The following is a 113907-nucleotide window of genomic DNA, read 5'->3' as shown; positions in this document are numbered from 1 at the left end:
ACCAAGGCGGAGCAGACTTCGAGCGAGAAACGTACTCTCAAGCGCACCAATGCGATCACTGTAGAAATCTTCTTATCCGCTACGGAAGCATAGACGGGGAGGGGCCTGAAAAGTGGCTGCCCAGAGCAGGCACTCAGAAGGAATTCCCCGACGTACCTGTCGAGATTGCATCGCTCGCCATAGAGGCACACGACAGCCTGTCTGTAAATGCCGGCAGAGGTGCAGTTGTTCTTGCCCGAGCGGTAATTGAGGCCACAGCCAAGGACAAGGGAATTGGGAGCGGAAATCTCTATTCAAAAATCGACCAGATGCACACTTCCGGGCTTATTCGAGAGCACATCAAAGAGGCCGCACACGAGGTTCGGTTGGGTGGAAATGACGTAGCGCATGGCGACATCCTGAGCGGCCCATTCTCTTACGAGGAAACGGCGGAGATTCTAACGTTGATGGACGAGGTACTTCTTGAAGTCTATCAATCGCCTGCCCGGGTGGAACGTGCCCGTCAGCAGCGCCTTAATCGCCAACAGAGCTCGACAAATCCGTAAGCCACAAAGTGGATCGAAAAACAAACGCCAAATGACCCACAAGGAGATTCTCGCCATGGCAACCGGCGATTTTCGCAAGTTCGACTTCGGATACTCTGATTCAGGTCGCGAGTACACTCGATCTCCACGGCTACTGCGAGAAGGATTTTACGACCTTGGAAGGATCGAGGAGAGCGTACTCAATTCGCACGAGTTTCTCATCCTTGGCTATAAAGGATCAGGAAAATCTGCCATTGGTGGACGGTTGCAGTTGATCGCACAGGATTCCCCAGGGCGTTATTCCGCTCCAGCCCCAATTCACGTAGACCGACTTTCTTTGAAGGAATTCAGAAGAGTCGTTCCAGAGGCCATTGATCCCCACATTCGCCACCAATGGGTCTGGGAACTCCACCTACTGATCCATATCGTCTCTCAATTGGCGCAGGATGCCCAGGCAGATAAGGCGCACAGAGAAAGTGTCAACGCCGCCCATGAGCAGCTCCAAAGAGCGGGAGTCACACCTCAAAGTCCCGCAGCCATGAAACGACTGCGCACGAGTAATGTTGACCCGCTTGGTACTTCATTGCCGTCTACCGGTAGCATCCGCAGCACCGATGCGAGCAGACTCGAAGACTGGATCTTGTATCTAAAGCATGAAGTATCATGCTTCAACAGTTCGCGACAGCACTACATTTTTATTGATGGACTGGACGACGCCTCCATTGTTCAAGAAGGCAGGGCGGCCTTGCTTGGAGGCCTAATTCAGGCAGCAGCCGACCTAAACGATCTATTCGTTTCAAGCGAGAGTCCCGTCAAGATTATCGTCTGCTGCAGGACAGATTTGTACGCGCGCCTATCCCTTCCACGAGCGGGAAAAATTCGGCGCGATGATGGACTAGAGTTGAATTGGTATCAGAACACGCGAGATTTTCGAGCGACGCACCTTGTCCGGCTGGCGAACCTGCGGGCAAGACTAGTCGACCCTAACTGTTCCAATGTCTTCGATGAATTTTTCCCCGAACGAATTTCCAACAGAGACGCAATTGAATTTCTGTTGCTCCAGACGCGCCACACGCCCAGGGATCTCCTGCAGCTTCTGAAAGTTATCCAGAGCCACGTGGAGCAGGCTGGAAAAATTCCGAACGCTAGCATCCTAGCAGGTGTCGCCGAGTACTCCAGCAGCTACTTCATCGGAGAGATGCGAGACGCGCTCTCGACTTATTTCCAGCAGGAAGATATTCGACGCATCGAAGAGCTGCTCGGAACGCTACGAAAGCGACAGTTCACACATCAAGAACTTGTCGACGTGGTGCAGCGAGACCATCGCTTCAAGGGAAGAATTGACCCTGAGAAGGTGCTTTCCGCCATGTTCGATAGCGGATTTTTGGGCAACGTTTCGGGCGGGCCCGCTGGAGGGTATGAGCAATACTTTAGGTTCAAATTCCGTAATCCTCAAGCCGCCTTGGTCTACGACGACGGAATGCAGCTACATCCAGGTCTTTGGAAGACCTTCAATGTAGCTTAATTGCCACTGTCTGAAGTTGAAAACCATCACTACCGCAGCCGCTTGACAACGGCCCTCGACGGCGGACTGTGCTGCCCAAGCTCGGGACGAAGGGGCCGTGTCAGGAGTGGGTAGCCAGTCGACAGCCCCGCACAAGGCTTGGCTTCCCTTGAACCGCAGATCGCTCCCTGCCCGCACTGCTTCGGGAAGATGAGGTCCGGCTCTATTGGCCCAGCGACTCGTCCGGGCTGCGGCGCTGGGGCGCCGGTCCCGGCCGGCCGCCGGGCGCGGCTGCGCCACACGAGTCCAGACACGCGAAAGCCCCGCTGCGCCAGTTTCGGCGGAGTGAGGCTCTCGTCAGTCGGTGTCTATGACGCCGGGGCGTCTGGGCGGTTCGATCACCCGGCCGCCCGTTCGGCCATCTCCGCGGAGAGGCCAACGGCGACCAGGCGCGCCAGCAGTTCGGCCGCGTCCGGGCCGAGGGTGCCCAGGCAGACCAGGCCGTCCCCGAAGACCGACACGTCAGCCTTGAGGCCGGGGAAGTCCGTCTCCAGGCCCGCAGCTCGGAGCTGCTGCGCCAGCGCTTCCGCTGCTCGCTTGGCCTGCCCCCAACCTCGCACGTACGGCCGCGCTTCGGACAGGTTCTCTGCACGTCGAGCGACGACGCGGCGCGGGTCCATGAGGTCTGCCATCTTGGTTCTCCCTGTCGATCAGTTCGAGGTGCGGCGGGTCTCGCCCGTGTCGCATTCGCAGCGCAAAGCCCGACGTACGAGTTCGGCCAGGCGTTCGGCGGTAGCCGGAGAAATGCGCCCCAGGTCGATGAGGCCGTGCCCGAAGGCGTTGAGGTCGGCACGCAGGTAAGGGAAGTCCCTTGCCATGCCCGCCGCCGTCAGGATGTCCCTCAGCGAGGAGGCGGCCGCCCGCGCCGCGTACCACTCCTCCGTGTCCAGCGGCGACCAGTGCGCCGCATCCGAACGTTCGTCGTCATTCGGCACGGCCGACCACCTGCTCTCCCACTTCGGCCGGCCCGCCGTTCACGGCCTGGACATCGGCGCAGTGCTCGCCGTAGTGGTCGGCTCGCTCCAGCAGGACAGCGGAGGCGACCAGCATCACGGCCAGGGAAGCGGTGCGCAGCGGGCTGCTTTCGGGCCGACGGTTGGGCGCGCGCAGCCACTGGTAGCGGTCGTCCGCCATGGGGATCGGGCCCGGGACGACGACGTGCGAGCCGCGGTCCAGGTAACGGTACGCCGGGGGCGTGTCCGTCTCCCGGCCGACGAGCCGGGCGAAGCGGTCCCGGGCTTTGAGCGGCAGGAAGAATCCCACCTGCCTACTCCCTCGGTCGGCCATCACCGGCCCGACCGGCATGTTCCTGCGCTCCAGTTGGTCGAAGACCTCGACGCCGAGACGCTGGTCTGTCACCACCATCTCGAAGGCCACACCGACGGGCAGGGCGTACGGACGCCGAAGGTCGTCCGCCCAGTACTTACGGCACAGTTCGGGGTCCTCGGCGACAGCGGACAGCCACTGCATGCCCCGCTTGGTCATCCTCTGCACGTCATCCACCTCGGTCGGACGCTTCTCTATCGGCCCGGTTCGGCCGCCGTACGAACAGACTCCTGTCTCGGCCCTGAGCTGGGGAGATGACGAGAGGTGACGAGGGATGACGAGGTGGCGAGGCGCGCGTCAGCACCCGTCATCGGCCCTGGCCCGCTTGTGAGCGCCAAACAGGGTGTTCAAGTGTCCGTCCGGTTACGTAGAGTTGGTGAGCAGCGCAGAAACGGGCCTCGTATGCGGACCCTCGGGGAGGTACAGACGCATGGCCACACCGCCGTCCGTCGGAAGCCGGTTACGGGATGCTCGGACTCGGCGCGGTTGGAGCCAGCTCCGCCTGGTCAACGAGCTACGGCGAGCGTCCGCCCAACACGGCCAGGCGCTACCCACCGACGCCAGCGTCAAGCGGCGCATCGCCAGTTGGGAGAACGGCCACAGCACGCCCGATGAGTTCTACGGCCCCCTGCTCTGTACCGCGCTCGATCTGTCGGCCGCCGAGCTTGGGCTCAACCACCTGAGCAGCACCGACGCGCACCTGCTGGACGCGGCTTACCCCACGAGCCCCGATGTGGCTATCGCTACGGTCGACCGCCTGTGGCGTGCCGATCTGAACGGCTACGAGCCGCTGCTCCAGGCGGAACCGTCCGAACCGGCATGGAACGAAGCATCACTTCGTTGGCTCGTCGCGCCAGAGGCCTCCTTCACCGCGCACAGCAACGAACGTGCCCCGAAGGTCGGGCTGGCCGACGTGTCCGTGATCAAGACGACCAGTGACATGTTCGCCGGCTTGGATGACCAGTTCGGCGGAGACCACGCGCGGCAGTCCGTCATCCAGTACCTCAGCCGAGACGTGGCCCCGCTGCTCAAGGGGCGGTACACGGACACAGTCGGTCGAGCTCTGTTCTCGACGGTCGCGGAGGCCACGCTGTTGGCCGGTTGGATGTCGTACGACGCAGGACACCACGGCCTCGCGCAGCGCTACTTCCTCCAGGCGCTACGGCTCGCCCAGGACGGCACCGATCGGCGGCTCGCAGGGAGCATCCTGTCCGCGATGAGTCACCAGGCCACGTTCCTCGGGCAGTACACCCACGCCGCGACGCTCGCCCGTGCTGCCCTGATGGGCATCTCGGGTGTTGCCACGCCGACGCTACGAGCGCAGTTCCACGCCATGGAGGCCCGCGCGCTCGCCCGCACCGGAGACCGCCGCGCAACCGAGACGGCGCTCAGCGAGGCCGCCAAGGCCCTGGACGCCTCGAACGCGAGCGACGAACCCGAGTGGATCACGTACTTCGACGCCGCAGAGCTGGCCGCTGAGACGGCCCACTGCTTCCGCGACGTACGGCGGGCCCGGCAAGCGGTCGAGCACGCCGAGAACGCCATGAGCGGCAGCCACGTGCGGAGCGACTTCTTCGCGACCATGGTTCTCGCGGACGCCCACCTGCACGCGGGCGACACCGAGGAAGCGTGCCGGGTGGCGCTCGATGCGCTCGACCTCGGCGAACAGCTCAAGTCGGCCCGCTGCGTCGCCTACCTCACGGAGTTCCGCCAGCACCTCGACGCCCTCGGTCCCTCAGCGGCACAGCGCGACATCATGGAACAGGCAGCCGACAACCGGCTGTGGCTGGCCTCTGCGGTGGGGGCCTGAGGCAACGCCCTCAGAAGGGACTCCACTCCTTGCGGCTTCCATCCGTGCGCAACGTCTCCACCCGTCGCCCGAACTCCGCCGCTGACTTGGCGCTGTCGGCAACCTGCTGGCCCATCCAGAGAACCATCATCAACTCACGGACGTCAGCCAGGACCGAGTACCCGGGCCAGTTCATAACGTCGAAGCCGTAGTGGTGGACGAATCCCTCATACTCCGTGCGCGTGTGCCAGCCGAAGCGGTCGTAGTAGATCGCGGTCAGGATCAGGTCCCACTCCCGCGGCGCGAGAGTGAAGCCGTCGAGGTCGATGAGGATGGCTTGCCCGTCGCGGTGGCGCAGCACGTTGCCCACGTTGGCGTCACCGTGGATCATCCCGAACGGGAGCACGAAGTCCAGCCGCTCGTACTCCTTGGCCAGGCGTACGACCCGCTGCTCCAGGAACGCCGCGTCTTCGGGCGCCACCCCGCGCATGGCGCGCAGCGATGACCACAGCTTGCCGACGGGATCGAAGTACGACAGGTGCAGCGTCTCCGGCTCGTCCAGCCAGTGCAGGCGCTTGAGCAGGTCGGCCAGCTCCGCGACCGTCGCGTATTCCTCGCGCTCCTGCGCGCTCTCCCAGAACGTCACCACCCGGCCAGCCGCAGTCAGCGGCTGCTCGATGCGAGGCAGTATCCGAGTCGCCGGGAAGTCCTGCGACGCCAACCAGCGCGCCACCGCGACCGCCCGTTGCATGTCCTCGGCCGCGTCCACGTCACGGGCGATGCGGACGATAACCGGAGCGGACGGGAGCCGGTACACGGCGTTCGACCCCAGCCGCAGCAGCTCTGCGCCAGAGGCGTCGACGCCGGCGGCCGCGCACGCCTCACGCAACGACGCGCCAGCCGTCCCCGCCGTGAACTCCTGTCGTCCAACCGGCCCGCCGGCCGCCTCCGAGGTCATGCAATCGACCGTACCCGCCGCACCAGACGCGCACCAGAACGTACGGTGAGCCACGGACACGAGCAGGGCATTTGCCCCGCTCGCGCGAGGCGACCGCGCAGGCATCTGTGCAGGTCAGGGCATCAATAGCGGCGCTTCAGCCCGCGATTCCCAAGCTCAGAGCGCGAGTTCGATTCTCGTCACCCGCTCCAAGGAAAAGCCCCAGGCCAACGGCCCGGGGCTGTTTGTTGTCTAGACCTCTCGGAGCCTGCCGTGCCCTCCGCGTGCCCCATCTCGCACGAATGCCCTGATCGGGGGCGCGCGGCGCACCACCTTGCACCACTTGCGCCGTGCCCTGCCGAGAGGTTTTCCACCCATCCCAGGAACCACCTCCCGTGCGACAGCGCTCGTGGCTAGCGTGTGGCCCCAAGACGGACGCCCGCCGGGGTGGAACTCCTGTCGTGTCTCAGCCGGCTAGAGTTACGTTTCGACTGCGCCGCCACTCTGGTCGCGTCGGATGCCCACGACGACTCGGCGGCGCTGGAATGTGGTTGCCGCGCCGTCCTGCCGGATGGCGAAGAGACCGCGGCCGACAACGCACGCCTCCTTGCACCTGGCATATCGCTGGCCCAGACGTCCCGGGGTGAGCGCCAGGAGTTGACGATCCTCGCAATGTCGGCCTCACGCTGGACCTGTGTCGCATCGGGAACGCCTACGAGTCGCTGGACTCGCGCGACGCCGACTACGAGCACTTCTCACCGCTCTTCGACAAGTCGGGAGATCTCGGCTTGCACTCCGATCTGGAGGAGTGCCTGGTGAGCGCTGACCAGGTCGTCATCATCGACCGCGTGCGGATCACTCCGGCGTGGCGTGGACGGGGCGGGGTCGGTCGGCTGTTGATCGGCCGCCTGCTCCGCTGGGTGGACACGGTTTACCCAGCGGCTGCCACAGCGTGGCGGGGGCTCGAATTCAGCCATCTTGACAATTGCCGCGCTCTAATTCCGGCTTCACGTGTCTCACACCACCATGGCTCGATTTGCTCCGAACACCCGATCGCCAGTCCCCTCCACAAGGGCGGCAGGTGAATTGGTTCTTCATGGAGTGGCTTATTTCGGGCAGCGCATGCGCCGTGTGATCGCGGCGGCCAACCAGATCCGTTTCCGTCACACTTCCCCATATTGCTGCCCTGTGTGCATGGCTGATCGCAGACTGTTCTCCGGCCGTGAAGCGACGACTTTCGAACGGGAACGAGGGGGAACGTTGACAGCGGAACTGGACGCGATGGCAGTGGCTGTGCCAGTGGCGACTGCCGTGGCGGCGGAGATGGCCCGGGGCGGCTGGGTAACGTTGCGCGGAGCGCTAGCCCGCTTCTTCAGGCGCGATGGGAAGCCGACCGTGGATCGGCAGCTGGAGCTGCTCGACACCGCGGAGCAGACCTTGAGCGAGGCGGCGGAGGAACACCGCGACGATCTGCGCAACCAGCTGAAGCAACGACTCGTCCTGCAACTCGCCGCCTATCTGGACCGCTACCCCGACATGAGCGAGGAGTTGGGGGCACTTCTGCCGGCCCCGGACGGCCCGCTACCGGCGGGCGCCCCGGCATTGACCGCTCAGAACAACAGCAACAGCCAGATCCTGCAGGCGTCCGGCAACCTGGACGCTGGCAGTGGGGGCATCAACTATGGGGTTCCGCCTCGCAATCCAAGCGTGTGAGCCAGCAGTGCCCTCGTTTACTGTGCCGTCCGGCAACCATGCGTCCGGCGGCGGGATCCACGCCGCCAACAACACCTACTCGACTCTGCTGCAGGCCGGGCGAGACATCAACCTGCACCAGCAAGATCCCCTGCCTACGGAGCCCGTGCCCTCGGCGGAAATCGATGCGATCCGCCGCGCTTGGGTCGCCGAAGACGGCGAGGGCAAGGAGATCGCGACCGCTCCTGGAGTGCTGACGATGCTCGGCTGCGACGAGCGGGTGGTCGTGATCGCCGGTCCACCCGGGACGGGCAAGACCGGCGCGGGACTGCGCGCCCTATCGGAGTTGCGCCCCATACTGCCCGGAATCGGCGGGTCGAGGCTACGGCTGCGTCTTGAGCACGTGCTGCCGGACTGGGAGTCGGTCGAGAAGGACAAATTCCTGCTCCCCGCTGAGCCCGGCCGGGGATACCTGCTTGATGTCTCGGGCGAGAGCGCGCGCTGGGAGAGACCGGACGTCACGGCCAGGAAGTTCCTCGCTCATGCTGAGACCCTGCGGAAGAGGGGTTCCTATCTTGTTGTGGTCGTCGGCGAGCACGGCTGGCCCGAGAACGACCCGGTCTTGGGGCGCAACGTCGTCCGGGCCGTCAGCGCGCCCCCGGGCAACCGGATCGCGCGTCGCCATATCGAACGGCTTTATCCGGGGGCCGCACGCCGCGGATGGATGCAGGAAAGCGTCCGGGAAGCCAGCAGGGGAGGTGACGGGCCTGATGGTGTGGACCGTTGGGCACCCCTTACCGGCCTCCTGCGCGCCGACATGCAGCCGGGCGACGCCGCGGCACTTGCTCTTGAACTCAGCCGCATCAGCGACTCGGGCGGCACCGTCAAGGACGCCCGCGACCTCGTACTGCGCTGGCGTGAACGGGTCAGTACCGTCTTCCGCGAAACACAGGACAGCGCGGACGACAGAGCGTTGCTGCTGGCAGCCGTGATGCTGGAAGGACTCAGTCCCGCCGAGGTCCTGGATGGGGCACGTCTGCTGCTCGATGACCAGAGGAAGCGCGGCATCCGGGACATTCTCACCGGCCGCGACCTCGTTACGCGACTTGAGGCAATCCAGGCGAAGATCGACGGGCAGCGAGTCTCCTTCCGCCATCTGCCCGGGTACCCGGTCGCAGTGCTGGGGCATTTCTGGCGCCAGCTCAGTGATATCCAGCCCGGCCTGATCCAGTGGATCAAGCAGCTCACGGCACCCAAGAAGCCCGGCGCCGCGCGGATCCTGCAGATCGCGGATCTGCTCGCCCAACTCGCCGTGGACGAACGTGACCTGCGCCCACTGGACGTCGCCCAATCATGGGCCGCGACTGGCGACGCCGGCCAAGACGGCGCATCCCGTCTGCTCGCACGCGTCGCCAGGGACCCCGCCCTCGGCCAGGAAGCCCGTACGAGACTGCGGTCCTGGGCCGGCCAGGAATCCCGGGCCAACGCCACCGTAGCCGCAGTGGTGTGCCAGGGACCCTTCTCGAAGGAATATCCCCGCCAGGCACTCACCTGCCTGCGCTGGGTACTGGGCCGTCCCGAACACGACAGCGCAGTATCCGTCGCCGAGGAAGTCCTGCGCGCCATGGGCTCAGATGTCCAGCTGCTGCCACGCGTATGGGCCACGGCCAACAGATGGCTTACTGACTACCAGCAACCGGACGACCGGAACCATCTTGCCGCATGCCGGGCCGTCCTGGCCCTACTCCGTCCCTCGGCCGACTATCCCGTGGCGACCCTGCTGCTGGCCAATGCCCTGGAGTACACGGACACAGCCGATGAACTCGTACAGGGCTGGTCCGCAGCTCTATCCGTGCCGACTCTGGAACCACGTTGCGAGGAAGTCCTGAGCGCTTGGGCCGAAGCCGTGGCTGACGGCTCGCTCGACGCTGACGCAGTGGTGGAGGTGCTCAACCGCGTCATCCGCGAACACTGGATGTCAGGCCCGCTGTCCACTTTCATCGCCGGTCGGGCCGGTACGGGATACACCTCACAGTCGGTCGTCAACCTGCGCGAGCGCCTCATTCTGCGCTGGAACGACCCACGAGAGACACGCTCGGAGATGCACAGCAACCAACCCTTGATGACGCAACCCGCGGCACCCCTCGAGGTCGTTCCCGCCCTCCGCACTGAGACGGGGGACGAGGCATGAGACGCATCTCCAAACGAGCCCGCCGCAAGCAACTCCGCCGAAGAATCGGTGCTTTCTCCGCGGTACTGCGCAGTAGCCGACCGGGCATCCTCTACACAGCCACCATCCGCGCAACCCTGACCCCGGACCCATCAGGCCCCTACGACCCGGACGAGATCGCCGACCGCGTCCGTGCCGCCCTGCGCATCACAGCGGCGGCTGCAGTACGCGACCAAGACCCGATCGACCTCCCCGCCGCGCAGGACGCCTGCGCACAGCAGCTGCGCACACCTCAGAGTCTCGGTCTTCCGGGCCGTGCCACGGTCACCGCCTCCGTCCACCTCGAACTCGCGGACGAGGACCGTGCCGCAGTGAAGGAACTGCTCATCGCCATACGTGCCCAAGGGACCACGGAAACCCTTAGCAGACAGGGCACGGAGGCGCTCGCCAAAGAACTCGCCCACCCAGCTGCCCTGCTGGTCCGATGGCTGCAACAGGCCGATGCGCAGATCACCCAGCCACCCGGCGAAGCGCAGTTGGAGGCACTCGCACGACGGTTTCGCAGCTACCCGAAGGACCGCCATGAACCCGTAGAGCTGCAACTCCTGAACATCCTGCGGGATTTCCTCGCCGAATTCCCCAAGGAGGAACAGAAGCGCCTGCTAATGATGCTGCTCGCCAACGGCATGCGTGCCGCCCGTAAACCCGGTCACGCCGACCGGGTCGACGCCCTGGCGCAACCAGCACCAGCACCAGCACCAGCACCAGCAACCGAGGGGACCCCGCTCGCCGAGGACGCGTCGTGAGCGCCACACACACAACGTTGTGGCGCCTTCTGCTGTCCCCACGTACCAGCTGGCATGCCCTTCGGCTGATGCGCCGGGCCAGAACATGTGCCTCGCCTGCAAGACAGATGTCGTTCGACGCCGCCTGGCGGCAGTCCCGTGTAAATGGCCACCCGGGCGATTCCCACTACCTCTTACACGGCCACGGCGACGGCGACGGCGACGGCGACGGCGGTTGAATTCGCCGGTCGCCCGGCTCATCAAACAAACGTGCCGCAGCACAATCGAGAGCGATCAGCCCGGTCGGGGTACTCAGCCATTGAGATACCCGTCGACGAGTCCGGCTCCCCCACGCCGTCCAGCACGCCCCAACGGTCAGCTCAGATTTCGCGCGTCGTCGACTGGTCGAGCGCCCTCTGGCGGACGGCCCGGACGCGGGAATCAATCCCTCCGGCTACCTCACGCTGCCGCTCCCCGTCGGAGTGCTGGTAGATCAGCGCCGCCTTCTCCGAGGACTGACCGGCGCGCACCATCGTGTCCTTGAGCGTGGCGCCCGACTGGGTGGACAGGGTGTGGCCGGTGTGGCGGAGGTCGTAGAAGCGGAAGCCCTCCGGCAGGCCGGCCTTCGCCCGTGCCCTGCGCCACTTGCGGCCGAACGTGGACCGTCGGAACGGCGCGCCCTTCTCGCCGACGAAGATGAGCCCGTCGGGCTCCTTCTCGGCGAACCATTTCAGGTGCCGCTCGACCTCTACATGCAGGAAGGCCGGGAGGAAGACAGTGCGCCTGCCCGCCATCGACTTTGTGTCGCCTTCGACCCTGCGTCCGGTGGCCAGCTCGGGAGCGGCCTCGCGGATCTTGACCGCGAGGGGGTCGAGCGTGACATCAGGACGGCGCAGAGCCGCCTGCTCCTCCGGGCGCATCGGCCCGTAGGCGCCGAAGTACACCATCAACCGCCACCTCGGTCCCATGGCTTCCGCGAGCGCGTCGACCTGTTCCACGGTGGCCGTCGGGCGTTCCCCTGCCTTTTCGCTGCCGGCGCCCCTGATCCGGCACGGGTTGCGGCGGATCAGCTCGTCGTCGGCGGCCGTCTCCATGATGGCCTTGAGGAGGCGGTACGCCTTGGCGACGGTCGTCGCGCCGGTTGCCTCCAGCCGCTCGGCCCGCCAGGTGCGCACGACAGGCGGGGTGATGTCGTCCAGGTTCACCGAGGCGAACGTGGGCAGCAGGTGCAACCGCAGGAGCCTGCGGTACAGCTCCTCCGTGGTGGCCGAGAGCCCGCGCTCCTCGATCCACCGGACCGCGTACGCGGCGAAGTTCACCTTGCCCGCGTCGGGGTCCACCCAGTGATTGCGCTCGATGTCGGCCTGGGTGAGCGTGAGCCAGGTCTGGGCGTCGGTGCGCGTCGGGAAGGTCTCCGGTGCTTTGCGGCGGTTGCCGTCCGGTGCCCAGTAGCGTGCCTGCCACCGTCCTGAGGGGAGCTGTCGGACGGTGCCGAATTCCCGCCGCCTCTGCGGCCTGCGGCCCGCCATCAGGCGACCTTCCGGAAGCTCGAACGCGCTTCGCGGAGCGTCGGAACGGTGCGTTCTGCGACGTACTCGGCGAGGGCGCTCTCGGGTATCCGTACGGGCTTGCCGAGCTTGACGTAGCGGATTCGGCGTTCCTGGATGAGTCGGCGGATGAAGCGGACGCCGGTACCGAGGCGTTCGGCGGCTTGCTCCACGGTGAGGAGGGTGTCGGTTGTGGTCACCTCCCCCTGCGGCTGGGAGCGCTGAGTGGGGACGTGCGGTATCGCCGAGTGGCGCAAGAGCGTGCTCCGGGTTCTGGCCGGCGGGCAGAGCGGCAACTCTGCTTCGGCCTCGTGGCGTTCAGGGATGGGACGGGTGGTACGGCCGCAGCGAGGGTCTGCGATCTCGCTGCGGCAGGTGCCGCGGACGGCTATGCGTCGGCGTCGGAGCCGGGACCGTACTCGTCGTTGATCTTCATGACCTCGCCGGCAATGGCGTTGGACACCATCACGTCCGCCTCTTCGCGGATGTCCGGGTGTTCGGCGAGGTAGGCATCGAGTTGGTCGCGTGCTCTCCGGGCCTCGTGGTTGGCGCGGTGAGAGGCTCTGTATGTGGCAACGACGTTGTCGATCAGCTCCATGGCGCGGCCCATGGTCGCCAGGCCGGGTGGCCCGACGAAGTTGCTGAGCGCCACGCCGAAGATCTCGGCGAAGCCGATGGCCTCGTCGAGGTTGATGCGCCGCTTGCGGTTTTCGATGCGCCAGACGGCGGACGGGTTCATGTCGAAGCCGGCATCGTTCAGGCGGTCGGACACCACCGTGGTACTCCAACCGCGCTTCTCACGCTCCAGCTTGACCCGCACAGCGGCGTTCTCCTCGCCGCTGAGGAGCACCCCCTGCGAGGTTCCGTCGTCATCCGGCATGTCTTGCCCTCTCGAATTCCGCGCTCACCGCCGGTTTTGCGGCATGCCACAACAGTAACATCACTTCTGCGGATCGCATAGCCCTATGCGATCCGCACAGCTCGTGGTACTGTTGATCTCCCCACGAGACCGCAGGGGTCCGCTGAGGCGCGCCCTCAGCCCCTCCCCGACACGCAGAAAGCCCCCCGGTGATGCAACACCGAGGGGCTCACAACGCAAACCTCAAGCCGCCCATCCCTGAACGACCGACCTGCGAGGCCGGGATTGCCGTCCCATTGGCCCGCAAGCAGAGGAGCTTCATGTCCAGTATGGACGATGCCACCCCGACCGCGCCATCCCCTCAGGTCAACGCCTGCGCTGGGCCACCTGCGGCGGTACCAGGCCGGCCCGCCGATGAAGTAGCACCCGAGGTAGCCAACACCTCCGCCTCGGCATCCGACGGGGAGCGCGTACTGGTGGAGTTGCGTGAGCAGATCCGCCGGTACGTCGTGCTGCCGAGCGAAGAAGCGTTCACGGCCGTGACGCTGTGGGTCGCCGCGACCCACTTGCAGACGGCGTGGCAGCACGCACCGCGGTTGGCCGTGGTGGGCCCGGCGAAACGGTGCGGGAAGTCGCGGTTGCTGGATGTGATCACCGAGAGCGTGCACGATCCGCTGATCACGGTCAACGCCTCTGCCGCCGCGGTGTTCCGGTCGATCACCAGCACCCCGCCCACCCTGCTGGTCGACGAGGCCGACACTCTCTTCGGTTCCGCGAAGGTCGCGGAGAAGAACGAGGAGATGCGCGGTCTGCTCAATGCGGGGCATCAGCGCAACAGGCCCACCCTGCGGGTCTGCGGGCCAAATCACGAGGTGGCGAAGTTCCCGACCTTCGCCATGGCGGCTCTCGCGGGCATCGGCGACCTGCCCGACACGATCATGGACCGGTCAGTCGTCATCCGGATGCGCCGTCGCAGGCCGGGCGAGAAGGTGGCGGAATTCCGCACCTTCCGCGACACCCCGCCCCTGCACTCCCTGCGCGATCGGCTCGTCGCCTGGCTGACTCCGCTCCACACCGAGGCGATGGAACTGACCCCGGTCATGCCGGTCCAGGACCGCGCGGCTGACACCTGGCAGCCGCTGGTGTCGGTCGCCGACCTCGCGGGCGGATCCTGGCCCGACTCGGCGCGGACCGCCTGCCGGCTCATGACCGAGCGCGAGGCCGCCCAGGAGCAGGACAGTGGCAGCCTGAGCATCCGCCTCCTGGCGGACATCCGGCGCGCGTTCACCACCGAGGGCAACCCGCCGGCGCTTCGCACCAGCCGTCTCCTCGATGTCCTCAACCAGGACGCCGAGACGCCATGGCCGGAGTACACCAGCAAGGGCCTGACGCCCCGAGGGCTGCAGATCCTGCTCAACGAGTACGGCATAAGGTCCGCGGTCCGCCGCTTCCACGGCAACGTCCAGGCCCGTGGCTATGCCCGTCTGGATTTCGCCGACTCCTGGGCCCGCTACTGCCCCGAGCCCGTCCCGGAAGTCCCTACCGGCGCCTGACCCGACACGACCCGTCACGACTCGTCTCCGCGCAGGTCAGCGCAGTGACGGGTCGGGGGGCGGTGACGAGTCGACCCGATGCCACCGTCCCACCCGTACCTGTCCTGACCAGGCATGCGACGAGTCGCGACGGGTCTCCCCCCATCCCCAGGCCACGCCCTCCCACCTCCGTACCCCTGGAGCGCCTTCCCCTTGCCTTCTCCGCTGCCCGCACCCTCATCCACCGCATCGATGGCCCTGACCACAGCGATCAGGGCGGGTGTCGCACTACTGGCCCTCTCGGCCTTCGCGCTCTCCTACGACGCCCTGCGCCAGATGGCCGCCGCCAGCCAGATCCACCCGGTGCTCACCTATGCCTTCCCGCTCGTCATCGACGGCTTCATCGCCATCGGGATCGGCGCCCTGCTCGTCCTACGTACCGCGCCCCTGCCCGCCCGCCTCTACGTCTGGGCGCTGGTAGGCGTCGCCACCGCCACAAGCATCTGGGCCAACGTCCTGCACGCCATACGCCTCAACCAGCAAGCCCGCCACAACGGCCTGGCCCTCGACAACATCACCGTCGGCGTCATCTCCGCCATCGCCCCACTCGCCCTGGCCGGAGCCGTCCACCTCTACCTCCTCATCGCCCGCCACCACGTCAACGCCGACCGCCACAAGAACGAGGGCCACAAACCCGACCCGGGCGAGAACGACGGTGAGACGGCCACGCCTCTCGCCACCGGCGCGGAGGACGAGCCGCGGCCGACCACAGACCAGGCGGCAGTGCCTGCGCCACGGACGGGAAGCGCCCAACCGAGCCTGCCCATGGAGCAGGCCATCGACATCGCCCGCACGGCTCCCCTCGGGCGAGGCGACCGCGTCTCGCGCCGCAACATCGAGAAGGCCATCCGCGACAAGGGATTCGCCATCTCCCGAAGCCGCCTGGACAAGGTCAAGGACGTGCTGCAGGCCGAACTCGACGAGAACAGCGCAAGCACCGGCTGACCCCGAACGGCCCCCATCCAGCACCAGCACCCACCGCGTCCAGGAGCCCAGTTGCACCACGTCGAACACGAACCCCAAGCCGCACAGAAGCAGATCACCTGCACCCCGGAACCAGGCGGAGCAAGGTATGGCGTTGGACCGTCCAAGGGCCGGTCCAACGCGATGCCCTCCGCCCCGGGGGTGGCGGAGGACGTCGGGCACCGGGGGGCGCCCGAGCAGGACCAGCCCGCCGACGCCGCCAGCGTTCTGCCGCCGCGTGCCGCCGAAGCCGCCGCGCTGCACCGCGTCGCCCGACGCCGCCGGCGCAAAGAGACCCAGCGCAAAGAGCGCGTCGACGTCCGCTACAGCAGTGACGAGAAAGCCGTCATCCTCGCCATGGCCCGCTCGCTCAACATCGCCGCCGCCCACTACGTCGGCGCCGTCGTCATGACCCACCTGCACGGCGGCCTCGCCCTGCGCGGCCAGCGCACCCAGCTCGACGACTACATCGACGAACTCACAGCCCTGCGCAGCGAGGTCGCCAAGATCGGCCACAACATCAACCAGATGGCCAAGAAACTCAACTCCGGCGACTATCCACACCCTGGGGACACCGCGCTCCTCGCCCAGGCCGAGCGCTCCCTCGGCGCGGTCGGTAGCACCGTCCGCCACATCGCGGTGGCCACAAACCAGGCCGCCGCCACAAAGGGCCCGCAGTGATCGCCAAGATCAGCAGCGGCAAGAGCACCGCCGGCCTCGTCCGCTACCTCTTCGGCCCCGGCCGCGCCAACGAGCACACCGACCCACACCTCGTCGCCTCCTGGGACGGATTCGCACCCGACCCCGGCCGCACCGACGACACCGCAGCCAGCAGGACGCTCCTCGTGGCCGACCTCGACCTGCGCGTCAAGCAAGCCCAGCGCCTCGGCCGTGCACCGAAGCAGCACGTGTGGCACTGCTCGCTCCGCGGCGCACCCGGAGACCGTGTACTCACCGATGACGACTGGGCGGCCATCGCCCGCCGTGTGGTCGCGGCCACCGGGATCGCGCCGGCGGACGACCCGGACGGCTGCCGCTGGATCGCCGTCCGGCACGCCGACGACCACATCCACATCGCTGCCACCAAGGTCCGAGGAGACCTTCGGCCGGCCCGCCACTGGAACGACTACCTCACCGCCGACAAGGAGCTCGCAGCGGTGGAGAAGGAGTACGGCCTCCAGGAGGTAAGGCGCGGCGATCGCACCGCGGCCCGGCGCCCCACACGCGCGGAGCAAGAGAAGGCCCAACGCACCGGCCGCACCGGCACTCCCCGCGCACGGCTGCGTGCCACGATCCGCACCGTGGTGTCCGTCTCCGCGAGTCCGGAGGAATTCCTCCGTCTCCTCGACAATGTCGAGGGCGTGGTGGTCGACATCCAGCGTTTCCCCTCCGGCGACGTACGCGGCTACAAGGTAGCCGTCGAAGGTGACACCAACGCCTCGGGCGAACCCGTCTGGTTCTCCGGCTCCACACTCGCCCCCGACCTGTCTTTCCCCGAGATCCGCGAACGCCTCTCCACCGTCGAGGCGCAGCCCAGCGCCGAACCCCGCGCCCACCGCAGGGCCGACCCCTGGCACCAGGCCACCGCCGCGGCCGAGCGCATCCCCCATCACCTGGAACGAGGCGACGGCGCCATCGCCCAAGCGCACATCGCGGCCCTCGGCGAGGCACTCGACGCCCTTCCCCTCCTCGTATCCGTCGAGTTCCGACCGGCACTCCAGCAGGCCGCTGCCACGTTCGAACGGGCCACCCGTTCCCGCATCCGCGCAGAACACGACCAGGCTCGCGCGCTGCGTGGAGCGATCCGCGCCCTGCGCACCAGCCCCGCCTCCGGCGACGGGCTGGCGATGTTCCTCGACGTCACCGTCCTCGTCGCCATCGCCACCGCGCGCTGGCACCGACTCCACCAGCACGACCAGCAGGTCGCCGCCGCCCAACAGGCCCTTGTCCACCTGCAAGCAGCCTCCCAGCAAGCGGCTGCCGCGCCACTGGCAGCTCTGAGCCGGCAGAGGCCGCCCATGCCCGCCGTCAAACGCCACGCCCAGCACCTCCGCGCGGCGGTGCCCGAGCTGGCAGAACGAATCCTCGACGATCCCGCCTGGCCTGCTCTGGCCGCATCCCTCGCGCAGGCGGAGGCCGCAGGACACCAGCCCTTGGTTCTCCTGAAGCGGGCCGTTTCCGCCCGCAGCCTGGACGACGCCCGATCTCCGGCCCAGACCCTCACCTGGCGGGTCCGCCGCCAGGCGCATCACACGCCACCCAGTGCGCGAGCCATCGCCGCGCAGGCACGCAGCACGCGCCGGATACCGTCCGCGCCATCTCCGCGTCCGCCCGCATCGGCTGCCCCACCGCATAGCCATGCGGAACATCCCGTGCGCCACAGGTGACCCAGGCCGCAAGCCGCAGAACGTCTCGGGGAAGTCCTATGGCCGATCGTGGATCAAGGACAGGACCTGTACCGGGTCCGTCAGGTCCTCGATGATGTGGTCAGCTCCCGCCTCGGTCAGAGCCTGGGCTGAGGTCGTGCCGGAGGTGACGGCGATGACCCGGGCCCCACCCTCCTGTCCAGTACGGACGTCTTGGAGGGAGTCACCAATGATGACGGTGTTCTCGCGCGTGAACAGGTGCCCGTAAGTCGTTTCCGCCTTGTCCTGGGCGATGCGGACGAGGGCCGGACGGTGCGAGTCGTCCGAGGCGTAACCTCCGACAGCCATGTCGACGAACCCGGCGAGACCGAAGGCAGACAGCTTGATCTCGGCGCTCTCTTTCAGGTTCCCGGTCACGATCGTCGGAACGAGCTGCGGGTCCGCGTGCACAGCCTTGAGCGCTTCGACAGCCCCGGGCATCAGGCTCCCGTCGCGGAGCAGCGCCTCCTGATGGCGACGCAGTTCACCTGGGAGGCGGTCAACCATCTGTCCCGCTAGGTGGTCGATCGACGATGCCGGCACGTCGTTGGCCGAGAGAAGTTCTCGCACGGCGAGGGGCATGGTGACGCCGGTCCCCCTGGCGGGGAGGGCGGTCGCGGAGCGGCCGACCAGGGCGCGGAAGACCTCGCGGTAGACCAGGCGATCGGTCTCACCGACGTAGAGCAGGGTCCGGTCGATGTCCCACAGGACGAGGATCATGCCACCGCCCGCTCTCGCAGAAGACCTTCGCCGTGTTCGATGAAGGACCGCGTGGCGACCGTGTCGCCGAACTGGCGGGCCTCGTGGAGCATGGAGTGAAGGTGCTCGTTCAGCCGGGCGGAGTGGACTCCGTTCACCATCGTCAGGACCTCTTCCCCGATCGCACAGCCGGCGTCGGCGTCCCCGGCACGCATCTGGGCTGTGGCGGCGCGCGAGAGGAACTGTGCTCTGGTGCGGACTTCGTCCTGGCTCAGCACGCCTCGGGCCTGGGCGAAGGTGGAGGCGGCCTCGGCCAGCTTCCCCATCTCCAGGTAGGCGCTGCCACGTTGGCCGAGGATCTCGCCCGGGTTGATCCAGTACAGCCAGTGCGGATCGTCTTCGCCTGCGCCACGGGCACACAGCGCCTCGGCTTCCTGGAGGGCCGCGAGCGCGTGCCGCTCTTCTCGCAATCGGGCGTGGCCGCGCGCTTGCCGTGTCAGAAGCATGGCGTGCAGGGCCGGCGCGTCCTTGTCGGAGATCGCCTGCCGTGCGGTTCTCGCCGCGGTCACCGCGTCGCGGGGGTCACCGACGGAGTAGCCGTGAATGGCCAGGAACGACAGTGCACCGGCGCGGAGCCGCGAGTCCCCCGACGCGTGTGCGGCGCGAAGCGCGCCCAGGAGCAGCCGCTGCGCGGCATCGTGGTTGCCGCCGTCGAGCGCGTACCAACCGGCCTGCATGGCGGTATCGGCGGTAACCGCGGCGAGACGGCGACCGGTGCGATCGTTGTACGTGCCTGTCTTCATCAGCCCGAGCAGGACGCGTAGCTGCTGCTTGGCGGTACCGGCCAGGGAGCCGCTGCCGCTCGCGGCGTCCATCTCTCTCAGCGCGTTGGTGGTGCTCTGCAGGGATTCGAGAAGTGGGACGGTCACTCGTGTTCCGTCGCGTGTCTCGGCGGCCAACGCCTCCGTGGGCGCGACGGCCGACTGCAGTATGTATTGGGTGAGCACGGAACCGCTCAGGGCGGCCAGCACGCTGCGACGCTTCACGGGACCTCCGACAGCAACTTCAAGTGAGGTCACCATACGATCCGCCGTCCACGGCATCGCCGGGTCCAGAGCCTCTGTGACCACCGTCTGCGGGCGGCCGGCGAGCGGTGTCAGGAGGAGCGGCCGGAGATCTGCCGGAACACCCAGACCGGTGAGCAGATCGATGATGGCGTCTCGGCCACCCAACTGCTTCCGCCCGTTCTCCAGGCCGGAAATGTGCGATTGGGTGAAGCCTGTCAGGGCGCGCATCTGCATCTGAGACAAGCCCGATCGACGACGCAACAGCCGAAGAAGCGTCCCGAAGTCCCACTCGGCCAAGGCACGTTGGACCAGAGGATCCCGCCACGCCCTGTCTGGCACGTTCGGTGCCGCGTCAGAGCGCGAGCACGACGCGCACAGGGAGCCAGGGTTGTACTGGCTCAGCGCGCTCCCGCACTTGGTGCAAGCGCGGTTGGGCATCTTCATGGCAGCACCCGCCGTACTCGGTGAGTTCATGACTTCACTGAGTCACAGGCTATGCGGAGATCGATATCTCTGCGGCGATATCGCGGCGGCGATGCCCACCCGTCGGCGACGGCCCCAGACTCATCTCACTACCGCAGCGCAGCCCGTAGGCGGGCCGCCTGCCCTGACGTTCGCCGACCGGAATGGGGAGTGTGGGAACCGTGGCAGATCACGTCTCCGCCTTCGTCCGCACGCCCAGCAGACAGTCGCGGGATCGGAGGTGCGGGCCGGAGGTGCCGGCGGCTGAAACAGGCACCGCATCGGACTTCGTCTCCCGGCCCACGCACGTCCGTGGCTTCGATGCGGCGTTCGCGGCGGAGGAAGCCCACGTCAGCCGGGCGAGACGCCTCACCGGCGCTCACCTGCGGCAGTGGCACGTATCCGACCAGTTGGCCGAGGACATCGTGCTCGCCGTCTCGGAACTCGTCACCAATGCCGTCTCCTACGGCTGCGGTCAGGTGAGCCTGAAGGTGTGGTGCACCACCGACGAGTTGATCGTCGAGGTCGCGGACGGCAATCCGGCGATGCTTGCTGAACTGCGTTGCCCGGCCGAAGACGACGTCTCGGGTCGAGGGCTCTTCCTGGTCGCCGCGCTCGCCACGCGCTGGGGCGTCAGTGACGGCGGGGCAACCACCTGGTGCCTCTTCACCACCGGGAGCCGCTGATGTACCCACTGGCCTTGACGGAGCGTGGTTCGCGGCCCCGGCCTATCGCGCCGTGGTCGCCACCCCTGGACGCGGATGGTCTCGCCCGAGTCGCCAGACGACTGCGCAGCACACGGTCTCTGGAGACGATCCTCGACGACGTCGGAGACGTTCTCGGCGATCAGGCGCCGCTCGAGGCCGAGTTCGGGGACCTGGCCGAGCGTCTCCGCGGGGGCCTGACCGTCCTGGTAGACATCGCGGTGGCGGTAGAGGAGAGCGACGCACAGGTGGCGGCCCTCGTCCAACGCGGTCTCATATTGCGCGCAGCGGTAATGCCCGATGACAGTCGCCGGGCCCTCGGCTACTTGAGGCGTATGGCCGGCCTCACCAACGCCCTTCTCGAACGACTGGCTGAGACGCGGACCGTCAGAAGCGTCGCGTGACCTCTTCCGCCAACCGAAGGAATCAAATGACCAACAAGATCGTCGATCCAGACGAGGCGACCCGCCTGCGCAACCAAGTGGTGGACGAGCTGTGCGCCGATGGCACCGTCTCTTCTCCCGAGATCGAAGCGGCGATGCGCAACGTGCCTCGCCACGAGTTCGCACCTGGCACGTCCCTGGAGAAGGCGTACGACACGTACGCCGCCGTGATCACCAAGACGGATGAGCACGGCGTGCAGCTCAGTTCCGTCTCGGCCCCGCAGGTCCAGGCCATGATGCTGGAGCAGGCCCAGATGCGTCCCGGTATGCGCGTGCTGGAGGTCGGCTCGGGCGGGCTGAACGCGGCCTATCTCGCCGAACTCGTCGGCGAGGACGGTGAGGTCGTGACCATCGACATCGACCCTGCTGTCACCGAACGCGCTCGTCGGCTCCTGGATCAGCACGGCTACGAAGACGTCCGTGTGGTCACCGCCGACGCGGCCGAGCCCGTCCCGGACCTCGGCGAGGTCGATGTCGTCATGGTGACCGCGGGGGCCTGGGACATCTCCCCCTCCTGGACGTCGCACCTCAAGCAGGGCGGCCGGCTCGTTGTACCACTGCGGATGCGGGGCCTGACCCGCTCGGTCGCCTTCACCCAGGCCACGGGGGGAGCACGGCCGGCACCTGGAGAGTGAGTCGGCGCGTATCTGCGGCTTCGTCCCCATGCAGGGTTCGACCGTTCACCGAGAAGAAATCCTGCTGGTCAACGGCACGCCAGAGATCGGGCTGCGGTTCGACGACGGCCTGCCCGCGGACCCGAACCGGCTGGACAACGCCGTCACGACGCCGCGCCACGAGCTGTGGACCGGGGTCACCGTCGGCCTTTCCGAACTGCTCGACACCCTCCAGATGACCATGGCGATCAGCCTGCCGGGATTCTGCACGATGACCGTCGACGAGGACCTGGACACGGGCCTCGTCACCCCGGCGAACAAGCGGTTCACCCTCGCCGCCGTCGAGGACGACACCTTCGCCTACCTCGTCACCCGACGCACCGAGGACAACAAGCACGTCGAATACGGCGTCCATGCCCTCGGACCGCATGCGCAGCCCTTCGCCGACAAGGTCGCGGACGTGCTGCGCGACTGGGAAGCCAACAGGCGCGGCGGGCCCGGCCCAGTCATCCGGGTATATCCGGCCGGCACCTCCGACGACCAGATCTCGACTCAACGGGTCATCGACAAGGTGCACAGCCGGATCTCGCTCTCCTGGCCCTCGGCGTAACGCCGGGAGCCAGGCGGTTCCACATCACCGAAACAGAAGGAAGGGCACCACCATGACGAGCACCACGCTGGCCCCGCCCGCCCCGCTGGCGGACCTCGACGACGACTTCGCACCCCTGGACGTGAAGATCGTCATCGCCGAGCACGCGTACGGGAAGCTCATGTGCAGCACCGGCGACGGCTGCGGCTCCACGTGCGCGACGGGCTCCTCCGCCTGCAACTCCTTCGTGGAGGACCCGGCCTGAGCCAGGCCACTCCGTTGCCGGTGGGCCGGGCGTGGCGCCGCGCCCGGCCCACCGGCCCCCTCCCCTCCTCCCGCGCGTTGCATGAAGGAAGGACACATGGCTCCCCGAGCAGTCGCCAACTACCGGTGGCAGGGCTTCGCGATGCTGCGCGCGACCACCGCTCTTGGGCCGGTGGACGTACCCCGCACCCTCGACCTGGACGATGCGACCGTCACCCGCAGGTGGCTGAGCGACGTCTGGCAGCGTGCAGAGGTTCGCAGCGCGCTGGAACTTGCCACCCCGGTCTTGTCCGCCGCCATCGAGGCCCTGGGCGAGGGCAGGCGGAGCGACCCCCGGCACGTCCGCCGTACCGCGTTGTCCACCGCCTCGTACCTCCTACGGTGGCAGCACCGTCCCACGCCGCTCGGCCTGTTCGCCGGCACCGCTCCCCTGACGGTCGGCTCCCGTCCCGAGGTGGGATGGCGAAACAAACACCGTGTGGCGATCCGGCCCGACGCGGAATGGATCACCGACATCATCCTGCGCCTCCAGCGCAGCCCCCAGTTGCTGAGGCGGTTACCGCTGGTCGCCAACAATGCCGCCCGCACGCGTGGTGATCGACTGGTGGCGCCGGGCCCGCCCGCCGACGGGTACGCCAAGCTGCTCGCCCCCGCCGAGGTATCCGTCCGTCTCGCCCGCCCGGTGGAGACCGCCATGCAGGCCGCCCGCAGCCCCATCACCTACTGCGACCTCCATGCCCGTCTGCGCGCCGGTTTCCCGCAGGCCACCGACGAGAAGATCGATGCCCTCCTCAGCAGCCTGATCGAACAGCAATTCCTCCTCACCAGCCTCTGGGCCCCGATGACCGCCGTGGACGCCTTCCAGCACCTATGTCGTGAGCTGGACAAGCACCAGGCAGACACCGTGCCGGAAGTCCGTGACCTGGTTCACGCGCTGAACGCGGTGCGGGAGGACATCTCCGCGTGGCAGCCTGAGCTCTGCGGCGCCGACCTGAGAGCTGTCTCGGCGAGAATGCTCGATCTCTCCCCCGTCACCTCGACACCTCTGCTCGTCGATACCGCCCTCGACGCCGAGGTGCAGCTTCCGCAGGCCGTGGTCTCGGAAGTGCAAGCTGCTGTATCGCGCCTCTACCGGACCACGCCGCAGCCCTACGGCTACCAGCACTGGCGCGACTACCACCGCCGTTTCCGGGCCAGGTACGGAGCTGGCGCCGTAGTCCCCGTGATGGACCTGGTGGCCGACAGCGGCCTCGGACTGCCCGCCGGGTACATCGGCTCCGAACGCGGCCCCGCGCCGAAGCCGCTCACCGACCGGGACGAAGTGCTCCTCGCCATGGTGCAGCAGGTCCTCATGGACGGCCGGGAGGAACTCCGGCTCACCGAAGCGATGGTCGACGCACTGGAAAAGGCTGCCGGTAGTGACGAACGACTGTTCGTGCCGCGGGTGGAAGTCGCCTTCGAAGTCCACTCACCCAGCTCCACGACGCTCGCCGACGGTGACTTCGACGTACTGCTGACCTCGGTCCCCCGCCCCGGCAGCAGCATGGCCGGCCGATTCGCCCACATCCTGCCTCCGGCACAGCAAGACGCACTGACCGCCACGTACCACGGAGCGCCAGGCACGCTCTGCACTCAGCTCGTCTTCCCTCCGCGCCGGCGCCGCAACGAGAACGTCACCCGCACCTCACGCCTGCTGCCTCACGTCATCGAGCTGTCCGGCCACCACACCACCGACGAGACGACGATCCCCCTCGCGGACATCGCCGTCACCGCCGACGCGCGCACCATCCACCTCGTACGGCACTCCACCGGCGACCCCATCGACGTACGAGTCCTGCACGCACTCGAAGCCGGCACCCAGACCCCGCCACTCGCGCGCTTCCTCGCCGAGGTCGCCACCGCGCGGTACGCCGCCTACAAGCCCTTCGACTTCGGCGCCGCCGCCCGGCTGCCCTTCCTGCCCCGTGTGCGCTACCGCCGCACCGCCCTCGCCCAGGCCCGCTGGCTGCTGACCGCCGAAGACCTACCCGGCCGGACGGCCTCAGCGGCACAGTGGGGCCACGCCTTCGATGCCTGGCGAGACCGCCTCCGCGTACCGGAACACGTCGCCATGATGGAGTACGACCAGCGCCTTCCACTGGACACGACCCACCCCGTCCACCGCCGCCTGCTGCGCTCCGCCCTGGACAACCTTCGCCGCCTGGAGCTGCGCGAAGTCCCCAGCAGCGACGCCCATGGCTGGATCGGACGAGCGCACGAGGTATGGCTCTCCCTCGGCCTCGCCCAGCCGGAGCACGCCGGCGCTCCCGAACCCGAGAACGCCAAGGTGCCCCAGCAGCACCACACTCCGGAAGCAACGGAGCCGGGTGCCCCCGAGGTCGGGGACTTCCTCCACGCCCAGCTCCATGCCCATCCGGGACGCTACGACGAGATCCTGAGCCGGCACCTGCCTCGCCTTCTCGCCGTATTCGGCGACACCCCGCCAACCTGGTGGTTTACCCGCTATCGGGAAATGGCGCGCCCCGACGCCGATCAGCACCTCGGCCTCACACTGCATCTACCGCCGGGCGCGTACGGCATCGCGGCCGCCCATGCGCGAAAATGGGCGGAGACGCTTCACACCGTCGGCCTGACATCGGGGCTCGTCCTGGCCGCCTACCACCCGCAGACAGGACGCTACGGCCACGGAGCCGCCATGGACGCCGCACACCAGGTATTCGCGGCGGACTCCGCCGCCGCCCTCGCGCAGATCCGGCTCGCCGAGCGAGCCGACGCCTTCTCTCCACAGGCCATCGCCGCGGCGAGTGCACTGGACCTGGTCACACAGCTCGCGTCGGACGCCGCCGAAGCCGAGGAGTGGCTGGTGCGCAACCTTCCGCAGGGCAGCGGAAAGCTCGACCGAGCCCTGCACAACCAGGTGCTCGAACTCGCCGCGGCTGACGGGAGTTCCGCTCTCGTAGAACTTCCCGGCGGCACCCAGGTTGCCGAAGCATGGCAGGCCCGCGCCAGCGCGTTGAACGTCTACCGGATCATCCTGGGCCGCGAGCGCGATCCGCTCACCGTCGCCCGATCCCTGGTGCACCACCATCACGTCCGGGCTCTCGGTGTCAGTCCGAGCGCCGAGGCGACGACACTGCGCCTCGTGCGCAACGCGGCCCTCCAGCACCGGAGGACAAGCGGATGAACGCGCCGACCACGGCCGCGTCGCTGCTGGAGCAGTACACCGACCGGCTGGCGGACCCACCTGCCCCGCCACCGGACGAACCGTGGGCAGTGCAGTCTCTCGCCGAAGGCGCCGCCGGGATCAGCCTCCTGCACATTGAGATGGCCGCCCGGTACGGTCGCCCTTGGCACCCCGCCCACCGGTGGATCACCGCCGCTGCCGCCGGCTCTGTCAGTGCAGCCGACACCGCCGGCCTCTTCCTCGGCGCTCCGGCCATCGGCTTCGTCCTCGCCACGGTTCCACCCGCCTATCAGCACCTGTACGCCCCGGCACACAGAACTCTCCACCAGCACATCACCGCACTCGCCCACCGCCGCGTGGAGGCGGCGCGCACTCGGATCAGCAACCGCGGCCTGCCCACGTTCGCGGAGTACGACCTCTTCTACGGCCTCACCGGCATCGGGGCCTACCTCCTGCGCGCTGATCCTGGGGGTGCCGCGCTGGAATGCGTCCTCGGGTATCTCGTCGACCTGACCCGCCTGCTCGCTCCCGGAGGGCACAGCCTCCCGGGCTGGTGGGTTCGCCATGACCCGGCTCGCGGAGAATCGCCCCTGTTCCCCGGTGGACACGCCAACTTCGGGGCGGCGCACGGCATCACGGGCCCGCTGCTCCTCCTGGCCCAAGCGCTGCGCCGTGGCATCACCGTCGAAGGCCATCGGGAAGCCGTGCTGGCCGTCTGCGAACACCTCGACGCCTGGTGTCAGTACGCGCCCTCCGGCCCGTGGTGGCCCGAGCACATCTCGCGCCGAGACCTCGAAGGCGGACGCCCCCACCACGACGCCCCCGCCCGCCCGAGCTGGTGCTACGGCACGACGGGTATCGCGCGAGCCGGTCAACTCGCAGGAATTGCCCTACGCGCTCCCGACCTCCAGGCGTTCTACGAGGACGCCCTGTACCGGGCCCTGACCGACCCCGCACAGCTCGCGCACGTGACGGACGCCGGGCTGTGCCACGGCTGGGCGGGCATCTACCAGACCGCTTACCGTGCCGCAGCCGACGCTCGCGACCCCCGACTTCATGCACTGCCGAATCGCCTCGGCAAGACGCTCGCCGGACACGCTCGGCCCGGTGGCCCCGCCCCGAGTGGGCTGATCAACGGCGAAGCCGGAACCGCACTCGCCCTCGCCACCTACGCCTCGCAGCAGGCGCCGACCACCGGATGGGACGCATGTCTCTTGATCAACTGACCCAACCCGACCCCGGTCCAGTCCAGCGCGCGGTCCTCGCCGTGATGGCCGGCCTTCCCCTCCCCGACACAGCGCAGCAGCACCGGATGGACCCGGCAGTCCTGTCCGACGCCGTCGCGGTCTACAACCAGGCGGGCCGAGAGGCGCTGTCCCGCAATGCCGCCGCGACCGACTGGCGGCAGGTCTACTTGCATTTCACCGACTGGTCGAACGCCGACGCCGTCTTCCTCGCCCACGTCCTGCCGGTACTGCGCGAAGCGGAGACAGCGCACACGATTGACGGCTGGTGGTACACGAGGAAGTACCCCTGCTGGCGCCTGCGGGTCCATGTGCAATCCGGGACAGGAGCGGAGCTCTCCCTCGGCGACGGCTTCGACCGCCTCGTCGCCATCGGGCACTTGCACCGGTGGTGGCCCGGCATCTACGAGCCGGAGACGGCAGCGTTCGGAGGCGAGGCCAGCATGACGGCCGCACACGCCCTGTTCGTCACCGACAGCCGGCAGGCACAGCGCCTACGAGACCGAACCGATCTGCTGATCAGGCCGCGCGAGTTGTCCGTGCTCCTCTGCACGATCACGATGCGCGCCGCCGAACTGGAGTGGTACGAGCAGGGAGACGTCTGGCATCGCGTCATCACGGGCGAGCACCGTTCGGCCATCGACGACGTACCGAGGGGTCACCTCAACGCCCGCGCCAGTGAGATACACCCCCTGCTGCTGGCAGACGACGGCGCCCTGCTGCGCCCCGGCGGCCCGTTGGAGCCGGTCGCCGAGTGGGCGACAGCCTTCCGCATCACGGGCCAAGCGCTCAGGCACGCCGTACACGAAGGAACACTCGACCGCGGGCTGCGGCGTGTCCTGAGCTACCACGTGATCTTCCACTGGAACCGGCTCGGGCTGTCCATGCGGAGTCAGAGCGTCTTGGCATGGGCGGCCAGGGCTGCCATCCTGCACCACTCGAGCCGACCGTAGAGTCGACGTCCAGGACAGCGATTGTCGACGGTTCAGCAAGGCGGTGGGTGATCAACGGTCTCGGAAATGCTGAGGAGACGTGAGGCTCAATCGGAGCTGCTGGAAGCGTCTTTGTGGTGGGCGAGAGATGTTGGGGTCGGTGCCGTGCGCGGTGTGGACGGTCGTGGCGGTGAGGCGTGGGACGGCGTGGATGAGGGCGTGTTCGGCGGTGACGGCCAGGGCGTGGGCCTGGATGACGGTGTTGTCGGGGGCGACGACGATGTCGGCTTCCGCGCGGAGGGTGTGGCCGATCCAGCGCATGCGGACCTGGCCGACGTCGAGTACGCCGTCGACGTCGCGCAGGGCGTGTTGGGCTGTGTCGACGTGCCCCGCTGCCACTTCGACCCGAACAAGATCATTATTAGACACGCTCTAGATCCCGTTCGGCGTGGAAGCAGCAGCCGACCCAGTCGGGCTGTGCTGGAAGCAGCGGCCCTGCTCGGTTTGGATCCTCGGCGAGGGCGGTCGACACGGCCTGACCGCTCTGGCCGCTAACCCCCTGATACCTTCCTCAAGCACTTCGCCACCCAAGGAATACCGGCGCTTCGTCGAACGGCCGGCCACAAGATGACTGAGACAGTCGCCGTGTGTAAAGAGTGCCTATCCGGTCGCAGTTGCGCTCGATAGCGCCACGTCGACGCAACCCGCTCCCAGGGTCGGCGCCTCGATCGCCACCATGAGCCTGGGGCCGGTAGTCGGCTCCCTGTGAGCCGACCAGGAGGGCAGGAGCCGGGGTGCTGACCATCAACGTGGCCGTGCTGATCGCCGTCATCGTCGTGATGCGACTGCGGCGCCGCACCCAGGCGCGCAGCCGCCTGGACGAGAAGGTGACCGTCGTCATCGTCCTGGTCCTCGGAGTGCTCATCGCACCCACCCCGTTCGGGCACAGTCTGGCCCAGGTGGCTGGCCAACTCGCCAGCAGCATTACTCACGCGAGCTCCTGATCGCTACGGCAACAGGTGCACCGGCCCCCGCACGAGTGTTCGGCGGGACGACTGCGTGGAGCTGGGGTTTGCGGGTAAGCGCGTCCCGTTCAGTAATTGAGGGAGCGAGCGGAGGCAGGCCACCCATGGAGCAGGCTGCCGACGGCGCGAACCAGCAGGTGCTGGTCGAGGTGCCCAGCATCACGGTCACTGCCGCGTTCGATAGCAGCGAGGAGATCGCTGCTGCCCGCGACCTGGCCCGCACCTTCCTGACCGATCTCCAAGCCATACACGGCCTTCCCGTCTCCGAACGCGTCATGGGCACGGTGCAGCTGGTCGTCAGCGAGCTGGTCACCAACGCCCGCAAATACGCCCCCGGCCCCTGCGAACTGACCCTCCACGCCACCGGTAATGCCGTCAACGTCACGCTGTGGGACAGCGAACCCGCGTTGCCGATCGCCCGGACCGCCGACTGCGGCCGGGTCGGCCAGCACGGGCTGGAAATCGTCCTCGCCGTCAGCGAGGACTTCACCGTCCACCGCGAACCCGTCGGCAAACGCGTCACCGCCGCCATCACGCTGGCCGACGAGCCCGACTCCTCACACCGGTGACGCCGTGCTCGACCCTGGGCTGTACGGGTGAACAGGCCGTTTCCGAAGTGCAGCCGCAGTCAGGATGGCTATAACGAAGACGTGGGCCTCTCCTGCTCCCCCTCCGAGGCCCACGCGGCCCCGAGACCTGGCGCACGGGTCTCCGGGGTGCGGCTCAACGCCGTGCAGGGTGCGGGCCCTGTTGGTTACCGAGTGGTCCGCACCCGCGCGACTCGTCCGCAGGATCGCGCGCGCTCCCAGATTTGCTGGTGAACTGCCTGGATGCCTCAAACCCGCCGTGTCACTTGCCCAGACGACGCCTTGTGCGGGAAATCCGTCGCCGTGCGCAGCTCGAGACCGTCGCCGTAGCCAGGGCCTCGGCGCGCACGCCGTGCCCATCGATACGCACCAAGAGGACCGTCCCACCGTGTAGCGCGCGCTGGGACAGCGGTGGTGGCCGCCGTCCCCAGCGGACACCCACGCGCGCGGGGCGTGTCGTTTATGCGGCTTGGGTGAGTTCGGCGCGGCCGAACAGGAGGGCGTAGCCGGTGGGGAGTTGGCGGAGGATACGGGTGAGGAGGTCATCACCGGCGAGGGCCGCGACGGTGACGAGGACGGTGCCGGTGTCCCAGCGGGTGGTGGCCGGGGTGGCGCCGGTGCGGTCGGCGAGGTCTTTGACGAAGGCCCAGCCGGTGAGTGGCTGGGGCTCGGGAATCTGGGCGGTGAGGATGGATGCGGCCTCGCGGGGCAGGCGGGCGGCGAGTTCGACGCGTTCGTCGCCCGTCAGCCGGCGTCCGAGTCCCGAAAGGATCAGGCGGACCGCTTCTTCTGCCCGTTCCCTGGTGGGGTAGGCGCCTTCGTAGCGGATCTTCTCCAGCATCTGCTCGAACGTCATGGCGGGCGAGTGCTGCTGGGGTGCGCACAGGTCGGATATCACCGCGGCTGCTGCCTTTCTGTGTTCCGTGGTGGTGGTCGCAGGCGCCCGCGGGGGTGCGGGTGCCTGCGAGCGGTGGTCAGGTGGACCGGGGGCGGCCGAAGAGGAGGTCGTAACCGGCGGGGAGCTGGAGCAGGATCTGCTGGAGCAGGTCGTCGCCGGCCGCGTCGGCGACCGTGCTGAGGACCGCGCTGACGTCCCAGGCGGCGGTCGCCTCCGTGGCTCCCTCGATCCAGGCCGCCGTCGCTCGCACGAACCGCTCCGGTGACAGGGGTTCGGCGCTCTGCAGCGGGTTGAGGAGGATGAGCGCCAGGCTTTCCGGTAGACGCGCCGCGAGCTGGGCACGTACCTCGCCGACCAGGTGTGCTCCCAGGAGGGCAAGCACCACGCGAGCCACGCGTTCCGCCTCCTGGCGGCTTTCGTATTCGCCGCGTTCCTGTACATGGCCGAGAAATGCTTCCCAGCGCAAGACCATGTCAGCCACCGCCCTTCTCGCGTCCGGAGCGGAGGACGGGTGAGGGGGTCAGGTGCCCGTCCTCCGCTGTAACGGCCTCCGGCTGCCGGGAGTTCAGCCGGAGATCTGCTTGCGGGACGATTCCCCGCCGATGGCGATCTTGCGGGGCTTGGCGCGCTCGGCGATCGGGATGCGCAGGGTGAGCACCCCGGCGTCGTAGTCGGCCGAGATGCGCTCGGCGTCCAACGTGTCGGCCAGCACGATCTGGCGGGAGAAGACACCCAGCGGCCGCTCCGACAGCTCCATCTGCACGTCGTCAGCGCTCGCCGCGGGGCGCCGCTCCGCCTTGACCGTCAGCGTGTTCCGCTCGACGTCGATGTCGATCGCCTCCGCGCTGACACCGGGGAGGTCGAAGGCCACCACGTACTCGTCGCCCTCGCGGTAGGCGTCCATCGCCATCGCGGAGGGACGGGACCAGGTGCCGGGGCCGGTCAGGTGCTGGGCGAGACGGTCGAGCTCGCGGAAGGGGTCGGTGCGCATCAACATCGCGAAACACCTCCAGAAGGTTCGGGCAGTATCTGCCAATGCGCTCACTGGAACCGTTGTACCATGTCGTCCAGTGGATGACAAACACGATGTCATCCCATGGATGACATGTTGAAGGAGGTGCCCATGGCGTCAGCCGACCAGCCGTACCCTTCCCCCGCTGACGGCCACAGCCCGGCCTCGTTCCTCGCCGCGGCGGCGGCCCTTGAAGCCATAAGCGGCGCGTTGCGCGCCGCGCAGGATCAGACCCCGTCCGTGAACGACACGGCCACAGGCGGACCGGAGCAGGCGCTGGCCTCTCTCCTGCTACTGCGGCAGATCCGCGAAGAGCTCTCCGGATGGGAGTCCGGCCTGATCGAAACCGCCCGCCACGCAGGCGCCAGTTGGGCCGACCTCGCCCGCCCCCTCGGCGTCGCCAGCCGCCAGGCCGCCGAACGCCGCTACCTCCGCAACCGCCCCGGGCCCACTGGAACGACCGGCGAACAACGCGTCCAAGCCACCCGCGAACGCCGCGCCGCCGACCGCTCCCTCACCACCTGGGCCCGCGACAACGCCGCCGACCTGCGCCGCATCGCCGCACAGATCACCACCCTCACCGACCTCCCCACCGCCGCACGCGGGCCCCTCAGCCAACTCGACGCAGCCCTCGCCCACGACGACCCCGCCACCCTCGTCCCCCCGCTCAACGCCACCCGCCCCCACCTCGCCGCCACCCACCCCGACCTCGCCGCGCGCCTCGACATCCTCGCCACACGCGCGCCCGGGTGATCTCCACCGGCGCCAGGGTGGCCATCGACGGCCCGCGCGGTCGTCTTCAGCGACTCTCCTGAGGCCAACCAGACGCTGGCGCGCTGTTCCGACCGCCGATGGCCTGGTAGCGCGCGCTCACATTCCGTTCGCGGCCGGCCGGCGTCGACCGGATGTGGCCGTTGCTAAGCGGCTTCCGATGGGCACCAGCACGACGAGGCTGGGCATGACGCCACTCCTCCCGGAATGCTGTGCCCAGGCTGCCTCAAAAACTGTTCCAGCGGATCCAGAATTTTATCCGGGTCCGCGCACAGATTTATTCCCGCAGCGGCCACACTGGCGCTATTCAGTCTGCTCAAGCCGTTTCGGCGTGCTACTGTCGTTCTAGGTTGCAGTTGTGGTTCCCAGTACTTCAGGCGCTTCGGCGGCGTTCGAGTCGTTAAAGCATTCCTGGTAATTCCGGTATTTTCCGGTCGGGGCAATCATCGCGGTGACATGGCATTCGCGCTGTGCGGATGCCGGTGCAGTGCCCCCGAAGGAGAATGACATGAGTTCAGGTACCGTGAAGTGGTTCAATGCGGAAAAGGGCTTCGGCTTCATCGAGCAGGACGGCGGCGGCGCTGACGTGTTCGCCCACTACTCGAACATCGCCGCCCAGGGCTTCCGTGAACTGCTGGAAGGCCAGAAGGTGAACTTCGACATCGCGCAGGGCCAGAAGGGCCCGACGGCGGAGAACATCGTTCCTGCCTGACTGACGCGTGTGACACACGTGCAGATGGGGCCCGCACCCCTCGGGGTGCGGGCCCCATCTGCATCCATCGCGCAGTGCCGGTCTCATCCCGGGCAACTCCGACGAAGCTGAATTCGCCGCACGCGAAGCGCCCTGAAGGCGCGTAGGAGCGCACCCTGGCTCACCCTGCGGCCAACGCTCCCGGTAGTGCATCACCATCGCGTGGTCACCCTTTCCGCAGGCGCCTGCGCAGACTGCACGCGATCACGCTTTTTGCGCTCCATCCGGCCCATTCTTGTGATTCTCCGCGCTGCTCATCGCTACCGGAAGATTCCTTGATGTGTGCCGCATCAAGGAAGGTTCCGTATGAACCGCACAGTCAACCGCGTTTTCAGCACTCGTGACGGCAATGCCGGCTCAGAAAAGAGCAGCCACTTCGGCTCGCAGGGCGCGAGTCGTTCTGGCAGGCCGGCCCGTTCCGGTGGCAGCAGCGTGCGTTCCGCCCGGTCACAGGCCGAGTTCTCCCTCCCCGGGACGATCAGCCCCGCGCTTCCCGCCGTGGAGAGGTTCGCGGATCTCGACATGCCCGGGGCGCTTGTGGCCGCGCTCGGCTCGCAAGGCGTGACCGTGCCGTTTCCGATCCAGGCCGCGACGCTTCCGAACTCCCTTTGCGGCCGTGATGTGCTGGGCAGGGGACGCACCGGCTCGGGCAAGACCCTCGCCTTCGGCCTCGCCCTGCTGGCCCGTACGGCCGGGCGGCGTGCCGAGCCCGGACGACCGCTTGCACTGATCCTCGTACCGACCCGTGAGCTGGCGCAGCAGGTCACCGACGCGCTCACTCCATACGCCCGCGCCGTGCACCTGCGGCTGACCGCGATCGTGGGCGGGGTGCCGGCCGGCAGGCAGACGGCGGCTCTGCGCAACGGCTCCGAGGTCCTCGTCGCCACACCCGGACGCCTCAAGGACCTGATCGACCAAGGCCACTGCCGACTGGACCAGGTGGTTGTCACGGTCCTCGACGAAGCCGACCAGATGACCGACATGGGCTTTATGCCGCAGGTCACCGCTCTGCTTGACCAGGTGAGTCCCACAGGGCAGCGCATGCTGTTCTCCGCCACCTTGGACCGCAATGTCGATCTGCTGGTGCGCCGCTACCTCAACGACCCCGTGGTGCACTCCGTCGATCCTTCGGCCGGTGCGGTCACGACGATGGAGCACCATGTGCTCCACGTCCACGGCGCCGACAAGCGCGCCGCCACTACCGAGATCGCCGCACGCCACGGCCGTGTGATCCTCTTCCTCGACACCAAGCACGCCGTCGACCGCCTGACCGAGCATCTGCTGCACAGCGGGGTGCGGGCCGCGGCCCTGCACGGCGGGAAGTCGCAGCCGCAGCGCACCCGCACGCTGGCACAATTCAAAACGGGCCACGTCAGTGTGCTGGTGGCGACCAACGTCGCCGCACGCGGAATCCACGTCGACAACCTCGACCTCGTCGTCAACGTTGATCCGCCGACCGACCCCAAGGACTACCTCCACCGCGGAGGCCGCACGGCCCGAGCCGGACAGTCCGGCAGCGTCGTCACCCTGGTCACCCCCAGCCAGCGCCGGAGCATGACCCGCTTGATGGCAGCAGCAGGCGTCGTCCCGCAGACCACCCAGGTCCGCGCCGGCGAAGAGGCCCTGCACCGCATCACCGGCGCACAGGCCCCCTCCGGCATCCCCGTCGTCATCGCCGCGCCGCCGGCCGAACGCCGCCGCAAGCGCGCGGCCGCCTCAGGCGGCGGCTACCGCCCCGCTTCGATGACCGGGCGGGTCCCCGCAGGACTGGCTGCGTCCGCGTGTGGCGGCCGAGGACCGTCGTGATCAGTGAGCCGGCCCAACTCTGCAGGAGGCACCTCTTGTCACTGTTCCATACCCACCCCCACCCTGCCGCGCCCCACGCGGTCCAGACGCTTGCCGAGCCCATGGCCCCGTCCGGACCACAGGTCTGGGACGCCATGACCGTAGAGGTCGCGCTCTGCCTCATGTCCGCCGCCCGCACACGCCACCTGGTCATCTGCGACGAGGACGGCCTGCGCACCGGACATGTCACTCTGACGCGCCTCACCGACGTCCGTGACAGCCCCCGCTACACGGACTCGATCCGCCTGCGCGACGTCGCCGGCGGCCCCGGCTCCGAAGCCCAACCCCCCAGGCACCGCCGGCCGCTCGAAAACCCGCCCCTGACCGAAGACCACGGCAGCGCCCGCGGCTCGCTCGCCGTCTCCTACTGAACCCCCCTCAGCCCGCACGGCCCCGTCTGCTCCTTCCCTGTGAGGCATCATGCGCTGTGTCATCGCCCGCTTCCCGTTCGACCTGACCAAGAGCGGCGTGCTGGAATCGATGAAGGGCGTCAAGCCCGAGCCGGCCACCGACGACCACCTCGTCATCATCGGGCGACGCCACTACCCCGCCAAGCAGGTCGGACAGGTGCTCACCCACCAGGACCGCCGGGACTTCAGCGCCGTCGAGGTCCTGAGAGCCATGACCCGCCTCGGCTTCACCTGCCGTACGCGCCCCACTGCCGGATCCGTCCCCATGGCCGGCGCCTATCAGAGGGCTTCCGCCGCGCTCGGGACACAACCCACCCGCCTCAACTACGGTCAGGTGTGAGCCGAGGCCGAACACAACCGTGACACGTGACGGGAACATACTGGACGGGTTTCATCGCTCACCTCGTCTCGGTGGGCCGAGAAACCGCTCGTCACGTGGCTTGGGCCCGGAGCGGCCACGGTTGCCGGCGTTTCGGCGGCCCTCGGAGTGGCAGCGGAACCATCCGATACCGAGAGCGGGCCTCGGGCCACGACGCCGCCCAGCCAATCGCCGTTCGAGACCGTGCCCGCGCCTTCGAGTGCTCCGTCTCGCGCGACAGCCGAGCGTGGATCAGGCCGAGGACTCAGGCCGGTCGTGCCCGCGGAGTTCTTCGTTGATGCGCTGGGCTTCCTCAAGCTGATCCTCAAGGATGATGATGCGGCAAGCCGCCTCGATGGGCGTGCCGGAGTCGACGAGTTCGCGAGCCCGGCCGGCAATACGCAGCTGGTAGCGGGAGTAGCGGCGGTGGCCGCCTTCGGAGCGCAGCGGGGTGATCAAACGGTACTCACCCAACGCGCGCAGGAAGGCCGGTGTGGCGCCAAGCATCTCGGCAGCCCGGCCCATGGTGTAGGCGGGATAGTCGTCGTCGTCGAATTTGTCGGCAGGGCGGGTACTGCGAGCGGTCATAGACCTCTTCTTCCAGGGACGCGTCGAGGGGCCCGGGCGCCAAACGGCGCCCGGGCCCCGAGCTTTCAACACCATCTGCCGGCCGACTGCACCGGCCTTCTTCTTCCGCAGGTCCACCCGCGGAGGCGGGGCTGCGGGGATCGCGGTTGCGTGACCGGGGACCACCTTCCAATCCGGGGTCTGCGGTACCCGGGCGGACATCGTCCCGACCCCGGGCGATCCTGATGGCGTGCGGCTCCTTACCTCTTTGATCAATCTGTACTGGCTGGTGACACGGTACTGCCGTGCGGCCCCGTGGGTCGCTCGGCCCGGCAGCCAGCGGAAGAACCCATCATTTCCGGCTCCACCACTCCGCTACCGGGCCGCTCCTGCGTTGACCTGCTTGCACGGCAGTTCGCCTCTGCCGTGCCCTACTGACTTCTGGGCTACGCGGAAAACACTAACCCCCTCCGACGCCAATGTCTACTCCATCCGCTACAGATTTTCTGCAACAGCAACCATTTGGATTCTGCCTCCCCCGCATCCGGAAGGGTTGCCCGGCTGATGGAAGCCCCGCGCTGCGGGCGCAAACGCGACTCGGCGGCGGACGCCGTCGGCAGCGATCTTTCGGAACATGGGCTTCGCGGTGAGGAGTCCGGGTCGCGGGCTGCGAGCTCTGCCTGGCCGCCGCCGACCACCACGACGTCCGTGTGCTGCGTCACGGGGCCGTTGTCACCGCGTCGGCGGCGAACTTCCTGCGCCAGGCGAGCGCGACGTAGACCAGGCCGATCAGCACCGGCACTTCGATGAGCGGACCGACGACGCCCGACAGGGCCTGCCCGCTGGTCACACCGAAGGTGGCGATGGCGACCGCGATGGCCAGCTCGAAGTTGTTGCCCGCCGCGGTGAACGCCAGGGTCGCCGTGCGGTCATAGGCCAGACCCAGGCCCTTGCCGAGCAGGAACGTCCCGAAGAACATGACCGCGAAGTAGACGAGCAGCGGCAGCGCGATCCGGACAACGTCCAGGGGCTGCGACGTAATGGTCCTGCCCTGCAGGGCGAAGAGGATGACGATCGTGAACAGCAGCCCGTACAGCGCCCACGGGCCGATCCTCGGCAGGAACTTCCGCTCGTAGTCGGCGCGGCCCATCCTCCGCTCGCCGATGCGGCGGGTCAGGAAGCCGGCCAGCAGCGGGATGCCGAGGAAGACGACGACGTTCAGCGCGATGTGCCACACGGACACGTCCAGGCCCTGGCCGTCACCGAGATGCAGCCGGCGCGGCAGCAGGTCGAGGTAGAACCAGCCCAGCAGGCCGAACGCGACCACCTGGAACACCGAGTTCAGCGCGACCAGGACAGCGGCGGCCTCCCGGTCGCCGCAGGCCAGATCGTTCCAGATGATGACCATGGCGATGCACCGGGCAAGGCCGACGATGATCAGGCCGGTGCGGTACGCGGGCAGATCCGGCAGAAAGATCCACGCCAGGGCGAACATCACCGCCGGCCCGACGATCCAGTTGATGACCAGCGAGGAGACCATCATCCTCTTGTCGCCGGTCACGCGATCGAGCCGGTCGTAGCGGACCTTGGCCAGCACCGGATACATCATGACCAGCAGGCCGAGCGCGATCGGCAGGGAGATCCCGCCAACCTCGAACTTGGCGAGCGCGTCGTTCATCCCCGGGATCAGGCGGCCAAGGCCGAGGCCGACGGCCATGGCGAGCAGGATCCACACAGCGAGGTAGCGGTCGAGGGTAGAGAGCTTCCTGACGATCGAGTCGTCCCCGGCCGGGCCGGCACCGTGGGCACGGGCGGCGGTGGGCTCTGTGGAGGTCACGGGCAGGCCCTCTTGTTATCGGCGGCGGTACGGGCAGAGGCGGCCAGCTCGGCAAACTGCTCGGACAGACCGGCCAGGACCTCGGGCTTGAGCCGGTAATAGGTGAAGCGGCCGCACGGCTCGGTCTCCACCAGCCCGGCCTCGCGCAGCACCCTCATGTGGTTGGACAGGTTGGTCTGCTTGGCTCCCGTCTCCTCGACCAGGTGCGTCGTGCACAGCGTCTCGCGCGCCAAAAGGGACACGATCTTCAAGCGGAGCGGATCGCCCAGCACCCGGATCACATCAGGATCGACTGAAGTCAGCATGCGCTGATACTGTCACATCACCGTCCGCTGATACCAGCGACGGCTGAAGTCATTGGCGGCCGGGTTCCGCCATGCGACGAGAGAGAACGAGCACCATCGCCGACAAGCCGTCCGTCCTGTTCGTCTGCGTCCACAACGCCGGCCGCTCCCAGATGGCGGCCGCCTGGCTGACCCACCTGGCCGGCGACCGCGTCGAGGTCCGCTCCGCCGGCTCCGACCCCGGCGACCAGGTCAACCCGGCAGCCGTCGAGGCCATGGCCGAGGCGGGCATCGACATCACCCGGGAGACGCCGAAGATCCTCACCGCCGACGCGGTCCGCGAGTCGGATGTCTGCATCACCATGGGCTGCGGCGACACCTGCCCCGTCTTCCCCGGCAAGCGCTACCTCGACTGGCAGCTCGACGACCCGGCCGGTCAGGGCGTCGAAGCCGTCCGCCCGATCCGCGACGAGATCAAGACCCTCGTCGAAGACCTGATCGCAGAGATCGCCCCCGCGCAGCCGTAGGCGACGACATGACCGGCCTGCGTGCGGTCGTAGCAATGGGCTCTAGCCCGCCGGATACCGGGCGCTTGAACCACCAAGCACCGCGACCCGCCCTGGAGTCACCTTCTCGGCGCGCCGGAGGGCGTGCCCCATCCGTGCCCTTCAGGGCGGACAACAGCGGTCAGACACGGCTCTCTCGCGACCTCGACTGACCTCTCGCGTCGGGCAAACACGAAGGTCAGATCCATATCAGCAGCTCCACGCACCTTGATTCCCAAGCTCAGAGCGCGAGTTCGATTCTCGTCACCCGCTCTTCCAACGAAGCCCCAGGTCAGCGACCTGGGACTTCGTCGTTGTCAGGACCTACTCGTGGCCTGCCGAGATCGTGTCGCCCGGTTCAGCCGCTTGGCCGTGGTGGAGCGGGGCAGCCCTCCGCCTCACGGTCAGATCAACGCGCGGGCCCTGCGTTCCCAGTCTGCGATCCGGGCCATCACGCCACTGACCTGCTTGACCGCGGCCGTGAGGTCCCGGCCCGGCACCCGCAGGTCCCGGCTCATCTTCACCATCCACCGCATGCCGACCTCGATCTCTTCGAGCACGCCGACCACCTCATGGGTGGACTCGGCGGTACTGATCATCTGCTCCAGGAAGCCGCTCGGCGAACCGGCGCGCTGCTCGGGCGGCATCGCCTCGATGACGTCGAATGCCGTCTGGACCGCCGCGTCCATCTCCACCATCTGCCCGGCGAAGCGGGTGCAGGCCTCCCGGAGACCGGAGGCCGGTTCGGCCATCGCCTTGGACAACTCGTGCATCGCCGGCAGCCACGCGCTCATCGGCGCCCCCGGCTGGGCGGCCCGCTCCATCACGGGACCGATCTGCACAGCAGATTCGGAGATCACCGTCATGAACCCGGCGATCGCCTCCGTGGTCTCGCCGATCGCCTCCGCCTGCGCCTCCACCCGGGCGAACTGATCGAACAGTCCGGGGGCTTCCAGGTCGTCCGGCTCCGCCTCGACCGCAGCTGCCGGTGGCGACGCCGCCGGCAGACCGAACAGGATCCGGGCCGGGGTCAGCGGCTCGAACCGATTGTCCAAGGCACCCTTCAGCGCGGTCTCCAGGTCCCGTCGCGCACTGACCAGACCGCTCCGGCTGCGCTTGAACATGATCGTCCGGATCAGCGAGAGGTCGAACGGCAGCTGCCCGTGCTCGCCGATGTGGATGATCGGTTTGCCCGTCAGGTGCCGGATCCCCAGCTCGTAGGCGACGTTCGCGTTGCACCCGGTGAGGTCGGCGATCACGATGTCGTCCTGCAGCACGTGGCGGCAGATCTGCTCGGTGATCTCACCCGTGTCGGCGATCCCGTCGGCCCTAACCGGGACGATGCCGTGCCTGGCGCAGGCGGGCAAGATGACCTTCTCGTAGAACTCCAGATTTTCTTCGTACGCCAGGAGTTCCGGACTCCCGTCCGGGGCGTGCTCGTTGCCGATGGGCGCGATGACGAAGCAGGTCGTCATCGACGCCTCCTCGGGCTTCGCGTCAGTGACCGCTACAGTGCTCATGCATGGCCCTCCGTTTCGAAATCCTCTGCCTGATGGCGCTGTTCCTCAAGGTCGGCGCCGGCTTGCAGATCAGCCAGGTAGACGGGGCGCTCCTCGATCCCAAGCGCCCGAAGCAGGTCGGCGGTGGGAATCCGGTACTGCCACCCAAGGCGCAGGAACCGGCATGGGAAACCGCCCTGGTGTACGAGCTTGTACGCGGTGGCGGGGCAGAGTCCGAGCGCGCGGGCGGCTGTGCGCAGGTCGACGACTAGCGGCAGGTCGAATGCCTCGCTGAACGACAACCAGGTCCTGGAACGTGGGGTCACCGTTGCCCTCCTGCCGGACGCAGCGACAAGGTGCCGATGCGGCTGCCCTCGCTCGGACGCCGTGCCCGGTGCACGATCTCTCCGAGACCCAAGTGGCCTGCCAGCTCGCCCAGCCGGAAGCTTTCCAGCCGATCCGGTGCGACGCTGAACCGCACGGTCGCCGACAAGCCATCGGGCCGGGAGGGTGGTGACACCCGTAGCTCCCAGCCGTCGTGCCAGTCACCGACCGGCGACTCCACGCGGGAGCCCCCGGAGAGGTGGGTGGCGGCCAGCGCCCCGATGTCCGCCACCGGCCACTCCCGAGTGCGGGCCCGGGCGAACGCCCAGACCCGGTTGATGGCGGGGCGCAGCAGTGCGTCACCCGCCTCATGGGTCCGCGGGTCTACGTCCGCGAGTATCGTCAGTAGAGCGAGCAGTGACTCGGATTCGAGTTCCCGACGGTCGATCGGCCACCGGTTCGCGATCCGATAGAGCGTGCGCCGCATGGCGGGCAAGGCCAGCCAAAGTGCCAGCAGCCGTTCAGATCCGGCCGCGCTGATGTCACGTTGCGCCGCGTCGACAGCCTGGCGCCAGATCTCCTCGCGAAGCCGCGGGGTCGACGGCCTGCCGTACAGCGCCCGCCTGGCCGACAAGGCGGAAAGCAGGGTCGGGCCCTCGGCCGTGGTGATGGAAAAGGGCAGTGTGGTGAGCCGGAAGCGGTGCTCCAGCACATCGAACACCCGGTTGTAGGGGATCAGTCCCATGGTGCACCTCCCGAATCGTCACCCATGCCGACCACAACGCGTGAGCAAGCCCAAGCGATCCGGTGCAACTGCTCACGCAGCGTCTCGTAGGGAGCCGGCGAGAAGCCGGCCATGTATCGCCGCGCGCTGGCGGCGGAGCGGTGGTCGCAGGCGGTGGCGTAGTAGTACACGTCGCCGGTCCGGCCCTGGACGGAGAGGCCCCGAGTGTCCTGCTGGCGGTAGCCGCCTGCCGCGTTCCCGCAGGAGGGGCAGCCTCCCGCGGGTGGGGTGTCGCTCATCGGCCTGCCCCGCCAGGCACCCCCCCGTGGACAACGGATCCGTGGATCACGCCCTGGACGGCGGTGCCGTGGACGCCCTGTTGGACGAAGCTCGGCTGCTCCGCCCCCGCCGCTCGCGCCAGGGGCCGCGGCCCGCCGGGCTGCGGCCCGCCCTCTGGCGCGGCCGGCCAGGGCTCCCCCGCATCTTGGGGATCCACACCAGGCAACCGGACCCAGCCGTAACCGGCGAACCCCTTCTGCTCCACGTGGATACGGCGGTACTGCTCCGCGTCGTGTCCGTGGAACCGGGAGCGCACCACGTCCTGGTAAAGCCGGTCGGAGATCACCACGACCAGGCTCGCCGACCTGGCATCCGCCAGGGCCCGCTTCACCTCCGGTGCGTTCAGGAAGCGGGCAACAGCGATCGGGGCCGGCCCGGAGAAGCCCAGGGCGGCGGTGGCGGCCACACCGGTGTCGATGGCCAGCCGAAGCCGTATCCGCCCGGCGGGTCGGCGGGTGGCGTTGTAGCCGCCGAGCTCGGCCGCAAGGTGGGTGACGTACCCGCCCAGCACAACCTGCTCGGAAGTGCCGGCCGGGAGGACCGCGAACTCCATGTCACCCTGCGGCTGGACGGACCACGTGCTGTGGTCCAACCCGCTGCGTTCGGCTGCCGTCCTGAGCACCCGGGCGAGTTGAGCCTGTGCGGTCCGCTGGCCCTGGGTGTCGAAGCGGCTGTACTTCTCGATGTCCGCCGCCAGGCAGAGGTGGCGTTGGTCATCCGGCATGGACTTGCCCCAGGGCCGGACATTCGGCTGCGACGTCATGTGAACCATCACCTATTCGACGAGTTCGGATAGTCGGTGGTGCTGGACGCCAACTGTGCTGCCGACATGCTGGACGCTCCGAACAAACCGCAAAAATGCGTGATGCCGGGTCTTGTCAGCGGCCGATCGCCGGCAGGAGACCGATCACCCGCAGGCGGTCCGGCTTGAGCACCGCCACCTCGCGGTATTTGGTCTCCACGATCCCGTCAGCACGAAGCCTTGCCAGCGCCTGCTGCACCGCCCTCTCTTGCGATCCGATGAGGGCCGCGAGTTCGGCCTGTGTGAGCTCGATGCAGATCAGAGTGCGCGAGTCGAGGGGCTCGCCGTGGTTCTCCGCGAGTTCGGCAAGCGCCCGGGCAAGGCGAACTCGAACCGTGAACTCACCGAACGCGATACGCCAAGAATTCGCGCTGCGCAGGCGGCGGTTGCTGAGCCGCACGATCTGAAGGGCGACCTCGGGGTACTTGTCCAGGAAGCTCCGCATCGCTCGGCGTTGGACGACGTGTGCGTCGATGTCCTCGCCCGCTGTCACCGTGGCCGACCTGGGCACGTCGTCGATCACAGCCATCTCTCCGACCACGTCTCCGCCGGTCCGAATGGCGATCAAAGCTTCATGTCCGTTGGCGAGCTGCCCGGTCACCTTCACATAGCCGGTCTCCAGGAGCACCAGGCAATCACCCGGTGTCCCTTCGACAAGGATCTTCGCTCCGGGCGGGTACTGCTGCGGGGAAGCGATACTTAACAGTTCTCCCCGGGCATCCTCCGACAGGCTGCCGAGGAAGCGGGCGGGCCTCCGCTCGCCGATGTCATATGTACCGCGCTGTGCTGCACCCCGTGTCGCGCGCTCCATGCCCCACCTCAAGGTCGAGTCCAAGTGCCATCCTGATCAGGGAATCAGGACTGGATTCGAGCGGACAGGGCGTGCGAGGAGCACCCGGCGTGGTGTGCGTACGTGGTGCGGCGCGTCGGGGCGAGAGCCTCCGACGGTCGCCCCAGGTGCTCGTGCAGCGCGGCATCATGTGCTACCGCGTCCGTCGGCCGGCGCAGCCTCCCTCCGGCACAGGACGAGTGCTTCCTCCCCGTCTGGCCTCAACAAGGGCCGTCGCGCTGCGTCGACTCGGGCTAGATACATGTCTCTCCCTGCCCCACGTGGCCGGAGTCGTGACTTCGACGTAGCTAGAAAGGCCCTTCGGTTACCGACAGGAACCCGGCGCTTGCCCTATGAGCAGTCGGAACACAGCACAGCGACATTTCGCATACTCCAGTATGCTGGACAAATGTCCTCGACGACTCGCATCACCGTCACGCTCCCCAGCGACCAGGTGGCGGAGCTCCGCAAGCTCACGGACAACGTCTCCGGCTACGTAGCAGAGGCCGTAGCCCGCCAGATCCGGCACCAACTCCTGGGCGACGACCTCCGCCGGCACGAGGAAGAACACGGACACTTCAGCGACGAGGAACTCGCCGAAGCCCGCTCGAAGATCTTCGATGCTGCCGGCTCCTCCAAGGACGCGGACGCCGCGTGAGCGAGCGCATCGAGACCGTCGTCCTGGACTTCGAGGGGCTCTCCGCCTGGATCGCGCAGGATCGCAAGTTCCTCGCGGTGTTGCAGGTGTTCCACGGCATGGGCGCCGACCTGGTGATTGGGGCCAACACCATCGTGGAAGTCACCCACTCCCGTACTAACATGCCTCGCCTGAACTGGGCTCTGTCCCGGATCAAGGTGGAGCCGGTCACCGAACAATCGGCGAGGGCGGCAGCGGAGCTACTCAAACGCGCCGGTCTGCACGGGCACAAGTACGCCATCGACGCCACGGTCGCCGAGGTCGCCCTGCGCCAGCCGAAACCCGTCGCCCTCCTGACCTCCGACAGCGATGACATGACCAAGCTCTGTGGCGACCAAGTACGCATCGTCCCTGTCTGACCCACCGGTCCGCCTGGGCCACGCGCCTTGGCAGGGTGTGTCGCACCGCCAGCCTCGTGGCCCATCCGTGCCCAGCAGAGCGGACAACAACGGTCAGGTGCGGTTCCCGGAGCCCGTAGCCACACATCCCGACCGACGGGAAAGCGCAGATCAGATTCCCTTCGACCGCCTGCTTTCGTCTTATCTAGACCTCTTCAAGCGTCGTGTGCCGGATCCGTGCCAGATGCTTCGCCCGGCTTCCCCGGTGTGGCTTTCCGCTGCCGCTGCACCAGCTGGTCGAGTTCGGCTGCAACTTTCTGCTGCCGCTCCATGACCGAGTACTGATACATGAGCGGGGCGCGCTCGGAGGACTGCCCGGCGCGCGCCATCGCGCTTACCGCGCCACATGTACTTGGTTCCAGGCCTGGCCCCTCGCGCATGTCGAGCGGCCAGTTGCGGGAGGCGGCGACCTGCTTGTCGGGATGCTTGGCCATCGTGCTGGCCTGGGGGTTCGAGAGCTGGCGGATGCCCAGGGGCTCGGCGGCCACTACTCGTGGGCGCTGATCTGGCCGTCGTCGCCGAGCACGAAGTACGTGCCGTTGGTCTCGCCCCCGGCGTCGCGGCCGCCGTCGCCCTGCTTCGCCTCCAGCGTGCCCACCGTGCCTTCCTCGCCGCCGCTTATCTGCGCGCGGTAGTGGAACTCGCCGATCTTCGTGACCTTGGCCGTCCAACCGCCCGCGACGGTGAACGTGCCCGGCCCCTGCTTCGCGCCGCCCTCCCAGGAATGGATATGGCCGTCCAGCGTGAGCACGATGAACATGTCGTTGTCATCGAGGCCGTCCACGTGTCCGTTCGTCGTCTCCAGGCTGTCGAAGGGCTGCCCGTCGGCGGTGATCTTGGCGACGTAGTGCGTGTCGCCGAGCTTGTAGATCTTGGCCGTGCTGCCGTCGACGAGGGTCTCGGTGCGGATCAGCGTTCCCTTGGTGGCCGGTGTCGTGGCGGACGCCGACGCGGCCGTGTTCGAGGCGGGCGAGCTCTCGGAACCTGCCGAGCTGCCTGACGAACCGGGCGGGCTTGACTGGGTTGAGGGCGCGGCGGAGCTGGCGGCGCTGGACGGGGCAGTGCTCGCCGCCGCGCTCGAACCCGAGGCGGACGGGCCGCAGGCAGTAGCGAGGAACGCGGCGGCGCTGCCGACTACGGCAGCGGCGAAGGCGTGACGGCGGTTCATGGATCTCCCCTAACAGTGAAGCCGACCTTGGTACCGACCCAACGCCAAGGAGGACATCGAGCTGCCGAGACAGGGTTCCGCCGCATGTCCGATGGTTCCGCACCGTGACAACCGTCATATGGCGAAGACAAACGTTCCGTTGCGACCGGTAGGGGCGTCGCGCCCTGCGCGACGCCCCTACCGGGGCGCGACACGCTTACGTCGTCGTGCAGGGGCCCAGGTCGGCCCAGGCGCCCCACTGGCCGCTGGTGGTGGGGTCCTCGCCGGTCACCCACCACTTGGCGCGCCAGGTGTGGTCGTCCCGAGTGACGGTCTCACCGCCGGTGTAGACGGTCCCGGCGTCCCAGGCCGGCGCGGTGCAGGCGCCCGGGCCGGTTGGGCCGCCTCCGCCGCCGTTGCCGCTGATGTTCACGTCGATGCAGGCGTAGAAGGCGTTGGCCGTGTCGGCGATGTTCCACACGGCGAGCACCTTCTGGCGTCCGGTGATGTTGCCGAAGTTCACCTGGTGGGTGACCGTCGCGCCGGGCTGGGCGCCTCCGTCGTTGAACTGCGCCACCTTCTGGCCTGCGACGAAGTACTGCCAGTTGCTGGTTGCGTGCCGGGCCAGCAGGCGCCAGGTGAAGGTGGTCGTGCTGTCGACGGGGGTGACCGTCCAGTTCTTGCTGTCGTCGTCGAGCTCCGCGTAGTCCGCGTTGCCGCCGCTGCAACTCGTCAGGCCCTTGGGCCCCTCAACGCTCTGCGGTTCGTACTTGATGGGCCCGCACTCGACCACGCCCGCCGCACACTGCGCCTGGCGGCTCGGGGGTGACGAGACGTATCCGTGCGCACTGGCCGTGGTGGCCGGAAGGCACACCGCGACGAGGGGAGCGATCCCCACGCCGATCACGGCGGCAAGTCTTCGCTTGAGGTGCATGTCAGCTCCTGGGTTGTCGAGGGACGCTGCGGGGAGTGCCAAGGACGCGGGCGGTGTGGTCAGACGCGCTGCCAGAGCGCCGGGACGTTCGGGGGCTCCCAGCCGGTCATCGACGTGTGGGCCTGAACGCATCGGTACGTCACCGAGTCGTAGGTGACCTGGTCGCCCGCCCGGTAGGCGGTGCCGGCCGCCCAGGTGCCGCTTCCGCCGGGGGGTGGGTCGGTCGGCGGCGGGGTGGTGTTGCCGTCTACGTCCAGGACGAAGTCGAACGTCGCCTGCTCGCCGGAGCCGACCTGCTGCACCGTCATCTGGAGCCGGACGTCGTAGTACGCGTCCGTGCTGTTCCTGGGTTCGCCGGGGAAGTACAGCTGTGTGGTGAGGATGGGCTGTCCCGGCGCCTGGACCTTGACGTGGATGTGACGGGTGCGGCCGGGGTACAGGCCGGGCATGATCGTGGTCAGTGTGAACTCGCCCTGCGCGGTGCTGAACTGGTGGCCTCGCAGTGTGAAGCCGGTCATGTCGTACGCGCCGTTGTCGTCGGCCTGCCAGAAGTCCAGCAGGGCGCCGGAGACCGGAGCGCAGTCCCGGCCGAAGACGTAGCCGCTGACGGTGAGCGGCGTTCCGGGCATGCCGGAGCCGACGAGGTTCGTCCTGAGCGGCGAGTTGGGCTTGAAGTAGGGCCCCTCGATGTTCGGGACGGTGGGCTCGTCACCGTCGTGGCATGCCGGAGTGGGGGCCAGGGGGCCGGCGGGGCGACGGGCCGGGGTGGCCGAGTGGTCGCGGTCGCGGGCCCAGGCCACTCCTCCGCCCGTCACCAACGGAACGGCGCCGGTCAGTAACGCCGCCTTGATCAGGCCCTTCCGGCTGATTCCCCGGCTCTCACCGGGTACGGAACCGTCGGGGCGGTCGGTCTCGTCGTGGGGGGTGGGCACGGTGGTCTCCTTCGCCGGGTACGGCCGGATACGGAACGTCTCTCGCAGCTGCGTGCGAATCTACGCAGGCCACCCAGTGCTGCCGAGGGACGGTTCTGCGTGATCGTGGTGCTTTTCGCCGACCGCTCGGCGGAACTGCCCCGGCGACACTCCGGTCTCCCTGCGGAAGAAGCGGCAGAAGTACGCCGGGTCACCAAATCCGACCGCGGAGGCCACTTGGCCGATCGTCAGGTCCGTTCCGGCGATGAGGCGTTTGGCCTCCAGGATCTGCTTCGCCCGGATCAGCTGTCCCGGTGTCCTGCCTGTCCCCCGCTTGACGACGTCGTGCAGATAGCTCGTCGAGACGCCCAGCTCGCGTGCGCATGCCTCGACCGAGCGCAACCCGGGGTCCAGTTGGGCCATCAACCGCCGGAATCCGTGCGTTAGTTCGTCGGCACGGCTCCGAGCGCGTTTCGCCTCGTCCGAGGCAGTCTCGCGATCGGTCATTCGCAACCAGCACAGCAGCAGGATGTGCAGGTAGGACGAGAGGATGCTGATGTGTCCCGCGGCGGCCGAGCGGTGCTCGCGGTCCAGCTCCCTCAGCAGCAACCGCAGGCCCGCCGTCTCGGTCCGGTTCGGGCGCAGCCGGGGCCGGGCACTGAGCGTGCGGATGATCTCGGCGTCCCCGTGGTGGGTGAGCAGGAAGTCCTCGTTGAAGAGCAGCACCCATCCGGCTACGTCCCGGGCGTCCTGCCACTGGTGCACCTGGCCGGGAACCAGCGCGTAGAGGCACGGCGGGTCCAGGTCCTGCCGCACGAGGTCCACCACGTGCGCGCCGCTGCCGTGGGTCACAAGACCGATCTCGTAGAAGCTGTGCCGGTGCGGGAAGTCGGCCCGGGCCAGCGGGCCGATGGTGTCGAACGAACCGATGGCGAAGGGGAGCACCCCGGGCCGCGTGACGTCCAGGCTGTGCATCTCCAGTGCCTCGCCCGCGATGTCGGCCATGCCGTGCCCCCTCTGTTGTCTCGATGAACCCGGCCGCCCCGCCGCAGCGGCTACGTCGTGGGCCGCGCCATGACGATGCGGGTGATGTCGACGCGCGACTTGGCGCCGAGCTTGCGGTAGACGCGGGTGAGCGCCGCTTCGACGGTCTTCACACTGAGCGCCAGGCCCGTCGCGATCTCCCGGTTGGTGGCGCCCTGCGCGACGCGGGCGACCACACTGCGCTCGGTCGAGGTGAGGCGCTCCGACCAGGAACTCCCCTCGGGGAGGCGAACCGAGCGGCCCCCCGCCCGGTCCCGCTCGGCACAGGTCAGCGAAACCCAGGACCTGGCGCCCGCCTTGGTGAAGATCCGCAGTGCCTCGTCGAAGGCGGCGTGTGACAGCGCACCGTCCCCGAGACGCCCGCGGACCCTGCCGAGCGCCACTCTGGTACGGGCCTCCTCCATGGGGTAGCGGGCGACCCGGAGGCGAGCGGCGGCGTCCTCGTATCCGGCTGCCGCCGCGCCGAGTTCGCCGCGGGCCTCGCTGACCGCGGCTGCCGCCCGGCCGAGCGTGGCGAGCACACCCGTCCGCCCCAGCCGCGCGGCCTGGGAGCGCGCCTTGGCGATGACGGCCGCTGCCTCGTCCGTCGCCCCACTGTGGGCCAGAGCCTCCGCGAGGTCGGCGTGCCAACGACGGGTCGCCGGGTCCCGCTGACCCTGGGCGGTCTCCAACTCGGCTGTTCGTCTGAGTAGTTCCGCTGCTTGTTGGCTGCGTCCGCTGAAGAGTCTGATCCTGCCCTCGGCGTGCAGGGCGCGTGGCAGGAAGAGCCTGTCGTCGTCGTCCTCGCTGTGCCGCCTGGCCGCCTCGGCCGCGGCGAGCGCCTGGCTCAGGCTGCCGCCCGCCGTCTCGGCCAGCGACACCGCGTACCAGGCCGGGCCCTGACTCAGCCCGGCTTGTTCGACGATGCGCAGGCTCTGCCGGGCGACGGTCAGTGCCTGGCGGCAGCGGCCGCGCTGGATCTCGACCTGCGCGAGTCCGATCAGGCACTGGCTCAGGCTGTCCGCCGAACCTCGTTGCCGCAGCGTGTAGACGAGGGTGCGCAGCTCGGCCCTGGCCTCGTCCAAGCGGTCGTGCACCAGGTGGAATCGGTGCTTGAGGTAGATCGGGCCGTTGTGGTGTGCCATGGCGTGCACATCGTGCGGTGTGGCGAGAGCGGCGGCGAGCGTCCTCTCCGCCTCCGGCAGTCCCAGGAAGAGTTCCAGGGCCGCCTGTTGGGACAGCGCCATGATCTCGGTCTGTCGGTTGCCCGCGTGCGCCGCGAGCTCGGCGGCGCGGACGGCGTGAGCGTGGCCGCGGGCCGCCGAGCCCCCCACCATCCACTCGCGCCAGCTCATCCGGTAGTGGAGCTGGGCCAGCAGACCGGGGTCCCCGCCCGCGTCGCGCACCGCCTCGGGGAAGACGTCCGCGATCTCGGCCATCGCCTGACCGCACGAGTCGACGATCACGTTCCAGGCGCGTACTCGCTCGTCGGGCCGGTCGGCGTCGCCCAGCACCTCGTAGGCGAGTTGCCTGGCGAGGTCGAAGTGTCCGGCATCGAGATCGTCCTCGGCGGCGGTGAGCCGGCGGTGTGTGTCGGTGTGTCTCTCGCCGGCCGGGGTGTACTCGGCGGCCAGCCGCCCGAGTTCCGCCGCGGTCCCCGGAGCGCCGCGGCGGCGGGCGGCGGAGGCCGCGTCGACGAGCCGGGCCGCGACCGCCGGATCGGGGCCCGCTGTGTACCGGGCGATGTGATAGGCGCGCTCGACCGCGTCGTCGGTCGCGTCGGCCAGCGCGCGGTGTGCGTTCACCTGGAGTTCGTACGGGGTCTCGGCCTGCAGCACCATCGGTGTGAGCGGGTCCAGGAATCTGATGGTTCCGTGGCTCGGAGCCTGGAGAATGCCGTGCCGGACGCAGGTGTCGATGTCGGCCGGGGCGTGGTGGCAGCCCGCGCGCCGCAGCAGCTCGACCGTGGGACGGACGGCGGCGCCAGCGGTGACGAGTGCCTGCCGCGCGCTGGGCGGCAGGGCGTCGATACGGTCCAGGATCGGCCGGCGCAGACAGTCCGGGACGGGGAGCGGCTCCGTGGCGTCCGGCAGGGACGCTCCGTCGATCCGGACGCGCTCGTCGAGCGCCGAGCTGAGCTCGAGCACCGTACGGGGGTTCCCGCCGGCTGCCTCGTACAGGCGTGCGACGAGCGGCCGTGGCCATGGCGGCTGGTCGTGCCGCTCCAGCATCTCGGCGACCTCGCGGGCGGCCATGGGTGGCACCGGTATCCTGCGGAAGGGTTGTGGACACAGCTTCTCGGCGCTCACGGGGCCGCCCGGCGGGTGGTCCTTCGCGTGTCCGGATCCGTCCCTGGATTCGTCCCGGGATTCGTCCCGGGACTCGTTCCCGGCCGCGCCCGTTCGCAGCGCGACGAGCACCGCGGGTCCAGGCCCGGGAGTGGGCCCGGCTCCGGCTCGTCTGGCAAGGGACATGAGGATCTCCGCTGTCGGTACGTCGAGCCACTGCGCGTCGTCGATGACCAGCAGGACCGGTCCTGCGCCGCTCAGCAGGGCGAGTACCTTGCCGACGGCGATGCGCAGGACCAGCGCGTCACGGCCGATGGCCGGACCGTCCCCCGCGGGCGGCGAGCTGCGCAGCAGCGCTGCCTTGAGCGCGGCTTCTTCGTGGGCCTCCAGTTCGGAGAGGACGTCGTCGCCGACGGTGGCGAGCAGGTCGATGAGTCCGAGGTAGGGGCTGTCCCGCTCGGACGGGGAGGGCGAGCAGCGCAGGATCCGGTGGCCGCGAGAGCCCAGTTCCGCCGCCAGTTGAGACACCAGCGTGGTCCTGCCGATGCCGGCCGGTCCGGTCAGGAGGACGCCACCGGCGGCGGTGAGGTGGGCCCGGACGGTTTCGCACAGGGCGTCCCGTCCCACGGTGGACGATCCGGTACCTGCCGGGATCGGGGTGGGCAGGGTGGTCGGCTCGGTCATCGCAAGCCCCTCCGGCACAGCTTCCCTCACGCCGCAGGCTCCGGTCATGAACCTGCCATTCGCGACATTGACCCTGGTGCCGGGCCGAATGTAGGTCTGCGCCGGGACGGAGGTCAAGACCAATGTAGGTCTGGAACTCCGGGGGCCGGGCGTGCGGACCGAGCCGTTGGCGGGCAGGCTTGGCTAGGCCAACGGCTCTGCCTCACGCGGGCGTTGCTTCAGCACACGTACCTCAGGAGGCGGTGGTGCGCTTCAGCAGGCGATGTTTCAGCAGGCGCCCTGGTCCGTCCAGACCGCCCAGGATCCCGGGGCGCCCGGCTCGGCGCCGGTCGAGTACCACTGGGATGCCCACTTGTGGCCGTTGTACGAGACCTGGTCGCCCGGCCCGTAACTGGTGGTCGAGCTCCAGGCGGGCAGGTCGCCGCAGCCCTGCGGCGGCGGGGTGCCGTCGGTGACGGTCCAGGTGAACGCGGCCTTACCCGTCGCGTTGTCGGTGTTCTTCGCCGTGACGTTCACGGACGAGGTCCCCGCGGTGGTCGGGGTACCCGTGATGCGGCCGGTGGAGGAGTTGATGGACAGCCCCGCGGGCAGGCCGGTCGCGCTGTAGGTGAGCGTCTCGCCACCGGGGTCGCTCGCCTGGATCTGCAGGGAGACCGCGGTGCCGACGGCAGTCGTCTGGTTGCCGGGGTTGGTCACCGAGGGCGAGCCCGGGTTGCCGTTGCACGTGCCGGGGACCGGGTCGGAGCCGGTGACGCTGACCGCCGCCCAGGCGGCGTCGATGGTGTTGTACTCGGTGCAGTGTGCGCCGTAGAGGTCGGCCGCGGCCCTCAGCGAGTCGATGCGGGCCTGGTGGTAGTTCTCGGCGCTGTTGGCGTAGGAGGCCAGCGCCTTGTACCAGATCTTCGCGGCCTTGTCGTTGCCGATGCCGGTGACCGTGGAGTTGTTGCAGGTCGGGCTGTTGCCGTATCCGTGGTTGCCGCTGCCGACCGCGGCGAGGAAGAACCAGTGGTCCAGCGGGCCCATCGAGTAGTGCGGGTCGAGGCTGCCGTTGTTGCTGTTCCAGCAGTTGGGCGACGAGCCGTCGAGCGAGGGGTTGTACATGTACCGCAGCGGCTGGTTGTTCCCGCTGATGTTGATGAGCTCGCCCATGGTGTAGTCGGGCGTGTCCACCGGGTTGTTGGCGTAGAACTCGACCATGGTGCCGAAGATGTCGCTGGTGCCCTCGTTCATCCCGCCGGTCTCGCCGGTCTCGTCCCAGCCGGTGAGCGCACCGCTGACACCGTGGCTCATCTCATGGCCGGCCACGTCGAGTTCGACCAGCGGGCGCGCGTTGCCCTGCCCGTCGCCGTACGTCATCTTGGAGCCGTCCCAGAAGGCGTTCACGTAGGCGTTGCCGTAGTGGGTCAGCGAGGGTACGCCGCGGCCGTCACCGAAGATGCCGTTGCGGCCCTGGACGTTCTTGAAGTAGTCGAACGTCTTCGCGGCGCCGTAGTGCGCGTCGACACCGGCGGATGCCGGGTCGCTGTTGGACCCGTTGCCGAAGTTGCCGCTGGAACTGGTGTAGATGGTTCCCGTGCCGCTGGTGGCGTGGTTGAGGTTGGTGGTGTAGCCGTTGCCATGCGCCGGGTCCTGCATCGAGTAGCCGCCACCGGACTGGGTGACGTCGATGGGGACCTCGCCGCTGTAGATCGAGTCGCCGTTGCCGGCCACGGTGGGGTTGGCCGCGGCCTTGCGGGTCGTGGCGGCCGGAGCGGCGGCGTGCGTGGCGTTCGCGGCCGTCGCCGCGGCGCGCGTGGCGTTCGCGGCCGCGAAGGTGTCCACGTCGTCGCTGGTCCTGACGACCTTTCCGGTACGGGCGTCCACCAGGACGTGCAGCCGGCTCGGCGTCTGATCGGGGCGGATACCGCTGACGACCGTCTCCCATGCCAGGGTGGCGGTGGTGCCCTTCATCTGTACGGCGAGGTGCGGCGTGGACACCGAGGCGATGTGGCCGTCGAACGCGGCCCTCGACACCTTGGCGGCGCGGGATGCCGGCAGTTCCGGCGTGGTGGACACCGACGCGGACGTCTTCGATCCGGTGGCCAGCGACGCGTACGTGCCGTCCTTCTTCAACTGGACGATGACGTCGCCGCCGTAGGTCGGCAGGCCCTTGTACGTCCGGTCGAACCGGACGGCGGCGGACCCGTCACGGTCGACCACGAGGTTCCTGACCTTGAAGGCGTCCCCGCTGGACTTGTGCGCGGCGCGACCGTGGGCGTCCAGCGCCTTCTGTGCGTCGTCAACGACCCGGCTGCGGACGGTGGTCGGCGGATCGGTCGTGTACGGAGCCGCGTCGAAGGCGTCAGGGCCCGCCGCCGACGGATGCGAGGCCGGCCCGGGGCCTGAGTGCCGCCCGGGAGTCGAGTGCGGCCCGGGAGCCGAGGGTGGCGCGGGAGCCGCTGTCGCGGCGGGCAGAGCGATGGCGGACGCGGAGACACAGGCCAGGATGACCGTCATGAGTCTCGCGGTTCTTCGTATGTACATAGGACCGGGGTTTCCTTCCACCTCGTACATCGGGGTGCCCGCCGCGGGGATGAGCTGGGGAGCGGTGACGGAGCCGGCGGACGCATGCGCTCGTCGAGCGACGCCGTTCGTGGGTGGAGCGACGCCGACGCATGAGTGTGTGGATACGGCCGTCACAAGCGGAAGGCACCGAGTGGAGGGAGAGGGGTTTCCCTAACCCAGGTTCGAGGACGTCGTTCTCCGAGACCGGGTCACCCCAGGGAAGCTGCCGCGCCTCGCGCACGTGGAACCACAGGGCGGTCCCGGTCATGGTGCCCTCGTCGAGTACACGACGCAGGGCAACAACAGGACGACATGGTCAGCCTGACATCGTCCGGCATGCTGGAGCAGGTCCCCGGCGATGCCGTACTGCACTACCGGTTCGAGGACGTCTGGCTGCTCCGCCGCGGCGACGAGCTCAGCCTGAACGAGCGGGACGCCCTCTGGGCCACCGCGGCGCCTGAGGCGATGGACAAGCTCGACCCGGCCACGGAGACCTCACGAGACGGGATGCGCACCGCTGTGCCGGTCGCTGGGGATCTTCGGGGCCACCGCTGTCGTCCAGGCGGTGATCGGACGGTGCTGCGCGACGCCGCCCGCGAGCTCGACCGCCGCCTGACGGACGCCGTCGGCCTCGAGCGGCCGGATGCGAAGGTCAGTCCGTCGTGATGATGAGCTTGCCGCCATTGGGTGTGCCATCACGCTCGAGTTCGGTGAGCGCCTTGATCGCCGCGGTGAGTGGCACCGTGCGGGCGATCGGCACCCGCAGTGTGCCGTGCCCGGCCGCGCGCACGACCCCCTCGAGGTCCGCTGTGACGGGCCTGGTGATCAAGACGTTGTACGGGCCCGGGAGTGCGCTCTTCGCGATGTGCGCGGGAGTGGGGTGGATGCCGACGATGCGTCCGCCGGGCTTCAGCATCTTCTTCGCCGCGTCGGTCGGAAGCGTGTCGGCAGTGTCGACGACGAGGTCGAATCGGCCGCTGAGCCTCGTCGCGTCGAAGCCGAAATCGACGATCGGGTCGAGGCCGAGGTCGCGTGCGTCTTGTGCGGCGGTGTCGCGGCAGCTGCCTCCCACTGAGGCGCCGTGTGCCAGCGCGATCTGGGCGGCGGCTCGGCCGACTCCGCCGAGACAGCCGTTGACGAAGGCCGACTGCCCGGGTTGCAGCTTTCCCTTCTTGTGCACGGCCTGGAGTGCGGTGAGGCCGACGGTCGGGATCGCGGCGGCCTCCTCGAAGGAAAGGTTCGCGGGCTTCCTCACCACCCCTCTCGCCGCGGCCAGGACCATCTCGGCGAAAGCTCCCGATGCCTTGATCGACGCCCCGCCGACCACTTCGTCGCCGACGGCGAACCGGGTGACGCCCTCGCCGACCGCCTCGACGACGCCCGCGAAGTCGTAGCCCAGTCCGCGCGGAAACTTCCGCCCCGTGACCATCTTCATGGCGCCGCTGCGAATACCCCAGTCCATCGGATTGGCCGCGGCTGCCCGCACGCGGACCAGAACCTCGCCCGAACCAGGACGAGCCGGCTCGAAATCTTCCAGACGCATGACTTCGGGTCCGCCGTACTGGTGGTACTGGATGCGCTTCACCGGGGGCCTCCACAAGCTGATGTCATCGAATGACATCAGCCTATCACGGTGATGTCATCGAGTGACATCACGACATGTGGGGCACGGTGTCACGAGGTGACATCACCTACACTCTCGACATGGGACGGTGGAAACCCGGGGCCGGTGACCGGCTGCGCGAGGCAGCGCTCTCGCTCTATCTGGAGCGTGGCTTCGAGCAGACGATGGTGGCGGACATTGCCGAACGGGCGGGCGTCACCGCGCGCACGTTCTTCCGGTATTTCACCGACAAGCGCGAGGTGCTCTTCGACGATTACTCCGACCTGGAAGAGAAGGCGCTGGCCGCTCTCGACGGGGTGCCGGCCGGCACGTCAGCGCTGGATGCCGTCGCGGCCGTACTCGACACCGTGGCCCGGATGGTCGGTGGCGACCGTGAGCTCGCACGGAAGCGACAGACCGTGGTCATGGCCAACGCCGACCTCCGCGAACGCGAGTTGATCAAGCTCACATCCCTGTCGGCCGCCCTGGCCGACAGGTTGCGACAGGGAGGCATCGGCGACATCGATGCCAGCCTGGCCGCCGAGACCAGCATCGCCGTGTTCCGCGTCGCCTTCTCGCGATGGGTCACCGCCACCGACGATCAAGACTTGCAAGACATCATTCGTGAGACGTTGGACCGACTGCGGACCTTGTCCGCCGGCCGCTGAAGCACGTTCCAGCCCGCCCACGCCCAGCTCACCCAGGGCGCCGCCGATGCCGTAACGGCCATCGCGATGAACGTCCCGGCCGAGGCCGCCGCCGCACGCCCGGGCCACGCGCATGCCGCAGGAGTTGGGGGCTGCCCTCCACGCCACCGTCGGGCCCGGAACGAGGCTGGAGAACGGCTCCGAGTGGCGCGGGTGTTAGGTTGCCTTCCCGTGTCGAAGCATCAGGACGAGACCAGGGCGGCCTACGACGGTGTCGTCGATCTGTATGCCTCGATGTTCGCGGGCCAGTTGGAGACGCGACCGTTCGCGCGGAACATGATCGGCACGTTCGCCGAACTCGTGCGAGCCACCGGGAACCGGCGGGTGGCCGACGTCGGGTGCGGCCCCGGTCATCTGACCGCCATGCTGCACGACTTGGGGCTGGACGCCTTCGGGCTCGACCTCTCCCCTGCCATGGTCGCGCACGCCCGGCGGGCCCAGCCGGCGCTGCGGTTCGACGAAGCGCGCATGGAGGCCCTGCCGATCGAGGACGGTGCGCTCGGCGGAGTGCTGGCCCACTACTCCATGATCCACACCCCGCCTGACGAATTGCCCGCGCTACTCGCCGAGCAGGCGCGTGTTCTCGCGCCAGGGGGCCTGCTCCTGGTGTCCCTCTTCGGGACCGAGGGACCGGAGCCGGTCCGCTTCGACCACAAGGTGACGCCCGCCTACAGCTGGCCGGTGGACCGGTTCGCCGAACTGCTGGCCGGGGCCGGGCTCGTCACGTTCGCCCGGCTGCTCCACGATCCGGCGTCCGAGCGCGGTTTCCTCGACACCCATGTGCTGGCCCGCCGTCCCTAGAACATGGGTCGTGTGCACGCTCCTCACCACGCAGAAGGAAGACCCCGTCAGCCCCGCGGTCGGACTTGGACGAGAGCGCGAGTGCCGTTCGTGCGCCACGCCGCATCGGATCGTTCGAGTGCGTCCACCGTCGCCCGCGTCAGGCCGACGACGACGTCGGACTTCAGGATGCGAAGCGCAGCGACGGGCCCGGGGAAGTACGCGGTACGGTCCGCGAACGACGACGTCGCGTCCCACATGCGATCGCCCACCAAGCGGCGGTAGTTGAGATCGCCCTTGAGGACGGTGAGCGCGACGGACGCCAGCTCGCCTCGCAGGTCTCGCGGCATCTCCTCGTACGGCAGCGGCGCGCAGAAGAACGGGTGGGTGCGCACCTCCACGCGGTCTTCCGCCATGGCCGTCCACAGGCGTCGGCCGATCCGGCCTGCCTCACCGGGGGCCTCCACGAGGCGACGCAGGCAGTCGACTACATCCGCTGTCGTCGCGTCGGAGACGTAGTACGGGTAGGGCTTGACGTACAGCACCACCTTCTCGGCGTGCCGGTGTTCGAGAAGGTGGTCGATGAGGACCAGGTCAGGGATCAGTTCGCGTCCCGCGTTGTCCGCCACGACGGCGACGGTCGCCGGAGCGCCCGGCGCGCCCGGAGCGCCTGGAGCGCCCGCAGGCAGGAGCGACCACAGCGCGGCCGCGTCGTCCGCGGCCAGCCGCTCGTCGGCCTCGCTCGCCGCCGGCTCCCCCGCCGTGATGCGAAAGCCGAGGTCCGCGCGGTTGCCCCACAGCGCTGCCCGGAGCAAGGCCGTGGCCCGCTCGTCGGCCGGCGCGTCGGCGAGCGCGTCCAGCGCCCGCAGCTCCTCCTCGACCGCCGCTCCACGCAGCTCGGCCCGCTTGAACGGGGCGAACGGATCGATCCCCTGCCACGCTCCCGCGCTGAGGTGACCGAAGCAGCCGAAGCAGCCGAAGTACTCGACGGCTTCGAGGAGCCGACGGTAGAAGTAGCTTTCCGCCCAGAGGAACGGGGCGTCGAACCACGGTCGGCCGATGTGTTCGCGCCCCCAGTACGCCCACTGCTCGTGATCCTGTGCCGAGGGATCGAGTGGTTCGACGACACCGTTGGTGATCTCCTCAAGCAGGAGGTCGAGCGCCTTGTGCTGCCTGCGGCTGTACGGGAAGGCGTCTCGCACCTGCTCGATCAGGGCCGGGTGCCGCTCGGCCAGGACGCCCCGGGCGAACGAGCCGGGCCCGTTGCCCAGGATGACCGGCGCTCCGGCTGCGACGCCCTCGGAGCCGGAGCCGGAACCGGAACCGGAACCGGAGCTGTCGCCGGGCTCCTCGCCCGTGTCACGAGGCGTCCTTGCCGTCATGCCGTCCCAGCCCTTCACTCGCCGCGCGCGCGTACTTGATCACCAGGGCCACCACTGCCCGCGCCGTCAAGAATGCATGAGGATGACGGTCTTCCCCTTGCGCCGCTCGGTCGGGTTGAGCGCGGTGAGCGCGTCGTCCAGGGGTGTGACGTCGCCGATGTTCGTCCGCAGGCGTCCGTCCCGTACGCGCCGGACGATCTCACTCAGCTGTCCGCGGTCCGACTCGACGACGAAGTCGATGGCCAGGCCGTCGGCGGGGCGGGCCTCCGGTGGGCCGACGACCGTGACGAGTGTGCCTCCCGCTCGGATCAGGCCCGCGGATCGGCGCTGGATGTCGCCGCCGATGCCGTCGAAGACCAGGTCGACGCCGCCGACGTCCTCAAGGGTGTCGTTGGCGAGGTCGACGAACTCCTGCGCGCCGAAGTCGAGCGCCTTCTCGCGGTCGCCCGTCCGTCCCGTGCCGATGACGCACGCGCCGGCCTCACGCGCCAGTTGCGTCACCATCGTCCCGACCGCGCCGGCCGCGCCGTGCACGAGCACGCTCTGCCCCGCCCGGAGGCGGCCGTGGTCGAACAGGCCCTGCCATGCGGTCAGGCCGGAGATCGGCAGGCTCGCGGCCGTCGCGAAGTCGACGTCGCCCGGCAGCGGCGCGAGGTTGCGTGCTTCGACGGCCGCGTACTCGGCGAGTGTGCCGGGGCGGTGCCAGTCAGTGAGGCCGAACACCCGCTGGCCGACGGACAGGCCCGTGGTGCCGTAGCCGAGGGCGGTGACCACTCCGGCCAGCTCGTGACCGGGGATCGGCGAGGTGCGGTCGTGGCCGAGGCGGTCGGCCCAGGTCGACGGCCACTCCAGCTCGGTGGGGACGAATCCCGCCGCATGAACCCGCACGACGACGTCGTTGATCGCCGGTTCCGGATCGGGCTGCTGCGCAAGTGTCATCCCGGCCGTTCCCGCGGGCTGGTCTGTTACCACGATCGCCTTCATGGGGAGCACCTTCCTGCGTCCAAGCATTTTCTGGGCTACTAAGCCCATTTTTTGGAAGTGAACATCAACCAGTACTGGGCTGTCAAGCCCAAACTGGGGTTACCATGAAGTATGACCACCACTACGGCAGCTCCGGCGCCTCACACGCTCACGTCCAAGGGGCAGGCCACCCGTGCCCGCATCCTGGAGCAGGCCGCCGAGCTCATCTACACGAAGGGCGTCCACGCGACGAACAACGAGCAGATCCGCCGTGCCGCCGGCGTCAGCGGGTCACAGCTCAACCACTACTTCCCGACCAAGGAGAGTCTCGTCCTCGCCGTCATAGCCTGGCAGGCCGAACGCGTCCTCACGTTCCACCGCGGCGAGCGGTTCGGCCACTTCGACAGCATCGACGCGTTCCGGGAGTGGGCGGATCACTACGTCGCCTACGAGCGCGCCTACCAGGAGGGTTGCACGCTCGGCTCCCTCGCGAGCGAGATCATCAAGACGGACCTCGACGTCCACGAGCAACTCGCGGGCGAGTTCGACCAGTGGCGGGGGATTTTCCGCGACGGGCTCCAGCGGATGCAGCAGCTCGGCCGCCTCGACGCGGACGCCGATCCCACTCGGCTCGCGGGCCTTCTCCTGGCCGCGTTCCAGGGCGGCATGCTGCTTGCGCAGGTGGCCGGGAACAACGCTCCCCTGGCGGACGCGCTGGGGGCGGCCATCGACCACGTGCAGGCCCTCACGCCCTCTCAGCCGGACGCGTGACCGCGGTCGACGCGCGGGGGATGTCCCGCCCGCGCAACGCGGGACACGCGGGCGGGCCGCGCACGATGGTCCGTGCGCGGCCCGCCTCAGTGTGTTCTTCGTCAGTGCCCGAGGTCGCTCAGGAACTTCTTGGTGTACTCCAGCGACGTCGTGCTGGGGACCGAGTTGCACGTGGGGGACGCATACCCGCCGGAGCAGGGCGTGTCACGGTCCAGCGACCAGTAGTGCACGCCGGCAAGGCCGTTGCTGACCGCGTACGACGACAGCGTGTCCACGTCCGCGGCGGTGAAGGTCTCGCTGGTGGAGTCGTTCAGGCCGATCATCGGTGTGACGGCGATCTTGCTCGCCGGGATCCCGTAGGTGTGCTCGAGATTCTTCACGGCCTGGATCGCCGACTGCGCCATCTCACACTTGCCGGAGACGACGACGCACACACTGCTGGACGTCGAGGTGCCGAAGTCCATGGTCATCAGGTTGATGGCGTACTTGTTCAGGCCGGCGCCCTTCACCGCACGGACGACCTCGTCGCCGAGGGAGTTCACACCGCTGTAGCTGCCGTCGGACGCTCCCAGCGTGGCGAGCGTGAACGTGAACCGCAGGTTCGGGTACTGCGCCTGCGCTCCCGCCGCCGCGGCGACCAGGTTCTGGATGTCCGACGCACTCTGGCCCGCTTCGATGTCGAAGTCGATGCCGACGAGGTTCGGGCTGGCGTAGCGGGCGATGAACGACTCCATGCCCGCGGTCGAGGCGCACCTGAAGGTCCCGCCCGCGCCGCCGGTCGACACGACGTAGTCCAGGTTGGCGGCCTTGAGCTGGGGCACGTTCGCCGCTGCCCAGTTGGCGCCCGAGACGCCGCCCCAGGTCTCGCTGCCGCAGGTGCCGGTGGCGAACGCGAGCGTGAGCGCGGTCAGGTTCGGGACGTACTGCGACTTGAGGCTGCCGGAACCGACCACCGGGATGGGGGAGCCGGTCACGGCCGTCCGCATCTGGTTGGTGTTCCAGTTCATGTTGATGGTGACGTCTTTGTACGGGCTGAAGAGCAGGCCGCTCGCCGAACCCGTGCCGGTCCCGCCGCCTCCGCCGGTCCCGCCGCCTCCGTCGCCGCCGCCGCCTCCCGTGGAGCCGCCGGTGCACGAGCCGTTGGACGTCCAGGGCTGTCCGGAACCGGCTCCACCGTTGCTGGTCGCCGGGTCGTTGCCCTGGGTCCAGTAGTTGGCGGTGTAGTTGGTCCCGTTCTCGCTCGCCTGCTGACCGCCGGTGTAGACGGTGCCTGAACTCCACGCCGCGGCGCACGTGGTGGCCGCCTGCGCGGCCGGCGCCATGGCCGCCGCGAAGGCTGTGCCGCCGAGAGTCAGCCCGAGCGCCGAGCCGGCGACCAGAGCTTTGCGTAGAATCCGTCTTCCGACTCGCATGAACCCTCCAAGGATGAGAGGAGCTGTTGCGATTGCGGCACCTCGCTCAACCCGGGGGCCGGCAAGGCGGCCACTTTGCACGTGCTTGCACGTGGGTGAACGGAGTGGTCTCAACCACTGAGCGGATTGGTCAAGACCAATTTGTACGGCGAGTGAACAGCCCGGTCAAGACTTCAATAAAGTTGCATAATTAATTTGGCCGAATCGACAGGCGTCCTTTCGGTTATGGTTTCTCCGCAAAATTCACGGCATATGGCGACAGACCGCCAGCAGAGCCGATCACCCATTGGCGGTGAATGAGCGATTTGTTGTGATTTCGGCGAAGTCTCGACCCCTTGAGAGGGTCGAGTTTCGGCACGCGACGAGGCAGAGCGGGCCAGGCCCCGGCCGTGGGACGGCGCCCGGAGACCAGCGGCCGCGCGAGCGGCGGCCGCCACGGAAGCGGAGGAAGACGAGTCATGGAGCCCTACGAGATCACGCAGGAGCTGGCCGACGCCGACGAGTTGCTGAACCAGGCGTCGATGGCGCGGCTGGCGTACAACGGACTCGACGGGCTGCCACGCGTCGTCCCGATCGGGATCTTCTGGACCGGCGACGAGATCGTCATGTCCACCGCGGCCACGGCGCCCAAGGTGAAGGCGCTCTCCGCCCGTCCCGAGGTGGCCCTGACCATCGACGCCGGCGACCGCCCCGGCTCGGCGAAGACACTGTCGGTGCGCGGCGTCGTGCACCTCACCCTCGTCGACGGGGTGGTTCCGGAGTACCTGGCGGCCGCGCGGAAGAACTTCGACGCCGAGTACGCGGCCGAGTTCGAGCGGAATTGCCGGGCCATGTACGACCAAATGGCGCGTATCGCGGTGGAGCCGCGGTGGGCACGGTTCTACGACTTCGGCGCGGGACGCATTCCGCACTTTCTCGCCGAACTCGCCAGGAAGGCGAACGACGGAAGTGAGCATCGTGCGACTGAGTGAGCACGACGACTACTGGAGCGTCGGGGTCGAGGAAGCCGACGTCACGCGCGTCAGCTTCGACTTCGCCGTCACCTTTCTCGTGCGTTCCGAGTCGCTCTCGCTTGAGCTGCGGATTCAGGATTCTTTTGTCCTCGTGGACCCTGACGGTTCCGAGACGGTCATCGGCCCGGAGGGCGGACCCGAGCAGCTCGCGCCGGCCCTGTCGCTCCTGCACACGGGCCTCGTCCACCTGTATGCGTACAAAGACGGACGCCTCAAGGTCGAGTTGCAGGACGGGAGTTGGCTGCGTGTCAACGCTTCGGAGGAGTTCGAGCCCTGGGAGCTGACCGCCACAGATGGAACCCGGATCGTGTCCACTCCCGGCGACGGGCTTGCCGTGTGGACACGTCGATGAGGACGGCGGGAGGACTCCCGAAGTACAGCGCCCTCGGCAGGCGAGCGGACGATCAGGCGATCGGACGTCGGTCGAGTGCGGCGGCGATCGCTTTGGCCGGGGCCGTGGTCGGGCGTCCGATCAGGCGACGCAGGTCGCCGGAGTCGGTGAACAGCTCGTCTCGGCCCATGGCGAGGTCCGTGTCGACCAGAACGCGCGCCAGCGCGTCGGGCACGCCGCTCTGGCCCAGCACCCGGGCGAACTCGCCTGCCGCCAGGTCGGTGTACTCGATCCGCCGCCCCGTGGCGGACGAGACCTCCGTCGCCAACCCGGCCAGTGTGAACGCCTCGTCGCCACCCAGCTCGTACACCTTGCCGACATGGCCACCGCCGGCCAGCACGGCCGCCGCCGCGTCGGCGTAGTCGGCACGGATCGCGGCGCTGATCCTGCCCTCGCCGGCCGCCCCGACGATCGCTCCGGCCCGTAGCACGTCCGGGAGTTGGGCGGTGTAGTTCTCCAGGTACCAGCCGTTGCGCAGCATCACGCTGGGGGCGCGTTCCCGCAGGTACTCCTCCGTCGCCCAGTGGGTGGCGGCGAGGTCGGTGGTGGACGTGTCCGCCCGCAACATGCTCGTATACGCGATCAGCGACACACCGGCCGTCACCGCGGCGTCGATGGCGCGACGGTGGTTGCCGACCCGCTCGTCAACGGTCGTCGTGGAGATGAGCAGCAACTTGTCCGCGCCCTCGAAGGCCGCGGGGAGGCTGTCCGGCTCGGCGAAGTCGGCCTGGCGCACCACGATGCCGCGGTCGACGAAGCCCTTGAGCCTGGTGACGTCACGGCTGGTCGCGACGATGCCTGAGGCGGGCACTCCGCGGGCGAGCAGCGCCTCGACGGTGAGCCTGCCCAGCTGTCCGGATGCTGCGGTGACAACGATCGACATGGTGGTCGCCCCTTTCCACCGCGGACTTTCCGCGGCTTGAAACCCAGGATGACCTGGTCACTCTCCTTCGGTAAGGACGCACTTCGCGGTAAGGTGGCCACCCTGGCGAAAGGATCGAGGTGAGGTTCGTGGCGACCACCGAAGATGTGATCGAGCCCATACCGTCGCGGGACCCCTACACGCGTGGCTGCCCCTCGCGCGACCTGCTCGACCAGATCGGCAGCAAGTGGGCGGTGCTGGTGCTGGGTGAGCTCGGCAGGCACGGTCCGTGCCGCTTCACCCAACTGCGGCAGCGGCTGGCGGGGGTGAGCGAGAAGATGCTCACCCAGACCCTGCGCACGCTCGAACGCGACGGGCTCGTCCTGAGGACGGTGTACGCGGAGGTCCCGATCCGCGTGGAGTACGCGCTGACACCGCTGGGCCAGACGCTGCGAGGCCCGTTGAAGGCGCTCACGGAGTGGTCGGTGCGGCACGTCGAGGACGTCATCGCCGCACGCGACGAGTACGACGAGCGGCCCGGAAAGCGGTAGCGCACGATGTCGCCGCCCCCTTCGGGGCCCGAGTGCGGGAACGGCGCGAGCGGAAGGGGAGGTTGCCGATGGGGTCGCCAATGGCTGACGAGACGATCGGCATTGTCGGCGCCGGCATCGTGGGGCTGGCGGTCGGGCGCGAGATCGCGCTGCGCCGGCCGGGCACGCGGGTCGTGGTGTTCGAGAAGGAGCAGCGCGTCTCGCTGCACCAGACGGGCCACAACTCGGGTGTGGTGCACGCCGGGATCTACTACGCGCCGGGCAGCCTGAAGGCGGAGCTGTGCGTACGCGGGGTCGCGCTGCTGCGCGAGTACTGCCAGGAACGCGCGGTGCCGTACCGGGAGATCGGCAAACTCGTGGTCGCGGTCCGCGAGGACGAACTGGGCCGCATGGAGAACCTCTACGAGCGGGCAAGGAACAACCACGTCCCCGAGTTGCGACGGGTCTCCCGCGAGGAGATCAGGGAGCTGGAACCGCACGCGGGCGGCGTCGCGGCCCTGTACTCACCGCGCACCGCGATCACCGACTACCCGGCGGTGGCCGAGGAGTTCGCCAAGGACATCGCCGGCGCGGGCGGCGAGGTGAAGCTCGGCTTCCCCGTCACCGGCATCGACGAGGTGAGGGGCGGGCGCGGCGGCATCGAGGTGTCGTCCGGAACCCAACGGGCGCGGGTACGGGTGGACCGGCTGATCCTGTGCGCCGGCCTCCAGTCCGACCTGGTCGCCGCGCTCGCCCGGGACGCGCGCGAACCGCGGATCGTCCCTTTCCGAGGCGAGTACCTGCTACTGAAGCCGGAGCGCGCACACCTCGTGCGCGGGCTCATCTACCCGGTGCCCGACCCGCGTTACCCTTTCCTCGGCGTCCACTTCACGCCCCGGGTCGACGGATCGGTCGAGGTGGGACCCAACGCCGTGCTGGCCCTGGCCAGGGAGGGCTACCGGCTCGGCACGGTGTCGCCGAAGGACCTGCTGGGCTTGGCCGCCTACCCCGGCGCCTGGCGGATGGCCGCACGGCACTGGCGCACGGGCCTCAGGGAGTACCGCGGCTCGCTCTCGGTGCGCGCCTTCATGCGGGACGCGGGCCAGTACGTCCCTGGCATCGGCGCCCCGGACGTGGCGCGCGGCGGGGCGGGCGTACGCGCCCAGGCGCTGGACCGCGACGGGACGCTCGTCGACGACTTCCGCATCCATCGGCTCGGCCGGATCACCGCGGTACGCAACGCGCCGTCGCCGGCCGCGACGGCGTCGATGGCCATCGCCGAGCACATCGTCACGACAGTGTTCGGCAAGCGCTGACGCGGTACCGGCCCCCACTTGGCCACGCACTGGCGTGCCACACAACGGCGAGCCGGAGCGGCTCACGCGGCGGCGAGCTCGCACCACACGACCTTCCCCGCGCTGCCGTCCCGTGCCAGCTGATGCCACCCCCAGAGGTCGGCGCACGCCCGCACCAGCCCCAGGCCCCGCCCTTCCTCCGCCTCCACCACTCGCTGCAGCGGCACGGGCGGCTCTGGCGGCTCGGAGTCGGCGTCCCAGGCGCCGATCCGCAGCACACCCGCCGCCCAGCGAACGCGCAGTGCCGCCGGGCCCTTGGTGTGTCGTACGGCGTTGGACACCAGCTCGGTCGCGAGAAGTTCGGCGGTGTCGACCAGGCGGATCAGGCCGTGCATGGTGAGGATGAGACGGAGGGTGCGACGGCTGATGGTGACGGCGCGCAGGTCGTTGGGGATGTAGAGGCAGTACTCCCAGGACTCGGTCACGTTTTCGGACATGCGTCAGCTCCGTTTCGGGGTGGGCACGTGGTTGCGGTTCAAGCGGTGGCATTGCCGCAGCCGTCGATGACACGACGGAGCGGTGCACTTCCGCTGCGTGTGCGTTGCGTCACCGACAGTAGGGTATAAATTTGCACCCGTGCAACCGGCCCGCATAATCTGAGCTCGAACGGGTTCCCAACGCCAACGCGCCCTGAAGGTGAGGAGAAGGCCATGCCGCCCAGGCTGCAACCCACTGCACGCCAGGTTCGCCTGGGGGCTGAACTGCGGAAACTACGTGAGGCCGCTGGATTCAAGGCCCGTGAGGCCGCGGCGCTGCTCGGTTCCAACTCGGTCCAGATGAGTCACATCGAGTCGGGGGCCACCGGCGTCAGCGAGGAACGCGTGCGACGACTTGCCGCTCATTGCAGTTGCGCTGACGAGGAGTTGATTTCAGCTCTGGTGGCGATGGCGACCGAACGTACGCGCGGATGGTGGGAGGCCTACCGCGATCTGCCAAAGGCGTTCCTCGATCTCGCTGAGTTGGAGCACCACGCCGGCTACCGCTGGGACGTCGAGTTCCTGCACGTACCAGGCCTGCTGCAGACGGAGGACTATGCCCTCGCCCTCTTCTCATTCGTCAACCCGGAACTACCAAGAAGCGATGTGGAGCGATGGGTGGAACACCGGATGAGGCGCACAGTCATCATCGATCGGCCCGACCCGATCCCGTACGAAGCGGTGATCCACGAGGCAGCGCTGCGCATCAGGGTCGGCGACCGAGGCGCTGCAAGGGCCCAGCTCACGCGCGTCCTTGAACTCTCTGAAGCCGACCACATCACCGTACGGGTCATCCCCTTCGACTTGGACGGCTTCGCCGGAGCGGGAAGCGCCATGGTGTACGCGGGCGGCCCGGTCCCCAAGCTGGACACTCTCGGCATCGACGGACCCAATGAGCACAGGTTCGTCGACGCAGAGAGTCAACTCGCTCGCTATCGAGCCCTTTTCCGTAGGGTAGAAGCTGCATCACTCGAACCCACGCGTTCGCGTGACCTCATCCTCCGAATGGCGAAGGAGCTGTGAGCCCATGAACACCCCAGATATCTGGCAGAAGTCGTCGTACTCCGGTGGTGGCGAGGGCAACGCCTGCGTAGAGGTTGCACACCGCCGAAGCCACGTAGCCATCCGCGACTCGAAGGCCCCGGCCCAGGCCGCTCTGTCCGTCCCGGCGGGATCCTTCACCACGTTCGTCGAGGCCCTGAAGGCAACGCCTTCTCAGACATGACGATCGACGCGGGCAGGTAGAAACCCCACTCCAAGCTCTGCGTGCCCCGGTGGCCGTCCAGGCTCGGCACTGGGGCGCCGGCTCGGTCCGCCGTTGGGCAGCTCTCGGAGAGCACCATCTGCCCGCGCCGGCCGGTCGCCCGCGTAACGAGCCGGCGATGGTGGGACGAGGGTTCCGACAAGCTGTGCCCGCCAAGCCGCGGCCCGGCAACCCGTGTCAGGCCTTCACTGTGGCGGGCAAGCCCGCCCTGCCTCAACGGCGAGAGTGATCTGCTCGGCCACTTCCTCCGCGGGCTCATGCTCCCAGAACCTCATCACGGTCCATCCCTCGGCGACCAGATGGTCCGTGGTCTCCCGGTCCCGCGAAGCGTTTCGATCGAGCTTCGCCCGCCACCACTGAGCGTTCGCACGTGGACTCGTGGCGTGCTCAGGGCAGCCGTGCCAGAAGCAACCGTCGAAGAAGACCGCTATCCGCGCCTTGCCGAAGACGACATCCACCGTCCTGCGCCGCATACCCGGCACAGGCACGTGGAGGCGGTACCGGAGGCCCCGGCGGTGCAGCAGCCTGCGCACGGCCAGCTCCTGCGCTGTGTCGCGGGACGACTGGCGACTCATTCGCGCTGCCACGGCGGGTGACGATGCTGTCGGGGCCATGCCTCCAGTTTCCCATCGCAGCCCCTTCGGAGCGCCGGCGCGCGATTCCGAGACCGCTGGACGGCTCGTAGCGGGCGGCCGGGAGCTGCCGCGCTTCTGGGAGTATGAGGGGCCGCATGGCCGTGGCTCCTTTCGCGGTGGCGGTGGAGCGGCGGAAGGTTCATCGGGGGCGGGGGAGGAATCGTTGAGCGGACTGAGCTTCGTCGATGTGTGCTCGGGAGCGGGCGGACTCGCTCTGGGACTGGAACGAGCGGGCTTCACGCCCCGGCTGCTCCTGGACAACGAGTCGTCTGCCTGCGACACGCTCAATGCCAACCGGCCGCATTGGAACGTGCTGAAGGCGGACCTTCTCGACTTCGACCCCGTGGATCACCCCGAGGTGTACGACGTCGATCTGCTGGCCGCTGGGCTACCCAGGGTGAAGTCGAGCGCGTCAGTGACGCGCCAGTCGTCGGACACCGAGTTGCGGCTCATCGAGGCGACCGCGTACCTCGTGCACGCCGTCCAACCACGCGCACTGATCATCGAAAACGTGCCCACGCTGGTCGACCAGGACTCCCTGGCGCCCGTACGGGACTTCCTCCACAAGGAACTGGAGCACCTCGGCTATGAGCTGACATGGTTCATCCTGAACGCCTCCGACTTCGCAGTGCCCCAGGACCGTATGCAAGGGGTCCTCGTGGCCGTGAAGCAGCAGTGGGCAAGTGCTTTCCGACCGCCCCGTCCCATCGCCCACGAGCACGTATCGGTCGGAGAGGCACTGGCACCGTCGATGCGTTCCCGCGGCTGGCGGGACGCCGACCGTTGGGTGGCCCAGGCAACGAGTGTGGCGCCGACCTTGGTGGGCGGATCCAAGACGCACGGAGGTCCTGACTTCGGGCCGAGCGGCACAAAGGCCAAGTGGAGACGTATGGGCGTCTACACGAAGTCGTTCGGGAACGAGCCGCCGGGCCCCGACTTCACGTGGGATCCGTCACTCGGGGACGACGGACTGGTGAGGATCACGGTGGACCAGACCGCCCTGCTCCAGGGCTTCCCCGAAGCGTGGCGGATCTCCGGTCTCAAGACCGCCCGATACCGTCAGATCGGGCACGCGACCCCACCGCCGGTCGGAGAGTCGTTGGGACGAGCCGTGGCCGAAGCGTTGAACAGGGATCCTGGGACCCGCACGGCCGGCTAGACTTCGGCCACATGACCAGCTCGGCGCACCATCAGCCCATCCTCGACAAGCCCTTTGTCCTGGATCTCTTCGCGGGGCCCGGAGGGCTGGATGTCGCCGGCCACACGCTCGACATCCCGAGTCTCGGTATCGAGTGGGACAGAAGTGCGTGCCTCACGCGATACGCGGCCGGCCTGGACACGCTCCACGCCGACGTGGGCGCCGTACGCAGAGATTCCTTCGAGACGCTGCCGCCGGAGATCAACGTACTCGCGGGCGGTCCTCCGTGCCAGACCTACTCGGTGGCCGGGCACGGCGCCGGACGCCAGGCCTTGGACCGGGTCAGGGGGTACATCGAGAGGCTGATGGCGGGTGAATCCGACCGGGACATCGACGAGGACCTGAAGAGTCTCACCGATCCGCGTACCGCGTTGGTCCTCGAGCCTCTCCGTTACGCGGTTCAAGCAACCCGGAGCCCGCGTCGGGAGCACCGTCCGTACGACGTCATCGTCCTGGAACAGGTCCCCGCGGTGGCACCGCTCTGGGAGCACTACGCCAAGGTGCTGGAGGAGACAGGGCTCCCCGACGGGACCAGGTACAAGGTCGTCGTCGACACTCTCGCCACCGAGACCTACGGGGTGCCCCAGACGCGATCCCGCGCTGTACTGATCGCTCGACGTGAAGGGCTCGGCAAGCCCTCGCTCCCCGCCCCGACCCATCGTGCCTACGAGGCGAAGGAATGGAATCGGAAGAACGGAACGAGCGAACCCGGTCAGGCCGCGGACCAGCCGCGTCAGCCGTCTCTCGACGAGGACACCACTGTGTCGAGGAACGACGCGGACCTACTGCCCTGGAGATCGATGCGGGACGCCATTGCGAGGCCGGTGGGCTCGCATCCGGGGCGTGACACTCCCTTCCTGGTCCGCTCGAACTACGGAAGTTCCGGGAACCCGGGGAGGCGAGGAGTGCGGACCGACCAGCAGCCCGCCACGACCGTCACAGGCCGCATCTCCCGCTTCGTGGTCTTCCAGCACCTCGACGAAAAGATCGTCTACGAGGGCTCGCGGTTCAGCATGAACGAGGCGGGGATGCTGCAGAGCTTCCCGCCGGACTATCCGTGGTCCGGGACGGCGCAGGCCCAGCAGGTGGGCAACGCCGTGCCGCCCCTGTTCGGCACATACCTGCTGAGCGCCGCCCTGGGGCTCCCCCAGCCGGACCCGGAGGCATTGAGGAAACCATGGCAGCCGGCCACGGAGGAACAGCGTGCCAAGCTTCGCGGCAACGGTTGCGGGGCCGCCGACACCTGCACCGACAGGTGCCCGCGCCCCGAGGACCAGGTTCCGCCCCCTTCCTCCGTGCGCCCTCGTCAGAGCAGGGGCAAGAAGGTGTCGGCAGAGTAGACCCAGCACGGCCCAGGTCAGTCCCCGCTCTTCCTGCCCCTGACCGGCGCAGTCTCGAACAGCTCCGCGAAGTAGCCCGCGAGCGCTGCCACGGATTCCTCAGGAACAGGATCCTCGTCGGGGCCGTCGGGGAGTTCGTACCGCTGGACCGGTGGCGCAGATTCGGCTTCCGCGATCCAGTCCCGCAGACGGGTGGGGTCGCGGGGCCGGTCCGGGGCGAGTACGTCGTAGATCAAGGTCGCACCCGCCGCATTTATGGCGACGCTTAGGCCGTTGACCTCGCGCCCCCCGGATACTTGTCCGCTCTTCAGGAGACGGACCAACGCCTGAGCCGTGGGACGGTGATCGATCAGCTCGCTCCGGAGAACGGTGTGGATGAGGTCCTGATTTCCGCAGGCGAGTTCGACCGGCTCGTAGTCCGACCCGTTTCTGAAGAGTTCGGCCGCCCACCACAGACGGGAGAAGCACTGACGGTCCGCGGGGCCACGGAAGCGCTCGGCGGCGACACGCCTTTCCGGTCTGTTCGCCGTCGACTCCGAAAGGTGCCGCCAGACGACATAATCCGGGGCCACGGCCAGGGCAAGGTGGTTCCACAGACGCTTGTCCGCCGCTTCTCGTCGTGTCAGCCGCAGGGTGGCATGCAGCCGCGGCGCGAGCCATGCGTCGGCCAGGGTGCGATCCTCCCGGAACTCGAACATGGCGTCTTCCACCAGGCTCCGGATCGGCTCGACCCACCACCTGGCGTCGTCCTCGGGGAGCGGTTCCACGACCTTGGCGAGATCGATGCCGCCGTGTACCTGTTCGCCCTTGAGCAGTTCCTCGGTGAGGAATGGATCGACGGCGGAGGTGACAAGCAGCCCCAGGCGCTCCGGTACGTGGTTCGGTTGGGTGATCACGTCTCACTCTCCCGGTTCATCTGTTCGAGGCCGCGGATGACGAAGGCAAGGGCCTTGGAGGCGTCGGCGCGGCGCACGGCCGCGTAATGGATGCGCGTCTGGAGTTCCGTCCAGCCCGAGTCACCGGTCCTTCGGCGATGAACCTGCCGTAGGGCCTCTTCCACGTGGACGCCGGGAATCACGTCCGGGAGCATCTCTCGCAGCACCTCACCCTGCCAGTCGGTGGGGAAGACCGGCCCTCCGGCGGGATCCACCTCCAGGTCGCCGATGGCGCCGTGAAACACCGCGGTCCAGACGTCGGTGGCCATTTGAGCGACCAGAAGGTCACGCACCTTGCTGTCCACACCCGAACCACTGCTGTCCAACAGGTCGATGATGCCTTCGACGTCGGTGTTCACGAAGACGGTGGGGACCCTGGCCGAGGTGTCCACGACCCAGGGAGCGTCGGCGTAAACCTGCAGCCACTCCCGGGCGCTCTTCCTGAACGAGGCTTTCTGGACGTTCAGTCGGAGCCCGTGGACCGGCTCGTCGGAGACCGCGTCGATGACCCAGTTCCGGTCGGTCTCGGCGATCGACCGTCCGCGCACTCCGTCCACCGTCCCGACCGCGTACACGGCGAGGGAGGCCCGACCCAGGTGATCGTCGCGGAATACCTCCAACGAGCCGGACCAGTCCCGGCCACCCTCCACGTCGAGCGTGAGATTGGCGGAGGTACGGACATTGGTCTCCCCGTCCGTCAATACCGCCAGGACGCACAGGTCCGACCAGGCCGCGTCGGGGGCGTTCGCCCCGGGCGGCAGCGTCACCGACAGACCGACCGTGGCGCTCACCCAGTCCGTGTGCCCCGCGATGCCGAGGGCGACAGCCTGCTGCTGGGTCGAGTATGCCGTGGTCTCCAACTGGTCGCGGGTACCGTCGGAGAGTTTGAGGGACACCGAGGTCACCCTGAGCGTGACAGGCCGGTTGAGCCGCTTGTACGGATAGAACTTCACGCGTCACTCCCCTTGCCGGCACGGAGCTCGACAACAAGACGGGTCAGAGTGGTCCTGACCGCGTGGCTGGTGACGTCGGTGGTTCCTCGGAACTTCGCTCTCCGCGCGCCGGGGGTGAAGCGCAGTGTTCCGTTCTCCGCCTCGCAGCCCTCGACACCCACGAGTTCCGCCCAGTCCAGCCGGGGGCGGCCCCCCGAGCGCACGTCGAGCTGGGCCACGGGCACCATCGGGACGATCTCGTCGCCACGCGGGATGCTCACTTCGCCGGTGATCTGCCACTCCCCTGCATCGCCGACCGTCGCTTCGAGCCCGTCCAGAACCGGAACCACCGGGCCGGTGGGGCTCTTGGCCTTGGGCCTTGGTCGCACCGTCAATGCCTTGCGCAGGGCCTCAGCGCCTTCGCCGCCACCGCGCTTCGGACGGGCGACGAGTTCTCTCACCGCGTTGTTGGCGTCGGCGGTCAGCGCGTTGATCCGCCGGTACGCGGAGGGCGACCAGCGCAGCGTCAGCTCCTCCGTCTGCCCCCAACGGTCGTGCTCGGGAGGTTCCGCCGCACGCAGGAATTCCTCGGCCTCCTTCGCGAAGGGGGCCGTCTCTCCGGCTGCCTCCCCCACCAGCAGAACGGCCTGGAACGGATTGGTGTTGGCCGGCAGTCTCTGAACCACACTTCTCTTGACGGTCATGCGGTTGCCCCGCAGCGAGTGCATCCTGTTCTTCGCCCCGTCCTTGTCCCCCTCGGCCTCGGTGACGAGCAGAACCGCTTGGTGCGTACCGAACGTCCCATGAGCGCCCCCGGACAACGGCAGCTTCAGCGGGACGTTCCGCTCCGCCACCTGCCCCGCCTCGGTGAGGCGACTCACGGTTGTGCCCTCGTAGTACGCCCTCAGGGCGCGGGTACGGGAAGGTTGCTCGACGGACGGGTCCACCCGTTGCTCCGCCACGACCTCCTCGCCGTTCCTCAGGGCACGGACGGAGACCTCCAGGAGGGGGAGCCTGCTCCCCCCGCCGGTCATCGCGGCCCAGAAGTCACGCCCCAGTGCTTCGACCAGTCGCGCGTGCATCGTCTTGATGTCGCGGGTGTCCACGTCCTCCTCGTCGCCGATGGGCAGGTCGTCGGGGTCGGAGGACTGCGCCGCGAGTCCGGCCACATCGTGCGCACCGACGATGAGGAAGGACGTACCGGGCTCGTCGTTCTCCCGGGCCAGATACAGGTTCTCGACGGTCTCCTCGTCCGCCCACCAGGAACGGGCGACCATGGCGCCGGGCGAGTCGGGATCAGGGCGCCCGAACCAGGCAGGGCCCGCGTACGACTCGCCGTCGACCTCACGCCAGGGCAGTTCGAGACGCCCGATGACCCGTCGCTCGGTACGCCCCTCGTGGGGCACGGAGAGGGTGGAGTTGATGAGGACGAGCCCGAGGGCACTGGTGGCCCACAGCGTCGCCTTGCCCAGTCCGTACGAACCGCCCGCCCCGGGGCCGGACTTGAGGCTCTCCAGTTGACGCCTGACCACAGCCGCGAACTTGCCGTCCGAGTAATCGTCGCCGATGAGTCCGGAGGCGTTGTAGTCGTCGACGCGCAGCAGGACCAGGCGGCCCTTCTCGTACATGTCGCGCACACCGGCGTCCACCACCCGACCGACCTTCTGGGTACCAGCGGTCTCCGAGACGGCGGAGTAGTGCGGAAAGAGATCGTTCCAGAGGATCGCCTCACGGAAGGCGCCCAGGGCTTCGCCGGTGAGCTCGTGGAGGGTGTAGCGAACCTTGACCGGACGGCCGTTCTCCGTCAGCCGCTCGTCCAGGCTGTTCTGACACGTCTCCCGTGCGAGGACCTGCACATCGGCGTCGAAGGCGAAGGCCGCGGCGTTACCCAGGTCGCGGCCGCCGTCGGGGTAGCCGGGGCGGTGGTACCAGGTGACCGGCAGGCCGGCTTGGGTATCGGTGTTACGGGTGTGCACCGTGCCCACATCCGTGCCGAGCGCCCTGGCGATGTCGACCATGACGGTCGGACGAGGCGTCGATCGGCCGGTGATCCATGCGGACACAGCGGCCCGAGTCAGGTCGAGCTCGTCGGCCAGTTCGGCCTGCGTCTTCCCTGCGAGCTTGAGCTGTCGGGCCAACCAAGGCCCGAACTCCTCACCTGTCTCCACGCCCCACCTGCTCTTCCCTTGGCCGCCATCCGGATCGCATGGCGCGGATCACGACGTTAATTTGACAGGGTCGGCGCAGTCAACCACTAGTTGATCGTCTTGATCGATGACATCACTTCAACTCGACGCCCAGTTTGCCCTGAATGAGCAACATGTACGTCAGCGGGCGATTCGCACACCCGGAGTCGGTAACTCCTCGCAGAGATTGGGCAGTTCGTCTTGCGCAAACCAGGGCGACCATTCTATTGTTGTTGGTGATGGGAAATCCATCTCGCTCAAGAACCCGAACTGCGGGGGAATGAGCGGCAGGGGGAGAGGTGCGTCTAAATTTAATTCCGCACGAGCAGGTGACAGAACCGCACACCGGGCCGTCATTACCACACGTGAGACGACTTCGCAAACGACTGGCGACACGAGCCGCGCATCGCTAGCCTGATCGACGTAGAGGTAAAGAAATCTTACTGTTCGCGGGGGAAATCTGTATTCACATACACCCCTGTGCGGTCTAAATTGGGGTGTGCCGATCGTGATTGAACAAGGTTACAACGACCACTTGATGTCTTCTCGGGAAATGAATTCGTTCGCACTGAACATCCAGGTGGCGAAGACCGAGGCGGAACGCCTGAAGGTTCTTAAGGATTACGGCCTCACGGAGAAAGATTTTCCCGATGGCAGGGTTCCCGGCCTGCCCCCCGACGAGTCCCCTGCCGTCTGAGAACAAGCAAAGAGCCAGGCCAGCCCTCTCCTCGCGACAGGAACGGCCCCACACGACCGGATACCTAGCCGCACAGCCGACAGAAAACAGGTACTACGCAGGCACGCGCCGGCTCACGAGTAGCCGGCGCGGCCTCGCCTCACACACATTGCGCTCGAACTTTCACATTCCAGGAGAGCAGAGCAGTGCCGTCTTCGACATCTTCAGTAATTGGAACCGTTCTCGAACAATCTTCCCGCGTCCTGCAGACTTACGCCGTGGACCCCGGTCTCGTGGCCGAGCATGCCAATGGAGAGCGTCGTATCACCCAAGGTGGATATGGCGATCGCCAGCTTTTCGAACTCGTGCAGAACGCGGCAGACGAGATGGCCGACGAGTCGAGTGGGCGAGTTCATGTCGTCCTCACAGAAACGCACCTGTACTGCGCGAACGAGGGCAAGCCGGTGACCCCGGAAGGCGCCGAGACGATTCTCCGGATGAGCATGTCGAAGAAGCGCGGCGGCCAGATCGGACGCTTCGGGGTGGGCGTCAAATCGGTTCTCGTGGTGACCGACGCACCGGAATTCTTCAGCAGCACCGGAAGTTTCGGATTCGACCGTGCATGGTCGTACGACCAGATCAGGGCCGTGCCCGGCGTGACGGCGCGCTATGGCCCGGAGTTCGACGCCCCCGTGCTGCGGATGGGCCGACCCCTGGACGTGGAGGCCGAGCGCAGCTCCGATCAGGTCCTGCACGAGCTGTTGAATTGGGCCACCACCGTCGTTCGTCTGCCCCTGCTTCCCAAGGCGGACGGCCGGCTGAGCCGGGACATGCACGGCGGCCGTGCCAAGGACCACGGCGAACCCCGCGAGGAATTTCCGGTCGGCTTCCAACTCTTCTCACCGCACGTCGCGAAGGTCGTCCTGGAGGACCGCCGGCCACGGCCCATGGCCCGTCGCACACTGACCGCCCAGCGCACCGGCGACCTGCACACCGTGGTCGAGGAGCGGACCGGGAAGGCTGTCGCCACCGAACGGTGGCGCGTGTTCACCACCACCCACGAGCCCGGTCCGAGCGCCCGCGCAGACGCCGGAGAGCTGCACGACCGGCTCTCCCTCGACCTTGCCTGGGGCGTCCCCGCCCTGGAGAAGGACCCGGAGAGCGGCCTGTTCGTCAGCCCCCGCGCGCGCGGACGCGGCAAGTTCTGGTCCTTCTTCCCGACCAAGTACGAGATGTCACTGAGCGGCATCCTCAACGGCGCCTGGAAGACGAACGAGGACCGACAGAATCTTCTCGACTCCTCACCCTTCAACCAGGAGATGATCCGAGCGGCGGCACAACTGGTCGTGGAGTCGCTTCTCGCCCTGGCACCCGTCGAGGACCCGGCCGCCTATCTCCCTCTGCTGCCCGGCCGTGCGAAGGAGGCGATCAGTTGGGCGGACGAGTTCCTGACCGAGGAGATCTGGCGGCGTGCCGCGGTGACGCCGTCGCTTCCCGACCAGAACGGTGTGCTGCGCGTGCCGGCCGCGCTGCGAGTGCACCCTCGTCCCAAGGACCCGAAGAGGGAGTCGAAATCTCTCCTGCGTTGGCTGCGGCTGTGGCACGAGTGCCCGGACCGTCCGGCGAACTGGCTGCATCCCAGCGTCGAAGTGGACGTTCTGCGCTCCGGCAAGGTCGAGCACATCCTCGGTGCGGCGAAGCACCAACGAGCCAGCGTCCGCGAATGGTTGGAGGCCCTTGTCGAGGGTGGTACCGCGCAGGCCTCCGCGACCGCGATCCGCATCCTCGCCGACATGATCGCGGTCGGTTCCCCATTCGTCGAGGAGGCCCGTAAGGCCCACATCGTCCTCACCGAGGAGGACGGTCTCGTCGCCCCTGTGCCCGGCAAGGTCTACCGCCGTACCGATCAGGACGGATTGCGTGAATCCCTGGTGTACGTGGTCGACGAGCTTGCCCAGGACCCCTCGCTGACGCACGCTCTCGACATCCTCGGCATCCGGGAGGCCGATGTCGAGGGACGGTTCGACAGCGTCCTCGATCAGGGCTTCGACCACTACAGCCAGTCTGACTGGGAGCGGTTCTGGGAGCTGTTCCGCCAGGCGGGGATCCGTCGCCTGGCGCACAAGGTCCTTGAGCGGGTGCCCGCCGCACGTTCGACACTCCGGGTGCGGACCGCCGACGGTCGGTTCCGGCCGGTCGAGGACTGCATGCTGCCGGGCATCGTGGTCGACGCGAAGCGGGACCCGAGCATCGCTGTCGACATGACGTTCCACTCCGACGACACCCCCTTCTTCTCCCAGATCGGTCTGCGGGAACGACCGACCGGCGGTGTCCGACCACAGGAGGGCGAGGCGTGGTTCGAGGAGTACCGCGAAGCCCTCCACACCGCCTACCTGCGCCGCCTGGACAGCAGCGCCCCGCGTCCCACGCTGAACCGCATGAAGGTCGAGGGCGCCGCCATCGGCGGCCCGCTCCACCTGTTCCGCGCCCTCTCCGAGGAATCCCGCGCCGCCTTCCTGAAGGTACTGCCCGACGACGCCTTGGTGGACAACTGGACGCGCCAGATCGGCGCACGGAGCGAGACTCGGCAGGCGGTGCCCTCGCCGATCCGTTGGATGCTGAGGAAGTTCGGCACGATCGCCACCTCCCAAGGGATCAAGCCGCTCAATGAGGCCGTCGGCCCTCAGCTCGCCGGCTACCGGGATGTGCTGCCGGTCGCCGACATCTCTCCCGAAAAGGCTCGCAGGCTGCGGCTTCCGACCACCGTCGACGAAGTCCCCGCCGACCGTTGGGACGCGCTCCTCGACGAGGTGACCCGTAGCGAGGACGACTCCTTCGTGGGCGCGACCTACGTGATGCTGACCCGGTTCGGTGCCGACTTCCCCGAGGACTCCCTGACTCGTTGCAGGATCGGCGACGACTGGGGCACCCGGTCCGACGACGAGATCACGATCGCCGTGGGATCCGCTCAGTACCGCGCGCTGCGTGCCGAGCAACTTCCGGCGTTGCTCGTTCCGACCGCCGAAGACGCCGAGCTGATGATCGAGAAGTGGGGCATGCTCCGCTACGCCGACGTGATCAGCCGGGAGACCCGCGAGGTCCCGGAAGGGGGACCGGTACCGCTGGTCGAGCTGTTCCCCGCCCTGCGGCAGCGTCTGAACAGCGGAAACCGCAACAGCCTGGTGCAACGGTGCAGTGAGCTGGAGGAGGTCACCCGTACGCCCAACGGCACGCACGCCTCCCCCTTGGACGCCGTGCGCCAGGACAGCACCGTCAAGGTCCGCGTTCCCCAGGATCCCGAGCCGATGCTGCGACTGATCGACCGCGAACTCGGCCTGGGCCTCGGTGCTGCCGGCTGCCGCGCTGTGCTTGAGCACCAGGACCGCATGGCTCGGGACAGTGCGCTGAAGGCGGCGCAGCAGGCAGTGCGTGAGGCCGACGACGTGGTGGCCAAGATCGAGCTGCTGATCGGTGCCGACGCGCTCAGGGCCGGCCTCCCCGAAGGATTGATGGAGGCCGAGTTGCAGGCGACCGATGGGGCTGAGCCGTCCGGGCGCCGGATCGCACAGATGGCGTTCAACGCGCACGGTGACGGAGTGCTCCAGCAGCATGTCCGGGACATCCAGGCACGCTTCCCCAACGCCCCGGTCGCATACGGAGGCTCATCAGCGGCCATCGCATTCGTCTCGGAACTGAGGCTGCCTGTCGCGTTCGCCGGTTCGAGGACTCCGTCTCCGCCTCCGTTCGAGACCGTCGAAGGCCCTCGGGACTTCCCGCACCTGCACGAGTACCAGGAGGACCTGGTTCGGAACATCTCCACCATGCTCGACCGACTGGCGCCCCAACGCGGCATGTTGTCGCTGCCGACCGGCGCCGGCAAAACCCGGGTCACCGCCGAGGCCGTGATCCGCTGGGTGAAACGGGTCGGTGACCTCAAGGGCCCGCTGCTGTGGATCGCGCAGACCGAGGAGTTGTGCGAGCAGGCCTTCCAGAGCTGGAAGTTCGTCTGGAGCAAGGTCGGCGCCGAACGGCCGCTGACGATCAGCCGACTCGTGAGCACCAACGAGGTCGGGAACGTCGTCGACCACCCGCACCTGGTGGTCGCCACCGACGCCAAGTTGGAGCGGTGCCTGGGCACCGACCAGTACGCCTGGCTGCGTCAGGCCGCTCTGGTGATCGTGGACGAGGCGCACACCGCCATCTCCAAGCGGTACACGGCCATCCTCGGCCGGTTGGGGCTCACCCAGTACGAGACCGGACGGCACCTTCTCGGCCTGACCGCCACCCCGTTCCGGAACACCAACGAGGAGGAGACGCGCCGCCTGGTCAGCCGCTTCGGCAATCGGCGACTCGACGAAGGAGTCTTCCCGTCGGGCGACCCGTATCGCGACCTCCAGCACTGGGGGATGCTCGCCCAGGTCGAGCACCGCACCCTTGAGGGCGGCCGTATCGAACTCACACGGGACGAGAAGACACACGCCGATCGCATGGCCGTGCTCTCCCGATCGGCCGAGCAACGGCTCGCCGACGACCATGCACGCAGCCGACGCATCGTCGACTCGATCACCGAGCTGCCGGACGACTGGCCGACGCTGCTCTTCGCCACCTCTGTCGACCACGCCAAATACCTGGCGGCCATGCTCAACGACCAAGGTGTCACGTCCGCCGCCGTGGACTCCACGACCAGCGCACAAGACCGTCGAAACCGCATCGAGAACTTCCGAGGCGGCCGCATTCGAGTCCTCACCAACTACGGTGTCCTCACTCAGGGTTTCGACGCTCCTGCCACGCGTGCCGTGGTCGTGGCACGACCGGTCTACAGCACCAACGTGTACCAGCAGATGATCGGTCGCGGACTGCGCGGGCCACTGAACGGTGGCAAGAAGAGCTGCCTGATCCTCAACGTGAGCGACAACATCGCCAACTTCGACACGCAACTCGCCTTCAACCAGTTCGAGCACCTCTGGAGCCGGAAGTGACCGACGCCTACCAGGACAGTCCCCCGCTCACCGAAGAGCAACTGGCCGTGGTCGAGCAACCCTGGGACGCTCGTGTACTGGTCACCGCTGGCGCCGGTGCCGGAAAGACCCACACTCTGGTGCGTCGACTCGACGCGCTCTGCGGTCACGAGGACCCAGAGCAGGCACTGGAGGCCGCGGAGATCCTCGTGCTGACCTTCTCCCGGGCCGCCGCCCGGGAGTTGCGCGAGCGCATCTCCCGGCACGGAGAACGAGCCCATCGGGTGCGCGCCCGTACGTTCGACGCATGGGCCTACGAGGTGCTCCGCCAGGCTCGTCCGGACGACGAGTGGGGAACGGTCGGCTTCGACGAGCGGATCGCCGGCGCGGCCCGCGCCATCGAGCAGGGCGCACTGGAGATCGGCGACGCGGTCCCGCCGGCCCATGTCGTGATCGACGAGGTGCAGGATCTCCTGGGTGGACGCCGCGAGCTCGTGGAGACGCTTCTCGATCGTTACCAGGACAGCTGCGGCTTCACCCTCGTCGGGGACGCCGCCCAGTCCGTGTACGGCTTCCAGATCGATGACCTGAGTGAACGTGCTGACGAGACCGGCCGCTTCCTGGACTGGCTGCGATGCTCATACCCCGACGACCTGGTGGAGCTGCACCTCACCCAGAACTTCCGGGCCGCCACCGTCGAGGCCCGGGTCGCCCTGCCGCTCGGCCCACGCCTCCAAGAGCTGGGCGATCCGGACGAGGCCGGAACGCTTTACGCCGAACTGCGCGATCTCCTCCTGGATCCGGCGAACGCGATGGGGGGCCTGGAGGACGAGTTCACCCTCGACGGTCTGCGGGGCCTCTCCGACACATGCGCCATCCTCACCCGTGACAACCAGCAGGCCCTCGTTGTCTCCGACCTGCTGCACGCGCACGGCATCGACCACCGGCTGCGCCGCCCGTTGGAACAGCGTCCGGTGCCGTACTGGGTCGCCGAGCTGCTGCGCCGCACGGAGGCGAACGCCCTCGCCGAGGAACGGTTCCGTGCGCTCCTCGCGGGCATCCCGCTCCCGTACGAGCCCGACGCCACGGCTCTGTGGGCAGTGCTGCATCGGGCCGCGCGCGGAGCGGGACGCGGCGTGCTGGACCTGGATCGGTTGCGCCGGGTGGTCGGCCGGGGCGGATTCCCCGACGAGGCGGCCGACCCGGAGACGTCCGACGTCGTCGTCTCGACGGTGCACCGGGCCAAGGGCCTGGAGTTCGACCGGGCGATCGTCCTGACGCCACCTGCCCTCGCCGAACTCCGCAAGCGATATCGTGATGAACTGGACCTTCCGGGCGAGGCGCGCGCCCTGTACGTGGCGATGACGCGGGCCCGTCAGGACCTGTACCACGCGTCCCCTCCCGAACTGCCGCTGTTCAGAAGGGCCGGAGGCCGGCACCGTGGCCGTCGCTACCTCGGGTCGTGGCGGTCGTACGACAGGTACGGGATCGTCGCCGAGTCGGGTGACGTGAGTCGGGACGATCCGCCCGGCCGGGAGACGGACGCCGTCGCCACTCAGGCGTACCTGTTGGACCAGGTCCGTCCCGGTCAGGAGGTGTTTTTGCGCAGGCGTCACGGTCTGCCCATGGGGGAGGCGGAGAGCCCGCCGTACGCCCTGGTGCACGAAGGACGTGAGATCGGCGAGGCCTCGCAGAGGTTTCGCGAGGAGCTGTTCCAGGTGCAGAAGGTGAACCGCTCCTGGGAGCCTTGGTGGCCCGACGAGATCCACGGCCTGCGGATCGACACCCTGGAGACCGTGACCGGCAGCACCGCTGCCGGTGCCAACGCCGGTCTCGGGGAGCGAGGCGTGTGGATCGTCCCGCGGATCACCGGCATCGGCCGTTACCGGAGAGCCGCGAACAACGAGGAGCAGCGCGCATGACACAGGTGGCAGGCCGGCACTCCGAGCACTACCGGGTCCGGGACGAGGAGCTTCTTGCGGGGCTCCGCCGTGAGCTCCTGGGCCCTGCCGAGGACTCCGCGTCGGACGACCGCGACGAGATCCTCACCCAGGATGCACCGATCGACCGCTATCTGACCGGCGTGCTGTATCCGCGTGCCGCGGACAGGAACACGAAGGAGCAGCAGAACGACGACGCCGACGGACAGCAAGGCTTGGATGCCCCCCCTGTGCTCGCCCGGGAGGACTCCGAGGAGTCCGGCACCGCGCAGGAGGTCGGGGCCTCGGGGGACAGGCGTCCCTCCTCGATGGGTCTCACCTTCGCAGTCCGCCCGGCCGTAAGCGGTTCCATCGTGGTCTCGGCCCGTGCGGCCCTCTACGAGCCCACAGACGCCGCCGGCAAGCGGGTTCCTGCCCGCCGTGCCGAGGCTCGTACCACCGCCGACCAGCGGGAACAGTGGCGGCGCAAGGAAATCGATCTCGCGGATCAGACCATCGACGTGACCCGTCCGAATCCCCGGACGAGGATCACGCTGGCCCCGGAAGCCGCGCTGCACGTCAACGTGCGGCGCCCGGACCGGGCCAACGGCACGGTCACGATCACGGTCACGTTGATCAACACCCAGAAGGTCGGGGAGCGGGACCTCCAGGACGCCTTCGCCCTGTTCCAGTGCGGCCTGTCGGTCCGGGCCGCCGACGGCACCGCCGCGTTCGTCGAGCGTCCCGCCCCGGCCGCCGAACACGACCCGGAGATCGCCACGAGTCGGTTGCTGAACCGCCACGCCCCGACTTTCGCGGTCGGCCACGGCTGCGCCGCCGAGTGGGACTGGACTCCGCAGCCGATCGGTATGACCGAGGTCGAAACGCCCGCCGTCCCTGAGGTGCGGACCCAGTTCGTGCCCTCCGTGGAGGTACTGCTCACCGACTCCAACCCCGAGATCGACAGCTCGGCGCTGTCCATGCTGGGGCTGGCCGAGCGGTCGGACACGGAGGTCCTGGCGGCTCTGGAAGGGCTTGCGACGGGGTACGAGCACTGGATCGACCGCAAGACGGCCGAGGCCGACGCTCTGGGCGGCGGCCCGCATGAGAAGCCCGCGCGGGAGCAGGTGACGGCCTGCCGCGAGGCGGTCGACCGCATGCGTGAGGGTATCGAGCTACTACGGGCCAAGGCCGATCTGATGAAAGCATTCCGACTCGCCAATCGGGCCATGGCCGACCAACGCGCCCGCAGTGCCTGGGTGAAGGGCGGACGCGTCGGCGCCCCCGACCCGGCCACCGGTCGCTGGCGACCGTTCCAGATCGCCTTCGTGGTCCTGTGCCTCGCCGGCATCGACGACCCCGAACATCGAGACCGGCAACTCTCCGACCTACTGTGGTTCCCGACCGGTGGTGGCAAGACGGAGGCCTACCTCGGTCTGATCGCCCTCACGTCCTTCCTGCGCCGTATCCGCAAGGGTGCGGACGGCGGCGGTGTCACCGTTCTCATGCGGTACACACTGCGGCTGCTCACCCTCCAGCAGTTCGAGCGCGCGGCGATCCTCCTCTGTGTCATGGAGCACATGCGGCGTCATACACCCGAATTGGGCCGTGAGGAGTTCTCCGTCGGCATGTGGGTGGGACGATCGGCCACCCCCAACACGCTGGCCGTGGCAGGCCTGAAGCTCGACGAGCTCCGGAGGAGTCTCGACAAGAGCCTGGCCACCGAGAATCCCGTCCAGTTGCACGCCTGTCCCTGGTGCGGGACCCGTCTCGACGCACGGAACTACGAGGTCGACGCGGACGCCAAGCGGATGCGTGTCCGCTGCCCGGGCGCCGGCTGCAACTTCGCCGATGGCCTGCCCGTCCACCTGGTCGACGAGGCGGTGTACGACGCGCGGCCGACCCTGGTGATCGCCACCGTCGACAAGTTCGCGTCGATGCCCTGGCGTCCCGCGACCTCTGCCCTCTTCAACCGCGACGACGACCCGGACGGGGGCAACCCTCCCCCGGAATTGATCGTCCAGGACGAGCTCCACTTGATCTCCGGTCCGTTGGGCACCCTCACCGGCCTCTACGAGACCGCCGTCGACGCACTCGCCGATCGGCCCAAGGTGATCGCCTCCACGGCAACCATCCGTCGCGCCGCCGATCAAGGACGCCACCTCTTCGCCCGCGATGTTCGGCAGTTCCCTCCCGCCGGACTGGATGCCCGCGACTCGTGGTTCGCGGTGGAGACACCGCGCGAGGAGAAGGCGAGCCGCCGCTACGTCGGCCTTCTGGCCCCCGGCACCAGCCAGTCCACCCTCCTGATCCGCACGTATGCCACCTTGCTGCACCGGGCCGAGCAGGCGAAGACCGAGGACGAGGTCCGCGACGCGTACTGGAGTCTCGTGGGCTACTTCAACAGCCTCCGGGTGCTTTCGGCGGCCGAACTCCAGGTCCATGACGACGTGGTGGCCTACCTGGAGCTGCTGGCCGAGCGCGAGGGAGTGGCTGCCCGGTCGGTCACCAACTACTCCGAGCTGACGAGCCGTATCGACGCCAGCGAGATCCCCACCCGCCTCAAGAGCATCGAGAAGCGGTTGCCCGATGACGACACCGTGGACGTTCTCCTGGCCACAAACATGATCGCGGTCGGCGTGGACGTGGACCGCCTCGGCCTCATGGCCGTGATGGGCCAACCGCAGACGACGGCCGAGTACATCCAGGCCACCAGCCGGGTCGGCCGTGCGCACCCCGGCCTGGTCGCGGTCATGCTGAACTCGACACGTTCCCGCGATCGTTCCCACTACGAGAGTTTTCAGCATTTCCACTCGGCCCTGTACCGCGAGGTCGAGTCCACGTCCGTCACCCCGTTCTCCGCACGGGCCCGCGACCGGGGCCTGCACGCGGTGATCGTCGCCCTCGCCCGCATCATGATCCCCGCCGCCCGCCCCAACGAGGGCGCCGGCCGGGTCGAGTCCTACGAAGACGTGATCCGGGGGCGCATCAAATCGATCCTCCTGAAGCGCGTCAAGGCTGTCGCCTCGGAGGAGACCGACGACGTGTCCCGGGCCTTCGACGAGTTCGTCGAGTGGTGGTGTGCCGAGGCCGACATCCACAACGGTCTGCTGTTCGAGCCTCAGCGGGGCAGTCGTACCCCTTCGCTTCTGAAGGCGTACGACGACGAGTCCCAGGACGCCGAGGCATGGGCCACATTGTGGAGCCTGCGCGACGTCGACGCCGAGACCGCCCTGTTCATGGAGGGAACCCGATGACCCCGTCCCCCGCTCGCCGTCGCCGGACCGGCACGAACGGAGCCGCCCCCACTCACAACCTGCCGCGACGTGGTGCGGTCCGCCGTGCCCAGACGATCACCACGTACGGGGTCGGCTCCCTCATCGCCGTCGACCACGAGTCCTTCATCGTCTCGGGCCTCGACGAGGCCGAGCGGAGCTGGAGCCGTGACGAGTCCCCGCGCATCCACGAACGGCGCTTGGCCCGGGTACTCGGCGTCGACTACTTCCGGCTGCCACCCGCTTCCGACGACACCAGCAAGGATGGCCTCCGCGTCCGACGATTCCCTCTGATGCACTCCTGCCCCGAGTGCAACGACCTGCAACGGCACCGCGACTTCAATCCGCCTGCCGGGAGAAGTGTCTGCGGCACCTGCGAGGTCGACCTGGTGCCCTCCCGTTTCGTCGTCGCCTGCGAGGCCGGACACATCGGCGAGTTTCCGTACTGGCAGTGGGTGCACCGTTCCGCGGACCGCGATGCCACCACTGCGGGACGATGCGGAGGGAAGCTCAAGATGCGCACGACCGGGCACACTTCATCGCTCCGCTCCATTCTCGTCTCCTGCACCTGCGGGACGGCTCCGGAGGTCTCGATGGAGGGCTCCTTCCGCAGGCGTGCGCTCAAGGACCTGGGTCTCACGTGCCGAGGCACCCGCCCGTGGCTCGGCGCCTCCGCTGTCGCTCAGGAGTGCGGGCTCCCCCTGCGTACATTGCAGCGTGGTTCGTCGGCGGTGTGGCAGCCGGTGCTGAAGTCGGCGCTCTCCATCCCGCCCTGGAGCGACGGCCGCACTGATCCACTCGCCGAGCACTGGGACGCGCTCCGCGAGTACGACGAGCGCGAGCACGTGGCGATCTACCTCAGGGGCGTGTTCAAAGGGGAGTGCCCGGTACCGCTGGACGAAGTGATGGCGCTCCTCGACGCCGAGCGCGAGGAGGACCCCGACGGCGAGTCCTCCCCCGTCCCCGACCACCGCTACCGAGCCCTGCGCAACAAGGAGTACGAGCGACTCCGTGCGGGCAACGAGGAGAGCGAGCACTCCCGCGACGAGCAGTTCGTCTGTGAGCGACCGCTGGGCGACCAGAGCGTGCTCGCCCCTCTCGGCGTCGCGGGACCGATGCTGGTCAAGAAGCTTCGCGAGGTGCGCGCCCTGAAGGCGTTCACTCGGCTCGTCAACGCCGAGTCGACGACCGACTCAACCGAGGTGCCACTGTCGGAACGTCCCCTGCGCTGGCTCCCGGCCATGGAGGTGAGGGGCGAGGGAGTCTTCCTCCGGTTGGACGAGGACCGACTGAACGCATGGGAAAAGAGTGTGGCGGTGACAGCCCGGGTCGAGCGGATGCGTACGGCCCACCAGCGGGTGCTCGAGCAGCGGGCCGATGACCCGAGCAGGGTCGTGCCCTCCCCCGCGACCCCTCGCATGGTGCTGCTGCACACGCTGGCCCATGCCCTGATCAACGAGTGGAGTCTGGACGCGGGTTACCCGGCCGCGGCCCTGCGCGAACGCCTCTATGCCGCCGACGAGATGGCCGGGACACTCATCTACACGGCGACCAGCGGCTCGGCGGGCAGTCTGGGTGGTCTCGTCGCCCAAGGCGAACCGGAGACCCTCGCTCGTGCGGTGCGTTCGGCCGTCCGCCGCGCCGAGTGGTGCTCCTCGGACCCGCTCTGCATGGAGAGCGAGGCGTCCGGCGCCGGCGGCATCAACCTGGCGGCCTGCCACGCCTGTGTGATGCTGCCGGAGACGAGCTGCGAGCACAACAACATCCTGCTCGACCGTGCCCTGCTCGTCGGTACCCCCGACGACCCTCGACTCGGCTACTTCGAGGACGTCGTCCAGGGACAGTGACATCGAAGCAATCGCGGGGCGCCGACGGTGATCCGACACCTGCCGCTCTCCCGGACAGTGGGGAGTGCGGCGCGGCCGCAGCTCTCGTGACCGACCGCGCCAAGAGGCTCGGCGCGAACGCCGGGCGCGTTGGGCGACAAGTACTGGGTGAGACTGTCGTCCGACTGTCGGAGACGGAGATCTGTGGAATCGGAACAGGACGGGCACGACCGCGACGGTGATGCCCAGTTGTCCTCGGCCGCCGATGATCCCGCGGCGTTCGCGCCGTTGGTCGAGAGGCATTCGGCGGCGCTGCACGGCTACTTCGTGCGGCGGGCGCCCGGGGCCGCGGATGATCTGCTGGCCGAGGCGTGGTTGCAGGCGTTCGCGTCCCGGCGGACGTTCGACGCCTCTCGCGGGTCCGCGCGGGGCTGGTTGTTCGGGGTGGCACGCAACGTCCTCGCGAGCCATGTGCGGCGTGCGGCGCGGCCGGAGGCCCTGCAAGGTGGGCAGGTCGTCGACCCCTGGCAGGCGGTCGACCAGCGGCTGGACGCGGCCGCCCTCGCGCCCGCGCTGCGCAGTGCGCTCGCCGAACTGCCCCCGGAGGAGCGGGAGCTGGTGCTCCTCGTCAGCTGGGAGCAGCTGACGCCGGCCGAGGCGGCCGCCGCCGTGGGCATCCCCGCCGGGACGGCGCGCTCTCGGCTGCACCGGGCGCGGGGGCGGTTGCGCGAGCGGCTCGCTACGACCCGGCCCGCGGGGCGGGGCCTGGGCGTGGCGGGAGACCTGGCATGAGTACGTACGACGTCGAGGAGACGGGCATGAGCGAGCAGCAGGCACTGATGGACTTTCCCGGCGCCGAGGCGCTGCGGGCGGCGGGCCGGGTCGAGGCTCCGTCGGCGGACGCGCTGGCCCGGGCGATGGCAGCGGTCGAGGGGGCCGCGCGGCGGGAGGTGCGGGAAGGCGTTGTGGTGGCGCCCTTGCGTAAGCGCCGTCGCCTTCTCTCCGTGATCGCGTTGGCGGCCGTTGCGGCCGGTGTCGCCGTGGCGGGCGTGAACCTGCGGGCGGGTGACCAGCACGGGACGGCTCGGGCGCAGTCCGCGTCGGTCTTCCTGAACAACGTCGCCGAGGTCGCCGCCACGCAACCGGCCGGCTCGGGCAGGTACTGGAAGACCCGCACCGATTCCATGGGCGCGTACATCTCCCGGTCCATGGACGTCACTTACACCTCCGCCTCCGGCAAGCCCTTCCGCAAGTCGCACTTTCCGGGGTGGCGGCTCGGGTCGAGGACGTACGACTGGAACGGCCTGGACGCGCTGACCACGGACCCGGACCAGCTGCTGCGCAGGATCGAGAACACCACCAAGGCGTCCGCCGACGAGGACGAGGACGCGGCGACGCTCGGTTTCGTGCAGGCGAGCACCCTCCTCGCCAACGCCCCGGCCGGCCCGCGCCTGCGCAGCGGCGTGTTCAAGGCGCTGGCGGACCTGAGGGGCGTGAGCGTCGTCGGTACCGTCAAGGACAGCATCGGGCGCAGTGGGACGGAGCTGTCCTTCCACGGGGGCGTCGGCACCACCGAGGTGATCATCGACCCGAGGACCAGCAAGCTCCTTGAGCTCATCGAGCCGTGGCGGAGCGAGAAGGACCAGCGCCGGGCGACGTACCTGTCCACCGGGCTGACCGACTCCATCGGCTGACGAGGGACGGCGCGTCACGCTGCCAGGCGGGTGCCTCGGCGCCAGATCGCTCGGGTGTTGAGTGTGTCGGTGATCGTGGTCGTCGGGTCGCCGTCCACCAGGACGAGGTCCGCGCGCAGGCCCTCGGCGACGCGGCCCCGGTCGCCGAGGTGGAAGCGGCGGGCCGTCGTCGCCGTGGCCGCGCGCAGTGCACGGGCCGGGGTGAGGCCTGCCGCCACGAGGTACCGCAGCTCGTGGTGCAGGCTCGCCCCGTGTGCCAGGCCGCCGAAGAACGTCTCGGGCATGGAGACGTCCGTGCCGGCCAGGATGTCGACGCCTGCGGCGTCCAGGGCGCGCACGGTGTCGTACACGTCGTCGAGCTTGCCCTGCGGGTAGCGGCCGTAGCTGGACCGCAGCGTCTCGTCCCACTTGCTGTCGAGGCGCGCGGCGACGCGGGGGTCGTCGGCGAGTTCGCCGGCCGTGATCCCCATCATCGAGGCGTTGAGCGTGACGCAGGGGATGACGAACATGCCCGCGTCCCTGATGAGTTCGATCAGGCCGGGCGTGTGCGGCCGGTCCATGAAGACGTGGGTGACGCCGTCGACGCCGGCCTCCGCCGCCATCCTGGTGGCCTCCGCTGTCAGCGCGTGGGCCACGGTGAGGGCCCCGTACTTCTTGGCCTCCGCCACACCGGCGTTGAGTGTGGCCTGGTCGAGCGACGGCAGTCCCGGGTGCCCCTCCACGCTGCCGTCGTCGATCATGAACTTGATGAAGTCGGAGCCACGGGCGAGTAGTTGCGGGACGAAGGCCGCCGCCTCCTCGGGGGTCGTGGAGAAGGGCATCAGCGGCATCACCGGGGGCAGGTCCCACTTCGGGCGGAAGCCCTCGGGCATCAGCTCGCTCGGGTGGCCGCCGGGCGGTGTGATGGCGAAGCCGGCGGAGCGCACGTCCGCCACGGTGTCGTCGTCGGTGATGGCCCCCCGGTTCTCCCGGGTGTTCATGCCCTGCATCTCCAGCTCGGTCGTCACACCGAACCGCAGGGCGAGCGCCAGGGAGCCGGGCGCGGAGTGGACGTGTGCGTCGATGAGGCCCGGCAGCAGTGTGGCGCCGCCGCCGTCGACGATCTCGCTGCCGTGTGGCGCGTCGCCGCCGACGCGGGCGATCCTGTCGCCGTCGATGACGACGGTCCGCACGCCGAGTGTCTTCTCCCCGTCGAAGACGCGGGCGTTGGTGATCGCGGTGAGTGCCATGGCGGTCCGCCTCGTTTCCTTGCTCTACTGCGTGCTGCCTTGCTGCATAGCCGCATCTCTGCATTTGCATGACTGATGCTATGGAGTTGCGTCGCGGTATGCAAATGTGGGGGTGCGGGCCTAGAATCGGCCGCATGAGCAGTGCGTCCTCCCCCGAGCAGCCCGCCGACGATCTGCTGCTTGACCAGATCGGCCCGGCCCTGTCACGTCTGCGGCGACGCACGCCCGCTTCGAGCAAGGACCTCTCCCGCAACCTCGTGCTCAACGTGATCGCCGACGCGCCGGGCGAGACGACCGTCGGCGGCCTCGCAGCCGAGATGGGCGTCGCCCAGCCGGTGGCGAGCCGGACCGTCGCCGCCTGCATCGACGACGGGCTGCTGCGCCGGGCGGCGTCGCAGTCCGACGGGCGCCGTACCGTGCTCGAACTCACCGAGCACGGCGAGGCCGAACGCGACCGATTCGCCTCCGAGCAGCGCGCGGCGTTCCAGGAGATCACCGCCGCCTGGTCGCCGGAGGAACGGGTGCAGTTCGCGCGCCTGTTGGTCCGGTACGGGGCCGATGCCACCGCGTGGTCCAGGGCGCGGGCCGCGAGCGCGCAGACGTGAGGGAGGGCGCCCCTCTCCAGGGGCGCCCTCCCTCACACTACGTGGCTTCCGTGACGGTGCGTCAGGACGCCGAGCCCGCCTTGCGGCGACGGCCGACGACCAGCGCAATGGCGCCGAGTGCCACCGCGGCCCCGGCCGCCGCGGCGAGCTTCGGCAGGGCCGAGGACGAGCCGGTGTGCGCGAGGGTGCCGGTGGGAGTGGCGACCGGCGTCGTGGAGGCGATCGGGGTGACGGACTTGCCGCCCTGGGGCTTGGTGCCCGCGTTCGGCGACGTGGACGGGCCGGGCTTGGCGGCGCCGCCGTCACCCGTGTCCTTGCCCGCCGCGACGATCTGGAAGGGGTACTCGGTGGGCAGGTTGCCGCCGCAGGAGTCGTCGCTCTGGACGTAGTCGCCGGCGACGAAGGCGAGGCCCTCGCCCGCCGGTGCGTCGGCGTCGATCTTCAGGCGCAGCTTGACGTCGGCGGAGGCGCCGGCCTTCAGCGGGCTGATGGAGCCGGCGTCGCCGCTCGCACCCACGCTCTTCCAGGCCGGGGAGGCGCTGGTGGACCACTGCAGGTGCAGCGCGTCGTCGATGACGTTGCGGCCGGTCTTGTCCGTCGCGTGGAAGTAGAGGTGCGGGACGACCTTGCCGAGCGTCTTGTCCGTGCCGTTGGTGACGTGGACCGCGAAGTCGGTCGTCGAGCCCGCGGTGATCTTGGACGGCAGGCCGGTGATGGCGGTGGTGAGCTTTGACTCGTAGTGGCAGTCCTGGCCGCCCGCCGCGGCCTTGGCGTCGGCGAGCGCCTTGTCGGCGGCCTTCTTGGCCGCGAGGGCCTTCTTTTCGGCCTTCCGCCGCTTGTAGAGCTCCGTGAAGGCCGCGAGGCCGGCGTCATGGCGGGCCTTGGCCGCCTCCGTGGACTTGGCGTCGGCGGCGTCCTTGGCGGCCGCCGCGGCGTTGGCGGCGGCCTCCGCGTCGGAGACGGCCTTCTGTGCGGCCGCCTTCTGCTCGTCCGTGGCATCGGGGGGCAGCGTGTCGAGCGCGGCGTTGGCGTCGGCGAGCGCCTTGTCGGCCTTCGCCTTGGCTGTGGCGGCGTTGTCCGCCGCTTCCTGGGCCTCCCGCGCGGCGACGGTGAGAGGTGCGTCGATGGCGGCGACGGCCTCGACGGCGTCTTCTGCGGCCTTGGTCGCGGTCACGGCGTCGTCGTACGCCTTCTGCGCCTTGGCGGCGGCCTTCTCCAGCTGCTCGATGGTCGGCTTGCCCGACTCCTTCTGGTGCTGCGCCTGCGTGGAGGCGGCCGGCTTGGCGTCGGCGAGCGCGGGGGTGGCGGACAGCAGGACGACGGGTGCGGTCACTGCGGCGGCGACGGTCGTGGCAAGGGTTCGCGAAATCTTCAACGGATTCCTTCACGGGTCCGGAGGCGGGCGGGAAAGTGCTGTGGAAGCCGCTGCGGTAGCACTCACGCAGGGCTTGATTTGGTGATCGTATGACCGGAAACGCCGTTGTCGGAAGCGCGTTAGGAACGTGAAGGGCGCTTCACACCGTCCTCACAGGGTGGGCAATTGCCGCATACGGGGGTGGTTGCCCACCCGCCGCTCGGTACTTTCGTGATGCATATCACTGCCCGGGAACGGGTCCGGAACAGGCCCGGAACGGCCGAAGGCGGGCCGCGCGAACCGTGCCGCGCGGCCCGCCTTCGGCCGTTGCCTCTCGCCGTTCTCAGTCGGCCAGCGCGCCCATCGGGTCCCAGGCCGGGAGGACGATCGGCTCCTGGTCGAGGGCGGCCGCCAGCTCGGGCGGCAGCGCGGAGCGCCTGACCGCGACCTCGAAGACGTGCTCGCCGAACCACGAGTCGTTCATGGTCCAGAAGCCCTTGTCGGCCCGGTCCTCGCCCCAGCTGTTCTCCACCCGCCAGCGGCGCGGGCCGCCGTCCACGACGTCGACGCCGGTGAACAGCATCGCGTGGGTCATCTCCGTGTCGTGGAGCACCAGCCGGTCGGCCTTGTCCAAGGTGAACTCGGTGTCGTAGACGCCCGCGTAGTCGAAGAGCTCGGCATCCCAGACGCCGACGTCCGAGCGCATCATCTTCGCCACGTCGCAGCCGAACCACACCGGCTCGCCGCCGACGATCGCGTCCATCGCCAGCTTCTTGAGCTGCTCGATCCGCCCGTTCAGGTACACCACCGGCGGGGCGTCCACGATGTTGCCGAGGTACTCGACGGTGAAGGTGCGGCCGACCGGGCTCGACTCGCGCGGGTCGTGCACCAGGCAGACGTACTCGTCGAGCGGCAGTCGCACGTACTTGGCCGCGAACTCGGCCGGGGTGAGCCAGCCGTCGCGGTGGAACTCCTTGTCCTTGTCCTCCCACTGCCACAGGAACTTCTGCGGCGGCGTGCCGAGGTGGATGCTGAGCACGCGGTGGATGGCCGCCAGGATGTCGCGCTTGTGCTCCCGCTGCGCCTCGGCACCCTCGGACGCCTGTGCGCGCAGGTCGCGGGCGCCCTGGCGGAGCAGGGTCTCCAGGACGCGGTTCATGGCGCGGGTCGAGGACGAGCTGTCCGTCTCCGGCATGGCCGACTTGGGCACGAGGCCGTGCTTGGCGACGAGCGCCACAAACATGTTCCACTGCCCGCCGTCGCCGATCGGGTCCGTCAGCAGGCGCGCCACCGTGCGGTCGTCCACGTCGCGGCCGGAGGTCTCGATGATGGCCTCGAGGAAGTGGTTGGCCCGCTCGAACTTGTCCCACCAGAGTGTGTAGTTCTGGGAGAACTCGAAGTCCTTCAGGCCCAGTTCCTTCGCCGCGCCGACGCGCAGCAGGTTGAGGCCGGCGAACATCCAGCAGCGGCCGCTCTGCTTCTGGTTGGTGACCTTCCAGTCGTCCAGGTGGTGGGAGACCGAGTGGTCGATGCCGGTGAGGATCCGCCGGTCGAGGGCGACGTCGTCCACCGGGGTCTGGGTGACGGCGTTCTGCATCAGCCGGTTCGCGGGCCGGGCGGCGAAGCCCTTCTCGAAGAGCTCGACCTGGTCCGGCGTCAGGCTGCGGGCCACGGTCGGGCGGGGGTCGTCGTTTCCGTAGCTCACAGCGGTATTCCTCCAGTTCAACGGCGGGCACGGGGGGCAGCTCACCCTCACCGTCGCACGGCTGTTCGGCCTAGTCAACGCAACCGTTCGGGGCGAGCCGGCTCCGGGACGGCGGCCGGGCGGCAGCAGGCTACGTCCTGCGGGCGGCCAGGGACTGTGACTGATTTGAGGCCCGGGTGTGACGTGGGGTTGGCAGGGTGCGCGTGGTGGACAAGTTGAGCGGGTTCGGGTTCAGGTGCCGGGGCTTTCGCGCGTTGCGGGTGGTCGTCGGGGGGCTACTCGTGGGGGCCGCCGTGGTCGCCGGGCTTGTGCGGCCGGTGCCGGCCGGTGCCGCGGACGCGCCGGAGCTCGTTGTGCCCGCCGTGTTCTACGTGCCGCGTGACGCGGACCAGGGCTCCAGTGACTTGCGCGTGCAGGAGAAGTGGGCCGACGGCGATCTCGCGATCACGTTCGACGCGAGCGGCCTCAAGGGCGTCGCCTCCATCCGGACGGGCCTGGATGCCTGCCCCGTCCGCCTGCCCGTCTTTCACTGCTCTGGGCACGGGACGTCCAACCAGGCAGTGGTCATCCAGTCCTTCCACCTCAGCCCGGCGAAGGGCGCCACGGCGGGCGACTCGGGCGTGCTGCGCTACCGGGTGGCCGCGCCCGGCCGTGCGGCCGTCACCGGGCACACCGTCGTCATGGTCGGGAAGCCTGTGCTGGAGGCGAGCGCCCATGCGGACCGGGGTCAGGTGGATCCGGGTGGCCGCGTCGAGGTGTCGCTGACCGTGCACAACAGTGGCGATCTGCCTGCTCGTGGCGTGTCCTTCTTCATGAATCTGCGCCATGGTTTTGTCTTTGGCAGCAGGCATCGCAACTGCCTTTACAAGCGTGGTAGTTCGGCTTGGTGCCGGTTGCCTGCCGGTGACGTGACCATTCCTGCCGGCGGTTCCTACCACCTCAAGACGCCGGAGACAGTGCGGGCCGCCTCCGACGCCATGTACCCGCGCGTCTCCTTCGAGGTGGCCGCCCTCAGCGCCGACTACGTGCCGCCGGACGAGATCGCGCCGCAGTACCACCCCGGCGACGGGCCCGCGATCGGCCTCGTCCCCGGCGGCGGGCAGGACGCGGGCGCCGTGAAGCCGGCCGACGACGACCCGGCTGTGCTCGAAGTGCCCGTGCGCAGCCACAGCGACCTCGTCGCCCTCGCCGGGACCGTCAAGGGGCCCGTCGGCAGCCGTGCCGACGTGCGCGTCGGGGTGCGCAACAACGGGCCCGGTGACCTGCCCGCACCGGTCAAGGTCGAGTTCACGGTGCCCGACGGCACGACCGTCGTGGCCTCCCCGTACGACCCCTACGCCGACGAGGAGGTGTACGACCAGCGGTGCCGCGCCCTCGGCGCGAACGGCAGACCCCTCGCCGAGGCGTCGGTGGGGCAGCCGAGCGCGCGCCGGTACGTGTGCACGGCGCAGAAGGCCGGTGCGGCCGGCACCACGACGTCCTTTCCGTTCACCCTCCGTATCGACGACGACACGGTGCACACGGGTGGGCGCGTTCGGGTCACCGACGGTGATGCCAAGCACCCCAGCCGTGACACCTCGGCCGCCGATGACACCGCTCGGGTCGCCGTCTCGGTGTGGCCGGGTCCGTCCTGGGCGACGCCCGGCCTCTACGAGACGGTGGGCGTCCTCCTCGCGGTGCTCGGCCTCGCGGCGGGGATCCGCCCCTGGCGCCGGCGGCGGCGCGCACGCGTCAGGGCCGCCGCGGTTTCCACCCGGGTTCCACCCGTGGGTTGAAGGACTGCGGGCCGAATCGGCGAATAGTCGAGGCCATGAACACAACGGACTGGCTCGTCGACATCGCACTCCTCCTCATCGTCGTCCTGCAGCTGCGCGGGGAACGGCTCACACGGCGCACGATCCTCCTGCCGCTGGCGATCATCGGCTGGGTCGGCTACCACTACCTGCACGACATTCCCACCGCCGGGAACGACGTCGCGCTGATCGCGACCTTCACCGGCATCGGGATCGCGTTCGGCCTCGCCGGCGGCTTCCTCACCCGCGTCCGCGACATCGGCGGCCACATCCACATCAAGGCGACCTATGCCGCGGCGGCCCTGTGGGTGATCAGCATGGGCTTCCGCCTCGGTTTCGCCGTGTGGACCTCGCACCCGTCCGGCGCCCAGCACGTCGGCGACTTCTCCGTGGCGCACGACATCACCAGCTCCCAGGCGTGGGTCGCGGCCCTCCTCCTGATGGCGCTCAGCGAGGTCGTCGTCCGTATCGGCACGATCGTCACCCGGGGCCAGCTGGTCCTCGCACGCGGCAAGAACGCCGATGGTGACGCCGCCGCCGACGCGGCTCGGGTCGCGCCCCGCAACGGCAGCTACGTCTGAGCCGGGAGGCCGTCGGGCCCGGCGGATCCGGGCCCGGACGTGATTCAGTGGTGGACAGGACACACCGGCCGGTGCCCGACGACGGGCACCGGCCGCAGACAGGCAGGACGAGGCGGATGCTGACCAGGCACTGGGCAATCGGCTGGCGCAAGCGGCCCTTCGATCGCGCGCTCATCGGGGCATCGGTGATGGTGGCGTGCGGGGCCGTCTCCGTCATCGCGGCCTCGACCACGACCCTCCGCATCGTCACCGGTGTGCTGATGCTCGTCGCGGAGGCCGGCATGGTGGTGGCCCGCCGGGTCACGCCCGCCTACCTCGGTGCCGCGGCCGCGCTGGTCACCGTCGGTGCGGGACTCGCGATCACGTTGCTCGTGCCGAGCGGGCTCGGCTCCGTGCCGGTGCTCGCCGGGGCGTCCGCGCTGCCGATGTGCCTGCCCGCGGGGCCGGTGCGCAACGCCGGGATCGGGGTGGTCTCGGTCGTGTTCGGTGTCTCGATCGTGGTGGTGTCCGGCAGTCTGGCCGGGCTGCTGGCGGGCGTGGGCGCCTGGTTCATCGCGACCCGCATGGTCGAGCACGCGGCGCTGCAGGCCGAGCGCGACCGTGCCGTCTCGCTCCTCGCCGAGGTGGAGGCGTCACGCCAGGCACTCCAGGAAGCGGCGGCGACGGAGGAACGCACCAGGATCGCGCGGGAGATGCACGACGTGCTCGCGCACAGCCTGGCCGGCCTCTCCGTGCAGTTGCAGGCCATCCGCGCGACCGCCGCGGGCAAGGGCGCTCCCGACTGGCTGGCCGAACCGCTCGACCGCGCCGCAGGGCTCGCCCGCGATGGCGTCCAGGAGGCGCGCGCCGCGGTCGGCGCGCTGCGCACCGCCCACCCTCGCGGTGTGGACGACCTGCGCACCCTCGTCGAGGGCTTCCCCGGCGAGGCGCGGCTGCACGTCAGCGGGCGCCCTGGCCGCGTCGGGCCCGAGACGGGCCACGCCGTGTACCGTGCCGTGCAGGAGGCGATGACCAACGCGGCGCGCTACGCGACCGGGAGCGCCATCGATGTGCGTGTGGTGTGGGACGAGCGGGAGTTGCGGGTCGGTGTGCGGGACGAGGGGCTGCCGACGGGGCGCCGTCCCTCGGGTGTGAAGGGCAGCGGAACGGGTCTGCGCAGCATGACCGAGCGGGTGGAGGCCGTCGGCGGGTCCCTGACCGCGGGCCGCGCGCCGGGTGGCCCCGGCTGGCGGATCGACGTACGGGTCCCGGTGGGCAACGGGCAGGACATGGCGCACGGTTCGGGCTCGCCCCGGCCCGCGGGGCCGCAGGACGCGCCGCCTGCGGTCGGCGCCGAGGGGAGGGCACAGCGGTGACGATCCGGGTGCTGGTCGCCGACGACCAGGCAGTGGTACGCGACGGGCTCGTGATGCTCCTGTCGTCCGCCGACGACATCGAGGTGGTTGGCGAGGCCGGCGACGGGCGCACGGCCGTGCGCCTCGCGACGGACACCCGTCCCGATGTCGCCCTCGTCGACCTGCGGATGCCCGAACTCGACGGCTCCGGCGTCGCGGCCGAGATCGCGGCCTCCGGGCTGCGCGCCCGGGTGCTGATCCTCACCACGTACGCGGACGACGACGCGGTGCTCCCGGCGCTGCGCGCGGGCGCCGTCGGGTACCTGACGAAGGACGCGACGAGCGAGGCGCTGCTGGCAGCGGTGCGTGACGTGGCGGCCGGGCGTACGGTGCTCGACCCGGCGGTGCAGCAGCGGCTCGTCCAACTCGTCGTCGGGGAGCGGGAGTCCGGTGCCGCGCCCGGTGCCGCGGCTACCGCGTCAGCCGCGTCAGCCCCGTCTGCCGCGTCGCCGGCCGCTTCGGCCCAGGCACCGGCTCCGTCCGCGCCGGCGCCGTCCCCGTCCCCGTCATCGCCGGTGATTCCGGACGCGGCCGAGGGGCTCACCCGACGGGAGATCGACGTCGTGCGGCTCGTGGCGCAGGGCCTCAACAACCGTCAGGTGGCACGGGAGATGGTCGTCGGCGAGGCGACGGTCAAGACGCATCTCAACCACGTACTCGCCAAGTTGGTCATGGAGGACCGCGCCGCGCTCATCGCCTGGGCGTGGCGCCACGGGCTGGTCGACTGATCGCGCGGCCCTCCACGTCACTTCTTGGTGTGGACCGGTCCCACCTGGAGGTTCTGGACGGTGGGTCCGACGCACTCCTTCTCGTTCCAGGGGATGTCCGTCGACTCCTTCTGGTTCGGCGGGTAGACGCGCAGGGTCGGCACGGTGGTGAGGTCGCACTTCGCCGCCGAGTAGCCGCTCTGGCCGTTGACGGTGCGCACGTCGGCGTAGGCGTGGGAGTCGGGGATCAGCGTGACGATCGGAACCTTGGCCTCGGTGCGGGAGGCCGCCTTGCCGAGCTGGGTGTCGTGCCCCTTGACGAAGGAGACGCCCGGGTAGCCGGAGAGCGTGCAGGGCGACGAGCCGGTGTTCTGGAACATGAGCTGGAACGTGGTGTGCCCGGCGCCGCTGCTGCGGTTGGTCGCCGTGATCCTCAACTGGCTCGTCTTGCAGGCCGGCTCGGAACCGCCGGACGACGCCCCGCCCGAACCGCCGCCCCCCGGGGTCACCGAGGCCGTGGCGCCGGTGGAGGCGGCACCGCCCGTCGAGTCGCTGCCGGAGGTCGCGGTGGGCGTGGACTCGGGCGCCGAGGGCACGCCGCCGGGCACGGACGCACCGGCGGTCGTGGGCAGGGCGGACGAGGGGGAGGAGGACTGCGCGTCGCCGGATCCGCAGGCCGCGAGCGTGAGCCCCGCGGTGGCGGCCAGCAGGAGGGCCGGGATTCCGCGGCGGACAGCCTTGACGTGCATGGACTTCCTCTTCTCTGTGCTGCGGTGTTGCAGTGTTGCCAATACGCGTTACCCGCCCGGGACGGAACACACGTGGCACATGAACAATCGCCGCGGGACGGGTGAGGTCACGGCGCGGAGCCCGCCGGCACGGCACAGTCACGCGTTCGGCCGAGCGGCGCGGCGCGGGGCGCGGCGGCGTCGTGCTCATCGTACGCGCCGTGCGTCCGGCTGGACGGCGATGTCAGTGGCACCGGCGATACTCCGTGGAGTCGGGGTCACCGGGCTCCGGCACCACGGAGGAGGGCCCCATGGCCGAGGTACTGCTGTTCCACCATGCGCACGGGCTGACGCGGGGCGTCCACGCGTTCGCGGAGACGCTGGAGCGGGCGGGGCATACCGTCCACGTGCCCGACCTGTACGAGGGAAAGGTCTTCGACGACCTCGACGACGGCGTCGCCTACGTGCGGGAGACCGGGTTCGGCACGCTCCTCGAACGAGGGCGCGCGGCAGCCGACGGGCTGCCCGCCGGTCTCGTGTACGCGGGGTTCTCGGCCGGTGTGCTGCCGGCGCAGGCGCTGGCCCAGACCAGGGCGGGGGCGAAGGGCGCGCTGCTGTTCCACTCGTGCATCCCCGTCTCGGAGTTCGGCGAGGCGTGGCCGCCGTCGGTGCCGGTGCGGATCCACAGCATGGACAGCGACTCGTACTTCATGGACGAGGGCGACGTGGAGGCGGCCCGCGAGCTCGTCGCGTCGGCGCCCGACGCCGAGTTGTACCTCTACCCGGGCGACGAGCACCTGTTCGCGGACAGCAGCCTGCGGGCGTACGACGAGAAGGCCGCGGCGCTGCTGACGGAGCGCACGCTCGACTTCCTCGCCGCGCTCGGGTAGCGGCACGCGGGGGTCGGCGCCGCGCTCGGGTAGCGGGCCCGTCAGCCGGGCAGGTGGCGGGCCAGGTACGGGGCCGTGCGGCTGTCGCGGGCGCGTGCCACGTCCCGTGGCGGGCCCGCGGCGACCACGCGTCCGCCCGCGTCGCCCGCGCCCGGGCCCAGGTCGAGGACCCAGTCGGCGCCCGCCACCACCGCCATGTCGTGCTCCACGAGCACCACCGTGTTGCCCGCGTCGACCAGGCCGTGCAGCCGGCGCATCAGCAGCTCGGTGTCCGCGGGGTGCAGGCCTGTGGTGGGTTCGTCGAGCAGGTAGAGCGTGTGGCCCCTGCGCGCCCGCTGCAGCTCGGCGGCGAGCTTGATGCGCTGCGCCTCGCCGCCCGACAGCTCGGTGGCGGGCTGCCCCAGGTGCAGGTAGCCGAGGCCGACGTCCTGGAGGGTGCGCAGCCCGCGTGAGGCGGCGGGCACGTCGGCGAAGAAGTCCGCCGCCGCGTCCACGGACAGGTCGAGCACCTCGGCGATGGTCAGGCCCCGGTAGGTGATCTCCAGCGTCTCCGGGTTGTAGCGGGCGCCGTGGCACGTCGGGCAGGGCGCGTACGTGCCGGGCAGGAAGAGCAGTTCCACGGCGACGAAGCCCTCGCCCTGGCACGTCTCGCAGCGGCCCGACGCCACGTTGAACGAGAACCGGCCGCGCGTGTACCCCCGTGCCCGCGCCGCGTCGGTGGCGGCGAAGACGCCGCGTACCGCGTCGAACAGGCCCGTGTACGTGGCCAGGTTGGAGCGTGGGGTGCGGCCGATGGGCTTCTGGTCGACGCGCACGAGGCGGTCCGCGCCGTCGAGGCCCTCGACGGCGGTCACCATGGGGCCCGCCGTTGCGGTGCCGGGAGCTACCGCCGTCTCGTCGCTGTCGGCGTCATCGTCCCCGGTTCCGGCCCCGGCCCCGGCCTCGTCCCCGTCCGTGCCCGCCGTGTGCAGGTGGGCCGTCACCACGTCGGCGAGTACCTGGCCGACCAGCGTCGACTTGCCCGAGCCCGACACCCCGGTCACCGCGGTGAGGACGCCGAGCGGCACGTCCACGTCGAGGTCCCGCAGGTTGTGCCGGGTGACGCCGCGCAGCCGCAGCCGGCCGGACGGCGTGCGGGGCGTGCGGGGCGTGCGGGACGTGCGCTCAGCGCCGGTGTCCCGGCCCTCGCCGTCCGCCGGGAACAGGTACGGGCGGGTCGCCGAGTCCGCCACCTCCGCCAGGCCAGGCACCGGCCCGCTGTAGAGGACGTGACCGCCGTACCGTCCGGCCCCCGGGCCCACGTCGACGAGCCAGTCCGCGCGGCGCGCCACCTCCATGTCGTGCTCGACGACGAAGAGCGAGTTGCCCCCGGCCCGCAGCCCTTCGAGCACCGCGAGCAGCGGCTCGGTGTCCGCGGGGTGCAGCCCCGCCGACGGTTCGTCGAGGACGTAGACGACGCCGAAGAGGCCCGAGCGCAGCTGCGTCGCGAGCCGCAGCCGTTGCAGCTCGCCCGGCGAGAGGGTGGGGGTGGAGCGGTCCATGCTGAGGTAGCCGAGGCCGAGGCCGGTCAGGACGCCGATACGGGCGACGAGGTCGCGTGCGAGCGCGACCGCGACCTCCGTCGACTCACCCGAGCCGGACGAACCCACCGCCGTCGTCGGCTCGTCGAGTCCGGCGGTCGTCCGCAGCGCATCGGCGAGGTCGTCCAGCGGCATGCCGGTGTAGTGCGCGATGTCGTGCCCGGCGAAGGTGACGGCCAGCGCGTCCTGCCGCAGCCGCCTGCCGTGGCACACGGGGCAGGCGGCGCTCTCCAGGTGGCGCAGCATCCGCCGGCGTGTGGCCGCGCTCTTCGACTCGGAGAACGCGCGCATCACGTAGCGCTCGGCGCTCATGAACTTGCCTTGGTAGGGGCGCTGCACGCGGCCCGCCTCGCGCACCGGGTCGACGGTCACCACCGGCTGCTCGTCGCTGAAGAGGATCCAGTCGCGGTCCTTCTGCGGCAGCTCGCGCCACGGTCGGTCGATGTCGTACCCGAGGGCGGCCACGACGTCGCGCAGGTTCTTGCCCTGCCACGCGCCGGGCCAGGCGGCGATGGCGTGTTCACGGATGGTCAGGGACGGGTCGGGCACGAGGGACCGCTCGGTGACGCGGTGCACCACGCCGAGCCCGTGGCACTCCGGGCAGGCGCCGGTGGCGGTGTTCGGCGAGAAGGCGTCGGAGTCCAGGCGCTCCTTCGCGTCCCGCGGGTAGGTGCCCGCGCGCGAGAACAGCATCCGCAGCAGGTTCGACAGCGTCGTGACGGTGCCGACGGACGAGCGGGAGCCTGGCGTCGAGCGACGCTGCTGGAGCGCCACGGCGGGCGGCAGCCCCGTGATCTCGTCGACGCGCACGGCGCCGACCTGGTGGATCAGCCGGCGTGCGTACGGCGCGACCGACTCGAAGTACCGGCGCTGGGACTCCGCGTACAGCGTGCCGAAGGCGAGCGACGACTTGCCGGAGCCGGAGACGCCGGTGAACACGGTCAGCGCGCCGCGCGGGACGTCCACGTCCACGCCGCGCAGGTTGTGCTGGCGCGCGCCCCTGACCCGTACGAACGGGTCCTCGGGCGCGTGGCCGCCGACGGCACCTGTGTGGCCTGTGCGGCCCGGCTCCATGGCGCTCTCCCCGCGGTTGCTGCTGCGTCCCGTGCCGGCCGCCACTCGTATCTGTCCTGCTGCGGCGGCCGCGCGGCCATTGTCGCGCAGGTGCGGGGCCGCCACCTGCGGGGTAGCCGCCGTACGGAGGTGGCCGTACGGAGGCAGCGGCCGTACGGAGGCAGCGGCCGTGGCGGGGCACGGGCCGGGCAGTAGATCGTTTTATGGTGTTTTGATGTGGATTGCTCCCTGGTGGGTCCGGCTCGCTTCGTTGTCCGCCCCTGTGCTGCTGGTCTGCGGCTGGAGTATCGGCGAGCTGATGATGGACCCCGGCTACGACCCCGTCTCCCAGACCATCAGCATCCTGGCCTCGGACGGCGCGGGCGGGTACTGGGTGATGACGACGGCCGAGTTCGCGCTGGGCGTCTGCTATCTCGCCACGGCCGTCGGGCTGCGCGCCGCCGCGCTCGCCGGGCGGCTCGCCCTGGGGGCGGGCGGCCTGACGGCGCTGGCACTGATCGTGGTCCCCGCGCCGCCGAGCGGGGGTTCGCTACGGCACGGCCTGGTCGCCGCCGTGGGGTTCTCGCTGCTGGCGGTATGGCCGGTGCTCGCGGCGCGCGGCGGGCGTCCGCCGTGGGGCTTCCGGCTGCCGGTGACGGCCACGGTCAGCGTGGCTATGTGGGTATGCGCCGCGTGGTTCTGGTACGAGCTCAAGGACGGCGGCGCGGCGGGCGTGGCCGAGCGCGTCCTGACGTTCGCCCAGTCGCTCTGGCCGCTGCTGGCCGTCGCCTCGTGCCCGCGCCGCCCCGCGCTGAGCGCGCAGCCGGCGCACGGCGTCACGCGCGCGCCCTGAGGCGCCTCATGTTTTCCCCCGGCGCTCCCGACTTCCCCCGCCGCTCCCGTCAGGACGCCGCCCGGGCGTCGGCGGCGGGCCGCAGCACCTGCCCGCACCAGGCGCGGAAGTCCGTCGGCGCGAGCGTGGCGGTCTTCCAGTCGGCGTCGTAGATGCCGTCGTCCTGCGCGGCGAACATCTCGGTCATGTCCTTGACGGTCTGCTCGCCCGCGCCGCGGGAGCGGAGCAGCGACGCGAAGTCATCCATGCTCATGCGGCGGTAGGCGACCGGGCGCCCGAGCTCCCGACCGATCGCCTCGGCCATGGCGTCGGGCGTCAGCCGGTCGGGGCCGAACAGCGGGAGGTTCTCCTGCCCCGTCCAGGACCGGTCGGTGAGAAGGTCCGCGGCGGCCCCCGCGATGTCGCGCGTCGCGATCGTCGCGAGCGGCTGGTCCGGGGCGCACGTCAGGTAGAAGGCGCCCTGCTCGGTGATCGCGTCGAGCTGGCCGAGCAGGTTCTCCATGTAGAAGGGCATGGACAGGGCCCGGTACGCGGCGCCGGACGCGGCCAGTTCGGCGTCCATGGCGAAGGCCGCCGTCAGGACGCCGGCCGGCTTCGTCCAGCCGTGCCCCGCGCTGGAGACCCCGACGACGTGCCCGACGCCGTGACGGGCGACGGCGGCGGCGCCCGCCCGGGCGAAGCCGGCGTAGTGCGCCTCGGCGCTGGGCGCCGCCGGGTTCGGCGGGACGAGCCAGAACAGCGCGTCGGCGCCGGGCAGCGCCTTGTCGAGCACGGCCGGGTCGTCGTGGGCCCCCTCGACGACCGCGACCCGCTCGCGCACCGCGCCGTCCAGACGCGAGGCGTCGCGGACGACGACACGGACGTCCTCGCCCCGGTCGAGCAGCAGACGGACCAGCGCGCCGCCGATCTGTCCTGTGGGTGTGGTGACGACGATCATCGGATCTCCTCCAACGAGAGGCTCAACATGAACCTGAACTCCGGTTCCGAATGTACCCACGCCCTCGGCCCACCGTCAACTACGATTGACCGACCATGGCTGCTCCCGAACGCCCGCTGCGCGCCGACGCCCGGCGCAACCGCGAGTCCGTGCTCGACGCCGCAGGCGAGCTGTTCGCCCAGCGGGGCGACGCCGTGCAGATGGACGAGATCGCCGAGCGCGCCGGCCTCGGCGTCGGCACGCTTTACCGCCACTTCGCCGACAAGCGCGCGCTGCTCGCGGCGATCATCGGCCGCAGATTCGAGGCGATGACGGCCCTCGCGCGCGCGGCCGACGAGGCCGAGGAGCCCTGGGCAGCGTTCGAGACGCTGCTGTACGGCTACCTGGAGGCCGCCCAGGCCGACGCGGCGTTCCGCTTCGCGATCCTCGGCCCCGAGGAGCCCAGCTGGCACGACATCGCCGCGGAGAAGGCGGACTTCTCGGCGATCACGGACCGCATCGTGCGCCGCGCCGTCGCGGCGGGCCGCCTGCGCGAGGACTTCCGCGCGGAGGACTTCGTCCTCGTCACCCGAGGCGCGATGGCGAACATGACGGCCGACGACGCCTGGCGCAGGCACGTCGCGCTCGTACTCGACGGCATCCGCGGCCCCTGCCACTGACCCCGTCTCGCCCACCGTGCTTTGGGAACCTGGCGGCAGCCAGGCGTGGCCAGGACACACGTGCACATTCGTTTCGTGTCCGCTCGGAGGGGTCTCCGGCCGCGCCGTGGGTGGCGCGTGCCGGAACGCGGAGCCCCCGTCACGCCGGCGATCTGCGCACCGCGTCGATCAGCGCCTCCGCGCGGACGTCATCGGAGCCGCTGACAATGTGATTCATCACGTAGCCGAACGCGATCCCGTGGCCCGGATCGGCGAAGGCGAGGGAGCCGCCCCGGCCGTTGTGACCGAAGGCGCTCGGCCCGGTCATGGGGTTGTCCTCGGTGGGCAGCTGGTAGCCGGAGCCGAACCGGCTCGGTGCCATCAGCACCTGGTCCATCCCGGCCGACTGCTCCGTGGCCGCCGACGCGGCGGTCTCCGCGGTGAGCAGGCGGACGCCTTCCACCTCGCCGATCAGCGCCGCGTACATGCGCGCCAGGGCGCGCGCGGTACCGATGCCGTTGGAGGACGGCATTTCCGCGGCCTGGACCTCGGGTGAGTCGAAGTCGATCGCGGCCGGGCGGGTGACCGCGAACGCCCTGTTGCTGAACGAATGCGGGTCGCTCCAGGCGGCGACCTGCTCCCGGAGTTCTTCGGGGACCGACTCGGGAGGCAGAGTGGTCAGATCGACGTCCGGCTTCCGGTACACCATGCGGCTGACCCGGTGGCGTTCGTCCGGCGGCAGGCCGATGAAGAAGTCCAGGCCGAGGGGAGCGGCGATCTCGTCGGAGAAGAAACGGCCCGGCGTGCGGCCGGACACGCGGCGGATCACCTCGCCGACCAGCCAGCCCCAGGTTCGGCCGTGGTATCCGTGTGCGGTGCCGGGAGTCCATACGGGACGCTGCGCGGCCAGCGCGGCTGCCATCGGGTGCCAGGACAACGCTTCGGTGAGCGGGATCGGTTGGTCGAGTGTGACAAGGCCGGCTCGGTGGGAGAGGAGCCAGCGGACCGGGATGTCCGCCTTGCCTCCAGCGGCGAATTCCGGCCAGTACTCGGCCACCGGTGCGTCCAGGTCCAGCAGGCCGCGCTGGGCCAGCATGTGCGCGGCCGTAGCCGTCGCCCCCTTGGTCGCCGAGTAGACGAGCTGGAGAGTGTCCCGCTCCCACGGGCGACCGGTGTCGCGGTCGGCGGTCCCGCCCCACAGGTCCACCACCGGCCGGCCGTCCCGGTACACGCATACCGCGGCGCCGATGTCCCCGTGGCGGACGAAGTTCTCCGCAAACGCCTCGCGCACGGGTTCGAACCCGGCCGCGACTCCACCGCCCATCGCCGTCATGCCGCTCATCGTGGCACTCTGGCCGCCCGCTTCTGGAGGCGGGCTGACTCCCGCCCCACAAGCTGTGCGAGTCAGGACGCGTTGGGCAGGGCCTGAAGCCGCTCGCGGAATTCGCGGACAGCCGGAACGGACCTCTGCGGTTCGAGTCGCTCGGAGAACTCCTTCAGCCGATCCAGCGCCCGCACGGAGCTGACCTTGTTTTCGAGGAGTGCGGCGCCGTGGTTCGCGGCGTCGAGCGCCCCGTCCAGGTCGTGGCCGTCGAGCCGGGCCTCGGCCAGGCGGCTGGTTCGTACGGCCATGTCCCGGGGTGCGGCCTTCTGTACGGAGATCTCCAACAGGGCCGTCGCACGACCCACTTGCCCCGACCGCAGCAGCACCTTGCCCTCGGTCGACCTCAGTTGGGCCTCGCCGAACCAGTCGAGCCATTCGGGGTCTTCCCCATCCGCGTGGTGCTCCCAGAAGGAAGTGGCGCGGTTGAGCGCCGTACCGGCTCGCTGGTGATCCCCGTCGCGGGACAGCGCTTCGGCCTTGTGCAGGTAGAGGAAGGACTGAGTGTAGGGCGACAGCTTACGAGGCGCGTTGTCGATGGCGGTCGAGATGAGGTCGACCCGTTCGGCGGTCCGCCCGGCTTCGGACACGTGGACGCCCATCTCCGCCAGGACGAAGGCGCCGAACGCGTCGTCGCCCGCGGTACGGGCGCTGCGCAGAGCCCCCACGTAGTACCGCTGCCCCGCGGACCGCAACCCGGAGTCATAAGCCATCCAGCCGGTCAGATGCGACACCTGCGCGGCCAGCCCGTACAGGCGAAGGCAGATCTCCTCCGTGTACCGGCCGGCGTTCAGGAGGCTGCTGATCAGCGCGAGGTCTCCGCGCGCCTGTTCCAAGAGCCGAGCCCCGCCGAGCTGGTCGTCGAGTGTACGAAGGGTGGTGATGCGCTGCTCGATCGTGGAGACCATCGTGTCGGTGACACGATCTCCGCCGAGCGCCGAGGCGAAGGCGGGAGGGGCCTCGGCCCAGCTCGCCGCTAGTCCTGTCAGGGCGGCGCCGGTGATGGTGAGGAACCCTCGGCGATCCAGGCGGCCGCTTCCCACCAGGTCATCGAGCGCTTCGACGGTGCCTGCCTCGTTCCAGGGAGCCGTCAGCCCGGTCACCTCCCAGACAGGCAGCCAGCGTGGCCACCCTTCGGCCCGGGCCTGCACGGACGGTATGCGCAGCAAGTCGGCGAGCACGCACTGGGCGTCAGCGTCAGGCTCCTGCCCCTGCTCCCATTTCCACACAGTGGTGCGGTTGGTCGCGAGCGGGATGCCCAGCACCTTCCCGTGGGACTGCATGAGGCGGGCGAACTCCGCTTTGCCCCATCCGCGCGACTGGCGGACGAAAGTCAGCGGATGGACTGCCAACGGCTCACCGGCCACGCCATCACTCCCGTCGTCCCTCACGGTATTGCTCAGACGCTACTTGCTCTGCGCGTGCGAGGAAGGAAGGACTTCCCCAAGAGGAACCCCCTGGAAACGTTCCGGGCTTGGCGGCCCGGACGTTGACTGACTACCAGTCGTCAGCCCCTCGGAGGCGTCCGCCATGCCCGACCTCGTCACTCGATTCGCTCTTGCGGGCACCAAGGAAGTGGTGTCTCCCGCCCGGCGCACGGTCGTGGAAACGGTACAGGCGTGGGTTGTTCGCCTGGACCACGAGACGGCCGACGCGATTCGTCTTGTGGTATCCGAGCTCGTCACCAACGCCGTGGTCCATGGGAAGGGACCCCTCACCATGGAGCTGTGCCACCGGCCGGGCCGCGTGTTCATCGGCGTGCTCGACAGCAACCCTGATGTGCCTGAGCCGGGTTGCCCGGATTCCGAGGCGGAGAGCGGACGTGGTCTCGGCCTGGTCGGCTTCCTCGCCATGCGGTCGGGGTGGGAACCCGTGGGGCACGGCAAGCGCGTATGGGCAGAAATCGCCCTCCCCCAGCCGGCTCCCGCCCCGCCGGACGTCACGAACCTCCGCGATCACGGACTTCCCGCCGGAACCCCGGCCGGGAGAACCGAAAAGGAAGGAGCACGAGGTGGTGCAGAGCACGACGACAACGCCGCCGGCCCCGAGTGGCCTCCTGGTGGCGGTGGAGGAACTGACCGCCGTCCACGACCGGTACGACAGCCTCCGGTCCGACAACCAGGGGAGTTCTGGCGACTCACCCTGGCCGGGCGGTGACGGAAACCTGACCGACATCGAATAGCACCAGGGCGGCGGGGGCCGCCGCCGACTGCAGCGTCGGACCCCGCCGTGTACGCGTCATACGGCCCAACCCATCCCGATCAAGGAGGAATGATGGAACACCAGCTGGTCGGCGCGATCGAGAAGGCGCTGGGGTGGACCGGGGCGGAGAAGCTGGGTAAGGGCTTCGTGCGCGGAAGCCTGGAAGATCCCGAGCTCGCGCCCCGCATCCTGACCCCGAACCGCCTGCTCGACATCGCGATGCGCCGGAGCCTGAACCGCCCGCAGTTCCGGTGCTTCCAGGAGGGCGAGGAGGTCCACCCGGCCGTCTACTGCACCGACAACGTCAGCCCGCGGGGGCAGAGCATCCCCATGGTCGACATGCGCAGTCTCGGCAGGCTGCTTGAGAAGGGGGCGACGCTCATCCTCGACCAGCTGAACGTCTTCGACGCGACGATGGAGGTCGCCTGCCGCGCGCTCCAGTGGTGGTCGCACGAGCGGGTGCAGGTCAACGCGTACCTGACGACGAACGACGCGGAAGGCTTCCCATTGCACTGGGACGACCACGATGTGGTGATCGTCCAGCTCGCCGGCGAGAAGGAGTGGGAGGTACGCGCCACCTCCCGCACGGCGCCCATGTACCGGGACGCCGACCCCAACACCACCCCGGCCGATGAGATCGTCTGGTCCGGCGTGATGAAGACCGGCGACGTCATGCACATCCCTCGCGGTCACTGGCACCAGGCGACCCGGACAAGCAGCGGCACCGGCCGGAGCCTTCACGTGACATTCGGCATCACCAAGCGCACAGGTGCGAGCTGGCTGGCGTGGCTGGCCGACTGGTGCCGTGAGGAGGAGATCTTCCGCCACGACCTGGACCGGCGGGACGGGAGCGGCAGTGAGGCCCTGACCGCAGCCGCTGCGCGACTGATCGGAGAACGCTCCCCGGCCGATTTCCTGGCCGCGCACGAGCAGGCGTCGACGCTGCCCAGGCACGTGCCGTACCTCGGCATCCTCGGGTCACTCGACGCCGTGGTGTGCATCGCCCACTTCCCGCCCCGGCTGCGGGAGAACGGCGAGACCGCACACGTCGTGTCCTCCGGCAAGAAGCTCACCTTCGACGCCAAGGCCGTGCCCGCGCTGCGGCTGCTGCTCAGTGGCCGGCCCGTTCCTCTGGAGCGGGCGGTCGCCGTCGTCGGAACCGAAGCCGCGGAGGTGGCCGAGATCCTGCTGAAGGAGGAGATATGCGCGACGCTGACCCCCGAGTTGTCCTCGGGCTACACCGATCTCGTCACGAGCGCCGTCTCCTGACCGCCGCGCTGGACCACGGCGTCACAGCGATCGACACCAGTACCAACTACCTCGCCTTCCGTTCCCACGAGGTCCTTGCTCGTACCGCTGGTGATCTGCTGCCGAAGTTCACGCTGTCCACGAAGGTGGGCTATTTCTCGGGAGCCGGCGGTGCCGAGCACTCGCTTGCCCCTGGACGGCTGCGCGACGCTGTGGAGCGCGCTGTGCGGAGTTGGGAAGGGAACCGGACCTGGTGTTCCTGCACAATCCCGAGCACTCTCTGCCGACGGGCTCCGCACGCTCCCGGGAGGCTCTGGCCCAGGCATGTGCGGTCCTCGGCCACGCGGTGGAGAAGGGCACATGCGGGGCTTGGGGCATCGCGACCTGGAACCCGGTTCCGCTGCTGCCCCTGGTCGAGACGACGGCGCCGAGACCGTCCGTACTCATGGTGCGCGCCGGCCTGCTGGTTGGCTCCCGCACGCTCGACGCCGCCGAGGCCCTGGCGACGGCGTGGGGCATGGACACGGGATCAGTGCGGGGGATGAGTCCCTTTGGCGGCAGCGCCAGAGCACGCGTATGGGATCGGATCGATCCCCGGGTCTTCCTCCGCAACGGGGACGGGTTCTCCCGCACGCAGGCCGCCTTCCGCGTCGCCTACCGGCTGCCGCACGTCGACAGCATGGCCGTCGGTACGGACGAACCCGCGCACCTGAGGGAGCTGCTCGGCGCTCTGGCCGCGGAACCCGATGAACAGGCAGTCGGCGAGTATCGAAGCCGCCTCCGGGACCGTCCCAGCAGTCAGCCGACCCGAAGCTCCTGAACGATCTCTTCGGCCATCCGACGCGCAGGACCCCGTCGCGGATCTTGCGGATGCGCGTCCGGCCCGAGGATCTTCGAGCACGCGAAGAGTGTCATCAGCTTGCCGTCCCGGCCGGCGAAGTCAGCGCGCCGCTCCCGCCGTACGCGATCGGCCAGAGCCGGGACTGCGAGCGAACACGCCCACAGCGATGCGGAATCAAGCCCGCGCGGCGCGTTGCCCCAGTCCTCCCAGTCGAAGAGGCAGAACACCGGCGCGGTCATGTTGGCCCAATTCAGGTCCGCGTGAGCCGGCACCCACTGCTCAACGGTGGTGTCGAGGTCTCCAGGCCAGACACTGCGAATGGACCGGGTGACAAGGGATTGTGTGATGGTCTCGGTGTCCGGCGTGGCGACGCGGTTCGTGCCATGGGCCGCGAGCGCGTCCAGGGAGGCGTTGAACCGCCACCACCAGTCGTCGGACAGCTCCGGGGCCTCGCTCAGTACGGCGGTGCCGATCGGCTCAGCAGGCAGCAACCCGGTCTCGTCGGCCCGCCACATCACGGAGTCCTCGGCGTCGTGCCAGACGACACATCCTCGCCATGAGGGCTGTGCGACGTCCGTGACGCGAGCGGCCTGCTCGGTGCCGTTCCAACCCTGATCGCCGATCTTGCCGATCTGCCGCCGTTCGATCCGAACCCAGGTGTCGCGGTCCGTCCGCGCCCCCACGGATCGGCGCTTGCGCACCACGGTATTCGGGTCCAGGCACGTCTGCAGCGACCGCTCAACGAACGCAAGTACCTCATCGACCGGCTCGACTCGCAGATCGACCGCACCGCCCGTGGGGACCGAGAGAGACATGGGGGCGACGGTAGCAGCGGGAGAGGCGCCGGGATGAGCAGCGCTCTGGCCGCGGCCCCGTGGGGGCACAGCTCTAGGCCGGGCGGCGCGCCGCGCGGATCGGGGCGCCCGCCCGGTGCAGGCTCGTCAGCGTCTGGGCGTACGAGGCGATCAGGCCGGTCCTCAGGTACGGCACGCCAAGCTCCTCGCAGTAGCGCCGGACGATCGGCTGCGCCCTGCGCAGGTTGGGGGACGGCATGCTCGGGAAGAGGTGGTGCTCGATCTGGTGGTTGAGGCCGCCGAGCACCACGTCCGTGAAGACTCCGCCGCTGACGTTGCGCGACGTGAGCACCTGGCGCCTCAGGAAGTCGGGGCGCTCCTTGCCGCTCAGCATGGGCATGCCCTTGTGGTTGGGCGCGAAGATCGAGCCGAGGTACACGCCGAACAGGCACTGGTGCACGAAGAGGAAGGCGACCGCCTTGCCGGGCGGCAGCACGGCGAACAGTGCCGTGAGGTAGAGCACGAAGTGGGCGATGAGCAGCGTTCCCTCGATCTTCCGCTGCTTCTGCGCGCGGTCCGCGAGCGCGCGCACCCCGGCCACGTGCAGGTTGAAGCCCTCCAGCAGGAGCAGCGGGAAGAACAGGTACGCCTGCGACCTGCCGATCAGGCGTGGCAGCCCGGTGGCGCGCTCCGCCTGCCCCCTGCTCCACACCAGGATGTCGGGGGCGACGTCCGGGTCGAGTTCCTCGTGGTTGGGGTTGGCGTGGTGGCGGGAGTGCTTGTCCTGCCACCAGCCGTACCCCATGCCGATGCCGAGGTTCCCGATGATGCGGCCGGTCAGCACGCTCGCCCTGGCCAGCCGGAACACCTGCCGGTGCGCGACGTCGTGGGCGAGCAGCGCGACCTGGCCGAAGACGACGGCGAGGAGGGCCGCCACCGCCAGGGTCCACCAGCTGTCGCCCACCACGGTGAAGCCGACCCAGGTGGCCGCGTACACGAGGACCACCACTGCGATGCGCATCCCGTAGTAGACGGGCCTGCGGCGCATGAGCCCGGCGTCCTTGATCCGGGCGGAAAGGCGCGCGAAGTCGCTGCCGCCCTCCGGCCGCTGCGGACGGCCTCCCGGCCGCGCGGAGGCGCCCGCGGACCGGCCGGGGGCGGTGTGCGTGTCGGTGGCCGCCACGGCGGCGGACGACGGTTGCGAATTCATTGCGTGATCCCTCCCGGGCGGGTCCGCCCGTGGGGTGGCTCTGGAGTCGGCATGGGCGCGGCCGCGGGGCTCCGGGCGGCGAGTCGTGCGCGTCTGAGCTGACGGGACGACCGTAGACGTCTCCCCCGGGTACCCATCGCCGTCTCGGTCAGGCCAGGAAATCACCCGGGGGCGTCGGCTCGGGCGCGGGCGCCGCGGGGGCCGGCGCGCAGGTGAAGCCCAGGCGGACGAGCGCCCTGCGCACCTCCTCGCCGGTGAAGTCCCTGCGGTCCTGCTTCGTGATGAGTGCTCCCACCTGCTTGACCGGGTAGAGCTTCCTGCCGATCTGCGCGCACATCCCGGTGGCGGGCTCCGGCTTGGCGCCCTTGACCATCTGCTCCACTTCGCTCTTGGTCAGGTCGAAGGGGAATCGGGCGATCACACAACGCATGGGGTCCTCACCAAAGGGTCGATGGCGTTCGAAAGGGCGTCGGGCCGCCGTGGCGGCCGTTCGTACGGGCCGTGCGGTCAGCCGCGTTCCGTGCGGCGCCGGCGGCGGTCCGGGGCGCCTGTGGTGTCCTTCGCCTGCCCGTCCGCCGGGCGGTGCGCCGCGCGGCGCGAGCGCGGGTTCGGAGGAGCTCGCGCTCGAGCTCTGGCTGCCGTAGTTTCTGGATTGCGGTCTTCTGTCTGAAAAAGGGGGGGGGGGGGGGGGGGGGGGGGGGGGGGGGGGGGGG

Annotated in this window: 104 protein-coding genes and 4 pseudogenes (1 of these 108 only partly in view); 58 read left to right on the top strand and 50 right to left on the bottom strand. The window is 69.1% G+C overall.

Annotated elements, in window-relative coordinates:
- Positions 1-545 carry the 3' portion of a DUF4145 domain-containing protein gene (locus JFN87_RS00540; protein ID WP_245178531.1) on the top strand. The gene continues 25 nt to the left of window position 1, outside the view, so 545 of the gene's 570 nt are visible here — the last part of the coding sequence; the start codon falls outside the window, past its left edge; its stop codon occupies positions 543-545.
- Between the two features lie 31 nt (positions 546-576).
- Positions 577-2049: a P-loop ATPase, Sll1717 family gene (locus tag JFN87_RS00535; protein ID WP_209337766.1), complete on the top strand. Its 1473-nt coding sequence runs from the start codon at positions 577-579 to the stop codon at positions 2047-2049.
- A 377-nt stretch (positions 2050-2426) separates the two neighbouring features.
- On the opposite strand, the gene JFN87_RS00530 is transcribed toward JFN87_RS00535, so the two are convergent.
- The 3 genes from JFN87_RS00530 to JFN87_RS00520 are packed head-to-tail and all read right to left on the bottom strand — an operon-like array spanning position 2427 to position 3612.
- Positions 2427-2720 (bottom strand): hypothetical protein, encoded by a 294-nt coding sequence (locus tag JFN87_RS00530; protein ID WP_245178507.1) that lies wholly within the window; start codon positions 2718-2720, stop codon positions 2427-2429.
- Between the two features lie 18 nt (positions 2721-2738).
- A complete protein-coding gene (locus tag JFN87_RS00525; RefSeq protein ID WP_209337765.1) occupies positions 2739-3023 on the bottom strand; it encodes a hypothetical protein in 285 nt (94 codons plus the stop codon).
- Positions 3013-3612, bottom strand: a complete 600-nt coding sequence (locus tag JFN87_RS00520; protein ID WP_307865243.1) for a bifunctional DNA primase/polymerase — start codon at positions 3610-3612, stop codon at positions 3013-3015. The genes JFN87_RS00525 and JFN87_RS00520 overlap by 11 nt, the downstream gene beginning before the upstream one ends.
- 232 nt (positions 3613-3844) lie before the next feature.
- On the opposite strand from JFN87_RS00520, the gene JFN87_RS00515 reads away from it, so the two are divergent.
- Positions 3845-5224: a helix-turn-helix domain-containing protein gene (locus JFN87_RS00515; RefSeq protein ID WP_209337763.1), complete on the top strand. Its 1380-nt coding sequence runs from the start codon at positions 3845-3847 to the stop codon at positions 5222-5224.
- A gap of 10 nt (positions 5225-5234) precedes the next feature.
- Here JFN87_RS00515 and JFN87_RS00510 read toward each other — a convergent pair whose 3' ends face one another.
- A complete protein-coding gene (locus JFN87_RS00510) occupies positions 5235-6161 on the bottom strand; it encodes an aminoglycoside phosphotransferase family protein (protein ID WP_209337762.1) in 927 nt (308 codons plus the stop codon).
- 1173 nt (positions 6162-7334) lie between these two features.
- On the opposite strand from JFN87_RS00510, the gene JFN87_RS00505 reads away from it, so the two are divergent.
- Genes JFN87_RS00505 through JFN87_RS00495 form a run of 3 tightly spaced genes read left to right on the top strand, consistent with a single transcriptional unit; the run spans position 7335 to position 10808 of the window.
- Positions 7335-7853, top strand: coding sequence for a hypothetical protein (locus tag JFN87_RS00505; protein WP_209337761.1), 519 nt, complete (start codon positions 7335-7337; stop codon positions 7851-7853).
- A 22-nt stretch (positions 7854-7875) separates the two neighbouring features.
- The gene (locus JFN87_RS00500; RefSeq protein ID WP_209337760.1) at positions 7876-10023 is read left to right on the top strand and encodes a hypothetical protein; all 2148 of its coding nucleotides are present in this window, start codon (positions 7876-7878) and stop codon (positions 10021-10023) included.
- Entirely contained in the window at positions 10020-10808 is a 789-nt protein-coding gene (locus JFN87_RS00495) for a hypothetical protein (protein WP_209337759.1), read from the top strand. Before JFN87_RS00500 ends, JFN87_RS00495 begins: the two co-directional genes overlap by 4 nt.
- A gap of 359 nt (positions 10809-11167) precedes the next feature.
- Here the strand turns inward: JFN87_RS00495 and JFN87_RS00490 are convergent, their stop codons facing one another.
- The 3 genes from JFN87_RS00490 to JFN87_RS00480 form a co-directional block, all read right to left on the bottom strand.
- Entirely contained in the window at positions 11168-12316 is a 1149-nt protein-coding gene (locus JFN87_RS00490) for a tyrosine-type recombinase/integrase (RefSeq protein WP_209337758.1), read from the bottom strand.
- A complete protein-coding gene (locus JFN87_RS00485) occupies positions 12316-12534 on the bottom strand; it encodes a helix-turn-helix domain-containing protein (protein ID WP_209337757.1) in 219 nt (72 codons plus the stop codon). The genes JFN87_RS00490 and JFN87_RS00485 overlap by 1 nt, the downstream gene beginning before the upstream one ends.
- Positions 12535-12722: 188 nt before the next feature.
- On the bottom strand, positions 12723-13214 hold the full coding sequence (locus tag JFN87_RS00480; RefSeq protein ID WP_209337756.1) for a helix-turn-helix domain-containing protein: 492 nt from the start codon (positions 13212-13214) through the stop codon (positions 12723-12725).
- 308 nt (positions 13215-13522) lie between these two features.
- On the opposite strand from JFN87_RS00480, the gene JFN87_RS00475 reads away from it, so the two are divergent.
- From JFN87_RS00475 to JFN87_RS00460, 4 genes are all read left to right on the top strand, one after another.
- On the top strand, positions 13523-14746 hold the full coding sequence (locus tag JFN87_RS00475) for a DUF3631 domain-containing protein (protein ID WP_209337810.1): 1224 nt from the start codon (positions 13523-13525) through the stop codon (positions 14744-14746).
- Between the two features lie 231 nt (positions 14747-14977).
- Positions 14978-15730 carry a DUF2637 domain-containing protein gene (locus tag JFN87_RS00470; RefSeq protein WP_209337755.1) on the top strand — a complete coding sequence of 251 codons (753 nt, stop codon included), beginning with the start codon at positions 14978-14980 and terminating at the stop codon, positions 15728-15730.
- A gap of 180 nt (positions 15731-15910) precedes the next feature.
- Positions 15911-16429 (top strand): plasmid mobilization relaxosome protein MobC, encoded by a 519-nt coding sequence (gene mobC, locus JFN87_RS00465; RefSeq protein WP_209337809.1) that lies wholly within the window; start codon positions 15911-15913, stop codon positions 16427-16429.
- Entirely contained in the window at positions 16426-18135 is a 1710-nt protein-coding gene (locus JFN87_RS00460; RefSeq protein ID WP_209337754.1) for a relaxase/mobilization nuclease domain-containing protein, read from the top strand. Before mobC ends, JFN87_RS00460 begins: the two co-directional genes overlap by 4 nt.
- Positions 18136-18171: 36 nt before the next feature.
- Here JFN87_RS00460 and JFN87_RS00455 read toward each other — a convergent pair whose 3' ends face one another.
- A complete protein-coding gene (locus tag JFN87_RS00455; RefSeq protein WP_209337753.1) occupies positions 18172-18873 on the bottom strand; it encodes an HAD family hydrolase in 702 nt (233 codons plus the stop codon).
- The gene (locus JFN87_RS00450) at positions 18870-20363 is read right to left on the bottom strand and encodes a helix-turn-helix domain-containing protein (protein WP_209337752.1); all 1494 of its coding nucleotides are present in this window, start codon (positions 20361-20363) and stop codon (positions 18870-18872) included. Before JFN87_RS00450 ends, JFN87_RS00455 begins: the two co-directional genes overlap by 4 nt.
- Positions 20364-20635: 272 nt before the next feature.
- Between JFN87_RS00450 and JFN87_RS00445 the strand changes: the two genes are divergently transcribed.
- The 7 genes and pseudogenes from JFN87_RS00445 (at position 20636) to JFN87_RS00415 (ending at position 28376) form a co-directional block, all read left to right on the top strand.
- Positions 20636-21067 (top strand): ATP-binding protein, encoded by a 432-nt coding sequence (locus JFN87_RS00445; RefSeq protein WP_307865236.1) that lies wholly within the window; start codon positions 20636-20638, stop codon positions 21065-21067.
- Positions 21067-21489 (top strand): DUF6415 family natural product biosynthesis protein, encoded by a 423-nt coding sequence (locus JFN87_RS00440; RefSeq protein WP_209337750.1) that lies wholly within the window; start codon positions 21067-21069, stop codon positions 21487-21489. Before JFN87_RS00445 ends, JFN87_RS00440 begins: the two co-directional genes overlap by 1 nt.
- Before the next feature lie 26 nt (positions 21490-21515).
- Positions 21516-22752, top strand: a pseudogene (fxlM, locus tag JFN87_RS00435) (methyltransferase, FxLD system).
- A 52-nt stretch (positions 22753-22804) separates the two neighbouring features.
- Positions 22805-22996, top strand: a complete 192-nt coding sequence (locus tag JFN87_RS00430) for an FxLD family lanthipeptide (RefSeq protein WP_209337749.1) — start codon at positions 22805-22807, stop codon at positions 22994-22996.
- A 96-nt stretch (positions 22997-23092) separates the two neighbouring features.
- Positions 23093-26179, top strand: coding sequence for a lantibiotic dehydratase (locus JFN87_RS00425; RefSeq protein ID WP_209337748.1), 3087 nt, complete (start codon positions 23093-23095; stop codon positions 26177-26179).
- Positions 26176-27405, top strand: coding sequence for a lanthionine synthetase C family protein (locus JFN87_RS00420; RefSeq protein ID WP_209337747.1), 1230 nt, complete (start codon positions 26176-26178; stop codon positions 27403-27405). Before JFN87_RS00425 ends, JFN87_RS00420 begins: the two co-directional genes overlap by 4 nt.
- Positions 27387-28376 (top strand): thiopeptide-type bacteriocin biosynthesis protein, encoded by a 990-nt coding sequence (locus JFN87_RS00415; protein WP_209337746.1) that lies wholly within the window; start codon positions 27387-27389, stop codon positions 28374-28376. The genes JFN87_RS00420 and JFN87_RS00415 overlap by 19 nt, the downstream gene beginning before the upstream one ends.
- Positions 28377-28462: 86 nt before the next feature.
- On the opposite strand, the pseudogene JFN87_RS00410 reads toward JFN87_RS00415, so the two are convergent.
- A pseudogene (locus JFN87_RS00410) lies at positions 28463-28739 on the bottom strand (cation transporter dimerization domain-containing protein); the annotation flags it as partial.
- Between the two features lie 410 nt (positions 28740-29149).
- On the opposite strand from JFN87_RS00410, the gene JFN87_RS00405 reads away from it, so the two are divergent.
- Together JFN87_RS00405 and JFN87_RS00400 are read left to right on the top strand one after the other, a co-directional pair.
- Entirely contained in the window at positions 29150-29359 is a 210-nt protein-coding gene (locus JFN87_RS00405) for a hypothetical protein (protein ID WP_209337745.1), read from the top strand.
- Between the two features lie 125 nt (positions 29360-29484).
- A complete protein-coding gene (locus tag JFN87_RS00400) occupies positions 29485-29949 on the top strand; it encodes an ATP-binding protein (RefSeq protein ID WP_209337744.1) in 465 nt (154 codons plus the stop codon).
- 478 nt (positions 29950-30427) lie between these two features.
- On the opposite strand, the gene JFN87_RS00395 is transcribed toward JFN87_RS00400, so the two are convergent.
- From JFN87_RS00395 to JFN87_RS00385, 3 genes are all read right to left on the bottom strand, one after another.
- Positions 30428-30823 carry a DUF2267 domain-containing protein gene (locus JFN87_RS00395; protein ID WP_209337808.1) on the bottom strand — a complete coding sequence of 132 codons (396 nt, stop codon included), beginning with the start codon at positions 30821-30823 and terminating at the stop codon, positions 30428-30430.
- Between the two features lie 118 nt (positions 30824-30941).
- Positions 30942-31337 carry a DUF2267 domain-containing protein gene (locus JFN87_RS00390; RefSeq protein WP_209337807.1) on the bottom strand — a complete coding sequence of 132 codons (396 nt, stop codon included), beginning with the start codon at positions 31335-31337 and terminating at the stop codon, positions 30942-30944.
- Between the two features lie 93 nt (positions 31338-31430).
- A complete protein-coding gene (locus JFN87_RS00385; RefSeq protein ID WP_209337743.1) occupies positions 31431-31862 on the bottom strand; it encodes an Hsp20/alpha crystallin family protein in 432 nt (143 codons plus the stop codon).
- Between the two features lie 126 nt (positions 31863-31988).
- On the opposite strand from JFN87_RS00385, the gene JFN87_RS00380 reads away from it, so the two are divergent.
- The 5 genes from JFN87_RS00380 (at position 31989) to JFN87_RS00360 (ending at position 35994) form a co-directional block, all read left to right on the top strand.
- A complete protein-coding gene (locus JFN87_RS00380) occupies positions 31989-32630 on the top strand; it encodes a type III effector protein (protein WP_209337806.1) in 642 nt (213 codons plus the stop codon).
- 526 nt (positions 32631-33156) lie between these two features.
- A complete protein-coding gene (locus tag JFN87_RS00375) occupies positions 33157-33360 on the top strand; it encodes a cold-shock protein (RefSeq protein WP_205043802.1) in 204 nt (67 codons plus the stop codon).
- Between the two features lie 345 nt (positions 33361-33705).
- Positions 33706-35205: a DEAD/DEAH box helicase gene (locus tag JFN87_RS00370; protein WP_209337742.1), complete on the top strand. Its 1500-nt coding sequence runs from the start codon at positions 33706-33708 to the stop codon at positions 35203-35205.
- Positions 35206-35339: 134 nt separating this feature from the next.
- Positions 35340-35615: a CBS domain-containing protein gene (locus JFN87_RS00365; RefSeq protein ID WP_372449158.1), complete on the top strand. Its 276-nt coding sequence runs from the start codon at positions 35340-35342 to the stop codon at positions 35613-35615.
- A gap of 49 nt (positions 35616-35664) precedes the next feature.
- Positions 35665-35994: an SCO5918 family protein gene (locus JFN87_RS00360; protein WP_209337740.1), complete on the top strand. Its 330-nt coding sequence runs from the start codon at positions 35665-35667 to the stop codon at positions 35992-35994.
- Between the two features lie 270 nt (positions 35995-36264).
- Here the strand turns inward: JFN87_RS00360 and JFN87_RS00355 are convergent, their stop codons facing one another.
- The 3 genes from JFN87_RS00355 to JFN87_RS00345 all read right to left on the bottom strand — a co-directional run bounded on the left by JFN87_RS00355 (position 36265) and on the right by JFN87_RS00345 (position 38721).
- Positions 36265-36600 carry a MerR family transcriptional regulator gene (locus JFN87_RS00355; RefSeq protein WP_209337739.1) on the bottom strand — a complete coding sequence of 112 codons (336 nt, stop codon included), beginning with the start codon at positions 36598-36600 and terminating at the stop codon, positions 36265-36267.
- Positions 36601-37297: 697 nt separating this feature from the next.
- Positions 37298-38416, bottom strand: a complete 1119-nt coding sequence (arsB, locus tag JFN87_RS00350) for an ACR3 family arsenite efflux transporter (RefSeq protein WP_209337738.1) — start codon at positions 38414-38416, stop codon at positions 37298-37300.
- A complete protein-coding gene (locus JFN87_RS00345; protein WP_209337737.1) occupies positions 38413-38721 on the bottom strand; it encodes an ArsR/SmtB family transcription factor in 309 nt (102 codons plus the stop codon). The genes arsB and JFN87_RS00345 overlap by 4 nt, the downstream gene beginning before the upstream one ends.
- 95 nt (positions 38722-38816) lie before the next feature.
- On the opposite strand from JFN87_RS00345, the gene JFN87_RS00340 reads away from it, so the two are divergent.
- A complete protein-coding gene (locus JFN87_RS00340) occupies positions 38817-39227 on the top strand; it encodes an arsenate reductase ArsC (protein ID WP_209337805.1) in 411 nt (136 codons plus the stop codon).
- A 422-nt stretch (positions 39228-39649) separates the two neighbouring features.
- Here JFN87_RS00340 and JFN87_RS00335 read toward each other — a convergent pair whose 3' ends face one another.
- The 6 genes from JFN87_RS00335 to JFN87_RS00310 all read right to left on the bottom strand — a co-directional run bounded on the left by JFN87_RS00335 (position 39650) and on the right by JFN87_RS00310 (position 43744).
- The gene (locus tag JFN87_RS00335; RefSeq protein WP_209337736.1) at positions 39650-40765 is read right to left on the bottom strand and encodes a hypothetical protein; all 1116 of its coding nucleotides are present in this window, start codon (positions 40763-40765) and stop codon (positions 39650-39652) included.
- On the bottom strand, positions 40762-41070 hold the full coding sequence (locus tag JFN87_RS00330; protein WP_209337735.1) for a helix-turn-helix domain-containing protein: 309 nt from the start codon (positions 41068-41070) through the stop codon (positions 40762-40764). The genes JFN87_RS00335 and JFN87_RS00330 overlap by 4 nt, the downstream gene beginning before the upstream one ends.
- Positions 41067-41813, bottom strand: coding sequence for a hypothetical protein (locus JFN87_RS00325; protein ID WP_209337734.1), 747 nt, complete (start codon positions 41811-41813; stop codon positions 41067-41069). Before JFN87_RS00325 ends, JFN87_RS00330 begins: the two co-directional genes overlap by 4 nt.
- Positions 41804-42091: a hypothetical protein gene (locus JFN87_RS00320; RefSeq protein WP_209337733.1), complete on the bottom strand. Its 288-nt coding sequence runs from the start codon at positions 42089-42091 to the stop codon at positions 41804-41806. Before JFN87_RS00320 ends, JFN87_RS00325 begins: the two co-directional genes overlap by 10 nt.
- On the bottom strand, positions 42088-42894 hold the full coding sequence (locus tag JFN87_RS00315) for a hypothetical protein (RefSeq protein WP_245178502.1): 807 nt from the start codon (positions 42892-42894) through the stop codon (positions 42088-42090). Before JFN87_RS00315 ends, JFN87_RS00320 begins: the two co-directional genes overlap by 4 nt.
- Before the next feature lie 115 nt (positions 42895-43009).
- On the bottom strand, positions 43010-43744 hold the full coding sequence (locus JFN87_RS00310) for a Crp/Fnr family transcriptional regulator (protein WP_209337731.1): 735 nt from the start codon (positions 43742-43744) through the stop codon (positions 43010-43012).
- 427 nt (positions 43745-44171) lie between these two features.
- Here JFN87_RS00310 and JFN87_RS00305 point away from each other — a divergent pair, with 427 nt between their 5' ends.
- Positions 44172-44420 carry a type II toxin-antitoxin system CcdA family antitoxin gene (locus JFN87_RS00305; protein ID WP_209337730.1) on the top strand — a complete coding sequence of 83 codons (249 nt, stop codon included), beginning with the start codon at positions 44172-44174 and terminating at the stop codon, positions 44418-44420.
- Positions 44417-44818, top strand: coding sequence for a PIN domain-containing protein (locus JFN87_RS00300; RefSeq protein ID WP_209337729.1), 402 nt, complete (start codon positions 44417-44419; stop codon positions 44816-44818). Before JFN87_RS00305 ends, JFN87_RS00300 begins: the two co-directional genes overlap by 4 nt.
- A gap of 194 nt (positions 44819-45012) precedes the next feature.
- Here JFN87_RS00300 and JFN87_RS00295 read toward each other — a convergent pair whose 3' ends face one another.
- The 7 genes from JFN87_RS00295 to JFN87_RS00265 form a co-directional block, all read right to left on the bottom strand.
- Positions 45013-45291: a hypothetical protein gene (locus tag JFN87_RS00295; protein ID WP_209337728.1), complete on the bottom strand. Its 279-nt coding sequence runs from the start codon at positions 45289-45291 to the stop codon at positions 45013-45015.
- 53 nt (positions 45292-45344) lie between these two features.
- A complete protein-coding gene (locus tag JFN87_RS00290; RefSeq protein ID WP_209337727.1) occupies positions 45345-46025 on the bottom strand; it encodes a hypothetical protein in 681 nt (226 codons plus the stop codon).
- Positions 46026-46221: 196 nt separating this feature from the next.
- A complete protein-coding gene (locus tag JFN87_RS00285; protein WP_209337726.1) occupies positions 46222-46938 on the bottom strand; it encodes a lytic polysaccharide monooxygenase in 717 nt (238 codons plus the stop codon).
- A 59-nt stretch (positions 46939-46997) separates the two neighbouring features.
- Positions 46998-47870: a dioxygenase family protein gene (locus JFN87_RS00280; protein ID WP_209337725.1), complete on the bottom strand. Its 873-nt coding sequence runs from the start codon at positions 47868-47870 to the stop codon at positions 46998-47000.
- Positions 47871-47930: 60 nt separating this feature from the next.
- Positions 47931-48854 carry an AraC family transcriptional regulator gene (locus JFN87_RS00275; protein ID WP_209337724.1) on the bottom strand — a complete coding sequence of 308 codons (924 nt, stop codon included), beginning with the start codon at positions 48852-48854 and terminating at the stop codon, positions 47931-47933.
- A gap of 50 nt (positions 48855-48904) precedes the next feature.
- Positions 48905-51844, bottom strand: a complete 2940-nt coding sequence (locus JFN87_RS00270) for an AAA family ATPase (RefSeq protein ID WP_209337723.1) — start codon at positions 51842-51844, stop codon at positions 48905-48907.
- A gap of 267 nt (positions 51845-52111) precedes the next feature.
- A complete protein-coding gene (locus JFN87_RS00265; protein WP_245178501.1) occupies positions 52112-54340 on the bottom strand; it encodes a M4 family metallopeptidase in 2229 nt (742 codons plus the stop codon).
- Positions 54341-54502: 162 nt separating this feature from the next.
- Between JFN87_RS00265 and JFN87_RS00260 the strand changes: the two genes are divergently transcribed.
- On the top strand, positions 54503-55054 hold the full coding sequence (locus JFN87_RS00260; protein WP_307865235.1) for a SitI3 family protein: 552 nt from the start codon (positions 54503-54505) through the stop codon (positions 55052-55054).
- Here JFN87_RS00260 and JFN87_RS00255 read toward each other — a convergent pair.
- Positions 55041-55973 (bottom strand): NADP-dependent oxidoreductase, encoded by a 933-nt coding sequence (locus JFN87_RS00255; protein ID WP_307865234.1) that lies wholly within the window; start codon positions 55971-55973, stop codon positions 55041-55043. The genes JFN87_RS00260 and JFN87_RS00255 overlap by 14 nt on opposite strands.
- 119 nt (positions 55974-56092) lie before the next feature.
- Here JFN87_RS00255 and JFN87_RS00250 point away from each other — a divergent pair, with 119 nt between their 5' ends.
- Together JFN87_RS00250 and JFN87_RS00245 are read left to right on the top strand one after the other, a co-directional pair.
- Positions 56093-56659 carry a TetR family transcriptional regulator gene (locus tag JFN87_RS00250; protein WP_209337720.1) on the top strand — a complete coding sequence of 189 codons (567 nt, stop codon included), beginning with the start codon at positions 56093-56095 and terminating at the stop codon, positions 56657-56659.
- Between the two features lie 210 nt (positions 56660-56869).
- Complete coding sequence (locus tag JFN87_RS00245; RefSeq protein ID WP_209337719.1) at positions 56870-57499, top strand: class I SAM-dependent methyltransferase; 630 nt, start codon at positions 56870-56872, stop codon at positions 57497-57499.
- A 47-nt stretch (positions 57500-57546) separates the two neighbouring features.
- On the opposite strand, the gene JFN87_RS00240 is transcribed toward JFN87_RS00245, so the two are convergent.
- Both JFN87_RS00240 and JFN87_RS00235 read right to left on the bottom strand, forming a co-directional pair.
- Positions 57547-58860, bottom strand: coding sequence for a damage-control phosphatase ARMT1 family protein (locus JFN87_RS00240; protein WP_209337718.1), 1314 nt, complete (start codon positions 58858-58860; stop codon positions 57547-57549).
- A 66-nt stretch (positions 58861-58926) separates the two neighbouring features.
- A complete protein-coding gene (locus JFN87_RS00235) occupies positions 58927-59844 on the bottom strand; it encodes an NADP-dependent oxidoreductase (protein WP_209337717.1) in 918 nt (305 codons plus the stop codon).
- A 111-nt stretch (positions 59845-59955) separates the two neighbouring features.
- On the opposite strand from JFN87_RS00235, the gene JFN87_RS00230 reads away from it, so the two are divergent.
- Complete coding sequence (locus tag JFN87_RS00230) at positions 59956-60594, top strand: TetR/AcrR family transcriptional regulator (RefSeq protein ID WP_209337716.1); 639 nt, start codon at positions 59956-59958, stop codon at positions 60592-60594.
- Positions 60595-60695: 101 nt separating this feature from the next.
- Here JFN87_RS00230 and JFN87_RS00225 read toward each other — a convergent pair whose 3' ends face one another.
- Complete coding sequence (locus JFN87_RS00225; protein ID WP_209337715.1) at positions 60696-62006, bottom strand: carbohydrate-binding protein; 1311 nt, start codon at positions 62004-62006, stop codon at positions 60696-60698.
- Positions 62007-62464: 458 nt separating this feature from the next.
- Between JFN87_RS00225 and JFN87_RS00220 the strand changes: the two genes are divergently transcribed.
- Complete coding sequence (locus JFN87_RS00220) at positions 62465-62977, top strand: pyridoxamine 5'-phosphate oxidase family protein (protein ID WP_209337714.1); 513 nt, start codon at positions 62465-62467, stop codon at positions 62975-62977.
- Positions 62964-63371 carry a DUF6188 family protein gene (locus tag JFN87_RS00215; RefSeq protein ID WP_209337713.1) on the top strand — a complete coding sequence of 136 codons (408 nt, stop codon included), beginning with the start codon at positions 62964-62966 and terminating at the stop codon, positions 63369-63371. Before JFN87_RS00220 ends, JFN87_RS00215 begins: the two co-directional genes overlap by 14 nt.
- A 52-nt stretch (positions 63372-63423) precedes the next feature.
- On the opposite strand, the gene JFN87_RS00210 is transcribed toward JFN87_RS00215, so the two are convergent.
- The gene (locus tag JFN87_RS00210) at positions 63424-64293 is read right to left on the bottom strand and encodes an SDR family oxidoreductase (protein WP_209337712.1); all 870 of its coding nucleotides are present in this window, start codon (positions 64291-64293) and stop codon (positions 63424-63426) included.
- Positions 64294-64421: 128 nt separating this feature from the next.
- Between JFN87_RS00210 and JFN87_RS00205 the strand changes: the two genes are divergently transcribed.
- Together JFN87_RS00205 and lhgD are read left to right on the top strand one after the other, a co-directional pair.
- Entirely contained in the window at positions 64422-64823 is a 402-nt protein-coding gene (locus tag JFN87_RS00205; RefSeq protein WP_209337711.1) for a winged helix-turn-helix transcriptional regulator, read from the top strand.
- Between the two features lie 80 nt (positions 64824-64903).
- The gene (gene lhgD, locus JFN87_RS00200) at positions 64904-66118 is read left to right on the top strand and encodes an L-2-hydroxyglutarate dehydrogenase (protein WP_209337710.1); all 1215 of its coding nucleotides are present in this window, start codon (positions 64904-64906) and stop codon (positions 66116-66118) included.
- A 62-nt stretch (positions 66119-66180) separates the two neighbouring features.
- On the opposite strand, the gene JFN87_RS00195 is transcribed toward lhgD, so the two are convergent.
- Positions 66181-66594: an ATP-binding protein gene (locus tag JFN87_RS00195; protein ID WP_209337709.1), complete on the bottom strand. Its 414-nt coding sequence runs from the start codon at positions 66592-66594 to the stop codon at positions 66181-66183.
- 213 nt (positions 66595-66807) lie between these two features.
- On the opposite strand from JFN87_RS00195, the gene JFN87_RS00190 reads away from it, so the two are divergent.
- Both JFN87_RS00190 and JFN87_RS00185 read left to right on the top strand, forming a co-directional pair.
- The gene (locus tag JFN87_RS00190) at positions 66808-67656 is read left to right on the top strand and encodes a helix-turn-helix domain-containing protein (RefSeq protein WP_209337708.1); all 849 of its coding nucleotides are present in this window, start codon (positions 66808-66810) and stop codon (positions 67654-67656) included.
- A 4-nt stretch (positions 67657-67660) separates the two neighbouring features.
- Entirely contained in the window at positions 67661-67858 is a 198-nt protein-coding gene (locus JFN87_RS00185) for a DUF397 domain-containing protein (RefSeq protein ID WP_209337707.1), read from the top strand.
- A 224-nt stretch (positions 67859-68082) separates the two neighbouring features.
- On the opposite strand, the gene vsr is transcribed toward JFN87_RS00185, so the two are convergent.
- Positions 68083-68472 carry a DNA mismatch endonuclease Vsr gene (vsr, locus tag JFN87_RS00180; protein WP_209337706.1) on the bottom strand — a complete coding sequence of 130 codons (390 nt, stop codon included), beginning with the start codon at positions 68470-68472 and terminating at the stop codon, positions 68083-68085.
- A 223-nt stretch (positions 68473-68695) separates the two neighbouring features.
- Between vsr and JFN87_RS00175 the strand changes: the two genes are divergently transcribed.
- Positions 68696-69691 (top strand): DNA cytosine methyltransferase, encoded by a 996-nt coding sequence (locus JFN87_RS00175; protein WP_245178500.1) that lies wholly within the window; start codon positions 68696-68698, stop codon positions 69689-69691.
- An 11-nt stretch (positions 69692-69702) separates the two neighbouring features.
- Positions 69703-71070 (top strand): DNA cytosine methyltransferase, encoded by a 1368-nt coding sequence (locus JFN87_RS00170; protein WP_209337705.1) that lies wholly within the window; start codon positions 69703-69705, stop codon positions 71068-71070.
- Positions 71071-71087: 17 nt separating this feature from the next.
- Here the strand turns inward: JFN87_RS00170 and JFN87_RS00165 are convergent, their stop codons facing one another.
- From JFN87_RS00165 to JFN87_RS00155, 3 genes are read right to left on the bottom strand one after another with little or no spacing between them, the layout of a single operon-like run.
- Positions 71088-71966: a DUF6339 family protein gene (locus JFN87_RS00165; protein ID WP_209337704.1), complete on the bottom strand. Its 879-nt coding sequence runs from the start codon at positions 71964-71966 to the stop codon at positions 71088-71090.
- Positions 71963-72958, bottom strand: coding sequence for a hypothetical protein (locus tag JFN87_RS00160; RefSeq protein WP_209337703.1), 996 nt, complete (start codon positions 72956-72958; stop codon positions 71963-71965). The genes JFN87_RS00165 and JFN87_RS00160 overlap by 4 nt, the downstream gene beginning before the upstream one ends.
- Positions 72955-75105: a helix-turn-helix transcriptional regulator gene (locus JFN87_RS00155; RefSeq protein ID WP_209337702.1), complete on the bottom strand. Its 2151-nt coding sequence runs from the start codon at positions 75103-75105 to the stop codon at positions 72955-72957. The genes JFN87_RS00160 and JFN87_RS00155 overlap by 4 nt, the downstream gene beginning before the upstream one ends.
- A 517-nt stretch (positions 75106-75622) precedes the next feature.
- On the opposite strand from JFN87_RS00155, the gene JFN87_RS00150 reads away from it, so the two are divergent.
- From JFN87_RS00150 to JFN87_RS00120, 7 genes are all read left to right on the top strand, one after another.
- The gene (locus tag JFN87_RS00150) at positions 75623-75820 is read left to right on the top strand and encodes a hypothetical protein (protein ID WP_209337701.1); all 198 of its coding nucleotides are present in this window, start codon (positions 75623-75625) and stop codon (positions 75818-75820) included.
- Between the two features lie 185 nt (positions 75821-76005).
- Positions 76006-80778, top strand: coding sequence for a DEAD/DEAH box helicase (locus tag JFN87_RS00145; protein ID WP_209337700.1), 4773 nt, complete (start codon positions 76006-76008; stop codon positions 80776-80778).
- Positions 80775-82679: a UvrD-helicase domain-containing protein gene (locus JFN87_RS00140; protein ID WP_209337699.1), complete on the top strand. Its 1905-nt coding sequence runs from the start codon at positions 80775-80777 to the stop codon at positions 82677-82679. The genes JFN87_RS00145 and JFN87_RS00140 overlap by 4 nt, the downstream gene beginning before the upstream one ends.
- Entirely contained in the window at positions 82676-85933 is a 3258-nt protein-coding gene (locus tag JFN87_RS00135; RefSeq protein ID WP_209337698.1) for a helicase-related protein, read from the top strand. Before JFN87_RS00140 ends, JFN87_RS00135 begins: the two co-directional genes overlap by 4 nt.
- Positions 85930-87798, top strand: a complete 1869-nt coding sequence (gene drmB / locus JFN87_RS00130) for an MrfA Zn-binding domain-containing protein (RefSeq protein WP_209337697.1) — start codon at positions 85930-85932, stop codon at positions 87796-87798. Before JFN87_RS00135 ends, drmB begins: the two co-directional genes overlap by 4 nt.
- A 183-nt stretch (positions 87799-87981) precedes the next feature.
- Positions 87982-88569, top strand: a complete 588-nt coding sequence (locus JFN87_RS00125; RefSeq protein WP_307865233.1) for an RNA polymerase sigma factor — start codon at positions 87982-87984, stop codon at positions 88567-88569.
- The gene (locus JFN87_RS00120; RefSeq protein ID WP_209337696.1) at positions 88566-89471 is read left to right on the top strand and encodes a CU044_5270 family protein; all 906 of its coding nucleotides are present in this window, start codon (positions 88566-88568) and stop codon (positions 89469-89471) included. The genes JFN87_RS00125 and JFN87_RS00120 overlap by 4 nt, the downstream gene beginning before the upstream one ends.
- 14 nt (positions 89472-89485) lie before the next feature.
- On the opposite strand, the gene JFN87_RS00115 is transcribed toward JFN87_RS00120, so the two are convergent.
- Positions 89486-90700: an amidohydrolase family protein gene (locus tag JFN87_RS00115; protein ID WP_209337695.1), complete on the bottom strand. Its 1215-nt coding sequence runs from the start codon at positions 90698-90700 to the stop codon at positions 89486-89488.
- 134 nt (positions 90701-90834) lie between these two features.
- Between JFN87_RS00115 and JFN87_RS00110 the strand changes: the two genes are divergently transcribed.
- Positions 90835-91305, top strand: coding sequence for a MarR family winged helix-turn-helix transcriptional regulator (locus tag JFN87_RS00110; protein ID WP_209337694.1), 471 nt, complete (start codon positions 90835-90837; stop codon positions 91303-91305).
- A gap of 61 nt (positions 91306-91366) precedes the next feature.
- On the opposite strand, the gene JFN87_RS00105 is transcribed toward JFN87_RS00110, so the two are convergent.
- Positions 91367-92680: a peptidase gene (locus JFN87_RS00105; protein ID WP_209337693.1), complete on the bottom strand. Its 1314-nt coding sequence runs from the start codon at positions 92678-92680 to the stop codon at positions 91367-91369.
- Positions 92681-93002: 322 nt separating this feature from the next.
- Positions 93003-94364 (bottom strand): C1 family peptidase, encoded by a 1362-nt coding sequence (locus JFN87_RS00100; RefSeq protein ID WP_209337692.1) that lies wholly within the window; start codon positions 94362-94364, stop codon positions 93003-93005.
- A gap of 206 nt (positions 94365-94570) precedes the next feature.
- Here JFN87_RS00100 and JFN87_RS00095 point away from each other — a divergent pair, with 206 nt between their 5' ends.
- From JFN87_RS00095 to JFN87_RS00080, 4 genes are all read left to right on the top strand, one after another.
- Complete coding sequence (locus tag JFN87_RS00095) at positions 94571-96139, top strand: hypothetical protein (RefSeq protein ID WP_209337691.1); 1569 nt, start codon at positions 94571-94573, stop codon at positions 96137-96139.
- Between the two features lie 35 nt (positions 96140-96174).
- A complete protein-coding gene (locus JFN87_RS00090) occupies positions 96175-96738 on the top strand; it encodes a hypothetical protein (RefSeq protein ID WP_245178498.1) in 564 nt (187 codons plus the stop codon).
- A 116-nt stretch (positions 96739-96854) separates the two neighbouring features.
- Positions 96855-98093: a sensor histidine kinase gene (locus JFN87_RS00085; RefSeq protein WP_209337690.1), complete on the top strand. Its 1239-nt coding sequence runs from the start codon at positions 96855-96857 to the stop codon at positions 98091-98093.
- A complete protein-coding gene (locus JFN87_RS00080; RefSeq protein ID WP_209337689.1) occupies positions 98090-98860 on the top strand; it encodes a response regulator in 771 nt (256 codons plus the stop codon). The genes JFN87_RS00085 and JFN87_RS00080 overlap by 4 nt, the downstream gene beginning before the upstream one ends.
- Before the next feature lie 17 nt (positions 98861-98877).
- On the opposite strand, the gene JFN87_RS00075 is transcribed toward JFN87_RS00080, so the two are convergent.
- Positions 98878-99588 (bottom strand): DUF4232 domain-containing protein, encoded by a 711-nt coding sequence (locus tag JFN87_RS00075; protein ID WP_209337688.1) that lies wholly within the window; start codon positions 99586-99588, stop codon positions 98878-98880.
- Positions 99589-99878: 290 nt separating this feature from the next.
- Between JFN87_RS00075 and JFN87_RS00070 the strand changes: the two genes are divergently transcribed.
- Entirely contained in the window at positions 99879-100457 is a 579-nt protein-coding gene (locus JFN87_RS00070) for a dienelactone hydrolase family protein (protein WP_209337687.1), read from the top strand.
- 41 nt (positions 100458-100498) lie between these two features.
- Here JFN87_RS00070 and JFN87_RS00065 read toward each other — a convergent pair whose 3' ends face one another.
- Positions 100499-103111: an excinuclease ABC subunit UvrA gene (locus JFN87_RS00065; RefSeq protein WP_209337801.1), complete on the bottom strand. Its 2613-nt coding sequence runs from the start codon at positions 103109-103111 to the stop codon at positions 100499-100501.
- Between the two features lie 214 nt (positions 103112-103325).
- On the opposite strand from JFN87_RS00065, the gene JFN87_RS00060 reads away from it, so the two are divergent.
- Positions 103326-103943, top strand: coding sequence for a DUF998 domain-containing protein (locus JFN87_RS00060; RefSeq protein ID WP_209337686.1), 618 nt, complete (start codon positions 103326-103328; stop codon positions 103941-103943).
- Positions 103944-103992: 49 nt separating this feature from the next.
- Here the strand turns inward: JFN87_RS00060 and JFN87_RS00055 are convergent, their stop codons facing one another.
- Entirely contained in the window at positions 103993-104880 is an 888-nt protein-coding gene (locus tag JFN87_RS00055) for an NmrA family NAD(P)-binding protein (RefSeq protein WP_209337685.1), read from the bottom strand.
- Between the two features lie 95 nt (positions 104881-104975).
- Between JFN87_RS00055 and JFN87_RS00050 the strand changes: the two genes are divergently transcribed.
- A complete protein-coding gene (locus JFN87_RS00050) occupies positions 104976-105539 on the top strand; it encodes a TetR/AcrR family transcriptional regulator (protein ID WP_209337684.1) in 564 nt (187 codons plus the stop codon).
- Between the two features lie 139 nt (positions 105540-105678).
- On the opposite strand, the gene JFN87_RS00045 is transcribed toward JFN87_RS00050, so the two are convergent.
- Positions 105679-106860, bottom strand: a complete 1182-nt coding sequence (locus tag JFN87_RS00045) for a serine hydrolase domain-containing protein (protein WP_372449157.1) — start codon at positions 106858-106860, stop codon at positions 105679-105681.
- 62 nt (positions 106861-106922) lie between these two features.
- Positions 106923-108266 carry an NsdA family TPR-like regulatory protein gene (locus tag JFN87_RS00040; protein ID WP_209337683.1) on the bottom strand — a complete coding sequence of 448 codons (1344 nt, stop codon included), beginning with the start codon at positions 108264-108266 and terminating at the stop codon, positions 106923-106925.
- 163 nt (positions 108267-108429) lie between these two features.
- Between JFN87_RS00040 and JFN87_RS00035 the strand changes: the two are divergent.
- The 4 genes and pseudogenes from JFN87_RS00035 to JFN87_RS00020 all read left to right on the top strand — a co-directional run.
- Positions 108430-108780 (top strand): annotated as a pseudogene (locus JFN87_RS00035) (ATP-binding protein); the annotation flags it as partial.
- 130 nt (positions 108781-108910) lie between these two features.
- Positions 108911-109081: a hypothetical protein gene (locus tag JFN87_RS00030; protein ID WP_209337682.1), complete on the top strand. Its 171-nt coding sequence runs from the start codon at positions 108911-108913 to the stop codon at positions 109079-109081.
- Positions 109082-109173: 92 nt separating this feature from the next.
- On the top strand, positions 109174-110370 hold the full coding sequence (locus JFN87_RS00025; RefSeq protein WP_209337681.1) for a JmjC domain-containing protein: 1197 nt from the start codon (positions 109174-109176) through the stop codon (positions 110368-110370).
- Positions 110304-111169 (top strand): annotated as a pseudogene (locus tag JFN87_RS00020) (aldo/keto reductase). Before JFN87_RS00025 ends, JFN87_RS00020 begins: the two are co-directional and overlap by 67 nt.
- Here JFN87_RS00020 and JFN87_RS00015 read toward each other — a convergent pair.
- The 3 genes from JFN87_RS00015 to JFN87_RS00005 all read right to left on the bottom strand — a co-directional run bounded on the left by JFN87_RS00015 (position 111148) and on the right by JFN87_RS00005 (position 113624).
- Positions 111148-112005 (bottom strand): hypothetical protein, encoded by an 858-nt coding sequence (locus tag JFN87_RS00015; RefSeq protein WP_209337680.1) that lies wholly within the window; start codon positions 112003-112005, stop codon positions 111148-111150. The pseudogene JFN87_RS00020 and the gene JFN87_RS00015 sit on opposite strands and share 22 nt — an antisense overlap.
- A 73-nt stretch (positions 112006-112078) precedes the next feature.
- Positions 112079-113194: a fatty acid desaturase family protein gene (locus JFN87_RS00010; protein ID WP_209337679.1), complete on the bottom strand. Its 1116-nt coding sequence runs from the start codon at positions 113192-113194 to the stop codon at positions 112079-112081.
- A 148-nt stretch (positions 113195-113342) separates the two neighbouring features.
- A complete protein-coding gene (locus JFN87_RS00005) occupies positions 113343-113624 on the bottom strand; it encodes an SCO5918 family protein (protein ID WP_209337678.1) in 282 nt (93 codons plus the stop codon).
- Positions 113625-113907 lie beyond the last annotated feature (283 nt).

This window comes from Streptomyces montanisoli, assembly GCF_017813245.1.
Classification (GTDB): domain Bacteria; phylum Actinomycetota; class Actinomycetes; order Streptomycetales; family Streptomycetaceae; genus Streptomyces; species Streptomyces montanisoli.
This window is presented reverse-complemented; position numbering and strand designations above follow the sequence as displayed.

Coding starts and splice junctions, on each gene's coding strand:
- JFN87_RS00535 (WP_209337766.1), top strand. CDS start 577: ATGACCCACAAGGAGATTCTCGCCATGGCAACCGGCGATTTTCGCAAG.
- JFN87_RS00530 (WP_245178507.1), bottom strand. CDS start 2,720: ATGGCAGACCTCATGGACCCGCGCCGCGTCGTCGCTCGACGTGCAGAG.
- JFN87_RS00515 (WP_209337763.1), top strand. CDS start 3,845: ATGGCCACACCGCCGTCCGTCGGAAGCCGGTTACGGGATGCTCGGACT.
- JFN87_RS00510 (WP_209337762.1), bottom strand. CDS start 6,161: ATGACCTCGGAGGCGGCCGGCGGGCCGGTTGGACGACAGGAGTTCACG.
- JFN87_RS00505 (WP_209337761.1), top strand. CDS start 7,335: ATGGCTGATCGCAGACTGTTCTCCGGCCGTGAAGCGACGACTTTCGAA.
- JFN87_RS00495 (WP_209337759.1), top strand. CDS start 10,020: ATGAGACGCATCTCCAAACGAGCCCGCCGCAAGCAACTCCGCCGAAGA.
- JFN87_RS00490 (WP_209337758.1), bottom strand. CDS start 12,316: ATGGCGGGCCGCAGGCCGCAGAGGCGGCGGGAATTCGGCACCGTCCGA.
- JFN87_RS00480 (WP_209337756.1), bottom strand. CDS start 13,214: ATGCCGGATGACGACGGAACCTCGCAGGGGGTGCTCCTCAGCGGCGAG.
- JFN87_RS00475 (WP_209337810.1), top strand. CDS start 13,523: ATGGACGATGCCACCCCGACCGCGCCATCCCCTCAGGTCAACGCCTGC.
- JFN87_RS00470 (WP_209337755.1), top strand. CDS start 14,978: ATGGCCCTGACCACAGCGATCAGGGCGGGTGTCGCACTACTGGCCCTC.
- JFN87_RS00455 (WP_209337753.1), bottom strand. CDS start 18,873: ATGATCCTCGTCCTGTGGGACATCGACCGGACCCTGCTCTACGTCGGT.
- JFN87_RS00450 (WP_209337752.1), bottom strand. CDS start 20,363: ATGAAGATGCCCAACCGCGCTTGCACCAAGTGCGGGAGCGCGCTGAGC.
- JFN87_RS00440 (WP_209337750.1), top strand. CDS start 21,067: ATGTACCCACTGGCCTTGACGGAGCGTGGTTCGCGGCCCCGGCCTATC.
- JFN87_RS00430 (WP_209337749.1), top strand. CDS start 22,805: ATGACGAGCACCACGCTGGCCCCGCCCGCCCCGCTGGCGGACCTCGAC.
- JFN87_RS00425 (WP_209337748.1), top strand. CDS start 23,093: ATGGCTCCCCGAGCAGTCGCCAACTACCGGTGGCAGGGCTTCGCGATG.
- JFN87_RS00420 (WP_209337747.1), top strand. CDS start 26,176: ATGAACGCGCCGACCACGGCCGCGTCGCTGCTGGAGCAGTACACCGAC.
- JFN87_RS00415 (WP_209337746.1), top strand. CDS start 27,387: ATGTCTCTTGATCAACTGACCCAACCCGACCCCGGTCCAGTCCAGCGC.
- JFN87_RS00400 (WP_209337744.1), top strand. CDS start 29,485: ATGGAGCAGGCTGCCGACGGCGCGAACCAGCAGGTGCTGGTCGAGGTG.
- JFN87_RS00395 (WP_209337808.1), bottom strand. CDS start 30,823: ATGACGTTCGAGCAGATGCTGGAGAAGATCCGCTACGAAGGCGCCTAC.
- JFN87_RS00390 (WP_209337807.1), bottom strand. CDS start 31,337: ATGGTCTTGCGCTGGGAAGCATTTCTCGGCCATGTACAGGAACGCGGC.
- JFN87_RS00385 (WP_209337743.1), bottom strand. CDS start 31,862: ATGTTGATGCGCACCGACCCCTTCCGCGAGCTCGACCGTCTCGCCCAG.
- JFN87_RS00380 (WP_209337806.1), top strand. CDS start 31,989: ATGGCGTCAGCCGACCAGCCGTACCCTTCCCCCGCTGACGGCCACAGC.
- JFN87_RS00375 (WP_205043802.1), top strand. CDS start 33,157: ATGAGTTCAGGTACCGTGAAGTGGTTCAATGCGGAAAAGGGCTTCGGC.
- JFN87_RS00370 (WP_209337742.1), top strand. CDS start 33,706: ATGAACCGCACAGTCAACCGCGTTTTCAGCACTCGTGACGGCAATGCC.
- JFN87_RS00365 (WP_372449158.1), top strand. CDS start 35,340: ATGACCGTAGAGGTCGCGCTCTGCCTCATGTCCGCCGCCCGCACACGC.
- JFN87_RS00360 (WP_209337740.1), top strand. CDS start 35,665: ATGCGCTGTGTCATCGCCCGCTTCCCGTTCGACCTGACCAAGAGCGGC.
- JFN87_RS00355 (WP_209337739.1), bottom strand. CDS start 36,600: ATGACCGCTCGCAGTACCCGCCCTGCCGACAAATTCGACGACGACGAC.
- JFN87_RS00345 (WP_209337737.1), bottom strand. CDS start 38,721: ATGCTGACTTCAGTCGATCCTGATGTGATCCGGGTGCTGGGCGATCCG.
- JFN87_RS00335 (WP_209337736.1), bottom strand. CDS start 40,765: ATGAGCACTGTAGCGGTCACTGACGCGAAGCCCGAGGAGGCGTCGATG.
- JFN87_RS00325 (WP_209337734.1), bottom strand. CDS start 41,813: ATGGGACTGATCCCCTACAACCGGGTGTTCGATGTGCTGGAGCACCGC.
- JFN87_RS00320 (WP_209337733.1), bottom strand. CDS start 42,091: ATGAGCGACACCCCACCCGCGGGAGGCTGCCCCTCCTGCGGGAACGCG.
- JFN87_RS00315 (WP_245178502.1), bottom strand. CDS start 42,894: ATGACGTCGCAGCCGAATGTCCGGCCCTGGGGCAAGTCCATGCCGGAT.
- JFN87_RS00310 (WP_209337731.1), bottom strand. CDS start 43,744: ATGGAGCGCGCGACACGGGGTGCAGCACAGCGCGGTACATATGACATC.
- JFN87_RS00305 (WP_209337730.1), top strand. CDS start 44,172: ATGTCCTCGACGACTCGCATCACCGTCACGCTCCCCAGCGACCAGGTG.
- JFN87_RS00295 (WP_209337728.1), bottom strand. CDS start 45,291: ATGGCCAAGCATCCCGACAAGCAGGTCGCCGCCTCCCGCAACTGGCCG.
- JFN87_RS00290 (WP_209337727.1), bottom strand. CDS start 46,025: ATGAACCGCCGTCACGCCTTCGCCGCTGCCGTAGTCGGCAGCGCCGCC.
- JFN87_RS00285 (WP_209337726.1), bottom strand. CDS start 46,938: ATGCACCTCAAGCGAAGACTTGCCGCCGTGATCGGCGTGGGGATCGCT.
- JFN87_RS00275 (WP_209337724.1), bottom strand. CDS start 48,854: ATGGCCGACATCGCGGGCGAGGCACTGGAGATGCACAGCCTGGACGTC.
- JFN87_RS00270 (WP_209337723.1), bottom strand. CDS start 51,844: ATGACCGAGCCGACCACCCTGCCCACCCCGATCCCGGCAGGTACCGGA.
- JFN87_RS00265 (WP_245178501.1), bottom strand. CDS start 54,340: ATGACGGTCATCCTGGCCTGTGTCTCCGCGTCCGCCATCGCTCTGCCC.
- JFN87_RS00250 (WP_209337720.1), top strand. CDS start 56,093: ATGGGACGGTGGAAACCCGGGGCCGGTGACCGGCTGCGCGAGGCAGCG.
- JFN87_RS00240 (WP_209337718.1), bottom strand. CDS start 58,860: ATGACGGCAAGGACGCCTCGTGACACGGGCGAGGAGCCCGGCGACAGC.
- JFN87_RS00235 (WP_209337717.1), bottom strand. CDS start 59,844: ATGAAGGCGATCGTGGTAACAGACCAGCCCGCGGGAACGGCCGGGATG.
- JFN87_RS00230 (WP_209337716.1), top strand. CDS start 59,956: ATGACCACCACTACGGCAGCTCCGGCGCCTCACACGCTCACGTCCAAG.
- JFN87_RS00225 (WP_209337715.1), bottom strand. CDS start 62,006: ATGCGAGTCGGAAGACGGATTCTACGCAAAGCTCTGGTCGCCGGCTCG.
- JFN87_RS00220 (WP_209337714.1), top strand. CDS start 62,465: ATGGAGCCCTACGAGATCACGCAGGAGCTGGCCGACGCCGACGAGTTG.
- JFN87_RS00210 (WP_209337712.1), bottom strand. CDS start 64,293: ATGTCGATCGTTGTCACCGCAGCATCCGGACAGCTGGGCAGGCTCACC.
- lhgD (WP_209337710.1), top strand. CDS start 64,904: ATGGCTGACGAGACGATCGGCATTGTCGGCGCCGGCATCGTGGGGCTG.
- JFN87_RS00195 (WP_209337709.1), bottom strand. CDS start 66,594: ATGTCCGAAAACGTGACCGAGTCCTGGGAGTACTGCCTCTACATCCCC.
- JFN87_RS00190 (WP_209337708.1), top strand. CDS start 66,808: ATGCCGCCCAGGCTGCAACCCACTGCACGCCAGGTTCGCCTGGGGGCT.
- JFN87_RS00185 (WP_209337707.1), top strand. CDS start 67,661: ATGAACACCCCAGATATCTGGCAGAAGTCGTCGTACTCCGGTGGTGGC.
- vsr (WP_209337706.1), bottom strand. CDS start 68,472: ATGAGTCGCCAGTCGTCCCGCGACACAGCGCAGGAGCTGGCCGTGCGC.
- JFN87_RS00170 (WP_209337705.1), top strand. CDS start 69,703: ATGACCAGCTCGGCGCACCATCAGCCCATCCTCGACAAGCCCTTTGTC.
- JFN87_RS00135 (WP_209337698.1), top strand. CDS start 82,676: ATGACACAGGTGGCAGGCCGGCACTCCGAGCACTACCGGGTCCGGGAC.
- drmB (WP_209337697.1), top strand. CDS start 85,930: ATGACCCCGTCCCCCGCTCGCCGTCGCCGGACCGGCACGAACGGAGCC.
- JFN87_RS00120 (WP_209337696.1), top strand. CDS start 88,566: ATGAGTACGTACGACGTCGAGGAGACGGGCATGAGCGAGCAGCAGGCA.
- JFN87_RS00115 (WP_209337695.1), bottom strand. CDS start 90,700: ATGGCACTCACCGCGATCACCAACGCCCGCGTCTTCGACGGGGAGAAG.
- JFN87_RS00110 (WP_209337694.1), top strand. CDS start 90,835: ATGAGCAGTGCGTCCTCCCCCGAGCAGCCCGCCGACGATCTGCTGCTT.
- JFN87_RS00090 (WP_245178498.1), top strand. CDS start 96,175: ATGAACACAACGGACTGGCTCGTCGACATCGCACTCCTCCTCATCGTC.
- JFN87_RS00085 (WP_209337690.1), top strand. CDS start 96,855: ATGCTGACCAGGCACTGGGCAATCGGCTGGCGCAAGCGGCCCTTCGAT.
- JFN87_RS00075 (WP_209337688.1), bottom strand. CDS start 99,588: ATGCACGTCAAGGCTGTCCGCCGCGGAATCCCGGCCCTCCTGCTGGCC.
- JFN87_RS00070 (WP_209337687.1), top strand. CDS start 99,879: ATGGCCGAGGTACTGCTGTTCCACCATGCGCACGGGCTGACGCGGGGC.
- JFN87_RS00065 (WP_209337801.1), bottom strand. CDS start 103,111: ATGGAGCCGGGCCGCACAGGCCACACAGGTGCCGTCGGCGGCCACGCG.
- JFN87_RS00060 (WP_209337686.1), top strand. CDS start 103,326: ATGTGGATTGCTCCCTGGTGGGTCCGGCTCGCTTCGTTGTCCGCCCCT.
- JFN87_RS00055 (WP_209337685.1), bottom strand. CDS start 104,880: ATGATCGTCGTCACCACACCCACAGGACAGATCGGCGGCGCGCTGGTC.
- JFN87_RS00050 (WP_209337684.1), top strand. CDS start 104,976: ATGGCTGCTCCCGAACGCCCGCTGCGCGCCGACGCCCGGCGCAACCGC.
- JFN87_RS00045 (WP_372449157.1), bottom strand. CDS start 106,860: ATGAGCGGCATGACGGCGATGGGCGGTGGAGTCGCGGCCGGGTTCGAA.
- JFN87_RS00025 (WP_209337681.1), top strand. CDS start 109,174: ATGGAACACCAGCTGGTCGGCGCGATCGAGAAGGCGCTGGGGTGGACC.
- JFN87_RS00015 (WP_209337680.1), bottom strand. CDS start 112,005: ATGTCTCTCTCGGTCCCCACGGGCGGTGCGGTCGATCTGCGAGTCGAG.
- JFN87_RS00010 (WP_209337679.1), bottom strand. CDS start 113,194: ATGAATTCGCAACCGTCGTCCGCCGCCGTGGCGGCCACCGACACGCAC.
- JFN87_RS00005 (WP_209337678.1), bottom strand. CDS start 113,624: ATGCGTTGTGTGATCGCCCGATTCCCCTTCGACCTGACCAAGAGCGAA.